Origin of the sequence: Stenotrophomonas maltophilia group sp. RY12688 (assembly GCF_052149045.1) — a bacterium.
GTDB classification, from domain to species: Bacteria; Pseudomonadota; Gammaproteobacteria; order Xanthomonadales; family Xanthomonadaceae; genus Stenotrophomonas; species Stenotrophomonas sepilia.
Window position 1 is genome coordinate 3,838,225 of the sequence record NZ_CP197389.1, and the last position, 112,440, is coordinate 3,950,664.

General features: G+C 67.3%; 106 protein-coding genes, 2 tRNA genes and 2 riboswitches (2 of these 110 cut by a window edge). Of the genes, 44 read left to right on the plus strand and 64 right to left on the minus strand.

The window, feature by feature from the left end; genetic code table 11:
• Positions 1 to 358, minus strand: partial view of a nuclear transport factor 2 family protein gene (locus ACS0OT_RS17780; protein ID WP_442255920.1) — the 5' portion only. 74 nt of this gene lie to the left of the window's left edge; only the first 358 of its 432 coding nucleotides appear in the window; its start codon is at positions 356 to 358; the stop codon falls past the left edge of the window.
• 71 nt (positions 359 to 429) lie between these two features.
• Positions 430 to 696, minus strand: a complete 267-nt coding sequence (locus tag ACS0OT_RS17785; protein ID WP_005419660.1) for a GIY-YIG nuclease family protein — start codon at positions 694 to 696, stop codon at positions 430 to 432.
• Positions 697 to 736: 40 nt separating this feature from the next.
• Positions 737 to 826: riboswitch (glycine riboswitch) on the plus strand.
• 13 nt (positions 827 to 839) lie between these two features.
• Positions 840 to 943, plus strand: a riboswitch (glycine riboswitch).
• 84 nt (positions 944 to 1,027) lie between these two features.
• Here ACS0OT_RS17785 and ACS0OT_RS17790 point away from each other — a divergent pair.
• Positions 1,028 to 1,645 (plus strand): trimeric intracellular cation channel family protein, encoded by a 618-nt coding sequence (locus ACS0OT_RS17790; protein ID WP_005419661.1) that lies wholly within the window; start codon positions 1,028 to 1,030, stop codon positions 1,643 to 1,645.
• Positions 1,646 to 1,893: 248 nt separating this feature from the next.
• Here ACS0OT_RS17790 and ACS0OT_RS17795 read toward each other — a convergent pair whose 3' ends face one another.
• The 6 genes from ACS0OT_RS17795 to ACS0OT_RS17820 form a co-directional block, all read right to left on the minus strand.
• Positions 1,894 to 2,967 (minus strand): 3-deoxy-7-phosphoheptulonate synthase, encoded by a 1,074-nt coding sequence (locus tag ACS0OT_RS17795; RefSeq protein ID WP_010481143.1) that lies wholly within the window; start codon positions 2,965 to 2,967, stop codon positions 1,894 to 1,896.
• A gap of 295 nt (positions 2,968 to 3,262) precedes the next feature.
• Positions 3,263 to 3,520: a hypothetical protein gene (locus tag ACS0OT_RS17800; RefSeq protein WP_005419663.1), complete on the minus strand. Its 258-nt coding sequence runs from the start codon at positions 3,518 to 3,520 to the stop codon at positions 3,263 to 3,265.
• Between the two features lie 185 nt (positions 3,521 to 3,705).
• The gene (locus ACS0OT_RS17805; protein ID WP_065178809.1) at positions 3,706 to 4,446 is read right to left on the minus strand and encodes a DNA alkylation repair protein; all 741 of its coding nucleotides are present in this window, start codon (positions 4,444 to 4,446) and stop codon (positions 3,706 to 3,708) included.
• Positions 4,443 to 4,943 (minus strand): MarR family winged helix-turn-helix transcriptional regulator, encoded by a 501-nt coding sequence (locus ACS0OT_RS17810; RefSeq protein WP_139727794.1) that lies wholly within the window; start codon positions 4,941 to 4,943, stop codon positions 4,443 to 4,445. The genes ACS0OT_RS17805 and ACS0OT_RS17810 overlap by 4 nt, the downstream gene beginning before the upstream one ends.
• A gap of 71 nt (positions 4,944 to 5,014) precedes the next feature.
• On the minus strand, positions 5,015 to 6,313 hold the full coding sequence (locus ACS0OT_RS17815) for a sensor histidine kinase (protein WP_065178811.1): 1,299 nt from the start codon (positions 6,311 to 6,313) through the stop codon (positions 5,015 to 5,017).
• A gap of 32 nt (positions 6,314 to 6,345) precedes the next feature.
• Positions 6,346 to 7,053, minus strand: a complete 708-nt coding sequence (locus ACS0OT_RS17820; protein WP_065178812.1) for a response regulator — start codon at positions 7,051 to 7,053, stop codon at positions 6,346 to 6,348.
• Positions 7,054 to 7,159: 106 nt separating this feature from the next.
• Here ACS0OT_RS17820 and ACS0OT_RS17825 point away from each other — a divergent pair, with 106 nt between their 5' ends.
• Positions 7,160 to 8,083 carry an aspartyl protease family protein gene (locus ACS0OT_RS17825; protein ID WP_005419669.1) on the plus strand — a complete coding sequence of 308 codons (924 nt, stop codon included), beginning with the start codon at positions 7,160 to 7,162 and terminating at the stop codon, positions 8,081 to 8,083.
• Between the two features lie 68 nt (positions 8,084 to 8,151).
• A complete protein-coding gene (locus ACS0OT_RS17830; protein ID WP_139727800.1) occupies positions 8,152 to 9,312 on the plus strand; it encodes a serine hydrolase domain-containing protein in 1,161 nt (386 codons plus the stop codon).
• Between the two features lie 69 nt (positions 9,313 to 9,381).
• Here the strand turns inward: ACS0OT_RS17830 and ACS0OT_RS17835 are convergent, their stop codons facing one another.
• From ACS0OT_RS17835 to ACS0OT_RS17845, 3 genes are all read right to left on the minus strand, one after another.
• Entirely contained in the window at positions 9,382 to 9,993 is a 612-nt protein-coding gene (locus ACS0OT_RS17835; RefSeq protein ID WP_053497029.1) for a DUF6445 family protein, read from the minus strand.
• Positions 9,994 to 10,131: 138 nt separating this feature from the next.
• Complete coding sequence (groL, locus tag ACS0OT_RS17840) at positions 10,132 to 11,781, minus strand: chaperonin GroEL (RefSeq protein WP_005411226.1); 1,650 nt, start codon at positions 11,779 to 11,781, stop codon at positions 10,132 to 10,134.
• An 81-nt stretch (positions 11,782 to 11,862) separates the two neighbouring features.
• Complete coding sequence (locus tag ACS0OT_RS17845; protein ID WP_005411227.1) at positions 11,863 to 12,150, minus strand: co-chaperone GroES; 288 nt, start codon at positions 12,148 to 12,150, stop codon at positions 11,863 to 11,865.
• A 311-nt stretch (positions 12,151 to 12,461) separates the two neighbouring features.
• On the opposite strand from ACS0OT_RS17845, the gene ACS0OT_RS17850 reads away from it, so the two are divergent.
• The 5 genes from ACS0OT_RS17850 to ACS0OT_RS17870 all read left to right on the plus strand — a co-directional run bounded on the left by ACS0OT_RS17850 (position 12,462) and on the right by ACS0OT_RS17870 (position 20,829).
• Entirely contained in the window at positions 12,462 to 14,237 is a 1,776-nt protein-coding gene (locus ACS0OT_RS17850) for an endonuclease (RefSeq protein WP_235646051.1), read from the plus strand.
• Between the two features lie 68 nt (positions 14,238 to 14,305).
• On the plus strand, positions 14,306 to 14,644 hold the full coding sequence (gene cutA, locus ACS0OT_RS17855; RefSeq protein WP_442255921.1) for a divalent-cation tolerance protein CutA: 339 nt from the start codon (positions 14,306 to 14,308) through the stop codon (positions 14,642 to 14,644).
• Complete coding sequence (locus ACS0OT_RS17860; protein WP_139727806.1) at positions 14,641 to 17,022, plus strand: protein-disulfide reductase DsbD family protein; 2,382 nt, start codon at positions 14,641 to 14,643, stop codon at positions 17,020 to 17,022. Before cutA ends, ACS0OT_RS17860 begins: the two co-directional genes overlap by 4 nt.
• A complete protein-coding gene (locus ACS0OT_RS17865; protein WP_139727808.1) occupies positions 17,019 to 17,582 on the plus strand; it encodes a TlpA family protein disulfide reductase in 564 nt (187 codons plus the stop codon). Before ACS0OT_RS17860 ends, ACS0OT_RS17865 begins: the two co-directional genes overlap by 4 nt.
• A gap of 724 nt (positions 17,583 to 18,306) precedes the next feature.
• Positions 18,307 to 20,829 carry a PepSY domain-containing protein gene (locus ACS0OT_RS17870; protein ID WP_065196840.1) on the plus strand — a complete coding sequence of 841 codons (2,523 nt, stop codon included), beginning with the start codon at positions 18,307 to 18,309 and terminating at the stop codon, positions 20,827 to 20,829.
• A 92-nt stretch (positions 20,830 to 20,921) separates the two neighbouring features.
• Here the strand turns inward: ACS0OT_RS17870 and ACS0OT_RS17875 are convergent, their stop codons facing one another.
• Entirely contained in the window at positions 20,922 to 23,462 is a 2,541-nt protein-coding gene (locus tag ACS0OT_RS17875; protein ID WP_442255922.1) for a methyl-accepting chemotaxis protein, read from the minus strand.
• Between the two features lie 202 nt (positions 23,463 to 23,664).
• Here ACS0OT_RS17875 and ACS0OT_RS17880 point away from each other — a divergent pair, with 202 nt between their 5' ends.
• Entirely contained in the window at positions 23,665 to 24,504 is an 840-nt protein-coding gene (locus ACS0OT_RS17880) for an arylamine N-acetyltransferase family protein (protein ID WP_005419680.1), read from the plus strand.
• Positions 24,505 to 24,774: 270 nt separating this feature from the next.
• Positions 24,775 to 25,491 carry an ABC transporter substrate-binding protein gene (locus tag ACS0OT_RS17885; protein WP_061478210.1) on the plus strand — a complete coding sequence of 239 codons (717 nt, stop codon included), beginning with the start codon at positions 24,775 to 24,777 and terminating at the stop codon, positions 25,489 to 25,491.
• Here the strand turns inward: ACS0OT_RS17885 and ACS0OT_RS17890 are convergent.
• Positions 25,475 to 26,386, minus strand: coding sequence for a LysR substrate-binding domain-containing protein (locus ACS0OT_RS17890; RefSeq protein WP_032954576.1), 912 nt, complete (start codon positions 26,384 to 26,386; stop codon positions 25,475 to 25,477). The two genes, ACS0OT_RS17885 and ACS0OT_RS17890, sit on opposite strands and share 17 nt — an antisense overlap.
• Positions 26,387 to 26,484: 98 nt before the next feature.
• Between ACS0OT_RS17890 and ACS0OT_RS17895 the strand changes: the two genes are divergently transcribed.
• Entirely contained in the window at positions 26,485 to 26,628 is a 144-nt protein-coding gene (locus tag ACS0OT_RS17895; protein ID WP_162911598.1) for a hypothetical protein, read from the plus strand.
• 7 nt (positions 26,629 to 26,635) lie between these two features.
• On the opposite strand, the gene ACS0OT_RS17900 is transcribed toward ACS0OT_RS17895, so the two are convergent.
• Positions 26,636 to 27,202, minus strand: a complete 567-nt coding sequence (locus ACS0OT_RS17900; RefSeq protein ID WP_005419685.1) for a GIY-YIG nuclease family protein — start codon at positions 27,200 to 27,202, stop codon at positions 26,636 to 26,638.
• A 133-nt stretch (positions 27,203 to 27,335) separates the two neighbouring features.
• Between ACS0OT_RS17900 and ACS0OT_RS17905 the strand changes: the two genes are divergently transcribed.
• Complete coding sequence (locus tag ACS0OT_RS17905; protein ID WP_065178822.1) at positions 27,336 to 28,118, plus strand: D-alanyl-D-alanine carboxypeptidase family protein; 783 nt, start codon at positions 27,336 to 27,338, stop codon at positions 28,116 to 28,118.
• A 13-nt stretch (positions 28,119 to 28,131) separates the two neighbouring features.
• Here ACS0OT_RS17905 and ACS0OT_RS17910 read toward each other — a convergent pair whose 3' ends face one another.
• Together ACS0OT_RS17910 and ACS0OT_RS17915 are read right to left on the minus strand one after the other, a co-directional pair.
• Positions 28,132 to 28,725, minus strand: coding sequence for a TetR/AcrR family transcriptional regulator (locus ACS0OT_RS17910; RefSeq protein WP_065178823.1), 594 nt, complete (start codon positions 28,723 to 28,725; stop codon positions 28,132 to 28,134).
• Positions 28,726 to 28,741: 16 nt separating this feature from the next.
• Positions 28,742 to 29,338 carry an NAD(P)H-dependent oxidoreductase gene (locus ACS0OT_RS17915; RefSeq protein WP_065178824.1) on the minus strand — a complete coding sequence of 199 codons (597 nt, stop codon included), beginning with the start codon at positions 29,336 to 29,338 and terminating at the stop codon, positions 28,742 to 28,744.
• A gap of 125 nt (positions 29,339 to 29,463) precedes the next feature.
• Here ACS0OT_RS17915 and ACS0OT_RS17920 point away from each other — a divergent pair, with 125 nt between their 5' ends.
• A complete protein-coding gene (locus ACS0OT_RS17920; protein WP_005419691.1) occupies positions 29,464 to 29,997 on the plus strand; it encodes a hypothetical protein in 534 nt (177 codons plus the stop codon).
• A gap of 33 nt (positions 29,998 to 30,030) precedes the next feature.
• Here ACS0OT_RS17920 and ACS0OT_RS17925 read toward each other — a convergent pair whose 3' ends face one another.
• Positions 30,031 to 30,858, minus strand: a complete 828-nt coding sequence (locus tag ACS0OT_RS17925) for an isocitrate lyase/PEP mutase family protein (RefSeq protein ID WP_065178825.1) — start codon at positions 30,856 to 30,858, stop codon at positions 30,031 to 30,033.
• Between the two features lie 165 nt (positions 30,859 to 31,023).
• Here ACS0OT_RS17925 and ACS0OT_RS17930 point away from each other — a divergent pair, with 165 nt between their 5' ends.
• The 4 genes from ACS0OT_RS17930 to accC all read left to right on the plus strand — a co-directional run bounded on the left by ACS0OT_RS17930 (position 31,024) and on the right by accC (position 34,463).
• Positions 31,024 to 31,752 carry a DOPA 4,5-dioxygenase family protein gene (locus ACS0OT_RS17930; protein ID WP_065186306.1) on the plus strand — a complete coding sequence of 243 codons (729 nt, stop codon included), beginning with the start codon at positions 31,024 to 31,026 and terminating at the stop codon, positions 31,750 to 31,752.
• Between the two features lie 350 nt (positions 31,753 to 32,102).
• Positions 32,103 to 32,546 (plus strand): type II 3-dehydroquinate dehydratase, encoded by a 444-nt coding sequence (gene aroQ / locus ACS0OT_RS17935; RefSeq protein WP_065186305.1) that lies wholly within the window; start codon positions 32,103 to 32,105, stop codon positions 32,544 to 32,546.
• A gap of 59 nt (positions 32,547 to 32,605) precedes the next feature.
• Positions 32,606 to 33,085 (plus strand): acetyl-CoA carboxylase biotin carboxyl carrier protein, encoded by a 480-nt coding sequence (gene accB, locus ACS0OT_RS17940; protein WP_019660824.1) that lies wholly within the window; start codon positions 32,606 to 32,608, stop codon positions 33,083 to 33,085.
• 10 nt (positions 33,086 to 33,095) lie between these two features.
• Complete coding sequence (accC, locus tag ACS0OT_RS17945) at positions 33,096 to 34,463, plus strand: acetyl-CoA carboxylase biotin carboxylase subunit (RefSeq protein WP_065178826.1); 1,368 nt, start codon at positions 33,096 to 33,098, stop codon at positions 34,461 to 34,463.
• A gap of 133 nt (positions 34,464 to 34,596) precedes the next feature.
• Here the strand turns inward: accC and ACS0OT_RS17950 are convergent, their stop codons facing one another.
• Both ACS0OT_RS17950 and ACS0OT_RS17955 read right to left on the minus strand, forming a co-directional pair.
• Entirely contained in the window at positions 34,597 to 34,971 is a 375-nt protein-coding gene (locus ACS0OT_RS17950; protein ID WP_005419699.1) for a hypothetical protein, read from the minus strand.
• Positions 34,968 to 35,933: a hypothetical protein gene (locus ACS0OT_RS17955; protein ID WP_065178827.1), complete on the minus strand. Its 966-nt coding sequence runs from the start codon at positions 35,931 to 35,933 to the stop codon at positions 34,968 to 34,970. The genes ACS0OT_RS17950 and ACS0OT_RS17955 overlap by 4 nt, the downstream gene beginning before the upstream one ends.
• A 164-nt stretch (positions 35,934 to 36,097) precedes the next feature.
• Between ACS0OT_RS17955 and prmA the strand changes: the two genes are divergently transcribed.
• From prmA to fis, 3 genes are all read left to right on the plus strand, one after another.
• The gene (prmA, locus tag ACS0OT_RS17960) at positions 36,098 to 37,018 is read left to right on the plus strand and encodes a 50S ribosomal protein L11 methyltransferase (RefSeq protein ID WP_065186334.1); all 921 of its coding nucleotides are present in this window, start codon (positions 36,098 to 36,100) and stop codon (positions 37,016 to 37,018) included.
• A 42-nt stretch (positions 37,019 to 37,060) separates the two neighbouring features.
• Complete coding sequence (locus ACS0OT_RS17965; RefSeq protein WP_442255923.1) at positions 37,061 to 37,828, plus strand: DUF3426 domain-containing protein; 768 nt, start codon at positions 37,061 to 37,063, stop codon at positions 37,826 to 37,828.
• Positions 37,829 to 37,943: 115 nt separating this feature from the next.
• Complete coding sequence (fis, locus tag ACS0OT_RS17970) at positions 37,944 to 38,219, plus strand: DNA-binding transcriptional regulator Fis (protein WP_005419706.1); 276 nt, start codon at positions 37,944 to 37,946, stop codon at positions 38,217 to 38,219.
• A gap of 184 nt (positions 38,220 to 38,403) precedes the next feature.
• Here the strand turns inward: fis and ACS0OT_RS17975 are convergent, their stop codons facing one another.
• From ACS0OT_RS17975 to ACS0OT_RS18000, 6 genes are read right to left on the minus strand one after another with little or no spacing between them, the layout of a single operon-like run.
• Positions 38,404 to 39,399, minus strand: a complete 996-nt coding sequence (locus ACS0OT_RS17975; protein ID WP_065186303.1) for a phosphatidate cytidylyltransferase — start codon at positions 39,397 to 39,399, stop codon at positions 38,404 to 38,406.
• Positions 39,396 to 40,025 (minus strand): lysophospholipid acyltransferase family protein, encoded by a 630-nt coding sequence (locus ACS0OT_RS17980; protein ID WP_005419712.1) that lies wholly within the window; start codon positions 40,023 to 40,025, stop codon positions 39,396 to 39,398. Before ACS0OT_RS17980 ends, ACS0OT_RS17975 begins: the two co-directional genes overlap by 4 nt.
• 13 nt (positions 40,026 to 40,038) lie before the next feature.
• Positions 40,039 to 40,473 carry a hypothetical protein gene (locus ACS0OT_RS17985; RefSeq protein WP_262220338.1) on the minus strand — a complete coding sequence of 145 codons (435 nt, stop codon included), beginning with the start codon at positions 40,471 to 40,473 and terminating at the stop codon, positions 40,039 to 40,041.
• Positions 40,470 to 41,798 carry a phosphatase PAP2/dual specificity phosphatase family protein gene (locus tag ACS0OT_RS17990; protein WP_262089933.1) on the minus strand — a complete coding sequence of 443 codons (1,329 nt, stop codon included), beginning with the start codon at positions 41,796 to 41,798 and terminating at the stop codon, positions 40,470 to 40,472. Before ACS0OT_RS17990 ends, ACS0OT_RS17985 begins: the two co-directional genes overlap by 4 nt.
• The gene (locus ACS0OT_RS17995) at positions 41,798 to 43,549 is read right to left on the minus strand and encodes a bifunctional alpha/beta hydrolase/class I SAM-dependent methyltransferase (protein ID WP_235646050.1); all 1,752 of its coding nucleotides are present in this window, start codon (positions 43,547 to 43,549) and stop codon (positions 41,798 to 41,800) included. The genes ACS0OT_RS17990 and ACS0OT_RS17995 overlap by 1 nt, the downstream gene beginning before the upstream one ends.
• 34 nt (positions 43,550 to 43,583) lie before the next feature.
• Positions 43,584 to 44,201, minus strand: coding sequence for a CDP-alcohol phosphatidyltransferase family protein (locus ACS0OT_RS18000; RefSeq protein WP_099485488.1), 618 nt, complete (start codon positions 44,199 to 44,201; stop codon positions 43,584 to 43,586).
• A 208-nt stretch (positions 44,202 to 44,409) separates the two neighbouring features.
• On the opposite strand from ACS0OT_RS18000, the gene purH reads away from it, so the two are divergent.
• Both purH and purD read left to right on the plus strand, forming a co-directional pair.
• A complete protein-coding gene (purH, locus tag ACS0OT_RS18005) occupies positions 44,410 to 45,993 on the plus strand; it encodes a bifunctional phosphoribosylaminoimidazolecarboxamide formyltransferase/IMP cyclohydrolase (protein ID WP_095378198.1) in 1,584 nt (527 codons plus the stop codon).
• Positions 45,994 to 46,054: 61 nt separating this feature from the next.
• Positions 46,055 to 47,338, plus strand: a complete 1,284-nt coding sequence (gene purD / locus ACS0OT_RS18010) for a phosphoribosylamine--glycine ligase (RefSeq protein WP_235646049.1) — start codon at positions 46,055 to 46,057, stop codon at positions 47,336 to 47,338.
• Between the two features lie 134 nt (positions 47,339 to 47,472).
• On the opposite strand, the gene rpoH is transcribed toward purD, so the two are convergent.
• From rpoH to rhlB, 6 genes are all read right to left on the minus strand, one after another.
• Positions 47,473 to 48,348, minus strand: coding sequence for an RNA polymerase sigma factor RpoH (rpoH, locus tag ACS0OT_RS18015; RefSeq protein WP_005411269.1), 876 nt, complete (start codon positions 48,346 to 48,348; stop codon positions 47,473 to 47,475).
• A 278-nt stretch (positions 48,349 to 48,626) separates the two neighbouring features.
• Positions 48,627 to 49,340 (minus strand): uracil-DNA glycosylase, encoded by a 714-nt coding sequence (gene ung, locus ACS0OT_RS18020; protein ID WP_005419723.1) that lies wholly within the window; start codon positions 49,338 to 49,340, stop codon positions 48,627 to 48,629.
• Positions 49,337 to 50,179, minus strand: coding sequence for a response regulator (locus ACS0OT_RS18025; protein ID WP_005411271.1), 843 nt, complete (start codon positions 50,177 to 50,179; stop codon positions 49,337 to 49,339). Before ACS0OT_RS18025 ends, ung begins: the two co-directional genes overlap by 4 nt.
• Positions 50,180 to 50,186: 7 nt before the next feature.
• A complete protein-coding gene (gene ftsX / locus ACS0OT_RS18030) occupies positions 50,187 to 51,134 on the minus strand; it encodes a permease-like cell division protein FtsX (protein WP_235646047.1) in 948 nt (315 codons plus the stop codon).
• A 3-nt stretch (positions 51,135 to 51,137) separates the two neighbouring features.
• Positions 51,138 to 51,824, minus strand: coding sequence for a cell division ATP-binding protein FtsE (gene ftsE / locus ACS0OT_RS18035; RefSeq protein WP_005419728.1), 687 nt, complete (start codon positions 51,822 to 51,824; stop codon positions 51,138 to 51,140).
• Positions 51,825 to 51,939: 115 nt separating this feature from the next.
• Positions 51,940 to 53,664, minus strand: a complete 1,725-nt coding sequence (gene rhlB, locus ACS0OT_RS18040) for an ATP-dependent RNA helicase RhlB (protein ID WP_065178837.1) — start codon at positions 53,662 to 53,664, stop codon at positions 51,940 to 51,942.
• A 509-nt stretch (positions 53,665 to 54,173) separates the two neighbouring features.
• Here rhlB and trxA point away from each other — a divergent pair.
• From trxA to ACS0OT_RS18055, 3 genes are all read left to right on the plus strand, one after another.
• Positions 54,174 to 54,503, plus strand: a complete 330-nt coding sequence (trxA, locus tag ACS0OT_RS18045; RefSeq protein ID WP_005411275.1) for a thioredoxin — start codon at positions 54,174 to 54,176, stop codon at positions 54,501 to 54,503.
• Positions 54,504 to 54,731: 228 nt separating this feature from the next.
• The gene (gene rho, locus ACS0OT_RS18050) at positions 54,732 to 56,480 is read left to right on the plus strand and encodes a transcription termination factor Rho (RefSeq protein ID WP_053498291.1); all 1,749 of its coding nucleotides are present in this window, start codon (positions 54,732 to 54,734) and stop codon (positions 56,478 to 56,480) included.
• Between the two features lie 210 nt (positions 56,481 to 56,690).
• Complete coding sequence (locus tag ACS0OT_RS18055; RefSeq protein ID WP_005419756.1) at positions 56,691 to 58,265, plus strand: sensor domain-containing diguanylate cyclase; 1,575 nt, start codon at positions 56,691 to 56,693, stop codon at positions 58,263 to 58,265.
• A gap of 39 nt (positions 58,266 to 58,304) precedes the next feature.
• On the opposite strand, the gene ACS0OT_RS18060 is transcribed toward ACS0OT_RS18055, so the two are convergent.
• The 11 genes from ACS0OT_RS18060 to ACS0OT_RS18110 all read right to left on the minus strand — a co-directional run bounded on the left by ACS0OT_RS18060 (position 58,305) and on the right by ACS0OT_RS18110 (position 70,021).
• Positions 58,305 to 59,207, minus strand: coding sequence for an energy transducer TonB (locus ACS0OT_RS18060; protein ID WP_442255924.1), 903 nt, complete (start codon positions 59,205 to 59,207; stop codon positions 58,305 to 58,307).
• An 80-nt stretch (positions 59,208 to 59,287) separates the two neighbouring features.
• Entirely contained in the window at positions 59,288 to 61,018 is a 1,731-nt protein-coding gene (gene aceK / locus ACS0OT_RS18065) for a bifunctional isocitrate dehydrogenase kinase/phosphatase (RefSeq protein ID WP_065178841.1), read from the minus strand.
• A 146-nt stretch (positions 61,019 to 61,164) separates the two neighbouring features.
• Positions 61,165 to 61,524: a hypothetical protein gene (locus ACS0OT_RS18070; protein WP_005419760.1), complete on the minus strand. Its 360-nt coding sequence runs from the start codon at positions 61,522 to 61,524 to the stop codon at positions 61,165 to 61,167.
• 53 nt (positions 61,525 to 61,577) lie between these two features.
• Positions 61,578 to 61,994 (minus strand): roadblock/LC7 domain-containing protein, encoded by a 417-nt coding sequence (locus ACS0OT_RS18075; protein ID WP_065178842.1) that lies wholly within the window; start codon positions 61,992 to 61,994, stop codon positions 61,578 to 61,580.
• Positions 61,987 to 62,535 (minus strand): GTP-binding protein, encoded by a 549-nt coding sequence (locus ACS0OT_RS18080; protein ID WP_065178843.1) that lies wholly within the window; start codon positions 62,533 to 62,535, stop codon positions 61,987 to 61,989. The genes ACS0OT_RS18075 and ACS0OT_RS18080 overlap by 8 nt, the downstream gene beginning before the upstream one ends.
• Positions 62,528 to 63,493 carry a hypothetical protein gene (locus tag ACS0OT_RS18085; protein WP_065196830.1) on the minus strand — a complete coding sequence of 322 codons (966 nt, stop codon included), beginning with the start codon at positions 63,491 to 63,493 and terminating at the stop codon, positions 62,528 to 62,530. Before ACS0OT_RS18085 ends, ACS0OT_RS18080 begins: the two co-directional genes overlap by 8 nt.
• 307 nt (positions 63,494 to 63,800) lie before the next feature.
• Positions 63,801 to 66,023, minus strand: a complete 2,223-nt coding sequence (locus ACS0OT_RS18090; protein WP_139727826.1) for an NADP-dependent isocitrate dehydrogenase — start codon at positions 66,021 to 66,023, stop codon at positions 63,801 to 63,803.
• Positions 66,024 to 66,338: 315 nt separating this feature from the next.
• Entirely contained in the window at positions 66,339 to 66,851 is a 513-nt protein-coding gene (locus ACS0OT_RS18095) for a hypothetical protein (protein ID WP_072169182.1), read from the minus strand.
• A 43-nt stretch (positions 66,852 to 66,894) separates the two neighbouring features.
• Positions 66,895 to 67,188, minus strand: coding sequence for a LysM peptidoglycan-binding domain-containing protein (locus tag ACS0OT_RS18100; protein ID WP_005419771.1), 294 nt, complete (start codon positions 67,186 to 67,188; stop codon positions 66,895 to 66,897).
• 203 nt (positions 67,189 to 67,391) lie between these two features.
• A complete protein-coding gene (queF, locus tag ACS0OT_RS18105; RefSeq protein ID WP_139727828.1) occupies positions 67,392 to 68,210 on the minus strand; it encodes an NADPH-dependent 7-cyano-7-deazaguanine reductase QueF in 819 nt (272 codons plus the stop codon).
• A gap of 491 nt (positions 68,211 to 68,701) precedes the next feature.
• Positions 68,702 to 70,021: a M20 family metallopeptidase gene (locus tag ACS0OT_RS18110; protein ID WP_053500212.1), complete on the minus strand. Its 1,320-nt coding sequence runs from the start codon at positions 70,019 to 70,021 to the stop codon at positions 68,702 to 68,704.
• 186 nt (positions 70,022 to 70,207) lie between these two features.
• Here ACS0OT_RS18110 and ACS0OT_RS18115 point away from each other — a divergent pair, with 186 nt between their 5' ends.
• The 10 genes from ACS0OT_RS18115 (at position 70,208) to ACS0OT_RS18160 (ending at position 86,768) form a co-directional block, all read left to right on the plus strand.
• Positions 70,208 to 71,452, plus strand: coding sequence for an efflux RND transporter periplasmic adaptor subunit (locus ACS0OT_RS18115; protein ID WP_065186765.1), 1,245 nt, complete (start codon positions 70,208 to 70,210; stop codon positions 71,450 to 71,452).
• 74 nt (positions 71,453 to 71,526) lie between these two features.
• Entirely contained in the window at positions 71,527 to 74,760 is a 3,234-nt protein-coding gene (locus ACS0OT_RS18120; protein ID WP_065186764.1) for an efflux RND transporter permease subunit, read from the plus strand.
• A gap of 31 nt (positions 74,761 to 74,791) precedes the next feature.
• On the plus strand, positions 74,792 to 77,914 hold the full coding sequence (locus tag ACS0OT_RS18125; protein WP_065186763.1) for an efflux RND transporter permease subunit: 3,123 nt from the start codon (positions 74,792 to 74,794) through the stop codon (positions 77,912 to 77,914).
• Between the two features lie 286 nt (positions 77,915 to 78,200).
• Positions 78,201 to 80,267: a TonB-dependent siderophore receptor gene (locus ACS0OT_RS18130; protein WP_235646045.1), complete on the plus strand. Its 2,067-nt coding sequence runs from the start codon at positions 78,201 to 78,203 to the stop codon at positions 80,265 to 80,267.
• A gap of 95 nt (positions 80,268 to 80,362) precedes the next feature.
• Positions 80,363 to 82,540 carry a YccS family putative transporter gene (gene yccS / locus ACS0OT_RS18135; RefSeq protein ID WP_139727832.1) on the plus strand — a complete coding sequence of 726 codons (2,178 nt, stop codon included), beginning with the start codon at positions 80,363 to 80,365 and terminating at the stop codon, positions 82,538 to 82,540.
• A 141-nt stretch (positions 82,541 to 82,681) separates the two neighbouring features.
• The gene (locus ACS0OT_RS18140; protein ID WP_065178885.1) at positions 82,682 to 83,476 is read left to right on the plus strand and encodes an SDR family NAD(P)-dependent oxidoreductase; all 795 of its coding nucleotides are present in this window, start codon (positions 82,682 to 82,684) and stop codon (positions 83,474 to 83,476) included.
• Between the two features lie 98 nt (positions 83,477 to 83,574).
• Positions 83,575 to 85,464, plus strand: a complete 1,890-nt coding sequence (locus tag ACS0OT_RS18145; RefSeq protein WP_235646044.1) for an MFS transporter — start codon at positions 83,575 to 83,577, stop codon at positions 85,462 to 85,464.
• A gap of 231 nt (positions 85,465 to 85,695) precedes the next feature.
• Positions 85,696 to 85,983, plus strand: coding sequence for a CD225/dispanin family protein (locus ACS0OT_RS18150; RefSeq protein ID WP_065198178.1), 288 nt, complete (start codon positions 85,696 to 85,698; stop codon positions 85,981 to 85,983).
• A gap of 34 nt (positions 85,984 to 86,017) precedes the next feature.
• Positions 86,018 to 86,299: a CD225/dispanin family protein gene (locus ACS0OT_RS18155; protein ID WP_065198179.1), complete on the plus strand. Its 282-nt coding sequence runs from the start codon at positions 86,018 to 86,020 to the stop codon at positions 86,297 to 86,299.
• A gap of 43 nt (positions 86,300 to 86,342) precedes the next feature.
• The gene (locus ACS0OT_RS18160) at positions 86,343 to 86,768 is read left to right on the plus strand and encodes a DUF2752 domain-containing protein (protein ID WP_065198180.1); all 426 of its coding nucleotides are present in this window, start codon (positions 86,343 to 86,345) and stop codon (positions 86,766 to 86,768) included.
• 483 nt (positions 86,769 to 87,251) lie between these two features.
• On the opposite strand, the gene ampE is transcribed toward ACS0OT_RS18160, so the two are convergent.
• From ampE to ACS0OT_RS18185, 5 genes are all read right to left on the minus strand, one after another.
• Positions 87,252 to 88,139 (minus strand): regulatory signaling modulator protein AmpE, encoded by an 888-nt coding sequence (ampE, locus tag ACS0OT_RS18165; protein ID WP_139727835.1) that lies wholly within the window; start codon positions 88,137 to 88,139, stop codon positions 87,252 to 87,254.
• A gap of 146 nt (positions 88,140 to 88,285) precedes the next feature.
• A complete protein-coding gene (gene nudC, locus ACS0OT_RS18170; protein WP_065178883.1) occupies positions 88,286 to 89,191 on the minus strand; it encodes an NAD(+) diphosphatase in 906 nt (301 codons plus the stop codon).
• A 119-nt stretch (positions 89,192 to 89,310) separates the two neighbouring features.
• Entirely contained in the window at positions 89,311 to 89,703 is a 393-nt protein-coding gene (erpA, locus tag ACS0OT_RS18175) for an iron-sulfur cluster insertion protein ErpA (protein ID WP_005419789.1), read from the minus strand.
• A 31-nt stretch (positions 89,704 to 89,734) separates the two neighbouring features.
• Positions 89,735 to 90,199: a bactofilin family protein gene (locus tag ACS0OT_RS18180; RefSeq protein WP_053497672.1), complete on the minus strand. Its 465-nt coding sequence runs from the start codon at positions 90,197 to 90,199 to the stop codon at positions 89,735 to 89,737.
• A gap of 4 nt (positions 90,200 to 90,203) precedes the next feature.
• Entirely contained in the window at positions 90,204 to 90,947 is a 744-nt protein-coding gene (locus tag ACS0OT_RS18185; RefSeq protein WP_005419791.1) for a DUF6776 family protein, read from the minus strand.
• A gap of 179 nt (positions 90,948 to 91,126) precedes the next feature.
• Here ACS0OT_RS18185 and ACS0OT_RS18190 point away from each other — a divergent pair, with 179 nt between their 5' ends.
• Genes ACS0OT_RS18190 through ACS0OT_RS18200 form a run of 3 tightly spaced genes read left to right on the plus strand, consistent with a single transcriptional unit; the run spans position 91,127 to position 95,914 of the window.
• Positions 91,127 to 91,744 carry a DUF4126 domain-containing protein gene (locus ACS0OT_RS18190; RefSeq protein WP_005419792.1) on the plus strand — a complete coding sequence of 206 codons (618 nt, stop codon included), beginning with the start codon at positions 91,127 to 91,129 and terminating at the stop codon, positions 91,742 to 91,744.
• 44 nt (positions 91,745 to 91,788) lie between these two features.
• On the plus strand, positions 91,789 to 93,678 hold the full coding sequence (locus ACS0OT_RS18195; RefSeq protein WP_032954585.1) for an EAL domain-containing protein: 1,890 nt from the start codon (positions 91,789 to 91,791) through the stop codon (positions 93,676 to 93,678).
• Between the two features lies 1 nt (position 93,679).
• Positions 93,680 to 95,914 (plus strand): ATP-binding protein, encoded by a 2,235-nt coding sequence (locus ACS0OT_RS18200; RefSeq protein ID WP_065186760.1) that lies wholly within the window; start codon positions 93,680 to 93,682, stop codon positions 95,912 to 95,914.
• Position 95,915: 1 nt separating this feature from the next.
• Here ACS0OT_RS18200 and bfr read toward each other — a convergent pair whose 3' ends face one another.
• The 3 genes from bfr to ACS0OT_RS18215 all read right to left on the minus strand — a co-directional run bounded on the left by bfr (position 95,916) and on the right by ACS0OT_RS18215 (position 97,565).
• On the minus strand, positions 95,916 to 96,386 hold the full coding sequence (gene bfr / locus ACS0OT_RS18205) for a bacterioferritin (RefSeq protein WP_005419804.1): 471 nt from the start codon (positions 96,384 to 96,386) through the stop codon (positions 95,916 to 95,918).
• A 142-nt stretch (positions 96,387 to 96,528) separates the two neighbouring features.
• Positions 96,529 to 96,738: a (2Fe-2S)-binding protein gene (locus ACS0OT_RS18210; protein ID WP_065178881.1), complete on the minus strand. Its 210-nt coding sequence runs from the start codon at positions 96,736 to 96,738 to the stop codon at positions 96,529 to 96,531.
• A 203-nt stretch (positions 96,739 to 96,941) separates the two neighbouring features.
• A complete protein-coding gene (locus tag ACS0OT_RS18215) occupies positions 96,942 to 97,565 on the minus strand; it encodes an RNA pyrophosphohydrolase (protein ID WP_005419809.1) in 624 nt (207 codons plus the stop codon).
• Between the two features lie 121 nt (positions 97,566 to 97,686).
• On the opposite strand from ACS0OT_RS18215, the gene ACS0OT_RS18220 reads away from it, so the two are divergent.
• Both ACS0OT_RS18220 and ACS0OT_RS18225 read left to right on the plus strand, forming a co-directional pair.
• Positions 97,687 to 97,763 (plus strand) — tRNA-Met (locus tag ACS0OT_RS18220).
• A gap of 55 nt (positions 97,764 to 97,818) precedes the next feature.
• Positions 97,819 to 97,893: transfer RNA gene (locus tag ACS0OT_RS18225), tRNA-Gln, on the plus strand.
• A gap of 325 nt (positions 97,894 to 98,218) precedes the next feature.
• Here ACS0OT_RS18225 and rpsI read toward each other — a convergent pair.
• Together rpsI and rplM are read right to left on the minus strand one after the other, a co-directional pair.
• Positions 98,219 to 98,611 carry a 30S ribosomal protein S9 gene (gene rpsI / locus ACS0OT_RS18230; RefSeq protein WP_005411311.1) on the minus strand — a complete coding sequence of 131 codons (393 nt, stop codon included), beginning with the start codon at positions 98,609 to 98,611 and terminating at the stop codon, positions 98,219 to 98,221.
• A gap of 2 nt (positions 98,612 to 98,613) precedes the next feature.
• Complete coding sequence (gene rplM, locus ACS0OT_RS18235) at positions 98,614 to 99,042, minus strand: 50S ribosomal protein L13 (protein WP_005414692.1); 429 nt, start codon at positions 99,040 to 99,042, stop codon at positions 98,614 to 98,616.
• Positions 99,043 to 99,238: 196 nt separating this feature from the next.
• On the opposite strand from rplM, the gene coq7 reads away from it, so the two are divergent.
• The gene (gene coq7 / locus ACS0OT_RS18240) at positions 99,239 to 99,883 is read left to right on the plus strand and encodes a 2-polyprenyl-3-methyl-6-methoxy-1,4-benzoquinone monooxygenase (protein WP_065178880.1); all 645 of its coding nucleotides are present in this window, start codon (positions 99,239 to 99,241) and stop codon (positions 99,881 to 99,883) included.
• A gap of 84 nt (positions 99,884 to 99,967) precedes the next feature.
• On the opposite strand, the gene ACS0OT_RS18245 is transcribed toward coq7, so the two are convergent.
• Together ACS0OT_RS18245 and speD are read right to left on the minus strand one after the other, a co-directional pair.
• Positions 99,968 to 100,288 (minus strand): DMT family transporter, encoded by a 321-nt coding sequence (locus ACS0OT_RS18245; RefSeq protein ID WP_005419816.1) that lies wholly within the window; start codon positions 100,286 to 100,288, stop codon positions 99,968 to 99,970.
• 168 nt (positions 100,289 to 100,456) lie between these two features.
• Positions 100,457 to 101,251: an adenosylmethionine decarboxylase gene (gene speD, locus ACS0OT_RS18250; protein ID WP_005411315.1), complete on the minus strand. Its 795-nt coding sequence runs from the start codon at positions 101,249 to 101,251 to the stop codon at positions 100,457 to 100,459.
• Positions 101,252 to 101,400: 149 nt separating this feature from the next.
• On the opposite strand from speD, the gene crp reads away from it, so the two are divergent.
• Positions 101,401 to 102,090: a cAMP-activated global transcriptional regulator CRP gene (gene crp, locus ACS0OT_RS18255; protein WP_010482649.1), complete on the plus strand. Its 690-nt coding sequence runs from the start codon at positions 101,401 to 101,403 to the stop codon at positions 102,088 to 102,090.
• Between the two features lie 134 nt (positions 102,091 to 102,224).
• Positions 102,225 to 102,986, plus strand: coding sequence for a sulfite exporter TauE/SafE family protein (locus ACS0OT_RS18260; protein ID WP_065178879.1), 762 nt, complete (start codon positions 102,225 to 102,227; stop codon positions 102,984 to 102,986).
• Between the two features lie 141 nt (positions 102,987 to 103,127).
• Here ACS0OT_RS18260 and ACS0OT_RS18265 read toward each other — a convergent pair whose 3' ends face one another.
• The 10 genes from ACS0OT_RS18265 to ACS0OT_RS18310 all read right to left on the minus strand — a co-directional run bounded on the left by ACS0OT_RS18265 (position 103,128) and on the right by ACS0OT_RS18310 (position 111,590).
• Positions 103,128 to 103,844, minus strand: coding sequence for a haloacid dehalogenase-like hydrolase (locus ACS0OT_RS18265; RefSeq protein ID WP_005419826.1), 717 nt, complete (start codon positions 103,842 to 103,844; stop codon positions 103,128 to 103,130).
• Positions 103,841 to 104,635: an indole-3-glycerol phosphate synthase TrpC gene (gene trpC, locus ACS0OT_RS18270; RefSeq protein WP_005419828.1), complete on the minus strand. Its 795-nt coding sequence runs from the start codon at positions 104,633 to 104,635 to the stop codon at positions 103,841 to 103,843. Before trpC ends, ACS0OT_RS18265 begins: the two co-directional genes overlap by 4 nt.
• A gap of 74 nt (positions 104,636 to 104,709) precedes the next feature.
• The gene (gene trpD, locus ACS0OT_RS18275) at positions 104,710 to 105,741 is read right to left on the minus strand and encodes an anthranilate phosphoribosyltransferase (RefSeq protein WP_049443905.1); all 1,032 of its coding nucleotides are present in this window, start codon (positions 105,739 to 105,741) and stop codon (positions 104,710 to 104,712) included.
• A 16-nt stretch (positions 105,742 to 105,757) separates the two neighbouring features.
• The gene (locus ACS0OT_RS18280) at positions 105,758 to 106,345 is read right to left on the minus strand and encodes an anthranilate synthase component II (RefSeq protein ID WP_065178878.1); all 588 of its coding nucleotides are present in this window, start codon (positions 106,343 to 106,345) and stop codon (positions 105,758 to 105,760) included.
• 2 nt (positions 106,346 to 106,347) lie between these two features.
• Entirely contained in the window at positions 106,348 to 107,127 is a 780-nt protein-coding gene (locus ACS0OT_RS18285; RefSeq protein ID WP_442255925.1) for an SIMPL domain-containing protein, read from the minus strand.
• Between the two features lie 66 nt (positions 107,128 to 107,193).
• Positions 107,194 to 108,669, minus strand: coding sequence for an anthranilate synthase component I (gene trpE, locus ACS0OT_RS18290; RefSeq protein ID WP_065178876.1), 1,476 nt, complete (start codon positions 108,667 to 108,669; stop codon positions 107,194 to 107,196).
• A 200-nt stretch (positions 108,670 to 108,869) separates the two neighbouring features.
• On the minus strand, positions 108,870 to 109,805 hold the full coding sequence (gene yegS, locus ACS0OT_RS18295) for a lipid kinase YegS (RefSeq protein WP_164093394.1): 936 nt from the start codon (positions 109,803 to 109,805) through the stop codon (positions 108,870 to 108,872).
• 252 nt (positions 109,806 to 110,057) lie between these two features.
• Positions 110,058 to 110,540, minus strand: a complete 483-nt coding sequence (locus ACS0OT_RS18300; protein ID WP_065178874.1) for a GNAT family N-acetyltransferase — start codon at positions 110,538 to 110,540, stop codon at positions 110,058 to 110,060.
• Between the two features lie 12 nt (positions 110,541 to 110,552).
• Complete coding sequence (gene rpe, locus ACS0OT_RS18305) at positions 110,553 to 111,230, minus strand: ribulose-phosphate 3-epimerase (protein WP_005419843.1); 678 nt, start codon at positions 111,228 to 111,230, stop codon at positions 110,553 to 110,555.
• Positions 111,231 to 111,260: 30 nt separating this feature from the next.
• Positions 111,261 to 111,590, minus strand: a complete 330-nt coding sequence (locus tag ACS0OT_RS18310; RefSeq protein WP_005419845.1) for a J domain-containing protein — start codon at positions 111,588 to 111,590, stop codon at positions 111,261 to 111,263.
• Positions 111,591 to 111,731: 141 nt separating this feature from the next.
• Here ACS0OT_RS18310 and ACS0OT_RS18315 point away from each other — a divergent pair, with 141 nt between their 5' ends.
• Positions 111,732 to 112,440: the 5' portion of a phosphoribosylaminoimidazolesuccinocarboxamide synthase gene (locus ACS0OT_RS18315; RefSeq protein WP_032954595.1), read on the plus strand. It continues 218 nt past the right edge of the window; only the first 709 of its 927 coding nucleotides appear in the window; the start codon lies at positions 111,732 to 111,734; its stop codon lies beyond the right edge, outside the window.

Below are 112,440 nucleotides of genomic sequence, written 5' to 3' on the forward strand. Positions count from 1 at the left end.
AGTAATCGACGAACCACGGGGTCTCCAGCCGCACCGAGGCCGCGTTGCCGGTCACGTCCAGCACCGTGCAGCGACGATCCCATTGATCCTTCGGGGTCTTCAACGCGCCCTGCTTCGTCAGCGAGACCAGTTCTTCCTTCGACATCCGGCGCAGGCCCAGGCGTTCGTCGGGTGTATCGCCGAGCACAGGGCGCTTGGCCAGGTCCGGATGCAGGGAGCGGGCGACGCGCTGTGGGTCCGCCTCCAGCTGGCCATCGACGTAGTCATGGCAGGTGGCTTCGATGGCCGCGATCGTGGCCGGGTCGGGGGCAGGGCTCGTTGCTGCGGAAAGAGCAAACAGCAGGGCGATCGTGGACATCCGGGTCTCCAGCTCTGGGCGCGGGGCGATCATCGCATGGGCCGGGTAGCCCATCCACGCGTGGCGTGGATCTACAGGACCGGCGCCTGCAGCCAGGCCAGCTTGCGTTCGCGGGGCTGCTGCTTGAGTTGCCACTCGGCGCGTGAGGCGGCGGCCCGGTCCGGGTATTCGCGCACGGCCAGCACGCGCAGCGGTGGCCGGGCCCGGGTGTAGCGCGCGCCCTTGCCGGCCTGGTGGGCGGCGAAACGCGCATCCACGTCGGTGCTGATGCCGGCGTAATAGCTGCCATCGCGGCATTCGAGCAGGTACAGGAACCACGGGCGGAGGGACGGGGCCATGCCCGGATTATGCCGTGCTGCACTGCAGCGGATATACTGGCGCCCGAATGCAGGAGAGTGGCGCCGCGCTGGCGCCCGCCGAAGGCGCAGGCTCCCATGATCGCTCAGGCCGGTGGGCTGGAATCCCACCAACCATGCATTCGACTCGCCGAGCTGGAGAGAGGTCACCGGGCACGCCCGGGACGATCCGCCGAAGGGGCACGCGGCCAACGCCGCTGAACTCTCAGGCAAAAGGACAGCGGGAGCGGCACCGGTCATCGTCATCCCGTCATTGCGCAGGCAGTGGTGGCAGTTGCGCATGGCCGGCCCCACCGCGCCCGGAGCCTGTTCCATGCTGCTGTCCATCATCTACCTGGTTGCCATTTCCGCCGAAGCCATGACCGGTGCACTGTCTGCCGGCCGCCGCCGCATGGACCTGTTCGGTGTGGTCATGATCGCCTGCGTCACCGCCCTCGGGGGCGGCTCGCTGCGCGACATCCTGCTCGGCCACTACCCGCTGGGCTGGGTGAAGCATCCCGAGTACCTGGGTTTCACCGTGTGCGCGGCGCTGATCGCCACCTGGGTGGCGCGCTGGATGCACCACTTCCGGCGCACCTTCCTGGTGCTCGATGGCCTGGGCCTGATCGCCTTCACCCTGATCGGCTGCTCGATCGCGCGCGAGGCCGGCCATGCGATGCCGATCGTGCTGATCGCCGGCATGCTGACCGGCGCGTTCGGCGGCGTGCTGCGCGACATCCTCTGCAACGAGGTGCCGCTGATCTTCCAGAAGGAGCTGTACGCGATCATCGCGCTGCTGACCGGCGCGGCGTATCTGTTGCTGCTGCACTGGGGCGTGGCCGACGCCACCGCGATCCTGTGCTGCCTGGGCGGCGGCTTCGCGCTGCGCCTGCTGGCGATCCACTATCGCTGGGAAATGCCGAAGTTCGTGTACCACGACGAAGTGCATTGAGCCTCTTCGTAGCGTCGAGCCATGCTCGACTGCGCTTTGCAGGAAGCCAACGCGCGTCGCGCGCACGTCGAGCATGGCTCGACGCTACAAATATCGGCATCACCACCCCGGCGATGTACCTGGCGCTGTCGCTCATGCGCAGCGCCAGGCGCATCGCCGGTGCAGATGGGCCGGTCTCCAACTCCGGCCGGCCCTGATCGCGGCCGCACCCCCGCAGGCGCTGGCCGCCATCCACACACGTGCCGCACTCAGGCGGCTTCGGACACCTTCACGTCGCGACGGGCGCGCACGGCCGCAGCCAGTCGCTCCAGCACCGTCACGGTGGTGTCCCAGTCGATGCAGCCATCGGTGATGCTCTGCCCGTAGACCAGCGGCTGGCCTTCCACCAGTTCCTGGCGGCCACCAACCAGATGGCTCTCGATCATCACGCCCACGATGCGCTGTTCGCCGTCTTCCAACTGAACGGCGATGTCGTCGATCACCTTCGGCTGGTTCTCGGGGTTCTTCAGGCTGTTGGCATGGCTGGCATCGATCATCAGGCGCGCCGGCAGCTTGGCCTTGGCCAGCACCTGGCAGGCCTCAGCCACGCTGCCAGCGTCGTAGTTCGGTTGCTTGCCACCGCGCAGGATCACATGGCAATCCGGGTTGCCGGTGGTCGACACGATGGCAGTGCCACCCTGCTTGGTGACCGACAGGAAATGATGCGGGTTGGATGCCGCACCCACCGCGTCGGCGGCGATCTTCACGTTGCCATCGGTGCCGTTCTTGAAGCCGACGGGGCACGACAGCCCCGAAGCCAGCTCGCGATGCACCTGGCTTTCGGTGGTGCGTGCGCCGATCGCGCCCCATGCCACCAGGTCGGCGATGTACTGCGGCGAGATCACATCGAGGAATTCAACACCGGCCGGCAGGCCGAGCTTGTTGATGTCGCGCAGGAGGCCACGGGCGATGCGCAGGCCCTTGTCGATCCTGAAGCTGCCGTCCAGGTCCGGGTCGTTGATCAGGCCCTTCCAGCCCACCGTGGTGCGCGGCTTCTCGAAGTACACGCGCATGACGATTTCCAGCTCGCCAGCCAGCGCGTCGCGCAGCGGCTTCAGGCGCTGGGCGTACTCGATGGCGGCCTTCGGGTCGTGGATCGAGCACGGGCCCACCACCACCGCCAGGCGGTCGTCACGGCCGTGCAGGATCTGGTGCAGGGCCGCGCGCGAGGCGCTGACGGTGTCGGAAGCCTCATCGTCACAGGGCAGCATCGCCAGCAGCTGGGCGGGCGGTGTCAGCGGTTCGATGGTGCGGATACGCAGGTCGTCGGTGTGCGGGGGCATTGCAGGAGATCTCCGGAACGTTGGGGGTCCCCAGCGTGGCGGCATGAAAAAAGCCGCCAGGTTCGCTGGCGGCTTTCGGGAATGCGTCTGAAGCTTTCTTCAGGGTGAGCGCAGTCCTTCCTCCGCCAGTGGCTTCGGAAAGTAATACCAGTAAAAGCGGGTAGCGGCTGCGTTCATGGGATCTATTGATAGCACAGCTTCTGCGCAGTGCAAAATGTTTCATCCGCAACTGGGGGCGCGGTTCAGTGATGCGCCTGACTGCGCAGCGCACGTGGTGGCCGCTGTGCAACGTCGCTCATCTGCCATGCACTTCCACGTCCAGCAGCAGGCCTTCGTGGATGTCGGCCCAGCGCTCCAGCACGCGGTCCAGCTCCTGCCGGGCCTCGTCCAGCTGCTCGGGATTGAGCAGGGAACGGGTGGTGTAGAGATCGGACACCAGCCGGCGCAGTACCGCTTCCGGGATGGCCACCGAGGGCCCTTCCATCTGCGGCAGCTGCAGTGCCGGCGTATCGCCCTGCGGGCCGTACAGCGTTACCTGGAGCGTGCTCTGCATGATCAACTTCCCTGCGGATGGACATGGGCAATGTCCTGTTTACCGCGTCCGGGTGACAGACGCATGTGCCATGCGCCTCCGGAGGCGCTGTTACAAGGTGGCCAGAGCGGTGTAGAGCTCGATGAGGGTGTAGGACATGGAAGGCCTTCCTTGAGGTTGATGAGGTTGCCGGCCAGCGGCCGGCACTACCGCAACGAGCGCATGGCGCGTTTGCGGATGTAGGCATTGGCATCGCCAGGGTGCTGCTGTTGCCATCGTGCGCACAGCTCACGCAGCCACTGCGGGCGAGTCTTGCCGGCATCGTTGAGCCAGTTCCCGACCGAGTCCTGCACGTAGCGCTCCGGGTCGTTGGCCATTGCTTCCAGCATCGGCAACGCGAGTTCTGGATGCTGCTTGAACAGCGCGATATGCGTGGACCACACGCCTCGTGGGCGCAGCGCTTCGCACGCGAAGCGGCGCAGGTAAGGCGATGCTTCCTGCGTCCACACCTGCAGGTACTCAAGCGCCTGCAACGGTGCGGCAACGATGTCGCTGCGCAGCGCCAGCCATGCCCATTCGCGCACGCCGAAGTGCGGGTCGTCAGCCAGCGGACGCATCGCCCGCAGCTTGGCCGGCAGCGCCGCGCCGGCATCGCTGCCAATCAGGTAGCAGGCCCAGCCACGCACGGTGTCTGATGCGTGTGCCTGCCAGTGCGCGGGATCACCCTGCCCGGATTCGTGCAGCAACCGCGCCGCCAGCGCCATGCGCTGGGTGATGCCCTTGCCGGAGGCGTCGCGCATACATTGCAGCGCTTCCGGCTCGAGCACAGGTGCCACCCCCTGCAACAGCGCGGCGAAATCCACTGCCAGGCATTCGGCCAGATGCGTGGCAGCGGCACCACCGCTGTTGAGTGCACGCAGCCGTTCCGCGGGAATGGGCGTGCTCATGCGGAGGCTTCCCGCCCGGTGTCCGTGTGCTGCCAGACCTTGTGCAGCAGTTGTGACAGCTGCTGCCGTTCATCAGCATCCAGGCCGTTGAACAGGCCGCTGATCCATTGTGTGTGCCGCTCGAACAGCGACTCGGCCAAACGCTTGCCCGGTGCGGTCAACACGATCTGCAGACGACGGCCATCCTCGTCATCGCTGCGACGCTGCAGCAGGCCTTCGCGCTGCAGGCCATCGAGCAGGCCGCTGATGGTGGCCCGGGTCACGCCAGCGCGCTCGGCCAGCGCGTGCGGCGCCAGTGCGCCGCCGGCCCCGTGCAGCAGGAACAGCAAGATGAAGCGACCCTCGCTGAGCCCGTGCGGTGCCAACCGTGCAGCGCAGTCGCGATCGATCGACGAGGACAACGAGAGCAGCTGGAAGCACAGGCGCAGCTGCGCGATGTTGGCGTGGCCGCGCCGCTGCGCTTCCTCCAGCAACGCCTGATGCTTGGCTTCGATCATCCTTTCCTCACTGAATGATTAGGCACCTAATCATATGGAGGAGTGGCCAGTGGAAGCAAATCGGAGTTGACTCAGGAAGTGCGTCCCAGCAGCAGCCGCGCGATCAGCCCCCCGCCCTCGCGGTGCAACAGCTGAAGTTCGCCCGCGTGGCGCTTCGCCACGTTGGCAGCCACGGCCAGTCCAAGTCCGGCGCCCCCGGTGGCGCGGCTACGCGAGCCCTCGCTGCGCTGGAACGGTTGCAGCAGGCGTGCGCGATCGATCTCGGCGATGCCAGGGCCGCGGTCCATCACGTCCAGCTGCACTCCATCCCCCGCCATGGCGACCCACAGCTCCACGGCGCCCGCGTAGCGCTCGGCGTTGTCGATGAGATTGTCGACCGCGCGCCGGAGCAGCAGCGCATCGCCATGCCACGGCAACGTATCCGGGCCCTGAAGGGAAATGTCGACCCCGCGCAGCAGCGCCGCCTGCACGCAGTCCTCCAGCAGCGCTGAAAGATCCACCATCCGCATCTGCAACGGCTGCAGCTCACCGCGTGCGTAGTCGAGCACCTGCTCGATCATCGTATCCATGCGCTCGATGTCTGCCACCATCCTGGCGGCCTGTGGCGCGGGAGCGAACTCCGCCCGCAGGCGCAGGCCGGTCAGGGGCGTGCGCAGGTCATGCGCCACGGCCGCCAGCATATGGGTCATGTCCCGTGCCTGGGCGCGCAGACGTTCGCGACCGGTGCTGATCGCTGTGGCCAGTACCTGCACTTCGCGTGGACCGTCATCAGGCAATGGCGTTTCGGCCTGCAGGTCGACCCGTGCGCTGGCTTCAGCCAGGCGTCGCAGCGGGCGCCCCAACCGGATCGACGCCCACGCCGCCAGAGGGGCCAGCAGGATCGCACCGCCCAGCAGGGCGAGCATCACCTGGCGGCGCCAGGCCGCCAGTTCACTGTGGTCGCTGCCGACCACCCGCCATCGGCCATCGGCTTGCCGCATCCCCAGTTCGAACGGCGGCCACTGCATGGCGGTCAGCAACGCGGCCTGCGATTTCAGCACGCCAGCACGAGCGGAGGCGTCCAGTACCGCGCCACCCTCGATGACCTGCACATCGGGCGCCCTGCCCTGCCCCGTCCACACCAGGCGTACATTCCTGGCCGGCAGGTCCATCTGCAGCGCCGCCAACTGGGTGAGCCAGTCACTGGCGCTGCCCCGGGGTGGCGCGTCCTGCGTCGACATATGCAATCCCAGTGGCGCCGGCGCCTGTTCCCCACGCAGCACCTGCATCGCATGGTCCAGCCGCATCGGTGGCGGCGCGGGCCGGGGCATCCACCCCACTACCGCCACGCTGACCAGGGTTGCCAGCAGCAGGCTGGCCAAGGCCAGCATCGCGATCCAGCGGGTGGTTGACCACCGGCTGCTCACAACACCCCTACCTCCGCGTTGAAGCGGTACCCTTCGCCACGCAGTGTCTGCACAAGGGCTTCAGCGCCGGACGCGGCCTGCCCGAGCTTGCGGCGCAGGCGGCTGATCGCAAGGTCGACGGCACGGTCCACGCTGTCACTGGCTTCTCCGCGACTCAACTGCAGCAGCTGTTCGCGCGCCAGCACCCGCCCGGGACGTTCAGCCAGTGCCAGCAGCAGGGAGAATTCACCGCGGCTCAGCACCAGTTCGGCGCCATCCGGCGCGAACAGGCGACGCTGGTCAGGCAGCAATCGCCAGCCATCAAACCGCAGCTCGCTGGCCACCTGTGCGCGCAGCTTGTCCTGCCTGCGCATCAGCGCGCGAACCCGCGCCAACAGCTCGCGCGGGTCAAACGGCTTGGCCAGGTAGTCGTCCGCGCCCATCTCCAGGCCGATCACGCGATCCGGCGCGGCCCCCATCGCCGACAGCATCAGGATCGGGATCGCCCGCGCCTGCAGCCGGCGGCATACCGACAGGCCGTCCTCACCGGGCATCATCCAGTCGAGGATGATCAGGTCAGGACGTTCAACCTGCAGCAACACGTCCAGCGCTGTTGCATCCGCCGCCACACGCACCTGGTAGCCGTGCAGCAGCAGGTGGTCGGCGATGGCGTCACGAATGCTGGCATCGTCATCGACGACGATGACGCGGATGGGAGTGTTCATTCGCCCAGTATCCCGCACCTGTGTATCAGGACGGTATCAACGCCGATATCGCGGTGATACGCCGCTGCGCGCCAATGGTCGCCCACGATCACTGCGGAGTCTCCCCTTGCGCCTGTTCCTGCTGCCCCTGTTCGCCATCCCCTTGCCGGCGCTCGCCTCCGATGCCGCCGAGCACGTCCTGCCGATGTGGATGCAGGGCGGTCATCCGGCAGTGGCCGTCTCGCTGGACGGGCGTTCAGAGCCGCTGCGCTTCGTGGTCGACAGTGCCGCCGGGGCAACCCTGGTCGATGCACGCGTAGTGCGGCGCTACGGTTTGCAGGATGCGGAAGCGGCAGTGTCGCAGGCCCAGGGCGCGAGCGCGAAGGCGGCGCGGTTGCAGCGCATGCGCAGCACAGCGTGGCAGCTGGGCAGCTGGCAATTGAAGGCCAGCGGCATGCAGGTCGACCTGTCATCGCTGGCGAAGGGCGATGATCCGGCCATTGACGGCTTGATCGGCAACGACCTGACCGGGCGCTGGGACACCCGTTGGGACTTCGGCCGCAATCAACTGGCGCTGTGGACACCCGGCGGCTTGGACCTGGAAGGACCGGGTTGCCAACCCAATGCGCTGCCCGGCCGCGATGACGGCCTGCGCCAGTTCGGCTTCATCACGCTTGCCTTGGGTACGCCCGGCGTGGACGCCATCGCCGTGGTCGACACCGGTGCCGCGCAGACCGTCCTCAACGCCGAAGCAGCCCGCGCACTGGGCCTGCGCACCGACGGCAGCGATGCTCGGGTGCGTGCACGTGAAGAGGGCACCGAGGGGCTGGGTGGCGGTGCACAGGCAACCTGGCTGTACACCCTGCCCGGCATGACCGGCGGCAACTGGCAGCACCCGCCGATGGAGGTCCGGATCAGCGAACTGCCGGTGTTCAGGGCGATCGGCCTGGAGGCGCGACCGGCCTTGATCCTCGGTGCCGACGCGATGCGCGGTGGCCAGGTGGACATCGGTGCGGGTGCCGCGCGGATCTGCCTGCGCCGACCCGGCTGACGTCTGGCGCATGACGGCGGGAGCTGGCAGGCGTAGCATCGCGCCACGTCCCGCCAGGAGTTCCACGCATGCGCCGTGCTGTCCTGCTGTTGCTGACGCTGCTCCCGCCGGCCGTGCTGGCCGCGCCGCCGCTACCCTCGCCCGCGCGCATCGATGCCGAAGCACAGCGGCTGATGCAGGCGGCCCATGCGCGCGGGATGGCGCTGGCGGTGATCGATGGCGGCAAGGTGGTACACGTGGCCGCCTACGGCGAACGCAACGCCGCAGGCGAGCCGCTGCGCACCGATACCGTGATGTACGCCGCCTCGCTGACCAAGATGGCGTTCGGCCACCTGGTCGCACAGCTTGCCCAGGACGCACGGATCGAGCTGGACGCCAGCATCGCCACGGCGCTGGACAAGCCGCTGCCGGACTACCCGCCAGAGCCGAAGAAGTACGCCGACTACAGCGTACTGACCGATGATGCGCGCTGGCGCCAGCTCACTCCGCGCCTGCTGCTCAACCATTCCAGTGGCTTTGCCAACTTCGGGTTCCTGGAACCCGATGGCCGCCTGAAGTTCCACTTCGATCCGGGCAGTCGTTATGGGTATTCCGGCGAAGGGCTGATCCTGTTGCAGTTCGTGATCGAGCGTGGACGGCTTGGCCAGGACGTGGGTGCATTGATGCAGCGGCAGGTATTCGACCGCTTCGGCATGGTCCGCACCAGCATGATGTGGCGTGAGGATTTCGCCGCCAACCTGGCCGATGGCTGGACGGCGGAAGGCACGGCCGAGCCGCACGATGAACGCAGCCGCGTGCGTGCGGCCGGTTCGATGGATACCACCATCGCCGACATGGCGCGCTTCGCTGCCGGCTATGTCCGCGGCGATGGGCTGTCGCCTGCAATGCGCAGGGAACTGGTGCGGCCGCAGCTGCCGATCACCACCGCCAGCCAGTTCCCCACGTTGCAGCCGGAGCTGCCCGTGGCGCAGCAACGCAAGGATCTGGCCTCAGGCCTGGGCGTGGTGACGTTCCGCGGCCCGCAGGGCGCAGGCTTCTACAAGGGTGGCCACGACGATGCGGTCGGCAACACGCTGGTGTGCATCGAACGGTACAGACGCTGCGTGGTGATCCTGGGCAACGATGTACGGGCGGAAGCTGCGTTCCCGGCACTGGTGGCATTCGTACTGGGCGATACCGGCGTGCCGTGGCAGTGGGAGTATGGCGCGGCGAAGGTATTCGTCGAATGAGGGTGCGATGACGCCTGCATGGCGAACGCGGCCAGGGGGAGCATCCACGCCATGCGTGGATGGCACTCCTCAGCGCGCCTGCTCGAAGAACATCAGGTACACCAGCCGGCCATTCTCCGGTCGATCACCGAACGCTGGCCCGGCGGTGTGCCAGAACCAGGGCCGCAGCAGCACCAGCCGGTTGAAGCGCATCGGAATGCGCATGGTCATTTCCCACTGGCTGTCGTCGTTGCTGTCGCGCTCGATGATGTCGCGATGCATGTCGCCGCCGTTGGCGTAGCCCAATGCGGCCAGCTCCGCCGCGTCCAGGGCCATGCGCTCGGTGCCGGTACGGCGATGGCGGAAGAACTCGGTGCCGCCCTCGCAGTGCTCCGGTGCACTCAGGTAGAGAATGCCCGACCAGTGCGAGTGGTCGGCGTGTACCTTGGCGCGGCCGATGTCGCCGGCAAGGGTAAGGCGGAACTTGCCGTGCGACTGCAGCGGGTTGACCGGCCGCAGCGGTTCGTTGACCAGTCGCGAGACCGCGCCGGACAGGCCATCCAGCTCCAGCCGCTGCTGTGAATTGCGGCCGGGGAATGCGCCCTCCTGGACGGGATAGTCCAGGCCCAGTGCCGCCTGGCGCAACCCCTGCGCATCGGCGGGAGAAAGGAAGTCGTCAACGACGATGAACGAGGTAGGCATGGTCACCGAGCGTAGCGATGCACTGCGGCGACGGCAACCGGGCAACAAAAAACCCCGCCTTGCGGCGGGGTTCTTCTTTAACATCACATCGGGAAGGCGTGCCGACCGAGGCCGGCAACGACCGCCGGAGGCGTGGACTTAGAAGTCCATGCCGCCCATGCCGCCCATGCCACCCATGCCACCAGCGCCGCCCATGGCCGGCTCGTCCTTCTTCGGAGCTTCGGCAACCATGGCTTCGGTGGTGATCATCAGGCCGGCGATCGAGGCCGCGTTCTGCAGGGCCGAACGGGTCACCTTGGTCGGGTCCAGGATGCCGAACTGCAGCATGTCGCCGAACTCGCCGGTGGCCGCGTTGTAGCCGAAGCTGCCGGTGCCTTCCTTGACCTTGTTGATGATGACCGACGGCTCGTCGCCGGCGTTGGCCACGATCTCGCGCAGCGGGGCTTCCATCGCACGCAGGGCAATCTGGATGCCGTGGTTCTGGTCTTCGTTGGCACCCTTCAGGCCGGCCAGCGCGGTGATCGCGCGGACCAGGGCAACGCCGCCGCCCGGGACCACGCCTTCTTCAACGGCTGCACGGGTGGCGTGCAGGGCGTCGTCGACGCGATCCTTCTTTTCCTTCATTTCGATTTCGGTCGAGGCGCCGACCTTGATCACCGCAACGCCGCCGGCCAGCTTGGCCACGCGTTCCTGCAGCTTCTCGCGATCGTAATCCGAGGAGGTGTCCTGGATCTGGGTCTTGATCTGCGCCACGCGTGCATCAACGTTGGCCTTGTCGCCGACGCCGTCGATGATGGTGGTGTTCTCCTTGGAGACCTGCACCTTCTTGGCGCGGCCCAGGTCCTTGATGGTGGCCTTTTCCAGCGACAGGCCGACTTCTTCGGAGATCACGGTGCCGCCGGTCAGCACGGCCATGTCTTCCAGCATCGCCTTGCGGCGGTCGCCGAAGCCCGGGGCCTTGACGGCCACGACCTTGACGATGCCACGGATGGTGTTGACCACCAGGGTCGCCAGCGCTTCGCCTTCGACTTCTTCAGCGACGATCAGCAGCGGCTTGCCGGCCTTGGCGACGCCTTCCAGTACCGGCAGCAGGTCACGGACGTTGGAGATCTTCTTGTCGTGCAGCAGGATGAACGGATCATCCAGGTCAGCGGTCTGCGACTGCTGGTTGTTGATGAAGTACGGCGACAGGTAGCCGCGGTCGAACTGCATGCCCTTGACCACGTCCAGCTCGTTGTCCAGGCCCGAGCCTTCTTCAACGGTGATGACGCCTTCCTTGCCGACTTCCTTCATCGCGTCAGCGATGATCTGGCCGATCGACTCGTCCGAGTTGGCCGAGATGGTACCGACCTGGGCAATCGCCTTGTCGTCGGCGGTCGGCTTGGAGATGTTCTTCAGCTCGGCGACGGCAGCCGAAACGGCCTTGTCGATACCGCGCTTGAGGTCCATCGGATTCATGCCGGCGGCAACGGCCTTGGCGCCTTCGCGGATCAGGGCCTGGGCCAGCACGGTGGCGGTGGTGGTGCCGTCGCCGGCATCGTCGTTGGTGCGCGACGCAACTTCCTTCACCATCTGCGCGCCCATGTTCTCGAACTTGTCAGCCAGTTCGATTTCCTTGGCGACGGAGACGCCGTCCTTGGTGATGGTCGGGGCGCCGAAGCTCTTTTCCAGCACGACGTTGCGGCCCTTCGGGCCCAGGGTGGCCTTGACGGCATTGGCGAGAACATTGACGCCGCGCACCATGCGCGAACGGGCGTCTTCACCGAAACGAATATCCTTGGCAGCCATTGCATTTACCTCATTGGTAGCGCCGGACGAGGCCCGGCGGCTGGGAGTTTGGGATCAGGTTGAAACAGGTCGCGCCGAAGCTCAGCCGATGACGGCGAGCACGTCGTCTTCGCGCAGGACCTTGTATTCGACGCCTTCGCTCTTGTACGAGCTGCCGGCGTACTGGCCGTAGATGACCTTGTCGCCGACCTTCAGCGACGGCGCGCGCACGTTGCCGTTGTCCAGCGGCTTGCCGGGGCCGACGGCCACGACCTCACCCTTGGTGGACTTTTCCTTGGCCGAGTCGGGGATGACGATGCCACCGGCGGAGATTTCGTCGGCTTCGATCGGCTTGACCACAACGCGGTCGTGCAGCGGCTTGATGCTCATAGGAGACCTCTTAAGTGATTGATTGGTCTAAAAAAGTCCGGCGATGTTAGCACTCACCCCAGGCGAGTGCCAGAACCGCACGTGAAGAAACCCGACAACGTCGGGAGCAGGGCAGAGATGGAGCCCTGCCGCCCCCTTTCAAGGGCGGAATGAAAAAATTTTTTCGCCCGCGCGCCTCGGCCAGGGCGTCGGTCCAGATCAATTTCGGTGACAAGCGTCGCACTGTCAGATATCTGACGTTCATTTACGACAAAGTGTCACTGGATCGGCCTTAGGCTCGGTCAGGCATTCCCAATCACAAGGAGTAGTCGATGCGATTGCTGTCCCCGCTTGCCGCCGCCTGCCTGCTGGCGCTGGCCGCTGCGCCGGTCCAGGCCGAGGTCTTCATCAATGAACTGCACTACGACGACAGCACCGCCGCCGGTGACGTCGGCGAAGCGATCGAGGTCGTAGCCACTGCCGGTGAGGACCTGTCCGGCTACCGCCTGTACCTCTACAACGGCAGCAACCCGTCGGCCGCCACCGTCTACGCCAACAATCCGGTCCCGGCCGGCACCGCCGCCGGCTGCGGCAGCGCCACCATCGCCGTGGTCAACTACCCGACCAACGGCCTCCAGAATGGTCCGAACGACGGCATCGCCCTGGTCGATGCCAGCGGCAAGGTGGTCCAGTTCCTCAGCTACGAGGGCGCCATCACCGCCTCCGGTGGCCCCGCCGCGGGCATGACCAGCCAGAACATCCCGGTGGCCGAAAGCAACAGCACCGCGCCGGGCACCTCGCTGCAGCTGACCGGCAGCGGCAGCCAGTACGCCCACTTCACCTGGGCCGAATCTGCCGGCCAGACGTTCGGCAGCTGCAACAACGGCCAGACCTTCAGCGGCGGTGGCACGCCAGGCCCCAACACGCCGCCGTCAGTCTCCACCACCACCCCGGCGCAGGGCAGCAGCACCTTCCCCGCTGCCGCCGACCTGGAAGTGGTGTTCAGCGAGACGGTGAACCTGGCCAGTGGCGCCTTCGCCCTGAGCTGCGGCACCTCCGGCAGCGTGCCGCTGACCTTCCCGGCCAGCGGCCGCAGCGTGAAGCTGTCCACCAATACCGCGCTGGTGGCCGGTGAAGCCTGCCGCTTCGACATCCGCGCCGCGCGCATCACCGACCTGCAGGGCGCGCATCCGGCCGCCGACAGCCGCATCGCCTTCACCGTGGCCAGCACCGGCGGCAACCCGGGCGTGCCGGCCGGCTACTACTCCAGGGTCAACACCAACAGCCCCAGCCAGCTGCGCTGCTCGCTGCACGCCACCATCAAGGGCCATACCGCCTACCCGTACAGCGGCTCGGGCACCAGCACCTGGACCATCCTGGAAATCGCCGACGAGGATCCGAACAACCCGAACCGCATCCTCGATGCGTACCGCAACCGCAGCTACGCCAAGGTCAGTGATCGTGCGGGCACCGGCAGCGGCCTGACCTACAACCGCGAGCACACTTGGCCGAACTCGCTGGGCTTTGCCACCACCACCGGTGACAAGGGCCTGCCCTACGCGCCGTACACCGACACCCACATGCTGTACCTGACCGACGCGCAGTGGAACGCCGACCGTGGCAACAAGCCGTTCGCCAAGTGCGATGCCAGCTGCGGCGAGCGTGCCACCGAAGCCAACAATGGGCAGGGCGGCGGCAGCGGCGGCTACCCGGGCAACTCCAACTGGGTGCGCACGCCGGACGGCAACACCGGCACCTTCGAGGTGTGGGGCAAGCGCAAGGGCGACATGGCGCGTGCGGTGATGTACATGGCGATCCGCTATGAGGGTGGCAAGGATGCGGCCACCGGTCAGTCCGAGCCGGACCTGGAGCTGACCGACGACCGCAGCAAGATCGTCAAGACCAGCAGTTCGCCGGCCTACATGGGCCTGCTGTCGACGCTGATCGACTGGCACCTGTCCGATCCGCCGGATGATGCCGAGCGTGCCCGCAATGACGTGGTCTACAGCTTCCAGGGCAATCGCAACCCGTTCATCGACCACCCCGAGTGGGCGACCCCGGCCCTGTTCACCTCGGCCAAGCCAGCCACCTGCCAGCTGGCCAACTGACCGCGCAACGCAGCGGTCCACTGCCGCCGCCGGGCCCTGACCCGGCGGCGGCCCTATACTCGGCGGTCATGCCGATCGTCGATCCCGTCCTGCTGCTGTTGACCACCTGCCCGGACCGGGCCAGTGCCGAGCGCATTGCGCACGCGCTGGTCGGCGAGCGCCTGGCCGCGTGCGTGACCCGCCTTGATGGCGCGCAGTCCACCTACCGCTGGCAGGGCCAGGTGACCACCGATGCCGAGCTGCAGCTGCTGGTAAAGACCACCGCGAGCCGCGTCGATGACGCAATCGCCCGGATCGTCGAACTGCATCCGTATGAACTCCCGGAGTGCATCGCGGTCGAAACCCGGGCCGGCCTGCCGGCATATCTGGACTGGATCCGGGCACAGACCCGGGAGGACACTGATTGAAGACTCTGTTTGCGCGTGGCGCCGCCTTGTGCGCCCTGTTGTGGCTCTCGCTGCCCGCCTTGGCCCTGGATGAGAAGGACCTGCTGCCGGTGGACCAGGCGTTCGCGCTGACCGCCACTGCCCCCGAACGGGGCCAGGTGCAGCTGCAGTTCAAGATCGCACCGGGCTACTACCTGTATCGCCACCGCACCAGCGTCAAGGCGGATCCGGCCTTCAATGCCGGCACGCTGCAGATGCCCAAGGGTGACAGGCACCACGATGATTTCTTCGGCGAGGTCGAAACCTATCGCGAGCGCCTGCAGGCCACCCTGCCCGGCACGCCGACGGACGCTGCCGGCACCATCAGCCTGGAAGTCCGCTACCAGGGCTGCGCCGATGCCGGCGTCTGCTACCCACCGCAGAAGCGCGTGGTGCAGGTCACCCTGCCGGGTGCCGGTGCGGCGGCCGTGGTGCCTGCCGCGCGTACCGGTGCCGCCAGTCCGTTCAACAACCCGCTGGCCGGTGCCGGCAACAGCGGTGGCCTGCGCCTGCCGGGCGCGGCCAACAACAGCCAGGCGCTGCCGCTGCCGTCGGAACAGGCGTTCGGCTTCGATGCCATCGCCAGCGACGGCAACACCCTGCTGCTGCGCTTCAGCCCGGCACCCGGCTACTACCTGTACCGCGACCGCACTTCGCTGAAGCTGGAAGGCAGCGCCGGCGTGCTCGCCGACAAGCCGCGCTGGCCGGCCGCGCAGTCGCATCGCGACGAGCACTTCGGCGATGTCTCGGTGTACTTCAACCAGGTGGAAGTGCCGCTGCCGCTGCGCCGCACCGTTACTGATGCGGTCGACAGCACCCTGGTGGTGACCTTCCAGGGCTGCCAGACCGATGGTATCTGCTACCCGCCGATGACCCGTCGGGTGAAGCTGTCGATTCCGGCCGGCAAGCTCAACGCCGGCACCGGCCAGGCGCCAGTGCGCGAGGAAGCAGTCAATGCGCTGGGCGCTGCCGGTGCGCCGCGTGAATCCGCCAATGGCGTACCGCTGCGCCTGCTGCCGACCGTACCCAACGACGGCAACGCCGCTCCCGCCGCCAGCGGCAGTGAGGGCGCGCGCAATGAGTTCGCCGCCGATGCGCGCGATGGCAACGCCCTGCGCACGCGTCCGCCGGCGACCACCCCGAACCCGGACCGATCGTTCGTCTGGGTGCTGCTGCTGGCGCTGGCCGGTGGCCTGGTACTGAACCTGATGCCCTGCGTGCTGCCGATCCTGTCGCTGAAGGTGCTGAGCCTGGCGCAGAGCGGCGAGAGCCCCGAGCGCGCGCGCAGCCATGCCCTCTGGTACACGTTGGGCGTGCTGGTCGCGTTCGCGGGGATCGGCGCGCTGATGGTAGGCCTGCGTGCGATCGGCAACGCCGTCGGCATCGGCTTCCAGCTGCAGCACCCGGGCGTGGTGGCGGCGCTGGCCTACATCATGTTCGCGGTGGGCCTGAGCCTGTCCGGCGTATTCACCCTCGGCGGCGGCATCGGCAATCTTGGCCAGTCGCTGGCCAGCCGCAGCGGCCCGGCCGGTGACTTCTTCACCGGTGCGCTGGCCTGCGTGGTCGGCAGTGCCTGCGTCGGCCCGTTCATGGGCGGTGCGATCGCCTACGCCTTCATTGCCCCACCGCTGAAGGCGATGACCGTGTTCCTGTTCCTTGGCCTGGGCCTGGCGCTGCCGTTCCTGCTGATCGGCTTCGTGCCAGCGCTGGCACGCCGCCTGCCCAAGCCCGGCCCGTGGATGGAAACGCTCAAGCACGTGCTGGCCTTCCCGATGTACGCCACTGCGCTGTGGCTGCTGTGGGTGCTGGGCAAGCAGCGCGGCGTGGACGGCATGGCGCTGGTGCTGGGTGGCCTGCTGCTGTTCGCGTTCGGCCTGTGGCTGTTTGAACGCAACCGCTGGACCGGCTCGCGTGCGGTGACCCTGCTCGGTGTGCTGCTGGCGATCGGTGCGCTGGTTCCGGCCTGGGGCGTGACCCAGCTTGCACCGCCGGCGAGGGCAGCACAGGCCGCCAGCGACAACGTGGTCGAGTATTCGCCGCAGCTGCTGGACCGCCTGCGCGCCGACAACCGCGTGGTGTTCGTCAACATGACCGCCGACTGGTGCGTGAGCTGCAAGGCCAACGAACGTGCGGTGCTGTCACGGCCGGAGTTCAAGGAACTGCTCAAGCGCACCAATGCGGTGTACATGCGCGGTGACTACACCAACGTCGACCCGCAGATCACCACGTTCCTGGAAGAGCACAAGGCGGTTGGCGTACCGCTGTACGTGGTGTACGGCCCCGGCGCGCCGCCGACCGTGCTGCCGACCCTGCTGACCCAGGCGGTGGTCGAGGAAGCGCTGCTGCGCACCGCACGATGAAGTGGCAACGGCCAGCGCTGCTGTGGACAGCGGTGCTGGCCGCCGGCCTCGGCCTGTGGGCCGGGCATCGGCTGTCACCCGGCACATCAGCACCTGCCGCGCCAGCAACGGCTTCCAGGGCGACGGCCGTGAAGCCCACGCTGCAGGTGGGCGATCAGTTGCCCGCGCTGACACTGCCGGACCTGGCGGGTCAGCCATTGGTCCTGCGCGATCACTTCGCCGGCCGGCCGCTGCTGATCAACGTCTGGGCCAGCTGGTGTGCGCCCTGCGTGAAAGAGATGCCCGAACTGGCGCGCTTCGCCGATGCCCAGGGCGACAACGGTGTGCAGGTGCTGGGTCTGGCGCTGGACACGACGGACGACGTGCGCGGTTTCCTGCAGCAGGTGCCAGTGGACTACCCGATCGTGATCGAGACACCGGGCCCGCGCGATGCCAGCGTGCAGCTCGGCAACGCGCAAGGCCTGCTGCCCTACAGCGTGTTGTTCGATGCGCAGGGGCGAATGGTAAAAGCGAAGCTGGGACCGTTCGCCCACGGCGAGATCGACGGCTGGGTGAAGTGAGGGTGTTTTTTGCAGGGCTTGCAGCCCTGCACCCTGCTCAATGCAACGGCAACAGCCAAAGCCAAAGCGGGCATTCCGTGGGTTGGCGGGGCGGTGTCGGAGTGCGGGGACGCTGCAAGTACGTCCCTGTAAGCTTGGCAGCCGCTTGCTCGTGTGCGCTGTCCTGCGCACACGTCAAGACCGGGGTTGGGCGTCCTGCCCAACCCGCCCGAGGCATGCCTCGGGCCCATGCGGCTGACACCCCGCACTCCGACACCGCCCCACCTCTGACAGATCTTCGCGGCTGTTGGTAGGTGTCGACCTTGGTCGACACATCTGTCAGATATCGATATTCAGAACGGAATCAGACCCCGTGCCGACCAACGGTCGGCACCCACCAAAGCAGAACGCCGTTCCGACAGATCGCAGGAAACTGTCGAAGGCGGGGTGGGTCCGGTTGAGGGGGTGTCCGCGGCATGGATGCCGTGACCAAGGCTACAGGGACGTACTTGCGCCGTCCCCCGCAACCGGACCCACCCCGCCTCCTCACAGGAAACCCGCTGTTGCTTCGGCTGTTGCTTCTGAGGTTGCCGGCCAGCGGCCGGCACTACCGCGGGTGCCGGGTGCCGCCCGGCCGGTACCTCCAGCTTGACCGCAGCCAACGCGCCACGGAGAATTCCGCGACTAATTCTCATTTGCTGTTGCGCAGGATGCGGGCGGCAGCCTCCCGGGCCCCTCTCCTTCGATGTTCAAGAACGTCCTGTTCCAACTGCATTGGCTGCTGGGCATTACCGCCGGTGCCGTCCTGGCCGTGATGGGCCTCAGCGGCGCCGTGCTGTCCTTCGAGGACGAGCTGCTGCGCGCCGCCAATCCCGGCTTTGCCGAGATCGCCGAGCACCATGCCGACGGACAGCATCCCCTTGCACTCAGTGAACTGGTGCCGCTGCTCCAGGCCGGCAGCGAACGCCCCCTGCAACGCCTGCGTATCGATGCCACCGGACAGCGGCCGTCGGTCGCGCGCTTTGCCGGCGGCAAGGACCACTGGGTGTACTTCGACCCGTACAGCGGTGAGCGCTTCAGCGCCCTGCGCGGCCAGGCGTTCTTTGACTTCGTCGAGGACCTGCATCGCCACCTTGCCGCGGGCGAACGCGGCAAGTGGATCACCGGCAGCTGTGCCATCGCCCTGCTGTTCTTCACCCTGTCCGGCCTCTACCTGCGCTGGCCACGACGCTGGTGGCACTGGCGCAGCTGGCTGGCAGTGGAGTGGAAACGCAGCGGGCGCGGCTTCCTGTGGAGCCTGCACTCGGTAGTCGGCACCTGGGTGCTGCTGATCTACCTGATGAGTGCGCTGACCGGCCTGTGGTGGTCGTTCGACGGGTATCGCAGTGCGGCCAGCACGCTGCTGGGCGTCCCACCGGCGGCCAAGCACCAGGTTGCCACCGATGCGTCGCTGGACCTGCACCGCATTGAAGCCACGCTGTACGCGCTGCCGGGCGTGCGCGCCGGCTTCATTGACCTGCGCCTGCCGGAGAAACCCGGACAGGCACTGAATGTTCGGGTGATGGCCGGTGATCCGTCGCAGCGCGGCGGCCACCACGATCGTGCGCATGACCTGCTGCAGCTCGATCCGGCCAGCGGTGCGGTTCTCGATGCCCGCCCGTACGCACGCCAGGGCGCGGGCGGACAGCTGGCCACCAGCGTGTTCGCGCTGCATTCGGGCAGCTACTTCGGTGTACCCGGACGCGTGGTGGTGATGCTCAGCAGCCTGGGCATGAGCCTGTTCTTCATCACCGGCTGGATGCTGTACCTGGACCGCCGCCGCAGCCAGCGTGCCGCGCGCGGGCTGCGCCAGGCGCTACCGATGCCGGCCAGCGACGCCGGCAACGCAGCGTGGCTGGTGGTGCATGCCAGCCAGAGCGGACTGGGCGAACAGCTGGCGTGGCGCGCGGCGGCCCAGCTGCAGGCGGCCGGCCATGCGGTGCAGGTGCTGCCGCTGGCGCGCATCGATGCCGCGCTCCTGCTGCGTGCATCGAGCGCGCTGTTCGTGCTGAGCACCTTCGGCGACGGCGAGCCGCCCGACGCCGCACGGCGCGCAGCGCGGCAGTTGCTTGCACAAGCGCTGGACCTTTCGGGCCTGCAGTTCGGCCTGCTCGCGCTGGGTGACCGCCAGTACCCGCACTACTGCGGCTTCGGCCGCCGGGTCGATGGCTGGTTGATCGGAAACGGCGCGCGTGCACTGTTCGAGCGCGTCGACGTCGATGCCGCCTCGGTCCCCGCGCTGCGCCGGTGGCAGCAGGAGCTGGGTGCGCTCACCGGCATCGTCACCGATGACAGCGTGCTGCCTGCGGCTACGCAGATGCATGAGTGGCGCCTGCTCGGCCGTGACCGCCTCAACCCTGGCAGCGTCGGCGGAGCGATCTGGCGTATCCGTCTTGCCGCACCGGCCGACGTGCAGTGGCAGGCCGGTGACATCCTGCACATCGCGCCCCGCCACAATGCGCAGCATGCCGGTGCCGTGTTGAAGGCGCATGGGCTGGATCCGCTGCAGCCCTTGCTGGTCGATGGCCATCCGCGCACGCTGCTGGCGCTGGCCAGCGAACGCGAGCTGCCGGAGGCCGATGCCGCGCTGGCAGTGCAGGATGCCTGCCTGTGGCTGGCCGGGCTGCCGCTGCTGCCCAGCCGCGAGTATTCGATCGCCTCCTGCACGGATGATGGCGTGGTGGAGCTGGTGGTGCGGCTGGTGCATGACGCCTCCGGTCGAGCCGGGCTGGGCTCGGGCTGGCTGTCGTTGCATGCGCCGATCGGTGCCGGCATCGTCGCCCGCGTGCATCGCAACCCCGGTTTCCATCGTGTCATTGGCGCGCCGATGGTGCTGATCGGCAACGGCACCGGCATCGCCGGCCTGCGCAGCCTGTTGCGCGAAGCCGCCCGTGCAGGCGAACACGGGCACTGGCTGTTGTTCGGCGAGCGCCAGCGTGCACTCGATTTCCTGTTCGCCGACGAGATCGAAGCGTGGCAGGCCGATGGCCATCTCGCGCGGGTGGACCTGGCGTTCTCGCGCGATGGCGACGGCGGTTATGTGCAGGATCGCCTGCAGGCGGCCACCGGAACGCTGCGCGACTGGATGCGGCGCGGTGCGGTGATCCATGTCTGTGGGTCGTTGCAGGGCATGGCCGAAGGCGTGGATCAGGTGCTGCGAACGGCGCTGGGCGATGAAGCGGTGGAAATGCTGCTGGAAAACGGGCGCTACCGCCGCGACGTGTATTGATTCCTGCCGCCGAACGCTGGTGTGAGCCGAGCATGGGCTCGGCTCTACAGTGTTCCTGCAGCCGATGTAGCGCCGAGCCTACGCTCGGCTGACTAGGCCGCGGCGGCGCGCGCCTGCGGCATCGACTGCAACCGGAACGCGCCCACCGCGTCGGCCAGGGCACGCACCTGGACCTGCATCTGCGCCGTGGAGGCACCGGCCTCTTCCACCAGGCTGGCGTTGCGTTGGGTATTGGCTTCCATCTGCACGATGGTCTGGTTCACCTGTGCGATGCCGGCATGCTGGTCCTGCGACGCACTGCGGATACCCGCCAGCAGCTCGGCCAGCTGCTGCACGCTGCCGACGATCTCGCCCATCGTGGTGCCGGCCTGTTCGGCCTGCTGGTTGCCCTCTCCCACACGCGCCACCGAATCCTCGATCAGGCCCTTGATCTGCTTGGCCGCCTCTGCGCTGCGTTGTGCAAGCAGGCGCACTTCCGCGGCTACCACGGCGAAACTGCGGCCCTGCTCACCGGCACGCGCCGCTTCCACCGCCGCATTCAGCGCCAGGATGTTGGTCTGGAAGGCAATGCCGTCGATCAGCTGGGTAATGTCGCCGATCCGCCGCGATGCCTCGCTGATGCCCTGCATGGTCGCCACCACCTGGCCGACAGCCTCGCCGCCGCGCTGCGCCACCGCAGCCGCACCCTTGACCAGCGCGTCGGCACGGCCTGCGGCATCAGCATTGCGACCGACCGTATCGGTCAGTTCGTGCATGGAAGCGGCGGTCTCTTCCAGGTTGGCGGCCTGCTGCTCGGTGCGCTGAGACAGATCATGATGGCCGGCAACGATCTCGCCAACGCCGGTATCGAGACTGGAGGTGGCGTGCTGGATGCGGGTGACGATGCGGCCCAGCTGCGCGACCGTCGCGTTGGCATCATCGCGCATGCGCGCGAACACGCCCTGCAGCTCACCCTCCATGCGCACGCTGAGGTCACCACGGGCCAGCGCAGCCAGCAATGCCTGCAGGTCACCGAGGTTGGTTTCAAACGTCGCCAGCAGGCGGTTGATGCTGGTCGACAACGTGCGCACGAAGCCCTGCTTGCCCTCCAGCGCGATGCGACCGTGCAGGTCGCCGTGTGCTGCAGCATCGACCAGGGCAGCGACCTCGGTTTCCAGCAGGGTCTCCAGCGCACGACTGCGCCATTCCACCGCTACGCCGAGGAATTGCCCTTCATCGATGACGGGGTTGGCAATCAGCTGGTAACGCGTGCCGGCATGGCCGATCTCGCGCTCTTCGCGCTGGCGCACGCCGGCCAGGCTGGCCAACGCCGGATGCAGGCGTACCGCGTCGCTGCCCACCAGCGCTTCGTTCCGCAGGTCAAGCAGCTGCAGCAATGCCGGGTTGGCGTAGGCGACCTGCCCTTCCGCATCGATCACCATCAAACCGGTCTGTGCACTGTCCAATGCCTGGCGCACCCGGGTGTTGCCGCGCGCCACGGCACGCTCGGTCTCGATACGCGCGCGCAGGCGCTGCTGCATGTCGACCAGGCGCTGCGCCAGCTGGCCGATCTCGTCGTTGGCGTTGTAGACGCGCAGGGTGGTGTCCAAGCGGTCTTCAGCGATGTCGCTGGCGAAGCGCAGGGTGTCCTGGATCGGCTGGCGCACCGCACGCAGCACCAGGACCAGGCTGGTGATCAGCACGCCGGCCACCAGCAGCAGGGTCAGTGCGAACAGCACGCTCATGGTGCGCGCGCCGGCCTGCTGGCGTGCCTGCGCCCCGGCCAGCGCCGCCACCTGTGCCTGCTGGAATGCGGCCAGCGCAGGCGCTACGCCCGCGGCGGTATCCAGCAGCGACTGCGCTTCCACATCCAGGCCGACGCGGGCCGCGGTACACCCCAGCAATGCGGCCTGATACGCATCCATCCCGGTGCGCAGGGTGACCTGCGCATCCGCGGGCAGGCCCGCCAGCGCGAGATCGAACGGCAGCTTTTCTTCGCTGGCGCGGTCGGCGTGGGTGGAATCACCGTCGAGCAGCAGCAGGGCCTCCTGCCGCCGCATCTTCTGCAGGGACAACGCCAGCGCATCCCGCTGCTGCGCATCCACCTGCCCCTGCAGCGTGTCTGCAGCCAGTTGCAGCTGCGCGGCGAGGCCGGCCTCACCACGGCCCATCTCGTCGACCCGTTCGAACAGGGCGGCAACACCCTGCGAGAACGCGTCTGCAGCTTCGGTCAGCGCCTGCAGGGCCTTGCGCCGGCCGGCATCCATCGGCATCGTGCGCAGGGCCTGCAGATCGTCCTGCAGCGCCTTTTGCGTGGCCAGCAGCTGCGCGCGGTCGGCATCATCGAAACTGCGTGCATACTGGATCTGCAGGCGGCGCGCTTCGGCCACCCGCGTGGCCAGGCGCGCGGCCAGATCACTGCCGCGCTGGTAGCTGGCCTGGCTGCGCGCAGCCTGCGTGCTGGCATGCCCGGTCCAGGCAAAGGCGGCGGCAATTGCGACCAGTCCCAGGCCACAGACCCACAAGGTCGCCTTGAGCTTGTTGGCTACGCTCAGCCGATGCGGTTGCAGCCACAGCAGCAGGCCGGAAGACGCCGGGCGCAGCGCCGCAAGCCGCGTGCGCAGGGACCGGAGGTGGGGGACAACGGCCGACATGACAGACTCCAGGCAAAAGGACGCACCTGTATCGGCCGGATTCAAGGCAACTTTAGAACTTTCGTCGTCCTGGCCCAGCGGTGACGGGCGGACGCGGCCTTTGTACCGGGTGCAGGCGACGCTGGCGTGACACGACCAGCGCCCTTGACCTCAACCCCGGTTGGGGGAGCACAGTGGACCTCCCCTCCCGCCCGGTGCCGCCATGACGACGCTCGATGTCCCCCGCTACCTGCAGCGCCTGCAGCTGGATGCCCCGCCACCGCTGACGCTGGCCGGCCTGACCCTGCTGCAGCAGCGTCACAACGCAGTGCTGCCGTTCGAGACCCTCAGCTGCCTGCTGCGCGATGCGGTACCGATCGACCTGGACAGCGTGCAGCGCAAGCTGCTCGACGACCGTCGTGGCGGCTACTGCTTCGAACTCAACGGCGGCCTGCTGGCGCTGCTGCAGGCGCTGGGCTTCGATGCACAGCCATTGAGCGCGCGCGTGCTGCTGGCTGCCCAGGACGGCGAACTGACCGCACGGACCCACCTGCTGCTGCGCGTGCAGGTGGACGGCGATGACTGGCTGGTGGATGCCGGTTTCGGCAGCCTGACCCCGACCGTGCCGCTGCGGCTGCATGATCCGCAGCCGCAGGCCACTCCGCACGAACGCTATCTGCTGCAGCGGCTGCCCGGCGAGGGGGATTTCGTGCTGTCCGCCGAATCCGCTGACGGCTGGCGGGCGATGTACCGTTTTGACCTGCACGTGCCGGCACCGATCGACAACGTGGTGGGCAACTGGTACGTGTGCACCCATCCCGACTCCAGCTTCCCTGGCCAGCTGCGCGCGTCGCTGACCGGGCCGGACTGGCGACGCACCATCGGCAGCGGCAACTACACCGAGTACCGCCCCGGCCAGGCACCGGACAAGCGTCCGCTGCAGGATGTTGCCGACGTGCGCGACGTGCTGCAGCAAGGCTTCGGCATGCAGCTGCCGGACGACCCGCGGCTCGATCCGGCGATCAACGACTGGCTGCAGCGCTCACGCGCCGCGACCTTGTAGAGCCGAGCCCATGCTCGGCTGAGCTTGGGCGGCTGGGCCAACAGCAGCCGAGCGTGGGCTCGGCCACGCGCCAGTCGCCCGCGTCGACCGGTCCGAAGCGCAGCTCAGCCCCCGCTCGCAGTGCACGCTCCAGGCTCACCTCCAAGTCCATGCCCACACCTGCGGCCTCGTCGGCAAACGGAAGGTAGGCCATCCTGCAGTCGTGCAGCATGACACTCCTTGCAGGGCAGCGCTGGCATGCTGGGTGCCCCTTTTCTCGCGGAGTCCTGCATGTCCCTGGCCGATCACCAAAGTGCGCTGGCACCGCAGGGCTTCCTGCGCGTGGCGATCAACCTGGGCAACCCGGTGCTGGCGCAGGGCGATGCGCACTCGCCGCGCGGACCGTCGGTGGAGCTGGCCGCGATATTGGCGCAGCGCCTGGGTGTGCAGGCACGCTTCACCTGTCACGATGCCGCAGCCTCGGTGGTCGCTGCGGCAGGCGAAGACGGCTGGGATCTGGCCTTCCTGGCCATCGATCCGGCACGTGCCGACCGCATCGCCTTCAGTGCTCCGTACGTGGAGATCGAAGGCACCTATCTGGTGCGCGAGGACAGTCCCGCGCAGCAGGTGACCGACCTCGACCGCGAGGGGCTGCGCATCGCGGTGGGCCGCGGTGCAGCCTACGATCTGTTTCTCAGCCGCGAACTGCGCCACGCCACGATCGAACGGGCCGAGACGTCGGCGGCTGCGATCACCCTGTTCGATCTGCAGCGCCTGGATGCCGCCGCCGGCGTGCGCCAGCCGCTGCAAGCATGGGCGCGGGCGCATCCCGGCCACCGCGTGCTGGCCGACCGTTTCACCGCGATCCAGCAGGCGGTGGCGGCGCCGGCATCGCGCCCCGCCGACGCGCTGCAGGCGCTGTTCGAGGAAGTGGAGGCGATCAAGGCCGGCTCGCTGCTGGAGGAGGCATTCGCGCGCGCCGGGCAGGCGGTCACGCTGGTGCGATGAGTGTAGCGTCCGCCATGTGCCGCACGTGTTCGGCAGCCTGCGCGTGCAGCCAGTCGCGGAAGGCAAGAAAGCCGCGGTGGCGGGCCGAACGCTGCGGGTAGACCAGCCAATGCGGCCAGGCGGTTTTCAGGCGCAGGTTGGACAGCGCAACCAGTTGGCCGGAATCCAGCAACAAGCGCGCCCGCGTCACCCGCCCCAGCGCCACGCCCACCCCGTCCAGCGCCGCACGGTGGTGTGCCTCCGAATCATCCAGCACCGCTACGAAGCGCGACGGCGGGGTCTGCCCGCTCAACGCGAACCAGGCCCCCCACGCGCCATCGGGGTCCCCCAGCAGTGGCCACTGGTTCAGTGGCACCCGGTCGATCCCTCCCATGCGTTCGATCAGCGCCGGGCTCGCCATCGGCAGCAGCCACTCGTCGAACAGCGGCTCAACCACCAGGCCCGGCCACTGCCCGCTGCCCAGCCGCAGCGCGGCGTCGAACTGGCGCTGCCGCTCGAAATCAATCAGGCGCTCACTCGACTGCAGGTTGATCTCGATCTGTGGGTGCTCAGCCACGAAGTGACCCAAGCGCGGCACCAGCCACGCCGACGCCATCGACGGCACCGCACTGATCGTCAGCACGTGCTCGGCGCGGGCCGCATAGGGCTGGAAAGCTTCGTTGATCGCATCCAGATGCGGGCCGACCTGGTCGAGCAGGCGCTGCCCCTCCAGGGTGAGGGCGACGCCACGCGGTTGGCGGACCAGCAGTGGCTGCCCGAGCCGCTCTTCCAGCTGGCGCATCTGATGGCTGAGCGCACTGACGGTCAGATTCATCGACGCCGCTGCCCGTGACAGGTTGCCCAGCCGCGCGGCGGCCACGAATCCCTGCAGGGCATGAAGGGGCGGACGGGACATCAGGCTTGAATTCCTCTCAAGGCATGCTTGCGGAAATGTCTCTTTTTGCGCTTCCATGCTGCCCGTATCGTGCAATCCACTCAAGTGGAGGCACGCTCATGAACATCTTCGGCAGCCTGTTGTTCCTGCACGGCCATGTGGCCAACGCCGAGCTGGCACGCCAGCTGGCCAGCCCGTCCACCGCCTCCCCTGCGTGCGCGGCGCAACCGGCCGCGCCGGTTCAGCAGCCGAGGACCCGTTGAACGCGGCTCAACCTGTGTACCAGCGTTGGACGTATTCAGGCAGCCAGGGCATTGGATCGATATCCAGTGCCCGGCAACCGTCGAGCGTGTCACGCAGCACGCCCTCACCGGGGCCACCGGGAATCCGCAGGCCTTCTTCTTCCGGAAGCTGCACCACAGCCCAGTCGTGCAGCCGGTCCATGCGCAGGCGCAGCGCCGCCTGCAGCCATGCCTTCAGCGGGTAACAGCGATAGCCTTGTTCACCCAACGCAGCAATTGCCAGCGACAAGGCCTGGTTGGCACCACGTACCCATTCAGTACGACCCCCAGCCTTGTGCTGGATCGTCATCGGTGCCGGTGCGCGGTGCGCCTTGAACGGCGAACGCAGCTGCAGCTCCAGATCACGTGCATCGCGCTCGCCCTCCGCTTCCACCAGCGCACCGGCATCGAGGTCGAAGAACTCGAACCATCGCCGATGCAATGCGCTGATGCGTCCGAGCGGATCACGTGAAAAGCCGATCTTCGCGTAGTCCTCCCACGCACACGGGAAGACGTAGGTGAAGACACGACCGTCGATGCGGATATCCGATTGCATGTGCGCAGGCTGCCTCGACCCCAGCCCGGGCGCAACCGGGCGTTGCCGTGGACGCTGCAGCGCTCCGGCAGTGCGGCTTCGTGCAGCCGGCACGAACTATTCTTGCTGACCGTCGCTGCCATCTCCGCCCGCCATGCCGTCTGCTGCGCCCGCCCCCCTACCGATTTCGTCCATCACCCTGGAAGCGGCGACCTCCGCGGTGATCCACCAGCACAACGCTGAAACCGCGCGGCAACCGGCATCGCTGACCAAGCTGATGACCGCCTACGCCGCCTATGCGTGCGTCGAAGAGAACGGACGCTCGTGGGACGACCCGGTCACCATCGCCGCCGACGATGTGCATGCCGTGGCCGATGATGAAACGCGCATGGGCCTGGTGCCCGGCGAGACAATCACTCTGGCACGCCTGCTGGAAGGGTTGATGGTGGTTTCCGGCAATGACGCTGCATTGGCGATCGCGCGTCACCTGGACGGATCGCAGGCCGCATTCCTGGAACGCATGAACCGGCACGCACGCCAGCTCGGGCTGCGCAGCACCTGGTTTGCCAGCGTGTCCGGCATCACCACACCGCACCATGTCTCCAGCGCGCGCGACATGGCGGTGCTGGCCGCCCGCCTGTTGAACGACCATCCGCAGATCCTGGCGATCACCGCGCAGCGCGCGTTCGCCCATGGCAGCTTCAACCGCAGCAACCAGAACGCCCTGCTCGGCGAAGACGGCGTGGACGGCTTGAAGACCGGCTACACCCAGGCCGCAGGCTTCTGCCTGGCCGCCACCGCGTGCCGGCCAGTATCCGGGCGGGACCAGCCGGTACGGCTGATCACCGTGGTGTTGGGCTCTGCAAGCCGCGACGCGCGCGACGCACTGGTGCGCGACCAGCTGGCCGCGGGATTCGCCGCCCTGGCCGGCGGCTGACCGCTTGTGCGGCTCAGCGCCGCTTGACCGTCGCCACGATCAGCCGCTGCAGCTCGGCCACGGCACCGGCCTTGTCCAGCGCGCCGGCAGCCACACCCTCTGAAAGGGCTTCAGCCGCACCGAGGATGGCCCAGCGCCCCGCCAGCGACACCGTGCCGTCGGCGGCGAACGGGCCCAGCCAGACCTGGCAGTTGTCGATGAAATCCTGCTGGTAGCGCCGCCGCACCTCATGCAGTTCCGGCGCCCCCACCAGCGCGGCGAGGATGCCTTGCACTTCACTGCCCTGGCTGAGGACGCAGTCGATGTAGCCGGAGGCGATGGCCGCCGCCCGATCGACCAGCTGCGCCCGGGCGCGACCGATGCGCTCGTGGAAGACCACGGTCTGGCGTCCGTCATAGTCATCGTAGAGCGCCGCCAGCAAGCCATTGCGGGTCACGAAGTGATCGTAGGCCACAGGCTTGGTCACGCCCGCCGCTTCGGCCAGCCGCCCCAGCGTCAACGCTCCGGTACCTTCTTCGCGGACCAGTGCCCAGGCCACATCCAGCAACTGGCGGGTGCGTTGCTCCCGGGTCATTCGGCGGCGCGTGGGGGTGGCGTTGGCGGGCATCGGCGGAGCACGGCGATCAGCGCATTGGAACACCAATTTTACGGCCGATCGCCAGCGCGGTCTGTAGATGCGCTTCAGCGGCACCGGTATCGGCGTCCAGCAGCAGGTGGGACGACAGCACGCGTGCGCCGCAATAGTCGAAGATGCCCATGTCGATCTGCGTCCTCATTGCCGCGTCGTAGCCACGACGTTCGACCATGGCTGCGTCGGCGCCGCCCAAGCCGACCAGATGCACATTCAGGCGCTGCAGCTTCTTCACCAGCCTGCCCTGCGCATCCTGTGCGTAGGCCCAATCGTTGGTGAACACACGGTCGATCCAGCCTTTCAGCAGCGCCGGGAACGACCACCAGTACAACGGGAACACCAGCACCAGCGTATCGGTGGCATCCAGCCGCGCGTGCTCGGCAGCGACATCGGCCGGTACCGCGCCGGTGCTGCGGAACAACGCCTGGTCCTGCGGGTTGAAGCGCGGATCGAAGCCTTCGGCCATCAGGTCGGCATAGGCCACGGTGTTGCCGGTGTCGGCCGCGGCAATGGCATCACCGATGCGACGCGCCATCGCGTGGGTCAGCGAAACGGGCTCAGGGTGGGCGATGACAATGAGGCTGTGCATGGGGATCTCCAGGAATTTATACCTACCAATGGTAAGTAGCGATTCCTGGGAAACCAGCGCCACCGGTGGGACGCTGTTTTCGCGTCCAACGTATAGTGCAACGATGCCCTGTGGGACATCCGGACATGGATCGACGCCTGCCCCTGACGATACTGACGCTGCTGCTGTCGCTGTTGCTGCCATCCGCCTTCGCGGGTGAACTCAGTCCCAGTGACGCGAAGGCCCTGCGCGAAGATGTGCGCGCCCTGATGACTGCCTACGCCCGCGGCGACGCGGACTTCCTCATCGAGCGCACGCATCCCAGCCTCAAGCGGCTGGCCGGCGGCGATGAGGCCTTCCAGGCGATCACCCGCGATGCGTTGAAGAAGCAGCACAGCGGCGGCGTGGTGGTCATCAGCGAAGACGTCGGTGTGCCGACCCGGACCTATGCGGCCGGGGAGGAAGAAGTCTGCTTCGTGCCACGCCAATCCCTGGTACGGGTGCGTGAAACCCCGATGCGCAGCACCACGTTCATGGTGGCCGTGCGCCGCATTGGCGGTTCCGGGTGGACGTATCTGGACGGCACGGGGCTGCAGGACAATCCGCGCCTGCTTCGCCAACTGCTGCCAGCGCTGGAACCCGGCGTGATCCTGCCCAAGCGGGAGATCGAGGCGTTGTAGTCACCGGCCCTTCCCGTCATGCAGGGCGCGGGGCTACTGGAACAACGCGTTCAAGGCAGCCCCGGACGCCGCCTGCTGCAGGCCATTGAAGCGTCCGTCCTGCACGATCGGCTGGGTCGCCTGCATCAGTCCAGCCCACGCGGCACGCGCCAGCGCACCGCCCAGGCTGACCCGGCGAACGCCAAGTGCGGCGATGTCCTGCAGGCTCAGTGCTGTGGGTCCAGCGACCAGCAGGTTCACCGGCTTCGAGCCCGCGGCGGCGACCACCGCACTGATCTGCTCGCGCGTACTGATGCCCGGTGCATACAGCACATCGGCACCGGCCTCGGCGTAGGCACGCAGGCGCCGCAGGGTGTCCTGCAGATCCGGTACGCCCACGAAGAAGTTCTCCGCTCGCCCGACCAGCAGCACGTCGCCGCCCGCGCGGTCGATGGCCGCACGCGCCGCGCGCAATCGCTCGACCGCCTGCTCGATGGGCCTCAGTGGTGCATCGGCCAGGCCGCTGGCGTCCTCGATCGACAACGCCGCGATGCCGGTAGCGAGCGCCGCGGCTACCGCCTCCTCCACCGCCTGTGGCGTAGCGCCGAAACCATCACCGAAGTCGGCATTCAACGGCAACGGGGTCGCCGCCGCCATCAGTCGCAGGTGCTCCAGCGTGGCCTGCAGCGATACCGCGCCGTCCGGCCGCCCCTCACTCCAGGCGCAGCCGGCACTGGTCGTGGCCAGGGCCTGGAAGCCCTGCCGTTGCAGATAGCGCGCACTGCCCACGTCCCACGGATTGGGCAGCACGAAGCATCCTGCTGCATGCAACTGGCGGAAGCTGGCGCGCTTGCGCAGGGTGTCGGCATCAGGCGAGGCCATGGCGGGCTCCGGGGCAGTAGACCTGCACCCTAGCCCGCCGTTCGGTCGCGCTCAAGGCGACGAAGGCAGCCGTGCATGAAGTGATGCCGGCTGCTTATTGGACGCCACCGGCAGCCCTGCCCGAGCGTGGACGCCTGCCCCCACAATGCCGCCACGGAGCCCCTCATGCACCCGGACCCGCATCCCCTCACCGACGCAGGCGACGATGACGCCCACTGGGCCGACCTGCTCTCGCCCGCCCGCCGGCGCCTGATCGCGTCGGCCGGCCTGGCCGCCGGCGGCCTGGCCAGCGCGTCCACCGCCACCGCCGCCGCGCGCGTCGGCAGCGCCGTGAACACCACCGAACCCGGGCGACCTGGCTTCCGCGCCATCGTTCCGCCAGCGCCCAAGGGCCGCAGCCCCTGGGGCCAGGCCACGGCCAGCGAACCGACCCCGCGCCCGGCCAGCGTGCGCCCCGGCGAGGCCACGTTGCCCACCGCCCCGCGCGCCTACACCGACATCAAGAGCTACCACGCCCATATCTATTTCGATGAGGACAGCTTCGAGAAGGCAGCCCTGCTGCGGCGCTGGGCCGCCGAGCGCTTCCCGGTGGAGCTGGGCAACTGGAACCTGGAGCCGCGCGGCCCGCACGTCACGCCCTCTTTCTACTTCGGCTTCACCAACGACCTGCTGCCGGTGCTGGTGCCGTGGCTGCAGCTCAACAGCCTGGGGCTGACCATCCTGATCCACCCCAATACCGGCGACGGTCGCGCCGATCACCTGTATTACGCCTTGTGGGTGAACCGCGCGCAGCCGGTGAACGCCTACAACTGGCCGGCGCCACAACCGGGGGAACAGGAGCCGTTGGAGGAGGTATTCCCGAACGTGGTGCCGACGGTGCCGCTGGAAACCTGAGCGGATGTCCGATTGGGGCGCTGGGGGGGGCAGCGCACCTTGGGCAGCCCCCTCGGTGGCTGCGTAGCTTGCTGCGCGCCGCACTTCCTTCATCCACGCATGGCGTGGATCTACCGCATCATGGGCCGTTGCGGCATCGCCCCTCGCCCGGCCCTGCCGTGATCGTCGGCCTATGTGCTCGCATCCACCGCCTGCACGACGTTCAGCGCGCCTTGATCCGGCGTCCGCCATACAGCCACAGGCCCTCCGGCACGTTTCAAACATACGATTGAAACGCTGCAAACTTCGCCGAACTGGACAGCATCCACCGGTTCCGCCAGACTGCCGCCCTTTCCCGTCTTCCGGATCCCATGGCGAAGCTGCTGGTCCTGCACGGCCCCAACCTCAACCTGCTCGGCACCCGCGAGCCGGAGGTGTACGGCCACACCACGCTGGCCGACATCGACCAGGCCCTGGCCGCGCAGGCATCGGCTGCCGGGCACGCCGTGGAGAGCCTGCAGTCCAACGCCGAGCATGTGCTGGTCGACCGCGTGCAGGCTGCGCGCAACGACGGAACCGCTTTCATCCTGATCAACCCCGCCGCCTTCACCCACACCTCGGTGGCCCTGCGCGATGCGCTGGCAGCGGTGGCGGTGCCGTTCATCGAGATCCACCTGTCCAACCCGCATACCCGCGAACCCTTCCGCCAGCACAGCTACTTCAGTGACAAGGCGGTGGGCGTGGTGTGCGGCTTCGGTGCCGACAGCTACCGCTACGCGATGGACGCGGCGCTGCTGCGCGTATCCGCCACCTGATTGTCGACCCGGGCGCCCACGGCGCTCTCCTCACCTAGATAGAAACCAAAGAGGCCCTCATGGATCTGCGCAAAATCAAGAAGCTGATCGACCTGCTGGAAGAGTCGAACCTGGCTGAAATCGAAATCAAGGAAGGCGAAGAGTCGGTGCGCCTGTCGCGCGCTCCGGTCGCTGGTTATGCCGCACCGGTCGCTGCTCCGGTGTACGCCGCCCCGGCGGCGCCGGCGGCGCAGGCCATGCCGATGCAGTCGCCGACCGAAGCGTCCACCGGCGGCACCGCCAAGCCGGGCCCGGCGCTGCCGGAAGGCCACGTGCTGCGCTCGCCGATGGTCGGCACCTTCTATGCCTCGTCCGCCCCGGACAAGCCGGCCTTCGTCACCGTGGGCCAGCAGGTCAAGGAAGGCGAAACCCTGGCCATCATCGAAGCGATGAAGATGTTCAACCCGATCGAAGCCGACACGTCCGGCACCATCGTCGCCATCCTCGGCGAGAACGGCCAGCCGGTGGAGTTCGACCAGCCGCTGTTCGTGATCGGCTGAGGGGCGCGCCATGCTCGACAAAGTCGTCATCGCCAACCGAGGGGAGATCGCGCTGCGCATCCTGCGCGCGTGCCACACCCTCGGCATCCGCACGGTGGCCGTGCACTCCACGGTCGACCGCAACCTCAAGCACGTGGCCATGGCCGACGAGTCGGTCTGCATCGGTCCGGCGCCGTCGCCGCAGAGCTACCTCAACATCCCGGCACTGATCGCCGCTGCTGAAGTCACCGACGCCCAGGCCATCCACCCGGGCTACGGCTTCCTGTCGGAGAACGCCGACTTCGCCGAGCGCGTGGAAGAGTCTGGCTTCATCTTCATCGGCCCCAAGGCTGACACCATCCGCATGATGGGTGACAAGGTCGAAGCCATCCGCGCGATGAAGGCCGCTGGCGTGCCGTGCGTGCCCGGCTCGGGCGGCCCGCTGGGCGACGACATCGTCGCCAACACCAAGATCGCCCGTGAGATCGGTTATCCGGTCATCATCAAGGCGGCCGGCGGCGGTGGTGGCCGTGGCATGCGCGTCGTGCACGCCGAAGCCTCGCTGAAGACCTCGATCGAAACCACCAAGAGCGAGGCCAAGGCCGCGTTCGGCAATGGCGAGGTCTACATGGAGAAGTTCCTGGAGAACCCGCGCCACGTGGAGATCCAGGTGCTGGCCGACGGCCAGGGCAACGCCATCCACCTCGGCGAACGCGACTGCTCGATGCAGCGCCGCCACCAGAAGGTGGTGGAAGAAGCACCGGCACCGGGCATCACCGCCGAACAGCGCGAGCAGATCGGCAAGGTGTGCGTGGAAGCCTGCATCCGCATCGGTTATCGCGGCGCCGGCACCTTCGAATTCCTGTACGAGGACGGCCGCTTCTACTTCATCGAAATGAACACCCGCATCCAGGTGGAGCATCCGGTCACCGAAATGGTCACCGGCATCGACCTGGTGGCCGAGCAGCTGAAGATCGCCGCTGGCCAGAAGCTGTCGATCAAGCAGAGCGACGTGGTACTGACCGGCCATGCCATCGAGTGCCGCATCAACGCCGAAGATGCTGAGACCTTCGTGCCGAGCCCGGGCACCATCACCGGCTTCCATCCGCCGGGCGGCCCCGGCGTGCGCGTGGATACCCACATCTACAGTGGCTATCGCGTGCCGTCCAACTACGACTCGATGATCGGCAAGCTGATCGTGCACGGCCCGGACCGCGAAACCGCCATCGCCCGCATGCGGGTGGCGCTGAGCGAGATGGTGGTCGATGGCATCAAGACCAACATCGCCCTGCAGCAGCGGATCATGCGCGACAAGGGCTTCCAGGCCGGTGGACAGAACATCCACTACCTGGAAAAGCGCCTTGCCGAACGCAAGAACAAGCCGATCGCGCTGACCTGATCGTCACCCGATGCTGGACATGGAAAGGGCGGGGATATTCCCGCCCTTTCCTGTTTTCCTTCCGGCAGCGCCGAGCCGTTCCCGGCTTGCGGGCGAGTGCAGCCGAGCATGGCTCGGCTCTACTGATGCGGCCTCAGCGCGCGTCCGCCGCGGTCGCCGGAATCTGCGAATTGGCCAGCGGCCGCACGCCATTGGGCGAGGTCGGATCGACGATCACCATGGTCTCGGTCGAGCCATCCGGCCAAACTACCTGGAAGGTGCTGCCAGCCGGCAGTGAAGCGAACGGCATGCCCGTCTGCGCGCGATAGACCGCAGCGACCTGGCTGGCGCCGGCGCGGCGCACGTCTTCCTGCGCCTTCACCGTGGTCAGTTCCACCTTCGACAGATGCCGGTACCGATCCTCGTAGGTATCGATCATCAGCAGGCCGACCGCACCGGCAGAGTAGGCCACGAACAGCGCCACCCAGAACCAGAACTTGGCCCCATGCAGGAATCGACGGTAATTCATCGCCCGTCCCTCTTTCCAATCAATCGCTTGATCCATTCCTTCATTTTCCCAGCACCTTGCCGCGATACCGCAGCGTCATACACGAAATCCCGGAAATCCTGCGCTCCATCCTGCGAACAGATCCCTCCGTTCGCACAAAAACTGTTGACCAGCACGCTGTCCGCTCCACACGGTAGACCGAGTTCGCAGGCCGCAAGCCGCCATGCAAGCTCACTGAGCTGTTCGCCCGCCACCAGGCCGTCGAGTGCGCTGTCACCGGCGGCACGCACGCCCATGCCCGGCGCGATCGCCATATAGGCCTCCGGGTCACGCGAAGTGCGCACGCGCTCGACCAGGTCGCGGCGGTACTCGGCACTGTCATGCAACGGCTCACCCTCGGCGAACAACGATGCTTCTGCGGCCAGGTTGCCCTGCGCGGCCGCCTTGCGGCGTTCGGCCAGCACCAGCGCAGCGCCCAGCTTGTCGCCCGGAACGAAGCCGCCACACCGCTGCGCCACGCGCTCGCGGGCCTCGATCATCGCCGGCGCCGCGGTCAGGCCCAACCCGCTCAACACGTTGTTGTCCAGGCGGTAGCCACCCGGATCGAGTGCGTACTGCGCGCAATAGTCGTACACGCGGCTGAGCATCCAGCGCGCTTCATGGTTACCTGTATCGGCCTGCACGCGCAGTCGCTGGGCGTAGGCGTACAGATCGCTGGCGTCTTCGATGTCGGCGCGGAGGTCCAGCGGCAGGCCCGACGGCAGCGTGTTGCCGCGCTCGACGGTGGCCAGCCGGCGCGCCAGGGCTTCCGGCACCACCGGCAACGCCGCTCCGCTGTCGCGGCTGGCCACGACGGTCGGCAGGTCCGGCGACGGTGATGCCACGCCCGCCGCATGGCCGCTGGCCCGGTACCCGGCCACGCCCAGCACGGCCACCGCCGGCAGCACGAGCAACCAGGTTTTCAGGGTCGGGGCGAAGGCCATCGGCGGCGGTGAGCGTTCACGGCGCACAGGAAAGTGACGAGTTTAGCAAGGCCCGGCAGGCCTGTCTGAACTGCCCCCGTTCATCTCAAGGTGGCATCTCACGCGATACGGAGACGCTCCGATGGTCTAGCATGGCCCCCTTTCCCGTGATTGCCCCCACCGCCATGCCGTTCCTGGAACTGACCCTGCGCTGCACCGAAGCCACCCAGCCCCGCTATGAAAATGCGCTGGAGGACGTCGGCGCACTGGCTGTGACCCTGCTCGATGCCGAAGCCGACACCAGCAACGAACAGGCCATCCTCGAACCCGGCGTGGGTGAAACGCCGCTGTGGGACACCCTGGTGCTGAGCGCACTGTTCCCCGCCGACAGCAATGCACTTTTGCTGCTGGCCGCGCTGGAATCGTTCGATCCGGAACTGGACTGGAGCAACGGCAGCTTCCGCGCCGTCGAGGATGAAGACTGGGAACGCGCCTGGCTGGACCAGTTCCAGCCGATGGATTTCGGCAGCCGTACCTGGATCGTGCCGTGGAACCATGAACTGCCGGACGCCGCGCAGGCCGCCGATGCCGCCGTGGTGCGGCTGGACCCGGGCCTGGCCTTCGGCTCGGGCACCCACCCGACCACCGCCCTGTGCCTGCGCTGGCTGGACCAGCTGGCCGTGGACGGCCAGTTGCAGGGCCAGCGCGTGCTCGACTTCGGCTGCGGCTCGGGCATCCTCGCCCTGGCCGCGCTGAAGCTGGGTGCCGCCGAAGCGGTCGGCGTGGACAACGATCCACAGGCGCTGGTCGCCACCGCCGACAATGCCGAGCGCAACGGCGAGCAGGCACGCATGCACGTGTACCTGCCGCAGGACGAACCGGTCGCCACCTACCCGATCGTGGTCGCCAACATCCTTGCCTCGGCACTGGACGCGTTGGCCGAGCTGCTGGCCGCGCGCGTCGCTGCCGGCGGCCGCATCGCCCTGTCCGGCATCCTGCATGGCCAGGAAGGCGAACTGCTGCAGCGCTACGCCGCGTGGTTCAACGACCTGCAGGCGACCCAGGATGGCGACTGGATGCGCATCACCGGCGTACGCCGCGCCTGATCGTGATTGAATGACCGCTGGATCCGAGCCCGCACCCTGAGCATGTCCGAGCCGAACCCGCCGCGCCGCCCCTTGGCCACCTTCCTGCGCCCCGCGTCGGAAGGCGAGGCTGCACCTGCGACCGATTCACGCACGCCCGACCCGGCGATGGATGACATCCCGCCAGCCCAAGCCCGCACCCCCCTCGAAGCGGCGCCGCCACCGATGGCGGAAACGCGACAGTGCGATGACATCGTCAACCCCGACGAAGCGGCCGTGATCGAACCCGTCCTTGTCGCTCCGGCTCCGCAGGCCGTGGCCGGAGATGCACCCAGTTTCCTGGGCACCTCGCGGCCACGCGCACTGCCGACGCCACGCTGGCACTGGGGGCTGGTCGCCGGACTGGCACTGCTGCTGGTCCTGCAGAGCGTGCTGGCCGATCGTGCGCGACTGGCCGCCGACGCCGGCAACCGCGCCTGGCTGGGCGCACTGTGCGGCGTATTGCGCTGCAGCCTGCCGGCCTGGCATGACCCCACCGCGTTCACCATGACCAGCCGCGAGATCCGCCCCGTGCCGGGCCAGGCGGGCGTACTGCAGGTGCAGGCCAGCATCCGCAACGATGCGCGCTGGGCACAGGCCTGGCCGGATCTGCGCCTGTCGCTGTCTGACGCCGATGGCCGGGTGATCGGCAGCGGCGTGTTCGCACCGGCGCAGTACCTCGGCGAGAACCCCGGCGCGGCCGTGCTGGAACCTGGCCAGAGTGCACGCATTGCGTTCCGCGTGCAGGAACCCGCCGCATCCACCGTCGCATTCACCTTCGACTTCCTCTGAGCAGGATAGAGGCGACCAGCCGTGGCAGGTCGGGCACGCTCGCGCTAGACTGGCCGCCACCACCTCGTCCGGCCGCGCGCTCCGCGCGCACGGGCCAACCGAATCGGGAACCCCCTTGAACGCTGTCCTCTCTCGTCCTGACAACAGTCGTGGCGCTCCCCGGCCACCGCTGCGTGAACACGTCGCCCAGTCCGTGCGCCGCTACCTGCGTGACCTTGATGGCTGCGACGCGGACGATGTCTACGAGATCGTGCTGCGCGAGATGGAAATCCCGCTGTTCGTGGAAGTGCTCAACCACTGCGAAGGCAACCAGAGCCGCGCCGCGGCGATGCTGGGCATCCACCGCGCCACCCTGCGCAAGAAGCTGAAGGAATACGGCATCAGCGCGTAAGCGCGCGTGGGTCGTGCCGGCCGCTGGCCGGCAACCCCATGAACGATGGCAGGGAGTTGCAGTTGCCGGCCAGCGGCCGGCACTACCGGTGGATCCACGCCATGCGTGGATGGAAGCCCGGCAAAGTCAACCGCCCCCGCCCGTCAGTAGATCCACGCCATGCGTGGATGAAGGCCCGGTAGGATCACCCGCCCCCGCCCGCCTTCCAGTAATACCGCACCACATGGAAGAACACCGGCGCGGCGAAGCACACCGAATCCAGCCGGTCGAGCATGCCGCCATGGCCCTCGATCATGTGGCCCCAGTCCTTGATGCCACGGTCGCGCTTGATCGCCGACATCACCAGCCCCCCCCAGAACCCCATCAGGTTGATCAGCAGCGACAGGCCGAACGCCTGCAGCGGCGTGAACGGGGTGATCCACCACAGTGCCGCACCCAGCGCACTGGCACTCAGCACGCCGCCCACGAAGCCCTCCACCGTCTTCGACGGCGATAGCTTCGGGGCGATCAGGTGCCGGCCCAGCAGCTTGCCCCAGATGTACTGCAGCACATCCGAGGACTGCACCACGATCACCAGGAAGGCAAACAGCAGCACGTTGCGCGCCGGATCATGCCCGGGCACATGCAGGTTGAGCAGCAGCGGCACATGCGAGATGCAGAACACGCAGATCATCAGCCCCCACTGCACCTTCGCCGTCCGCTCCAGGTAGTGCGTGGTATCGCCACCGATGGTCGACAGGATCGGCAGGAACAGGAATGCGTAGACCGGAATCAGCAGCGTGTACATGCCGTACCAGTCGATCCACACCAGGTAGTACTGCCACGGCAGCACGATGTAGAACGCGGCCAGCAGCGCGTAGTAGTCGCCCGAGCGGGTCGGTGCCAGAGTGATGAACTCGCGCAGCGCGAACAGCGAGATGATCGCAAACAGTACGATCACCCCGGCGCGACCGAAGAACAGCGCCAGCCCGACCACGATCGCCATCACCCACCAGGCGCGGATGCGCGACACCAGGTTGGCGATCACTGCACTGGGCTGCCCACGCTGCCGCCAGCGCAGGGTCTCGGCCACCAGCGTGGCCAGCACCAGCACCACGCCGACGCCGGCAAACAGCAGACCGGTCTGCTGGCCCACGCTGCGCGCGGCCAGGTCACCGGACACGTCCATCAGATAGCTCATGCGCGCCCTCCATTCGGCGCCAGGTCCAGCAGCGCCTGCCGGCTGCGGGCCAGGAATGCAGCCTTGTCCTCGTCGGCCTGCAGCCGCAGCGGCGTGCCGAACGTAGCCGTGCACAGCAGCGGCAGCGGCAGGAACCGGCCCTTCGGCATCACCCGCTTCAGGTTGTCGATCCACACCGGCACGAACTCCAGCTCCGGCCGTTGCCGCGCCAGGTGGTAGATGCCGCTCTTGAACGGCAGCAGCGGCTCATCGCCCACATTGCGCGTGCCTTCCGGGAACAGGATCAGCGAGCACTCTTCGTCGACCGCATCGCGCAGCACCTGCAACGGGTCCTGCTGGCGGTGCCCGGCCTCACGCTCTACCAGTACACCGTTGAACACCGCATCGATCAGGTAGCGGCGCAGGCCGTCGCGCTGCCAGTATTCGGCGGCGGCCACCGGGCGTACCTGTCGCCGCAGCGCGGGCGGCATCGACGACCAGATCAGCACGAAGTCGCCATGGCTGGCGTGGTTGCCGTAGTACACGCGGCGCTCGCTGGACGGCGCACAGCCGATCCACAGCGCACGGGCGCCCGTCACCACGTGGATCGCGCCACTGCAGGCGCGTGCAATCAGTTCGGCGAACATCGGTCCCTCCCGTTCACGTCTGCGGCCACACTACGGCCAGTACCAGTAGTGCGGCCTGCACTGCCGTCAGCAGGTACTGGCGCAGCAGCAGCCGGCGCATGCCGGCCCAACGCACGTCCCAGCCGCGCAGCGGCGCATCGGCCGGTGTGCGGCGCAGGCCACTGTCCTGCAGCAACTGGTCGGTACGGCGTGCAGCGGCTTCGCCTTCCAGGCCTTCATCGCGCAACAGCTGCAGCAGGCTCGCGTCCAGCCCGACCCGCCATGCATGGTAGGCCTGCACGAGCCCAGCGCCCACACTGAGCAGCAACAGCCCGGCGGCGATCATCGCCAACCCCGCTTCGATGCCCAGCAGCAGCGCCACCAGCAGCAGCCCCAGCGACAGCAGCGCGGGCCAGCGTCCCTGGCGCAGCAGCAGTTGCATGGTCGCCAGATCGGGAACGGCACTCATGCGCGCACTCCAGCCGCTGCGGTGATGGCTTGCAGATGCTCCGGGCCCAGCACGATGCCGGGGCGTGCCGCACGCACGATGGCGACCGCCGCTCCGACTTCCGCGGCACGGCCCGTGCGCAGCAGCCACGTCGCCACGCTGGCGGCACTGCGCGAATAGCCCAGTGCACAGCACACCAGTAACGGCCCCTGCGGCCGCAGACGCTCGATGGCCTCGGCGGCCTCGCGCAACTGCTCCGGCGTGGGCACCACCAGGTCCAGCATCGGCACGCTGCCATACGCCGCACCCGGCGCGCAGCAGGACAGCTCGGCGCAGGCATCGACCACGGCCACCAAAGGTGCCGGCAATACCGTGCAGGGAATCCGGCCCAGCCACACGCCGTCCAGCACCGGCACCGGCTGCGGCGCACGCCGTGTCCACAGCCGCGAGTTGACCCAGGCGGCGCCCAGGTACGGTGCCAGCAGCCAGCGTGCCGCCATGCTCAGGCGACCATCGGCGCGCTTCTGGAACACCGCCGTGCCCAGCCCGGCATACGCCAGCGCCACCAGCATCAGCGACACCACCGGCCACAGCAGCCACAACGCCGTACCCCGCAGCAGGACCACCGGCACCAGCAGCACGGCGGCCGCCAGCAGGTACAGCGCAGCCAATCGCCACCGCTTGGCATGCCGCGCGATGCGCCAGGCCCGCAGCGGTGGCGTGCCCTGCTCCGGCCACAGCCACACGCACAGCCAGCCGGCCAGCAGCCCGGTCGGGATGTCGATGAAATGATGCTGGAACGTGGTCAACACCGAGACGCCGATCAGCAGCGCCCACACATGCAGGACCCAGCGCCAGGCACCGTGCAGGTACTGCGCGAACTTCACCCACAGCACGATCAGCAGCACGATGTGCAGCGATGGCGCCTGGTTGAACGGCTTGTCGAAACCCAGCAGCACATCGAACAGCCAACCGAACACGCCGCCGATCTCCGGCCGCTCGAAGCTGAAGCGCAGCGGCCACAGCAGGAAGCAGCTCACGGCGATCAGCTGTGCACTGAATAGCCGCAATGCGTGCCGGTCCAGTTCGAGGCGCTGCCGGCACAGGAAGAACGAGACCGCGTAGAACAGGTCGATCGACCAGTACGGCACGATCGTCCATGGCATGAACGGAATCTGCGTTTCCCAGCCGAACGCCATCACCGGCAGTTCGGCGTGGCGGCCGGCCATCCAGTTGGCGAAGCCGTAGCTGGCAAAGAAGAACGGGCCCAGCAGGGCCAGCCACAGCAGCGCGCGCCGCCAGGGGCGCCCCGCCGTGGCAAGCGGAGTTGCAGCCAGCGTCGCCATCACGCGGTCCGGCGTGCCAGCGACACAGTGAAGATGCCGAAGTCATCGATGCGCTGCGCCACTTTCTCGAACCCGGCCAGGCGCACCAGTTCATCCATTTCCTGCTGGGTGCGGCGGCGCATCACCCAAGCAGCGCCACCACGATGACTGGTCAGCGCGCGGGCGATGAACTCCAGCTGCGGGTGCCAGGGCTGGCCGGTGTAGGCCAGGTAGCCACCCATCGGCACCGTTGCGGCGATGCCCTGCAGCGAGCACAGCACGGCGTCGTTGTCGGGGAACAGTTCGTACAGGCCCGATACCACCGCCAGCGTCGGCGCCGGATCGACCTGCGCCAGCTGCACCGGATCGAACGCATCGCCCTGTTCGAAACGGGCGATGTCGGACGCACCGAGGCGCTCGATCAACGCTTGGCCCTGGGTCACGTTCAGACCGCTGAAGTCGCGCAGCACGATGCGCTCGGCGCGTTGCTCGCCCTGGCCCAGCGCTTCCAGTACATAACGGCCATGGCCAGCGGCCACGTCCAGCACGCGCACCGGCATGCCCTGCCCGCGCAGGCGTTGGGCGGCATCGCGCAGCAGTTCCTGCAGGTGCCGACCGCGAATGCGGATGCCGCGCCAGCCGATCGCATCCAGGTAGTTGCGGTCGACCAGGCGCCCCAACGGGCCCTTGCCACGTGCTTCGTCGCGATAGATGTAGTCCAGCGTGCTGCCCGAATCGAAACCGGTCTGCAGGCCCAGTGCAATGCCTTCGGACAGTCTGCCGCCAAAGCGCAGGCCACCGCGCACCACGCGCCAGCGCAGGTCGGCCAGGCTGTTGCGCTCGGGCGGCCAGGCCAGGATTTCAGACTCCTCAAATGTCGGCCCATGGCGGTGCGCATCGCGCCGCGACAACTCGCGCAACGGTTCGGCGAATCGCGCCTGGATGAAGCTGCGGATACGTGCCAGTGCCGGTGCCCGATCACGCTCGCCCAGCGTGTCGTGGAAGAAGCCCGGCAGATGCACGCGCTCCTTGATCGGGCTGGACAGGCGCTCGTAGAAGCGGTCCTGCGGGCCACGGTGCACGACGAAGTCCGAGCCGGACACCAGCAACTGCACCGGCACGCTGATGGCCTGCGCATCGGCGACGATGCGATCGGCCGCCTCATACAGGCCCAGCAACACGCGCACCGAGATCGGCCGGGTGATCAGTGGATCGGTGCGGTAGCTTTCCACCCGCGCCGGATCGTGGGTCAGCCATTGCGGCTTGACGTAACTGTTGACGAAGAAGTTGCCGCGCAGCTTCTGCATCAAGGCCAGGCCCGGGCGTGCGAACGGCACGTACAGCTTCACCTTGAACGCCGGGGAGGCCATCACCAGCGCGCGCAGGCGCGGCGCGTAGTCGTGCACCCAGGTGGCGGCGACCACGGCACCCACGCTCTGCGCGATCACCACGATGTCTTCCACCGCGATGCCATGCTCGGCGCCGATGTGGGCGATGAAGCTGTCCAGGTCGCGCACCAGCGCCGGAAAGCCCGGTGCATCGCCACGCGCGCCCGGCGAACGGCCATTGCCGCGCGCATCCCAGGCGAAGAAGGCGGTGTCAGGCAGGTCCAGCTCATCGACCAGATGGGTAACACGCCCGGAGTGCTCGTGCCCGCGGTGCAGCAGCACGATGGCCTTGGTGGCCGGCGCTGCGGTGGTGCCCGCCCAGTACCGGTAGAACAGCGGTACCTGGTCGAAGCTGTGGAATTCCCGTTCCTGCGCCTGACGCATGCAATCTCCTGATTGTCTTTTTCTATCTGCTTGATTAATTTGGCGAAACTGCGGTTTCCCGCAGTCCGCGACGGACCCGGTTGATCATCGTCAGCACGCACAGCACCGCCATGGCCGCGGCCACGCCCGTGACCGTCATCGCGCCAACCCACTCAAACGCCAGCAGCAGGCCCAGCGCACCGATCACGAAGGCGCGGTCGCTCTTGCCCATCGGGCCGTCATAGCGGCGGCTGGCGCCGACCATCAGCCCCAGCACGCCGGCGTATTCGCTCAGCGCCGCGGTCCAGGCCAGCAGCCACAGCGCCTCCGGGCGCACGCCCGGCACGCTGAGCAGGCTCAGGTACAGCGCCGCATCGGCGATCACATCGCACAATTCGTTCAGATAGGCACCCAGCCGCGACTGCTGGCCGAATTCGCGGGCCAGCATGCCGTCCACCGCGTTGAGCGCCATGCGCAGCAGCATCCACAGCGGCAGCAGCAGGTACAGCCATGGCTGCGCCGGCGCGCAGCACCAGACGGCGCCGGCCACCAGCAGCGAGACCACGGCAGCGGCCACGGTCACCGCATTGGCGGTGATCCCCATGCGGTACAGGCCGCGTACGGCTGGACGCAGGAGGTCCTGAAAACGTCCTTTCAATGCATAGATCGACACGATCCGAACCCGCTGATCCTTGGCAGTTCCCGCACAGCCTACCCGATTGGGGCAGCGTGCCCCATCGAATTGATTGCGGACCGCCCCCGTCCAGACGGTGCTGAAGGCGGCCACAGGCCATCGGTGCGGGTTGATTGCCACCACCAGCGCCCGCCATCGGCCGCCACCGCCTACAATATCGGCCCCGCTCCGCTGCCGATTCTGTCCCATGACTGCTGATCTGTTGCCCGTCCGCCGGGCCCTCCTCTCCGTTTCCGACAAGACCGGTCTGGTCGAGCTGGCCACTGCGCTGGCGGCACGCGGCGTGGAGCTGCTTTCCACCGGCGGCACCGCCAAGGCGATCCGCGAGGCGGGCCTGGCAGTGAAGGACGTGGCCGAGGTCACCGGTTTCCCGGAAATGATGGACGGCCGGGTCAAGACCCTGCACCCGATGGTGCACGGCGGCCTGCTGGGCCGCTCCGGCCTGGATGACGCGGTGATGGCCGAGCACGGCATCGGCGCCATCGACCTGCTGGTGCTGAACCTGTACCCGTTCGAATCGGTCACCGCCAAGGCCGACTGCACCCTGGCCGACGCGGTCGAGAACATCGACATCGGCGGCCCGGCCATGCTGCGTTCGGCGGCCAAGAACTTCGCCCGCGTGGCAGTGGCCACCGACCCGTCGCAGTACCCCGAGCTGCTGGCCTCGCTGGAGGCCAACAACGGCCAGCTGACGGCTGCCACCCGCTTCGCGTTCTCGGTGGCCGCGTTCAACCGCGTCGCCCAGTACGATGCGGCGATCAGCAACTACCTGTCGGCGGTCACCGCCACCGACGCCGCCGTGCCGGCCCGTGCCGAATACCCGGCGCAGATGAACTCCACCTTCGTGAAGGTGATGGACCTGCGCTACGGCGAGAACCCGCACCAGAGCGGCGCGTTCTACCGCGACCTGTACCCGGTCCCGGGCACGCTGGCCACCTTCCAGCAGCTGCAGGGCAAGGAGCTGAGCTACAACAACCTGGCCGATGCCGATGCGGCGTGGGAATGCGTGCGCCAGTTCGATGCGCCGGCCTGCGTCATCGTCAAGCACGCCAACCCGTGCGGCGTGGCCGTCGGCGCCGGCAACGGCGATGCCTACGAGCTGGCCTACGCCACCGACCCGACCAGCGCCTTCGGCGGCATCATCGCCTTCAACACGCCGCTGGACGCCGCCACCGCCAAGGTGATCCTGGACCGCCAGTTCGTGGAAGTGCTGATTGCCCCGGACTACGAACCGGCCGCGCTGGAGTACGCGCAGAAGAAGGCCAACGTACGCGTGCTGCGCATCCCGCATGGCGACGGCCTGAACAACTTCGACAGCAAGCGCGTCGGCTCGGGCCTGCTGCTGCAGTCGTCAGACAACCGCGGCATGACCCGCGACGAGCTGAAGGTGGTCAGCAAGCTGGCGCCGACCGACAAGCAGTTCACCGACCTGCTGTTTGCCTGGAAGGTGGCCAAGTTCGTGAAGTCCAACGCGATCGTCTATGCCAAGGACAACCGCACCATCGGTGTCGGCGCCGGCCAGATGAGCCGCGTGTACTCGGCCCGCATCGCCGGCATCAAGGCCGCCGACGCGAACCTGGTGGTCGAGGGTTCGGTGATGGCCTCCGATGCGTTCTTCCCGTTCCGCGACGGCATCGATGCCGCCGCTGCCGCCGGCATCAAGGCGGTTATCCAGCCGGGCGGTTCGATGCGCGATGCCGAAGTGATCGCCGCCGCCGACGAACATGGCCTGGCCATGGTGTTCACCGGCGTGCGCCACTTCCGCCACTGATCCGCATCACCAAGCCGGGCCCTGCCCGGCTTTTCTTTTCCGTATCCGAGAACCCTGTCCCATGAAGATCCTCGTCATCGGCTCCGGCGGCCGCGAACACGCCCTGGCATGGAAGCTGGCCCAGTCCTCCCGTGTCACCGACGTGATCGTGGCGCCCGGCAACGCCGGTACCGCCAGCGAAGACAAGTGCCGCAACGTGGCGGTGAAGGTGACCGATATCGACGGCCTGCTGGCGCTGGCCCAGGCTGAAGGCGTGGCGTTGACCGTGGTCGGCCCGGAAGTACCGCTGGTGGCCGGCGTGGTCGACCGCTTCCGCGCCGCCGGCCTGCGCATCTTCGGGCCGACCGCCGCCGCCGCGCAGCTGGAAGGCAGCAAGGCCTACGCCAAGGACTTCCTGGCCCGCCACAACATCCCCACCGCGTTCTATGCCGTGCACACCGACGTGGACGCTGCCCTGGCCTACATCCGCGAGAAGGGTGCACCGATCGTGGTCAAGGCCGATGGCCTGGCCGCCGGCAAGGGCGTGATCGTCGCAATGACGTTGGCCGAGGCCGAAGACGCGGTGCGTGACATGCTCTCCGGCAACGCGTTCGGCGATGCCGGCGCCCGCGTGGTGATCGAGGAATTCCTCGATGGCGAGGAAGCCAGCTTCATTTCGATGGTGGACGGCGTGCATGCGCTGCCGATGGCCACCTCGCAGGACCACAAGCGCGTCGGCGACGGCGACACCGGCCCCAACACCGGTGGCATGGGCGCGTACTCGCCGGCGCCGGTAGTGACGCCGGAGGTGCATGCACGCGTGATGCGCGAAGTGGTGAACCCAACCGTGCAGGGCATGATCGCCGACGGCATCCCGTTCACCGGTTTCCTCTACGCCGGCCTGATGATCGATGCCAGCGGCGCGCCGAAGGTAATTGAATTCAACGTGCGCTTCGGCGATCCGGAAACCCAGCCGGTGATGCTGCGCCTGCAGTCGGACCTGGTCGAGCTGGTGGAAGCGGCGATTGATGGCCGCCTGGACCAGGTAGAAGCGCAGTGGGATGCGCGCCCGTCACTGGGCGTGGTGCTGGCCGCGAGGCCCTACCCGGAAGCGCCGATCACCGGTGATGTGATTTCCGGCCTCGGCGACGTGCCGGCCAGCGCCAAGGTGTTCCATGCCGGTACGGCATTGGATGCGCAGGGCCAGGTGGTCAGTGCCGGTGGCCGCGTGCTGTGCGTGGCCGCACTGGGCGACAGCGTGCGCGACGCACAGGCCAATGCCTATGCCGGCGTGGCCAAGGTGAGCTGGGCCAACGCGTTCCACCGCACCGACATCGGCTGGCGCGCGATCGCACGCGAGGGCTGAGGCCGCGCCGCAGCCACGCATGGCGTGGCTCTACTGACACTGGGTAGATCCACGCCATGCGTGGATGAGGACGCCACCGAAAAGAAAAGGCCCGGCAATGCCGGGCCTTTTCCTGGCTTCAACGCCATCCCGCCTTACGCGGTGAACAGCGCCTTCATCTTCTTCAGCGCGTTCGCCTCGACCTGGCGGATGCGCTCGGCGGACACGCCGTACTCGTCGGCCAGCTCCTGCAGCGTCACCTTGCTGTCGGCATCCAGCCAGCGACGACGGATGATGTCGCGCGAACGCGCATCCAGTTCGGCCAGGCCTTCGCGCAGCAGCTGCATCTGGTTGTCTTCGCTGTCCTCGCGCTCGTAGGCCATCGACGGGTCTTCGTCATCGGCAACCAGGAACGCAGCCGGCGACGGCGGGGCGTGCTCGTTGTCCTCGTCGGTCGGCGCATCGAAACCGATATCGCGACCGGACAGGCGCGACTCCATTTCCATGACCTCGCGCTCGGACACGTTCAGGTCCTTGGCCACCGCGCTGACTTCAGCCGCGTTCATCCAGCCCAGGCGCGTCTTCGACTTGCGCAGGTTGAAGAACAGCTTGCGCTGCGCCTTGGTGGTGGCGACCTTCACGATGCGCCAGTTCTTCAGGATGAACTCGTGCATTTCGGCACGGATCCAGTGCACGGCGAAGGAGACCAGGCGCACGCCCATGTCCGGGTCGAAGCGCTTGACCGCCTTCATCAGGCCGATGTTGCCTTCCTGGATCAGGTCACCCAGCGCGAGGCCGTAGCCGTTGTAGCCGCGGGCCACGTGCACCACGAAGCGCAGGTGCGAATGCACCAGCTCGCGGGCGGCGTCCAGATCGTTGCCGTCGCGGAAGCGACGGGCCAGGTCCTGTTCGTCATCGACCGACAGCACCGGGATCTGGTGCACGGCACCGATGTAGGCGTCCAGCGAACCGAGCGCACTGGGAATCGGGAGATTGTTTGCCACAAGGGCAGTAGAGGTGTTCTGGCTCATAGGCACCCATCTTAGCAGTCCGGGATTTGGACTGCTAAAGGAGGAAAAAGTTCCAGCATCCTATTGATGCAACACTGGTCCCAAACAGAGCCCTACCGTAGCGCGATTTGATGACAGTGGCGAGCATGCTTTTCGGGATTCACAATCCCTTGGAATTCAAGCAATTACCTGGCAGAAACCGGCCGATTTCAGTCAAGCGGAGCTGAACGGGCCGTTCTGCAGACCCATTCAGGCCCGGAGACGTTGCCCGGTGTTCAGGCCCAGCAGCCCGACGGTGCTCAGAGCGCCGAACGCGGCGGCAGCGACCAGTCGATCGGGGCCTGGCCGCGGCGCTGCAGGTACTCGTTGGCCATCGAGAAATGCCGGCAGCCGAGGAAGCCACGATGGGCCGACAGCGGCGACGGGTGCGGCGACTTCAGCACGCGATGGCGACGGGTGTCGATGACCTTGCCCTTCTGCTGCGCATAGGCGCCCCACAGCATGAACACCAGGCCTTCGCGTTCGCGGTTGAGCACATCCACCACGTGATCGGTGAAGCCCTCCCAGCCACGTCCCTGGTGGGCACCAGCCTTGCCCTCTTCCACCGTCAGCACGGCATTGAGCAGCAGCACCCCACGTTGCGCCCACGGAATCAGGCAGCCGTGGTCCGGGCGCGGGATGCCGAGATCGCTCTCGATCTCCTTGTAGATGTTCAGCAGCGACGGCGGCACCGGCACGCCCGGCGGCACCGAGAAACTCAGGCCATGCGCCTGGCCGCGGCCGTGATACGGGTCCTGCCCGAGGATCACCACCTTCACCTGCTCGAACGGCGTGGCGTCGAACGCGGCGAAGATCTGCGGGCCGGGCGGGAACACCGCCGCGCCACTGGCCTTGCGCTGGCGCAGGAAGCTGGACAGCTCGCGCATCTGCGGCTGCAGCAGGTAATCGCCGACATGCTGCTTCCAGCTCGGTTCCAGCTGGATCGTCGGGGTGTCGGCTACTTCATCCATCATCGAATCAGGGGTCCATCGTTCAATCGGGCCAGGCGCAGCTGGAACAGCACCTTGGTGACCAGCAGCCGCTCTTCGATCGGCTTGAGCACCAGGTCATTGGCACCGGACTGCAGCAGCCCGGTCTGGTTGTGCGGGTTGCCGTCACCGGTCATCACCAGCACCGGCAGGCGGCGCTTGCCGTAACCGAAGTCCACGCGCACGCGCTGCACCACGTCGCGCCCGCTCAGTTCGCCCTTCAGGGTGACATCGGTCAGCACCAGATCGATGCGGTGGCGGCTGCGGCCCAGCGACTCGGCAGTGAGCAGGGTGAATGCCTCTTCGGCGCTGACCACGTGCAGTACGTTCAGCTGCTGCCGCTCAAGCATGCGCTTGGTGGCCTCGGCCACCACGCGGCTGTCCTCGATGTAGAGGATGGTGGCGCCGGGGATGGTCTGCGGCTGCACATAGCCACGGATGAAGGTCGCCAGTGCCTCATGGCCCAGCGCCTTGTCGAAATAGTCGGTGACGTACTCGGTGAAGCGACGCTGCTCCAGGTGCTGCTGGGCATCGCCGGACACAACGATCACCGGCACATAGGCCTGGCCGGCGGCTTCGCGCACCATCCGCGCCAGCGCCAGGCCGTCGCCATCGCGCAGGGTCAGCGAGGTCGTCACCAGGTCCACCGGGCCTTGCGCCAGCGCCTGCTGCGCATCCTCGATGCTGTCGCAGCCGATCACCTCCACGCCCGGCAGGTCACGCTGCAGGACATCGGCGATCAGCTTGCGGACCAGCTTCGAACCATCGACCACCATCACCCGCGTCGCGGGCCCTTCAAGGTGCTTCAGCGCTTGCGGTTGCATGCCGGTCTCAGGTGTCGGTCGGGCGGGTCTGGCGGAGGAAGTGGCCGGTCACCAGCCAGGCGCCCAGCCAGCCCAGCAGCAGCGTGCCGACCAGGACCAGGCCGCCGTGCAGCAGGTCCAGGCCATGCAGCACGAACGGGCTGCCGTAGCTGCGCGAGAGTTCGGCCAGCGGCACGCGCAGGGCGGCACCGGCGGCGCCGATCAGGGCCAGCGCTACTGCGCCGGCGCCCAGCCCGTACCACGCGCCCAGGTACAGGAACGGGCGGCGGATGAAGCCATCGCTCGCGCCGAGCAGCTGCAGCACGCCGATCTCTGCGCGACGGGCCTGGATGTCAAGGCGCACCGTGTTGCCGACCACCAGCGCGGCGCCCACGCCGAGCAGCACCGACAGCACCTGCACCAGCCGTGCACCGAACGCCAGCCAGGCGTCCAGGCGCTGGCGCCACAGCGCATCGTGCTGCACCAGGTCGGCCTCGGGCAGGCTTTCCAGCGCGCGTGCCAGGCGTGCGTCGTCCTTGCCCTGGCCCGGGGTGATCACCAGCAGCGAGGGCAACGGATTGTCGTTGAGCGCATCGATCGCCTCACCGAGGCCGGCATCGCGCAGTTCCTGCAGGCCCTGCTCGGGTGTGCGCACATTCACTTCGGCCACGTCATCGCGGTCGCGCAGCTGGCCGGCCAGGCGAAGCGCACCGGGACCATCGATGTTGCCCTTCAGGAACACGTTGATGTCGCGCGACTGCTGCACGCTGCCGGCGAACTGCTTGAGGTTGTCCAGCGCGATCGACAGCCCCAGCGGCAACGCCAGGGCCAGCGCCATGACCATCACGGTCAGCAGGGTCGCCCACGGCTTGCGGCAGGCGCGGCCCAGGCTGAACACCACGCTGTGCACGTGGTGCTGGAACCAGACGCCCACGCGCGACGGGGCGGCGGCTTCGCTGTTTTCGTTCTTCGCCATCGGTTACTCCGCCAGGTCCTGCGGCGAGATGTCATCCACCAGCCGGCCGTGGTCGAGGATCAATACGCGCTTGCGCATGCGGCGCAGCAGCGGCAGGTCGTGGCTGACCACCAGCACGCTGGTGCCGCGCGAGGGCAGCTCGGCGAACAGGGCCATGATCTCCGCTGCCAAGGTCGGGTCGAGATTGCCGGTCGGCTCATCGGCCACCAGCAGCTTGGGCTCGCCGACGATGGCACGGGCGATGCCGACGCGCTGCTGCTCGCCGGCCGACAACTGCGAGGGCAGTGCCTTCTCACGATGGCCCAGGCCCATGCGCTCGAGCACTGAACGCACGCGCTTGTTGATGTCGCCACGGCGGGTACCACGCAGGATCAGTGGCAGCGCCACGTTCTCGGCAATCGAGCGGTCCATCAGCAGGCGGTGGTCCTGGTAGACCGCCCCCACCGCGCGTCGGTGGCGCGGCACGTCGCCGCCGCGCACCTTCAGCAGGTTGCGCTCGTCGAACACCACCGCGCCACGGCTGGGCCGCTCGTCGAGGTGGATCAACTTGAGCAGCGTACTTTTGCCCGCACCGGAATGGCCGGTGACGAACAGCATCTCGCCCGGCGCGACCTCGAAGCTGACATCGGTCAGTGCCTCGTGGCCACCGGCGTACTGTTTGCTGACATTGTCGAAGCGCAGGACACTCATGCCCCGATTATGCAGGACCGGCGCGACGGCGTGGAGATGGTCACGGGATCGGTAGTGCCGGCCGCTGGCCGGCACGCCCATGAAGCCACCCGACCAACGGTCGGGTGCTACAGGATCAGTTGCCCGACAGCATCCGGCGGATCTTGCGGCCGATGCGGGTCAGGAACGAATCGCCGGTATCGGCGGCGGTACGCACCGGCTTGGCCACCACCTGCACCGGGGTCACCGGGCTCGCGCCGTTGCCGGCGTTGGCCTGCACGCCCTCGGCACCCTCGACCGGACGGCCATGGCGACGACGACGGCGCTTGCGCGGCTTGTGCTCACCATCCACGGCACCTTCCGGTGCGCCTTCGGCGCGCGGCGGGCGCGGCGGACGCGGGGCCGTGGCGGCGGCGCCTTCAGCACCGGCGACCGGGGCGGCAGCGCCCTGCTCGCCTTCCACGCGCGGCTTGCGCGGGCCGCGCGAACGGCGTTCGCCGCTGCGCTCGCCGTCACGGCCACCACGACCACCACCACTGCCGGAACGACCGCCACTGCGGCCACCACCCCGACGCTCTTCCTCGGCGGCGCGGGCTTCGCGCGCTTCACGGAAGATCTGGCCGACGCTTTCGTTGTCCTCGCCTTCCTCGCCTGCAGCCGGGGCCGGGCGTTCCGGGCGCGGCAGCGGCGTCAGCAGTTCCTTGGTGACCGGCTCGGAGGGAATCTTCTGCTCGATGTAGGCCTCGATGTCCGGCAGGCCCATCGCGTAGCGTTCGCAGGCGAAGCTGATCGCATCACCTTCTTCACCCAGGCGCGCGGTACGGCCGATGCGGTGCACGTAGTCTTCGGCATCGAACGGCAGGTCGTAGTTGTAGACGTACTTGATGCCATCGATGTGCAGGCCACGGGCGGCGACGTCGGTGGCCACCAGGATTTCCAGCTGGCCCTTCTGGAAGCGGTTGAGCAGGCTCTCGCGCTTCTTCTGCGGCACATCGCCGGACAGCACGCCGACACGGTAGCCGGCCTTCTCCAGCGAGCGGGCGACGCGCTCGACGAACACCTTGGTGTTGACGAACACCATGGTCCGCGCGCCTTCGCTGCGCGACAGCAGGCCCAGCAGCAGCGGGATCTTCTCGTCGTCGGCCGGGAAGTAGATGCGCTGGCGCACGCGGGCAGCGGTGATGGTCTCGGCTTCGACCACCAGCTTCTGCGGCTCGTTCATGTGCTCGTAGGCCAGCTCCAGCACGCGATGGCTGAGGGTGGCGCTGAACAGCAGGGTCTGGCGGATGGTGCGTTCCGGCATGCGGCGCAGCAGGAAGCGGATGTCCTTGATGAAGCCCAGATCGAACATGCGGTCGGCTTCGTCGAGCACGCAGATCTCGCAGGCATGCAGCGAAACCACCTTGTGCTGCTTGACGTAGTCGATCAGGCGGCCCGGGGTGGCGATGATCACGTCCACACCCTGCTGCAGCAGCTCGCGCTGCTTGTCGTAATCCACGCCACCGTAGACCAGGGCGAAACGCAGGCCCAGGTCGGAACCGAACTTCACCGCATCCTTGTGGATCTGGATGGCCAGCTCACGGGTCGGGGCGAGGATCAGGGCGCGGGGGTCTTCCGGCTTGCGGTCGGCCAGCGCCGGACGGGTCAGCAGGCGGTTCACGACAGCGACCAGGAAGGCCAGGGTCTTGCCGGTACCGGTCTGGGCCTGGCCGGCAACATCACCACCGGGCAGCGCGACCGGCAGGGTCAGCGCCTGGATCGGGGTGCAGCGGGTGAATCCGGCTCCTTCAAGGCCGGCCTGCAGGGCCGGATGCAGCTCGAAGGAGGAAAAGGTCAAATCGGTCAGCGGTTTGTCGCTCATGAGTCCGTCTTGGTATGGCCGCCGGCCCTTGGGGCGGCTGGCACTTCAGCGTCTAGGGGAACCGTCGCAAACTGCGGCCCCTGCGGCGGGTTGGCAGGCCGGGACCCCTCGGTCCGTGCGCCGCACAATGTCCCAGTTTAACGCACTCGGGCAGGCAAACCGGAATGCGGTGTCTCACGGCACCCGGAGACGCCACCTTCACCCAGCCACACTGGACTTGAACGGCCCGGTCTGGGGCGCTGGTGTCGCGCACTGCCAGCCCCATGTACAGGAGGACAGTGAAATCCGACACATACCGGGCATCGAAGCGATCACGATACGCTGGGTTCCAGACGGCGCCTGTCCCTGCCCCGCGATAGGGGTACACTGCCGGCCGTGAGCGTCCAGGCATCCCGCCGAACGCACCGCGGCAGTGCGCCGCGAGGCAACGACGAGGGTCGCGCCACCGGGCAAGGCCCAGTTCACCCACCTCCGGCATGGCCGGGTGCAATCCAAGACGAGAAACCAAGATGAGCGACAAGGTTGTACATGTCGGCGACGCCGACTTTGATAGCGCAGTACTGAATTCCAAGGAACCGGTGCTGGTCGATTTCTGGGCCGAGTGGTGTGGCCCCTGCAAGATGATCGCCCCGGCGCTGGACGAGCTGGCCGATGCCTACCAGGGCCGCGCCAAGATCGCCAAGGTCAACGTTGACCACAACCGTGCGCTGGCCGCGAAGTACCACGTGCGTTCGATTCCGTACCTGGTCGTGTTCAAGGATGGCGAGAAGGTCGGCGAGCAGATCGGTGCGGTGGGCAAGGCCCAGCTGGCCGGCCTGCTGGACAAGGCCCTGGCCTGATCCTGCCGGTCTCCGGCAGCCGCCGAGCGCGGCTGCCGGCGGGCGCACCACGCCCATGATGAATGCTGTTCCCGGCGACCCTTGCATGGCGCCGCAGGCCGATGATAGTGTCGGCATATCCGGCCGCGTTCGCGTGCCGCACCCTCTGGACGCAGTTTCTTCCAGACCCATTCCCAACGTTCGCCGCCCCAGCCGGGCGCTCGCACCGTCAAGCGAGGAATAACGCTCTTGTCCGATAACACTTCCGAAACCGGCAGCGCTGATGCGCCCGCCGAAAAGCGCGTGCGCAAGCCCCGCGTGAGCAAGGCCGCCGCCCCGGCAGCCGCAGAAACCAGCGCCGCTCCGGCGCAGCCGACCCTGCCGCTGGCCGCCGCGCCCGAAGCACCGGCGCCGGCCGCAGCACCTGCGCCGAGCGCGCCCGCCGCCGAGGCCCCTGCCAGCAGTGGCGGTGGCGAGGGTGGCGAGGGCCGCGAATCCGGCCAGCCGCGGCAGCAGAATCACCAGGGGGGTGGCCAGAACCAGGGCCAGAACCCGTACAACCAGAACGGCCAGCAGGGCCAGGGGCAAGGTCAGGGCAACCGACGCGACCGCTTCCGCAACCGCCGCGACCGTGACCGCAACAACCGCTTCCGCGACGATGGCATGTCCAATGACGGCGGCGAACAGCAGCCGTTCGTGCCGCGCCCGCACGCCAACGTGCCCGAGGGCTTCCCGGTGTACTCGCTGAGCGACCTCAAGCGCATGCCGGCACAGAAGCTGCTGGAAATCGCCGAGCAGCTGCAGATCTCCGAAGGCGTGGCCCGTGCCCGCAAGCAGGACGTGATCTTCGCCCTGCTGAAGGTGCTGACCCGCCACGGTGACGGCGTCGCCGCCGATGGTGTGCTGGAAATCCTGCCGGATGGCTTCGGTTTCCTGCGCGCTGCCGAAGCCAGCTACCTGGCCGGCCCTGACGACACCTACATCTCGCCCAGCCAGATCCGCCGCTTCAACCTGCGCACCGGCGACCACATCTCCGGCCGCATCCGCTTCCCGAAGGACGGCGAGCGCTACTTCGCGCTGAACATCGTCGACACCATCAACGGCGAGCCGATCGAAGCGTCGAAGAACAAGGTGCTGTTCGAGAACCTGACCGCACTGTTCCCGCGCCGCCGCTTCACCCTTGAGCGTGGCAACGGTTCGTCGGAAGACATCACCGGCCGCATCCTCGACCTGATGGCGCCGCAGGGCAAGGGCCAGCGCTCGCTCATCGTGTCGCAGCCGAAGGCCGGCAAGACGATGATGATGCAGCAGGTCGCCACCGCCATCACCACCAACCATCCGGACGTGCACCTGATCGTGCTGCTGATCGACGAGCGCCCGGAAGAAGTGACCGAAATGCAGCGCACCGTGCGCGGCGAGGTCATCAGCTCGACCTTCGACGAGCCGGCCGCGCGCCACGTGCAGGTGGCCGAAATGGTCATCGAGCGCGCCAAGCGCCTGGTCGAGCACAAGAAGGATGTGGTGATCCTGCTCGACTCGATCACCCGCCTGGCCCGCGCCTACAACAACGTGGTGCCGAGCTCGGGCAAGGTGCTGACCGGTGGTGTGGACGCCAACGCCCTGCACCGCCCGAAGCGCTTCTTCGGTGCCGCGCGCAACGTGGAAGAAGGCGGCAGCCTGACCATCATCGCCACCGCGCTGGTCGACACCGGCTCGAAGATGGACGAGGTGATCTACGAAGAGTTCAAGGGCACCGGCAACAGCGAAGTGCACCTGAGCCGTCGTATCGCTGAAAAGCGCGTGTTCCCGGCCATCGACATCAACCGTTCCGGTACCCGCCGCGAAGACCTGCTGATCGAACCGGAACTGCTGCAGAAGATCTGGATCCTGCGCAAGCTGCTGCATCCGATGGACGAAATGGCCGCGATGGAATTCCTGCTCGACAAGATGAAGAACACCAAGTCCAACGACGAGTTCTTCGGTTCGATGAAGCGCTGATCCGCGCCATTGCATCGAAAAGAACCTGCCGCCCGCTGCGGCAGGTTTTTTTTTGCCTGCAGGGCGACCTGTTTCACTTTGCCGCCGCCGACTTTTGGCGATAATTCGCCCGATACCCTGCCCGGCCCCAAGGGCGTGGCCACCGATTCCCGCTGTCGCCCCTTCCGGAGAATCCGGTCGGGTCCAGCCTCCTGCCGGATCCGTCGACGCATGCGAACGCTGTCCCCCCGCCTCAACCTGGGCAAGCTGATCCTCGCCCTGGCCCTGCTCAGCGCCATCATCGCCCTGGCCAATACCCTGCTGGCCAGTTACCGCGTGCAGCGCGACCAACTGGTCGGCAACACCCTGGAAGCCAACCGCGTCTATGCCACCAAGCTGGCCGAGACCACCCAGAATTTCCTGCTGGCCGCGCAGCAGGAGCTGGCCTACGCCGCCACCCGGCTCGGCCAGAATGATCTCGATCCGGCACAGGCCCAGGATGAAGCCAGCCGACTGCAGCTGCAGACCAACAGCTTCAACTCCTCGCTGGTGGTCGACGCCGACGGCCTGGTGATCGCCACATCGCCGCAGACCCTGCAGCTGCAGGGCGAGATCCTTCACAGTGCCGGCAACAACGCCGCACTGGCCGCGCGCCAGCCGATGATCAGCGATCCCTACCAGTCGACCACCGGCAAGCTGCTGGTCTCGCTGTCGCACCCGATCTTCGATCGCCAGGGCCGCTATCGCGGCTACGTCAGCGGCACCCTCTACCTGCGCCAGCGCAGTGCGCTGCACACGCTGCTGGGCAAGCACTACTACCGCGACGGCTCGTACCTGTACGTGGTGGACCGCAATGGCCGCCTGCTGTACCACGCCGATGGCAAGCGGGTCGGCGACTACGTGGTCGGCAACCCGGCGGTGAAGGCAGTCGTGCGCGGTGAACGCGGTGCGCAGCAGGTCCGCAACAACCTGGGCGTATCGATGCTGGCCGGCTATGCACCGGTGCCGGCCACCGGCTGGGGCATCATCGCCCAGCGGCCGACCGAGGCCACGCTGCAGCCATTGTCACGGTTGATGACCGCGGTGATCTGGAATGCGATCCCGCTCGGCCTGCTGTCACTGCTGGTCACCTGGTGGTTCGCCCGTCGCATCTCGATGCCGCTGTGGCAGCTGGCGCGAAACGTGCAGGGTGGCGAGGACACCGGCAACGCGATCAGCCACGTCAGCGGCATCCGCGCCTGGTACTTCGAGGTGGCCCAGCTCAAGCAGGCCGTGCTGCACAGCTTCAACGCGCTGCAAGACCGCATCGGCACGCTCAGCCGCGCCAACCGTACCGATCCGCTGACCGGCCTGCTCAATCGCCGCGGCCTGCAGCAGGCGCTGGATGCGCTGCAGGTGCAGGGCATTCCGTTCGCGATCCTGGCGCTGGACATCGATCGCTTCAAATCGATCAACGACAGCCATGGCCATGACGTCGGCGACGCGGCCATCGTCCATATCGCCGACCAGATGCGCCGCTACTCGCGCGACAGCGACATCCTCTGCCGTGCCGGCGGCGAGGAATTCCTGCTGCTGTTGCCGGGCATCAGCACCGACTCTGCGCGCCAGGCCGGCGAGCGCCTGCGCCAGCACATCGCCGATCATCCGTTCGAGCCGGTCGGCACCATCACCGTGTCACTGGGCGTGGCCCACTTCCCCAGCTTCCATGTCGATGCCGAGCAGGCGCTGCGGCTGGCCGACAAGGCCCTGTACATGGCCAAGGAACAGGGCCGCAACCGGGTGGTGGTCTACCCGTACGCGGACTGAAAAGCGGCCGGCCTGGCCGACCGCTTCACCGCGCCGGGCTCAGCGCTGCGCCAACGGTGTCAGCAGGCGCAGGCCGCGCTGGGTGCCATCGACCATGTACACGCCCCCGGCAGGCAGCAGATCACTGCCCACCTGTTCGACGGCATCCGGCTTGCGCCACGGTGCGGCCTGGCGCGGGCCGGGGATGTAGGCACGCCAGCGGCCATAGCGCTCCGGCTGGGCATTGCCGTTGCTGCCGGTGTCGCTGTTCAGGGCGAAGTTCACCGGCACGCGTACGGTCCAGAAGTCGCGCGTGCTGTTCTCGCCGGTCGTGGGCGGGACGAAGGTCCACTTTCGGGCGCCGCTGATGCTGGCCTTGGCGAGCAGGTCGCGCATCTTGGCCAGGGTCCGCTCCGGCGCGACCACGGTCATGTTCACCTGTTCGGCAATGACGTCGGCCACGGTCCCGTCGCGGGCCACCTTGACCAGCAGCAGCACATCACCCTGCCCGCCACTGCGGAAGACATCCTCGGGGTAGCGCGGTGGCGGCATGTTCTTCCGGGTCACCGAATCGGTAGCCTTCGGGTCATACTCACTGAAGTCGACACTGGTCATGCTGACCTGGTAGCTGCCGTCGTCCTGCTGCTTGCCACGCAGGCGCACCCGCAGTGGTGCGTGGACCGCCACCGGCTTGCCATCGCGCAGCGTCGGCTCGAACTGCCATCCACGGATGGTGCCCTCCACGAACGATGCAATACCCGGTGCGAGCATCGCCTGCTGGTCCAGGACCAGCGCGCTGACCGAGCCGTCGGCCGCCACATCGATACTGCCCGCCACCGCCATGCTCATCTCGGCGGTGGCGCGCACGGCGCGCGCGTTCTGGGCGACGGCCTCGGATGGCAGCAGCGGGGCACCTGCGGAGAACGCCAGGGCCAGCGCAAGGAACAGGGGGGAACGCATCATTGCCGGATCCGTGGTGATGAAGTGAGCACCGAGCGTACCGCAGTCCTGACCGGACCGGCACGTGCTTCACGCCACGCCGTTCAGGCCAGGCGATGGGCCGCCGCGTAGGGCGGCGTATCCGGATAGTTCCCCTCGGCGAAGCGCGCCTGCAGGTCCTGCCACCACGCCGGATCGAACAGGTGCCGGTAGTGCTCCCCCACCGCCGCCAGTTCGCTGGCGGGCAGCCCCATGAACGGGCCGAAGCGCTCGGGAAACACGTCGCGTGGACCGACATGGAACCAGGGTTCATCGGCCATGGCTTCCTCCGGCGTACGCGGCTGCGGCCATGCGCGGAACACGCAGTCGCTGACCAGGCACAGCTCGTCGTAGTCGTAGAACACGGCCCGGCCATGTCGCGATACGCCGAAGTTCTTCGGCAGCATGTCGCCGGGGAAGATGTTGTTGCGCGCCATGTCGGTGATCGCCTGCGCATAGTCGAGTACCGCTGCGCGCACCGCCTCGCCCCCCTGCTCGCGCAGGTACAGATTCAATGGCCGGAAACGGCGCTGCACGTAGCACAGTGCGACTTCCACATGGTCGCCATCGACCCGCACGGTCTGCGAGCATTGCTGCAGCAACTCCTCCAGCAAGGCCGGTGCGAAGCGGTCGCGCGGGAAGCGCAGGTGGCGATACGGCTGCGCATCGAGCAGGCGGCCGACGCGGTCGAGGTTGAACACCAGCGCGTACTTCTCTTCCACCTGCTGCCGCGACATCGCCTTGGGCCACGCGAAGCGGTCGCGGATCAGCTTGAACACCAGCGGATAGCTGGGCAGGGTGAACACCGCCATGACCATGCCAGGTGTGCCTTCGGCGGGCACCAGCCGCTCCTGCGGATGCTCGTTGAAGTGGCGGAAGAAGGTGCGGTAGCGCTCGGTCTTGCCCTGCTTGGCACGGCCCAGCACGGTGTAGATCTCATCGATGGGCTTGCCCGGCAGCAGGCTGCGCAGGAACACCACCGCATCGCCCACCGTGGCAAGGTCGGCCTGGAAATAACTGCGCGACACGCCGAACAGATGGGCGACGTCGCGGCGCCGGGTCAGCACCGCGTCGGCGCGCAGTCCACGCTCATCGTTGACCAGCGCGATCACGCAGGGTGAGAACCGGTGCTCGCCGAACACGCGGCCCACCAGGTAGGCACGGCGCTCGCGATAGAACACGGTGTCGAGCAGCTCGATGCTGCGCACCGGCGTATCGCCCCAGTGGGCCAGATCGTCCTGCAGGCGCACGGCGATGGCCGCCGCGCAGCGCAGCTGGTGCGCATACGGAATGTCGAAGCGGTAATCGGCCAACACGCGCTGCAGGGCCTCCACCGGCCGCGTGGGTGAAACCGCGTAGGTATGCCGCGCAACCGGATGGGTGATCGCATCGGACGGCTCGACGTCAAAGGCGATGAACTCCAGCGCCGGGTCCACGCCACGGGTGGAGAACAAGCGCCGCGACAGTGTGTTGTAGAAGGTCTTGTACAGTTCGGCATCGATCAGCCCCCGCAGCAATGCGCTGTAGCGTGCATGCACCTGCAGCCACAATGCGCGCTCCCCGATTGCTTCGCCGGCAAGGCGCCGCAGTGCATCCATCTGTTCGGCAATGCACAGGTCGTACAGCGCGATGCGCTCGACTGCATCCTGGCGCGCAGCCGCCCAGTCGCGCTGCTCGAAACGCTGCCGCGCACGAGCGGTGATCGTCGCAAAGCGGGCGTGGTACTGCTCGAAGCCAGCGTGGATGGCGCCAGCGATGCGCGACGCCAGCTCGGCATCGATATCAGGCTCGGACATGCAGGACTCAGCCGGGAGGACCGGCTTCACCATACGCTGGCGTGTGCAATGGCGTCGAGTGCGAAGGTAGTGCCGGCCGCTGGCCGGCAGCACCTGGACCGTCGATGGATCGATGCAGACGCCGGCCAGCGGCCGGCACTACCGGCTCAGATCGCCAGTTCGGCCTCCACGTCCTGCACCTTGCGTCGGGCCAGTGCAAGGTTGGACTTGGTCCGGTCCAGCACGATGTAGAAGAACAGTCCCTTCTTCTTCGCGACCGGTCGCATGATGTGGTACGCCTTGCCCAGCGAGATCAGGATATCCTCGATGCTGTCATTGAGGTTCAACGAGGCGGCGGTCTTCATCTTGGCCCGGATCACTTCGGTGTTGCCGGCAGCGGCCACCTCCATGTCCATGCCGGCACCGGCTTCGCCCAGCAGCATGCCGCTTTCGTAGTCGACCAGCGCCACTGCCTGCGCGCCGTCGATGCCCATCAGTGCGTTCAACGATTCATTCAATCCAGCCACGTCGCACCCCTTGTCGATGTTGGTTCGAGCCCCTCGTTCCCCTGCGGCCGGGCTCACGATCCGCCGAGTTCGGCCAGGATCGCCTGGCCACATTCCCTGCTCTGCCACAGCACCTGCCCGATCACGCTGCGCTGGTCGCAGGCCGCCATCAGCAGCAGCGGTGCACGTCCCTCGGCCTGGATCGCCAGCATCAGCACCTTCCCGCCCATCGCTTCCAGCATCAGCGTCTGCAGATCGCCCAGCAGCAGTTCGCGCCCCACCGCTGCGGCCAACGCCAGCATCGCGCTGGTCATCGCCGCCAGCCGTTCGCCGCGTCCTTCGGCACCGGCGCTGACCAGGGCAAAGCCATCGACGCTGGCCAGCACCACCGTGCGCACGCCCTCCACCCGCTGCTGCAGGTCCTGCAGCAGCGGCTGCAGGCGCTCACGCTGGCCCGCATCGGGCAGTACCGCCATCTGCCCGTCACCCATGCGCGGCCACCAGTGCGTGTGCTTCCATTTCGCTCATCAGTACATCCATCAGCAGCAGTCCCTGTTCGCGGTCACGGGCATCCACGGCCAGTAGCGGCAGCGGCTGGTCATCGAGGCAGGCACGGGCGGCCCAGTCATCCAGCGCCGCCTGTGGCGCCTGGTCCAGGTGGGTGACCGCCACGACCAGTGCCAGGGATGATGCGAACGGCTGCAGCACCTGCAGGTAGTCCTGCAGCTCGCTGGCAATGCCGACGCGACGTGCGTCCAGCAACAGCACCGCGCCCCGTGCACCCTGTAGCAGGATCGGCCACAGGAAATCGAAACGCTGCTGGCCGGGCGTTCCGTACAGACGCAGGCGTTCTCCGTTGGGCAGGTCGATGTCTGCATAGTCCAGCGCGACGGTGGTGGAGGCCTTGTCGGCACCGAGGCGATCACTGTTGGCCACATCGGTGTCGACTACCGCGCCGGCCGCGATGCTGCGCACCAGCGTCGACTTGCCGCTGCCCATGCCGCCCAGCACCACCACCTTGTGCTCACGCATTGCGCTCACTCCCGCGCAGGTGCCGCCACAGGCGGGCAAGCAGTCCGTTGTCGGTGCGGGTGCCACCGGTCGCCATCATCGGCGCCGCCGGGGCGGCCTGCAGCTGCGCGTAGCCACACAGGTAGGCCGCGTGGATGAAATCGCGAACGGCCGCCGCCGGCAGCTCAAGCAGCATCGCGCATTCTTCAACCGTGCACGCGCGCTTGAGCAGCAACGAGCACAGGCGGAATCCATCGTGGTCGTGCCCCAGGACGCGGAAATCCGGCCAGCGCAGCAGCTTCACCGAAGCGCCGCGCAGGCGTTCGTCCAGTGCCTGCCAGTGGCGGCTGCGTTGCGCCCATTGCCACAACAGCGGCCGCAGCGGCTGGCGTGTTCGCTCACCAGCCAGCGCCTGCAGGCGCATTGGCGTCAGTGCATCCAGCTGCAGGCGTTCGAAAGCATCGGCCAGGCGCTCCACCAGCGCGCTCGCGGGTTCCTGCAACAGCACGGCCTGGTCGTGCTCCAGATCCATCAGCAGCAAAGGCTCGCCCGCATCACTCAACAGTGCCTGGCCATGGCGCAGCGGCAACCGCTCGCGCAGCAGGCGGGTGATGGCGTGTGCGCCATCGGCCAGACGTATCAGCGCGGGTGCGGGCATGGCCAGGGGCTCCGGTGCCAACTGCATGCGACGCAGCGCGCGGCCGATGGCACCGTCGTCGAGCACATCCTGGTGTCCGTCGCCGTCGCGCAGTTGGCCGCCGTTGTCCTCGATCCAGCATTGCAGGCGCGGTCGCTGCTGGCGCATGCGCTGGGCCGCGTTGCGCAGTGCCGGGGTATCGCGGATGACCAGCAGGTCGCAATCGTCCAGGTCCCGGCTGCGGCGGACCTGGCCGTCCGGCAGTGCCGACGCCAGGCGCAGCCGTTGCAGCAGGGCCTGCTCGCCCTGGATATCGGTTCCCACTACCAGCACGCGTGCCATCCGTGTCCCCGGGCGACCACCTCCCCGGTGGTCTCGCGTCGCCAAGGCTAGGGCATCGCCAGCGGCAGCCGTCGTGATCGACTGCTCAGATCGGGAGCGGTTGCAGGCGGTGTCCGATCGGTTCTGCGACTGCTATCGCGGGCAAGTTTCATGCCCCGTTGACGGCATTCCGACAGCCGACGGAAGTCACGGTTTCATCGCCTGGGGTCAGATCCCTTTTGCGTGGCAAAAGGGATCTGACCCCAGAGCCAGAAAAGAAACCCGCGCCGAAGCGCGGGTTCCGGGGTCACGGCCGAACGGCGACGGATCAGCCGCGCAGCAGCTCCAGCGCGGCGTTGAAGGTCGCGCTCGGGCGCATCGCCTTGCTGGCCTTGGCCACGTCCGGACGGTAGTAGCCGCCGATGTCCACGGCCTTGCCCTGCACTGCGATCAGCTCGTCGACGATCTTCTGCTCGTTGTCGGTCAGCGCCTTGGCCAGCGGGGCGAAGCGTGCCTTCAGTGCGGCATCCTCGTCCTGGGCGGCCAGGGCCTGCGCCCAGTACAGAGCGATGTAGAAGTGGCTGCCACGGTTGTCGATGCCGCCGAGCTTGCGCGACGGCGACTTGTCGTTGTCCAGGAACTGGCCGTTGGCTTCGTCCAGCGCCTTGGCCAGCACGCGGGCGGCGGCGTTGTCATAGCGGTTGCCCAGGTGTTCCAGCGACGCAGCCAGGGCCAGGAACTCACCCAGCGAATCCCAGCGCAGGTAGTCCTCTTCGACGAACTGCTGCACGTGCTTCGGGGCCGAACCACCGGCGCCGGTCTCGAACAGGCCACCACCGGCCATCAGCGGCACGATCGACAGCATCTTGGCGCTGGTGCCCAGCTCCATGATCGGGAACAGATCGGTCAGGTAGTCGCGCAGCACGTTGCCGGTCACCGAGATGGTGTCCTCGCCCTTGCGGATGCGGTCCAGCGAGAACGCGGTGGCTTCCACCGGCGGCAGGATGCGGATGTCCAGGCCGTTGGTGTCGTGGTCCTTCAGATACTGCTCGACCTTGGCGATGACCTGCGCGTCGTGGGCGCGGGCGGCATCCAGCCAGAACACGGCCGGGGTGCTGCTCAGGCGGGCACGCTCGACGGCCAGCTTGACCCAGTCCTGGATCGGCGCGTCCTTGGTCTGGCACATGCGCCAGATGTCACCGGCTTCCACAGTGTGCTCGAACACCAGGTTGCCGGCGTCGTCGGTGACCTTGACCACGCCATCGGCAGCGATCTGGAAGGTCTTGTCGTGCGAGCCGTACTCTTCGGCCTTCTGTGCCATCAGGCCGACGTTGGGCACCGAGCCCATGGTGGCCGGGTCGAAGGCGCCGTGCGCCTTGCAGTCGTCGATGACGGCCTGGTACACGCCGGCATAGCAGCGGTCCGGAATGACCGCCTTGGTGTCCTGCAGCTTGCCTTCGGCGTTCCACATCTTGCCGGAGTCGCGGATCATCGCCGGCATCGAGGCGTCGACGATGACGTCGCTCGGCACGTGCAGGTTGGTGATGCCCTTGTCCGAGTTGACCATGGCCACGCCCGGGCGCTGTGCGTACTCGGCAGCCAGGTCGGCTTCGATCGCGGCACGGGTGGCTTCCGGCAGCGACGGCAGGCGCGCAGCCAGGTCACCGATGCCGTTGTTGGCGTCGAAACCGGCCTGCTTGAGCACGTCGGCATGCTTGGCCAGCACGTCCTTGTAGAACTCATTGACCGCCACGCCGAACATGATCGGGTCGGAGACCTTCATCATGGTCGCCTTCAGGTGCAGCGAGAACAGCACGCCCTGGGCCTTGGCATCGGCGATCTGCTCACCGATGAACGCGGCCAGCGCCTTGCGGCTCATCACGGCGGCGTCGACGATCTCGCCGGCCTTGACCGCGGTCTTTTCCTTCAGCACAGCGGTGCTGCCGTCGTTGCCGTGGAAGGTGATCTTCAGCGAACCGGCGTTGGCCAGGGTGGCCGACTTTTCGCTGCCGTAGAAATCGCCGGCGGCCATGTGCGCGACGTGCGACTTCGAATCCGGCGCCCAAGCGCCCATGCGGTGCGGGTGCTTGCGCGCGTAGTTCTTCACCGACAGCGGTGCACGGCGGTCGGAGTTGCCTTCGCGCAGCACCGGGTTCACCGCGCTGCCCTTGACCTTGTCGTAGCGCGCCTTGTAGTCGCGCTGCTGGTCGTCGGCCGGGGTTTCCGGGTAATCCGGCAGCGGGTAGCCCTGGTCCTGCAGTTCCTTGATGGCCGCCTTCAGCTGCGGCACCGAGGCGGAAATGTTCGGCAGCTTGATGATGTTGGCGTCCGGGGTGGTCGCCAGCTGGCCCAGCTCGGCCAGGTCGTCGCTGACCTTCTGCGCGTCGGACAGCAGTTCCGGGAACTGCGACAGGATGCGGCCGGACAGCGAGATGTCACGGGTTTCCACCACGATGCCGGCCGTGGCGGTGTAGGCGTCAACGATCGGCAGCAGCGACTGGGTGGCCAGGAACGGTGCTTCGTCGGTCAGCGTGTAGAGGATCTTGGACATGGGGGACTTGGACTCTGTAGCAATGCTCAGGGGAAGGCCGGCGCCAGCGCCGGCCCACGTGCAACCGTGTCGCGCGCGAGGCGGGGCCCCACGCTTTCCCCCGTCGCCGTCAGGGTGGGCGCGCGGCGGGGAAACCCCTGCATTGTCGCGTTTTCAGTCGCGCGGGGCAAAGCCACGCCATACGCGGCGGTACTGCATGCCGGCAACGCTGTGATCCATCGACGCCTGGATGAAGCCGACCATCATCCAACAAAAAAGGACGCAGCCTCGCGGCTGCGTCCATCGTGAGCCCTGCCGGGAGAGAGTCGGCTGGACTTACTTGACCTCGAACTCCTGCGGCGTTCCGGCCGCCTTGCCATCGACGGTGACTTCGGCGCGGTACTTGCCGGCCGGCCAGCCCTTTGCATTCTTGAAGGTGACGTTGGTGGTTTCCGCACCGCTGGTGTTCAGCGTGGCATTCTGTTCGCCGGCCACCTGGCCGTCCTGGTAGGTCAGCTTCGCGCCAACGGCGACGTTGTTGGCAGCACCGTCGGTCTTGACCGAGACGATGATGTCGTCCTTCGGCGCGAACAAAGCCGTCGTCGCAACCGACTTGTCGGCGGCTGCGGTCTTGCCGACCGTGACCGACGAGACGCTGACAGCAGCGGCTTCGGCCATCGGCGGCGGCGCGCCGGTCATCGGGGCCGGTGCTGCCGGTTCGGCCGGAGCAGTCGCTGCCGGAGCGGCATTGTTGTCGGTCGACTCTTCTTTCTTCTTGCAACCGACCAGGGCGACGCTGCCCAGCAGGGCGGCGATCAGGGCGGTCTGGAGCGGGGTGGTCTTGATCATTCGGGGTTCCTCCCAGGGATTGTCGGACGGCGTTCTGGCCGGCTTACTTCGGCGGCAGTTTCAGGGTCTGGCCCGGGAAAATCTTGTCCGGGTCATCAAGCACATCGCGGTTGGCTTCGAAGATCTTCTTCCAGGCATTGGCGTCGCCCAGATGCTGCTTGGCGATCTTCGACAGCGAGTCACCCTTCTGCACGGTATAGGTGCCGCCGCTGACAACGTCCGCGGTGCTGTCCACCGAAGCGCTGACGCCGGAGAAGTCCGCCTTCGGCACCTGCTCGGCGGTACTGTCGACACTGCCACTGACGCCGGAGAAATCGGCTTTCTTCTCGGTACTCATCCACAACTCCCGTCTGCATGACTACGTGATTGGCACGGTGCCATGGCGGTTGTTAAATGGGGATGGTGCAGATGTGAAGCCGCCCCCGGGGGCGGCTGAACAATCGGGAGAGACGGTGTCCGGTCGTGCCGGCCGCTGGCCGGCTTTCCCTTGCCCTGGACGCGGGTTCCTTGCGGTTGCCGGCCAGCGACCGGCACTACCGGTTACTGCCGCAGTTCGCGGTAGGTCGCAGCCGGGGCGGTGATGCCGGGGCTGGCGCGCCAGGGGTTGATGTCCAGGCCACCACGGCGGGTATAGCGGGCCTCCACTTCCAGCCATTGTGGCTGGCAGCGCGCAGATACCTCGCTGAAGATCCGCTCAACGCACTGCTCGTGGAACTCGGCGTGTTCACGGTAGCTGACCAAGTAGCGCAGCAGGCCCACGCGATCGATCTTCGGCCCGCGGTAACGCAGGCTGACCGTGGCCCAGTCCGGCTGGCCGGTGACCGGGCAGTTGGACTTCAGCAGCGACGAGACCAGGGTCTCTTCCACCACCTCACCCGCATCGGCGGCGAGGAAGTCCGCCTGCGGCGGGCCGTAGCAGTCGATCTCCAGTTCCAGCCCGTCGATGGACTCGCCGAGCGGCGTCTCGCGCAGGCCTGGCAGGCCGAACTCGACCTGGACCGGCACACCGGCGCAGGCCGACAGATCCGCCACCAGGCGCGCGCGCAGTGCCTCGGCGCTGTCGATGCGGGTGCTGTTGAGGGAGTTGAGGTACAGCTTGAACGACTTCGATTCGATCAGCCGCGGCGAGGTGCATGGCACCTGCACCGTGGCGACGGCGACCTGCGGCTTGCCACGCGGGTCGAGCCAGCTCAGCTCGAAGGCGTGCCAGCGGTCGTGGCCGACGAACGGCAGCGCGGCCTCATCGAGGCCGATCTCGGCGCGGGCGCCGCTGCGGGGGATGGGGAACAGCAGGCCGGGATCGTACTGCGACGGGTAACTGACCTCGCGACCGAGGCTGGAATCCTGTGGGGTGTTCATGGAGGTCATTGTATCGCGCGGAGGGCGGGCCTTCGGCCGGGCCGGCCAACGGCGGAGCCCCTCCGTGGTGGGGTGTTGGGTCGTCGAAAGCCTGGATTCCCGGGAGTGGGCCGGGCGGATGGGGCTGGCGGGGACGCCGTGAATCCGTCCGTGGAGGCTTAGCCGCGCCATCCATGGCGCGGATACCCCGCCAGCCCCACCCGCCCGGCCCCCCGACACATTTCTGCCGCCGATCCACCACGGGAAAGATCAGAAAATCAAAATCCGATCCTTCGGACATTTTCGATGTCTGCCATCCACGCATGGCGTGGATCTACCGGCAAGCCACGGGATCGGGTCTGGAGGAAGGCCCCCTGAGTCAGGGGGCGGCCGCGAAGCGGCAGGGGTCTGGAAGCTGGTAAGGGGGGCCCACCGTTCGCGCAGCGAACTGTGGGAGCGACAGCGCGCATGCGATGTCGCGTACCCAGGGCTGCAAGCCCTGCCGGAAACCCTCACCCCGCCGGGGTGCCGGCACCGTGCAGGTAATCCAGGCTCACCTGCAGCAACGCCCGCAGTCCCACATCCAGTGCCTTCTCATCCAGCAGGAACTTCGGCGAATGGTTGGCCGGCGCCGTCGCCGGGTCGATGCCCACGCTGGTGGAGCCGACGAAGAAGAACATGCCCGGCACTTCCTTCGCGTACAGCGAGAAATCCTCCGCGCCCATCTGCAGCGGCGGCTCGTACACGTTGTCCTTGCCCACCACCGCCTGCAGGCTCGGCAGCATCTTCGCGGTCAGCGCCGGGTCGTTCACCGTGGCCGGGTTGCCCTCCGACTCGTAGATGTCGGTCACCGCCTTCGCACCGTGCGCGGCGGCCGTGTGCTCGGCCACGTTGCGCAGGTCGGCAAAGATCTGCTGGCGCATGCCTTCGTCGAAGGTGCGGATGGTGCCGACCATCTCCACTTCATCGGGAATGATGTTGTAGCGGATGCCGCCGTTGATCGCGCCGAAGGTCAGCACCGCCGGTTGCTTGGACAGGTTGGCGCGGCGGCTGACGATGGTCTGCGCGGTGCCGACCAGATCGGCGGTGGCGACGATCGGGTCAACACCGTTCCACGGTGCCGAGCCATGCGTCTGGCGACCGATCACCTTGATCCCGAAGCGATCCGAGGCGGCCATCAATGGGCCGCCGCGCACCGCGATCTGGCCGGCCTGCACGCTGGAGAACACATGCAGGCCGAACACGGCCTCCGGCTTGAAATCGGCAAACAGCCCTTCCTTCAGCATCAGTGCCGCACCGCCCTCTTCCGGCGGCGGCGCGCCTTCCTCGGCCGGCTGGAAGATCAGCATCACCTGGCCCGGCAGGTCCTTCTTCATTGATACCAGCGCTTCGGCCACGCCGAGCAGGGTGGCGGTATGCGCGTCGTGGCCACAGGCATGCATCACGCCCACGGTCTGCCCGCGGTACTGGTCGGTGGCCTTGGAGGCGAACGGCAGGCCGGTCTGCTCGGTCACCGGCAGCGCGTCCATGTCTGCACGCAACGCGATCTTCGGACCCGGCTTGCCGCCTTCGATGATCGCCACCACGCCGTGGTGGGCGATGCCGGTTTTCGGCTTCAGGCCCATCGCACGCAGGCGCTTGGCGACCTCGGCCGAGGTGCGCGCCTCGCGGTTGGACAGCTCCGGGTGCTGGTGGAAGTCACGACGCCATTCGACCACCTGGGCCTGCAGCCGCTGCGCGGCGGCGGTCACTTCGGGGCGTTGCCCGTCCTGGGCATGGGCAAGCGCCGGCAGGGCCAGCAGCAGGGCGGACAGCAGCAGCGAACGGCGCATCGCAATCTCCACAGCAAGAGGGTTCCAGCTGAATGTAGGGCAACACCGGCGCCACGGGAACCTCCGGTGCCGCATCCGGTCTTAGCGCCCGTCCCATCCGTCATGCAGGAAACGTGATGTGGCACAGGTATGCTTTGCGCATTGTCCCGGCGTCCCGTCCGGTCCAGCCCTCTCGGAGTCCTCGTAATGTCACGTGTTTGGAAGATCGTGCTGCTGGTCGTGGCGATCCTGGTGCTGGCCGTGGTCGGCCTGCGCGTCATTGGCGGGGGCAAGGACAAGGCTGGAAAACCTGCTGCGGGCGCGCGCCAGGGCGGGGAAGACCCGGATGCCGGCCCGGTGCCGGTAACCGTGGTCGAAGCCACGCGCCAGGACGTACCGGTGTATGCCAGCGCGCTGGGTACGGTGACCGCGATGAACACCGTCACCGTCAGCCCGCAGGTCGGCGGTCAGCTGATGAGCCTGAATTTCCGTGAAGGCCAGGAAGTGAAGCAGGGTGATGTGCTGGCGGTGATCGACCCGCGCACCGCCCAGGCCAGCTACGACCAGGCCGCTGCAGCCAAGCGCCAGAACGAGGCCCTGCTGGCCACCGCGCGCTCCAACTACCAGCGCTCGAACGCGCCGGAGTATCGCCAGTACGTCGCCAAGACCGATCTGGATACACAGCGAAACCAAGTGGCACAGTACGAAAGCGCCGTGGCCGCCAACGAGGCCAGCATGCGCTCGGCGCAGGTGCAGCTGCAGTACACCCGGGTCACCGCGCCGATCTCAGGCATCGCCGGCATCCGTGCGGTCGACGCCGGCAACGTGGTCAGCGCCGGTACCGCTCTGGTCACGCTGACCCAGATCCATCCGATCCACGTGCTGTTCAACCTGCCCGAGCGCCAGCTCGGCGATGTGCGCCAGGCGCAGGCCGCCGGCACGGTACCGGTGGCGGCGCTGGACCGCGCCGATTCGCACGTGCTGTCCGGCGACGGCAAGCTCGATGTGGTCGACAACCTGATCAGTGCCGACAGCGGCACGTTCAAGGCGCGCGCCCTGTTCGACAACACCGACAACGGCCTGTGGCCGGGCCAGTTCGTCAACGTGCGCATGCAGCTGCGCACGATTGCCGGCGGCGTGGTGATCCCCACCCAGGCGGTACTGCGTGGCCCGGATGGCGAGTACGTCTACATAGTGCAGGGCGACAACACGGTAAAGATGCAGACCGTGCGCAGCGGCGTGGAAGTGGGCGACAGCCAGGTGCAGATCGCCGAAGGCCTGAAGGGCGGCGAGCGGGTGGTCAGTGAAGGCCAGTTCCGCCTGAAGCCGGGCAGCAAGGTCACCGCACTGAAGCCGGGCGAGACCCCGGCCGCACCGACCGAGGCCGAACTGAAGGCAGCCGAGCAGAAGAACGCAGGCGGCGGTGGCCGTCGCGGTGGTGGCCCGCGCTGAGCGCAGGCCACTGATCTCCCTCGCGCCGGCGGACCTGCCGGCGCCGACATTGAAGTGCCAGCAAGGATCAGTCCGTGGGCTTTTCGACGATCTTCATCCGCCGCCCGATCGCCACCTCGCTGTTGATGGCGGGCCTGTTGCTGCTGGGCATCCTCGGTTACCGCAAGCTGCCGGTGTCGGCGCTGCCGGAAATCGATGCGCCCAGCCTGGTGGTCACCACCCAGTACCCCGGTGCGAACGCCACCACCATGGCCTCGCTGGTCACCACCCCGCTGGAGCGCCAGTTCGGGCAGATTTCCGGGCTGGAGCTGATGACCTCCGACTCGTCGGCCGGGTTGTCGACGATCATCCTGCAGTTCTCGATGGACCGCGACATCGACATCGCCGCGCAGGACGTGCAGGCGGCGATCCGCCAGGCCACCCTGCCCTCGTCGCTGCCCTACCAGCCGGTCTACAACCGGGTGAACCCGGCCGACGCGGCCATCGTCACCCTGAAACTGACCTCTGACACGCGCCCGCTGCGCGACGTCAACAATTACGCCGATTCCATCCTGGCCCAGCGCCTGTCGCAGGTGCAGGGCGTGGGCCTGGTCTCGATCGCCGGCAATGTGCGCCCGGCCGTGCGCATCCAGGTCAATCCGGCGCAGCTGTCGAACATGGGCCTGACCCTGGAGCAGCTGCGCAGCGCGCTGACCCAGGCCAACGTCAATGCGCCCAAGGGCTCGTTGAACGGCAAGACGCAGTCCTACAGCATCGGCACCAACGACCAGCTGGCCAGCGCCGCCGAGTACCGCGACACCATCATCAGCTACAAGAATGGCCGCCCGGTGCGGCTGTCGGACGTGGCCGAGGTAATCGATGGCGTGGAGAACGACCAGCTTGCCGCCTGGGCCGACGGCAAGCCGGCGGTACTGCTGGAAGTGCGCCGCCAGCCCGGTGCCAACATCGTGCAGACCGTCGAGCGCATCCGCGCCATCCTGCCGCAGCTGCAGGGCGTGCTGCCAGCCGACGTGCACCTGGAGATCTTCAACGACCGCACCGAGACCATCCGCGCCTCGGTGCATGAAGTGCAGTTCACCCTGATCCTGACCATCGGGCTGGTGGTGGCGGTGATCTTCGTGTTCCTGCGCCGGTTGTGGGCCACGATCATTCCCTCGGTGGCGGTGCCGTTGTCGCTGGCCGGCACCTTCGCGGTGATGGCCTTCGCCGGCATGTCGCTGGACAACCTCTCGCTGATGGCGCTGGTGGTGGCCACCGGCTTCGTGGTCGACGATGCGATCGTGATGATCGAGAACATCGTGCGCTACATCGAGCAGGGCAAGAGTGGCAAGGAAGCGGCCGAGATCGGCGCACGCCAGATCGGCTTCACCGTGCTGTCGCTGACGGTCTCGCTGGTGGCGGTGTTCCTGCCGCTGCTGCTGATGCCCGGCGTCACCGGCCGCCTGTTCCACGAGTTCGCGTGGGTGCTGAGCATCGCCGTGGTGCTGTCGATGCTGATCTCGCTGACGCTGACCCCGATGATGTGCGCCTACCTGCTCAAGCCCGATGCCCTGCCCGAGGGCGAGGACGCGCATGAGCGCGCGGCGGCGGCCGGCAAGCAGAACCTGTGGACGCGCACCGTCGGCCTCTACGAGCACAGCCTGGACTGGGTGCTTGGCCACCAGCGGCTGACCCTGGCCGTGGCCGGTGGCGCGCTGGTGCTGACCGTGCTGCTGTACGTGCTGATTCCCAAGGGCCTGCTGCCCGAACAGGACACCGGCCTGATCACCGGCGTGGTGCAGGCCGACCAGAACATCGCCTTCCCGCAGATGGAGCAGCGCACCAGGCAGGTGGCCGAAGCGCTGCGCCAGGATCCAGACGTGACCGGCGTGTCGGCCTTCATCGGTGCCGGCAGCATGAACCCCACGCTCAACCAGGGCCAGCTGTCGATCGTGCTGAAGGAGCGCAGCCAGCGCGACGGCCTGGACGAGATCCTGCCGCGCCTGCAGAAGGCAGTGGCCGGCATTCCGGGCGTGGCGCTGTACCTGAAGCCGGTGCAGGACGTAACCCTGGATACCCGCGTGGCCGCCACCGAGTACCAGTACTCGCTGTCGGACGTGGATTCGGCGACGGTGGCGACCCAGGCCACGCGCCTGACCGAAGCGCTGCGCAAGCGCCCGGAACTGGCCGACGTCGACAACAACCTGTCCAACCAGGGCCGCGCCCTGGAGCTGAACATCGACCGCGACAAGGCCAGCGTGCTGGGCGTGCCGATGCAGACCATCGACGACACGCTCTACGATGCGTTCGGCCAGCGCCAGATTTCGACCATCTTCACCGAGCTCAACCAGTATCGCGTGGTGCTGGAAGTGGCACCGGAGTTCCGCACCAGCACTGCGCTGATGGAACAGCTGGCCGTCGCCTCCAACGGCGCCGGCGCATTGACCGGCACCAATGCCACCAGCTTCGGCCAGGTCACCTCCTCCAACTCGTCCACCGCCACCGGCATCGGCGCGCAGAACACCGGCATCACCGTCGGCGCCGGCAACATCATCCCGCTGTCGGCGCTGGCCGAAGGCAAGGTCAGCAGCGCCCCGCTGGTGGTCAGCCACCAGCAGCAGCTGCCGGCGGTGACCGTGTCGTTCAACGTGGCGCCAGGCTATTCTCTGTCCGAAGCGGTGCGAGCGATCCAGGAGACCAAGGACAGCCTGGACATGCCCACCCACCTGCATGCCGAGTTCATCGGCAAGGCCGCCGAGTTCACCGGCAGCCAGACCGATGTGGTGTGGCTGCTGCTGGCCTCGCTGGTGGTGATCTACATCGTGCTGGGCGTGCTCTACGAGAGCTACATCCACCCGATCACGATCATCTCCACGCTGCCGCCGGCCGGTGTCGGCGCGCTGCTGGCGCTGATGCTGTGCGGGCTGAGCCTGTCGGTGGATGGCATCGTCGGCATCGTGCTGCTGATCGGCATCGTCAAGAAGAACGGCATCATGATGGTCGACTTCGCCATCGAAGCCCGCCGCGCCGGCGCCAACGCGCACGAAGCGATCCGCCGCGCCTGCCTGCTGCGCTTCCGCCCGATCATGATGACCACCGCCGCGGCCATGCTCGGCGCGCTGCCGCTGGCGCTGGGCACCGGCATCGGTTCGGAGCTGCGCCGCCCGCTGGGTATCGCCATCGTTGGAGGCCTGCTGCTGTCGCAGTTGGTGACCCTGTACACCACGCCGGTGATCTACCTGTACATGGAGCGCTTCTCCGAGTGGCTGGCGCGCCGCCGCGAACAGCGTGCGCTGCGCGACGGTTCGCTGCAGGAGCCGCAGGCATGATCCACGCCCCGCTGCCGTGGGGGGCCGCACGATGAACCTGTCCGGCCCCTTCATCCGCCGCCCGATCGGCACCGCACTGCTGGCCATCGGCTTGTTCATGGTCGGCCTGATCTGCTACCTGCGCCTGGGCGTATCGGCGCTGCCGAACATCGAGATCCCGGTGATCTTCGTGCATGCCAGCCAGTCCGGCGCCGACGCGGCGACCATGGCCTCGACGGTCACCGCGCCGCTGGAACGCCATCTCGGCCAGCTGCCGGGCATCGATCGCATGCGCTCGTCGAGCTCGGAAGGCAGCTCGCTGGTGTTCATGATCTTCCAGAGCGGCCACAACATCGATTCGGCGGCACTGGATGTACAAACGGCGATCAACTCGGCTCAGGCCGACCTGCCCTCGGGCATGGGCTCGCCGATGTACCAGAAGGCGAACCCGAACGACGACCCGGTGATCGCCATCGCGCTGACCTCGCAGACGCAGTCGGCCGACGAGCTCTACAACGTGGCCGACTCGCTGCTGGCGCAGCGCATCCGCCAGATCAGCGGCGTCGCCTCGGTCGACATCGCTGGCGCGTCGACGCCAGCGGTGCGCGTGGACGTCAACCTGCGCCTGATGAACGCGCTGGGCCTGACCGCCGATGACCTGCGCAACGCAGTGCGCGCGGCCAACGTGACCTCGCCCACCGGCTTCCTCAGCGATGGCAACACCACCACGGCGATCATCGCCAACGACTCGGTGGCGCGCGCCGCCGACTTCGCCGACCTGGTAGTCAAGACCCAGGGCGACGGCCGGGTGATCCGGCTGAAGGACATCGCCAACGTCTACGACGGCCAGCAGGATGCCTACCAGGCGGCGTGGTTCGACCACAAGCCGGCGGTGGTGATGTACGTGTTCACCCGTGCCGGCGCCAACATCGTGGAGACCGTGGACCGGGTCAAGGCGCAGATCCCGACCCTGCGCGACTACCTGCAGCCGGGCACCACGATGACGCCGTACTTCGACCGTACGCCGACCATCCGTTCGTCGCTGCATGAAGTGCAGGTCACCCTGCTGATCAGCCTGGCAATGGTGGTGCTGACCATGGCGCTGTTCCTGCGCCGGCTGGCACCCACCCTGATCGCGGCGGTGACCGTGCCGCTGTCGCTGGCCGGCGCCGCGCTGGTCATGTACGTGATGGGCTTCACCCTGAACAACCTGAGCCTGCTGGCGCTGGTGATCGCGATCGGCTTCGTGGTCGACGATGCGATCGTGGTGATCGAGAACATCATGCGCCACCTCGACGAAGGCATGCCGCGCATGCAGGCGGCGTTGACCGGTGCGCGCGAGATCGGCTTCACCATCGTCTCGATCACCGCCTCGCTGGTGGCGGTGTTCATCCCGCTGCTGTTCGCCAGCGGCATGATGGGCGCGTTCTTCCGCGAGTTCACCGTGACCCTGGTGGCGGCCATCGTGGTCTCGATGATCGTCTCGCTGACGTTGACCCCGGCGCTGTGCAGCCGCTTCCTCAGCGCGCACGACCACAGCGCGCCGCCGTCGCGTTTCGGCCGCTGGCTGGATGCCGGCCACGAGCGGATGCTGCGCATCTACACCGTGTTCCTCGATTTCTCGCTGCGCCACGCGCTGCTGCTGTCGCTGACGCCACTGATCCTGATCGGCGTCACCATCTTCCTGTTCGGCGCGGTGAAGAAGGGCGCGTTCCCGCCGCAGGACACCGGCCTGATCTGGGGCCGCGCCAACTCCAGTGCCACCGTGTCGTTCGAGGACATGGTCGCGCGCCAGCGCCGCATCACCGACATGCTGATGGCCGACCCGGCGGTGAAGACGGTGGGTGTACGCCTGGGCAGCGGCCGCCAGGGCTCCAGTGCACAGTTCAACATCGAGCTGAAATCACGCAGCGACGGCCGCCGCGAAACCACCGCGCATGCGTTGGCGCGCCTCAGCGCCAAGGCCGATCGCTATCCCGACCTGCAGCTGCGCCTGCGCGCGATCCAGGACCTGCCCAGCAACGATGGCGGCGGTTCCAGCCAGGGCGCGCAGTACCGCATCTCGCTGCAGGGCAACGACCTGGCCGCACTGCAGGAATGGCTGCCCAAGCTGCAGGCGGAACTGAAGAAGAACCCGAAGCTGCGCGACGTCGGCACCGACGTGGACAATGCCGGCCTGCGCCAGAACATCCAGATCGACCGCGCAAAGGCCGCGCGCCTGGGCATCACAGTGGGCGCCATCGACGGCGCGCTGTATGGTGCGTTCGGCCAGCGCCAGATCTCTACCATCTATTCGGACATCAACCAGTACAGCGTCGTGGTCAATGCCCTGCCCTCGCAGACCGCCACCCCGGCGGCGCTGGATGAGGTGTACGTGCGTGCGCGCAACGGCGACATGGTGCCGATCACCGCGGTGGCCACGCAGATGCCTGGCCTGGCCCCATCGCAGATCACCCACGAGAACCAGTACACGACGATGGACCTCAGCTACAACCTGGCTCCCAACGTGAGCATGGGCGAGGCCAAGGCGATCATCGACGCGACCGTGGCCGGCATGCGCATGCCCGGCGACATCCGCCTGGCCGACGATGCGGGCTTCGGCTTCAACTCCGATCCCAGCGACATGCTGATCCTGGTGTTCGCCGCAATCCTGACCGTGTACCTGGTACTGGGCATGCTCTACGAGAGCCTGATCCACCCGGTCACCATCCTGTCCACGCTGCCGGCGGCGGGTGTCGGTGCGCTGCTGGCCCTGTTCGGCACCAACACCGAGCTGTCGGTGATCTCGATGATCGCGCTGGTGCTGCTGATCGGCATCGTCAAGAAGAACGCGATCATGATGATCGACTTCGCACTGGTGGCGCAGCGCGAGCATGGGCTGGCGCCGCGCGATGCCGCACGCGAGGCCAGCATCGTGCGCTTCCGCCCGATCATGATGACCACGATGGTCGCGATCCTGGCCGCAGTGCCGCTGGCGATCGGCCTGGGTGAAGGGTCCGAGCTGCGCCGCCCGCTGGGCATCGCGATGATCGGCGGCCTGCTGTTCTCGCAGAGCCTGACCCTGCTCAGTACGCCGGCACTGTACGTGATCTTCTCCTGCCTGGCCGAGCGCTGGCGCGCCCGTCGCGCGCGCAGGCGCGAAGCGAAGCTGCTCAAGCGCGCGCAGCGGGCGTAGTAGAGCCCATCCACGCATGGCGTGGATCTAGTTCTCGGTACTGCGAATCTGCCGGCCAGCGGCCGGCACTACCACCGGCGCGGAGGGTGGGTGCGGACCGTTGGTCCGCACGCCTCCGGGTTTGACGTGCTGTAACGAAAAGAGAACAATTCCCCTCCAGCCATGGTCCTGCGCCCCTTCGCGGCGCCCCGCTGCCCTCTCCGGCAAGCCTGCGTGATCCCAGCCATCAACCTTTCCCCCCATGCGGGCGGATGGCGCGTGGCCGTTCGCCGAGGATGACTGAACCATGCTCCTGCACCCACTCTGCCGCCCGGCGCTGCTTGCCGTTTCCCTGTCACTGGCCTGTGCCGCGCATGCCCAGTCCGTACCCGAGCGCACCCATCGGAACCGCAGTGCCACCGATCTGGATGCGGTGAAGGTCACCGCCGAACGCACCCACGCCGATACCGGCGCCCTTGGTGATCGCGTGCTGCGTGATACCCCGTTCGCGATCACCGCCGTGGGCCGCGAGCAGATCGAGCAGCGCCAAGTGGTCTCGCTGGGCGAAGCGTTCCTGCTCGACCCTTCGGTCACCACCCAGGTCAGCGCCTATGCCAGTGGCTGGAGTTCGCCGATCCGCAACCGTGGCATCGACCTGAACTTCGACAGCTATCGCGTCAATGGCCTGCAGGTTTCCTCGTGGGGTACCGAGTGGCCGCTGGAAGTGATGGAACAGGTCGATCTGCTGAAAGGCCCGGGTGGATTCCTTTATGGTTTCGGTGCCCCCGGTGGCATCGTCAACTACATCACCAAGAAGCCGACCGACACGCCCACCTTCTCCGCCCAGCTGGGCTGGCGCGAGCAGGGCATCGTCAGTGGCGGGATGGACGTCGGCGGCCGCTTCGGCAACGAGCAGATGTTCGGTTATCGCTTCAATGCTTTCGAGGAAAAGGGTGAGACCTTCAATGGTGGCCACGTCGATCGCAAGGTGGGCGCACTGTCGCTGGACGCGCGCCTGAGCGACGCACTGATCTGGACCTTCGACGGCGTGTTCCAGTCACGCGACCTGCGCGAGGAATCGCCGCAGTACTACTTCCGCGGACTGACCTCGTTACCACGGCCGATCGCCGGGAATTCCGGCAACAGTGTCCCCGGCACCTACTACGACACTCGTTCCAGCCTGTTGTCGACCCGCTTGGACTGGCAGATCAACAGCGACTGGAAAACCAGCCTGAGTTACGGCGTCACCACCTCGTGGAATGACGTCAACAAGATCTTCGCCTACATCGATTCGCCCAATGGCGACTATGACGTCAACGTCTATGAACTGGGTGGCAAGAGCGAGTGGAAGCTGGCGCAGGCGATGCTGCAGGGCAGCTTCCACACCGGTCCGCTGCAGCATCAGGTGGTGGCAGGCATCAGTCACCAGACCGGGCTGGGCTGGGACCGTCCCTACGAATGGAGCCTGATCGGCCGCGCCAACCTGTACCAGCGCCATGCCATCCGCCATGACGCCGTCGGTTCACGGGTGATGACCCGCGGCGACGAGACCGTGCAGCAGGCCGTGTTCGCAAGCGATACCGTCGATCTCGGCAACGGCTGGTCGGTGCTGGCGGGCTGGCGCTACAACGATTACGAGACCAAGGGCCGCTACCACACCTATCCGGTCACACCGACCTATGCCGTGATGTTCAAGCCCAGCGAGGCGGTCACCCTCTACGCCAGCTACATCGAATCGCTGGAAGCGGGCAGCCGCGTAGGCAACAACTACATCAACGCCGGTGATGTGCTCGACCCGACCCTCAGCAAGCAGTACGAGATCGGCGCGAAGGCCGAGGCCGCGCGCTGGAACGCGAACGTGGCGGCGTTCCGGCTGGAACGTGGCGCCAACATCGATGAACTCACACCGGCCGGCAAGCGCCTGGTGCAGGACGGCATCACGCTGTACGAAGGCATCGAGGCCAGTGCCGACCTGCACCTCAGCGATGTCCTCACGGTTGGCGGAGGCGTCACCTGGCTGGACCCGACCTACGACAGGCTGTCCCCGGCCAGCGCTGCACAGGAGGGCAACCGTACCGCCGGTGCGGCGCGCTGGAGCGGGGCCGTGCACGCCACCTACCAGCTGCGGGTGGATGGCCTGGAAACATACGCCGCGGTGCGCTACTACGGCGATGTCTGGTACGACGCCGACAACACCCTGAAGCTGCCCGATTACACGCTGGTCAATGCAGGCATCGGCTACCGCCTGCTCGCCTCCGGTCATCCGCTGACCGTGCGCGCCAGCGTCGAGAACCTGGCCAACCGGAAGTACTGGTCCAACGCCGGCACAGGCCTGCCACGTACGTTCGCTGTGAGCGTGCGGTTCGACATGTAGGGTCCGGCAGCACCGTGGGTGCGGACCGTTGGTCCGCACTCCATATTTCACGCGCAGCCCGCAATAATGGTGGAAGACCCTTCCACCGAGCCTGCATGTCCGCCCGCCAATCCCGCCTCAGCCGACTGTGGGCCCACGAAAAGGCCAGCTACGGCCTGCGCGTGTTCATCGCGCTGACCGCGGCCGTGGCCGTGTGCTGGCAGTTCGAGGCGCTGACCGCCCTGCCCGGCGTGTTCCTCGGCATCATCGCAAGCGCCATCGCAGAAACCGACGACAACTGGTGGGGCCGGACCAAGGCCGTGGTGTTGTCCCTGTTGTGCTTCTGCATTGCGGCGGCTTCGGTGATCTGGCTGTTCCCGTGGCCGTGGATCTTCATCGGCGCGCTGGCACTGTCCACCTTCGGCCTGACCCTGCTTGGCGCGCTCGGCGAGCGCTACGCATCCATTGCCCAGGCCACGGTGACGCTGGCGATCTACACGATGATCGGCCTGGAACAACATGGTGCCAGCGACCTGCACAGCGCACTGGAAGCGGTCAGCCATCTGCTGGCCGGTGCGGTCTGGTACGGGCTGTTGTCGATCCTGTGGGCCGCGTTGTTCGCCAACCGGCCGGTGCGCGAACGCGTGGCGCGGCTGTACCTTGAGCTGGGCCGCTACCTGCAGCTGAAGGCTGCGCTGTTCGAGCCGGTGCGCGAAGCCGACCTGCAACGTCGCCAGCTCGACCTGGCCGAACAGAACCGCCGTGTGGTGGGTGCGTTGAACGAGGCCAAGACCGCGATCCTGGCCCGCTTCGGCCGCTCCGGCCGGCCCGGGGTGAACTCCGGCCTGTACCTGCGCCTGTACTACATGGCGCAGGATTTCCACGAGCGCGCCAGTTCCTCGCACTACCCGTATGGCGCGCTGGTGGACGCCTTCTTCCACAGCGATGTGCTTTACCGCTGCCAGCGCCTGCTCGACCTGCAGGGCCAGGCCTGTGCCCGCCTGGGCGAGGCGATCCGGCTGCGTCGTCCGTTCGTATACGGCGAAAGCAACCAGCAGGCCGGGCGCGACCTGGCCGACGCGCTCGCCTACCTGCGTGACCAGCAGCGCCCGCAGTGGCAGCGCCTGCTCGGCTCGCTGGACCTGCTGGTTCACAACCTGCGCAGCATCGAGCGCCGCCTGCTGGATGCCGAACGTTCCGAAGCCAGCCTGGACAACGTCGACACCCGCCTGCGCGACAGCAACCCGCATACCCTGCGCGAGATGGGCGTGCGCATCCGCCAGCAGCTCACGCCCGGCTCGGTGCTGTTCCGCCATGGCCTGCGCATGGCACTGGCGCTGATCGCCGGCTTTGCAGCGATCCGGCTGTTCAATGCGCAGAACGGTTCATGGGTACTGCTGACCATCGTGTTCGTGTGCCGGCCCAACTTCGGCGCCACCCGCCAGCGCCTGGCACAGCGCATCGTCGGCACCGTCGCCGGACTGGTGCTGACCTGGGCACTGCTGCAGCTGTTCCCGCAGCTGCACGTACAGCTGCTGATCGCACTGCTGTCGGCACTGTTGTTCTTCTTCACCCGCACCGACCGCTACCTGGTGGCATCAGCCGCGATCACCGTGATGGCGCTGACCTGCTTCAACCTGATCGGCGATGGCTTCGTGCTGATCGTACCGCGCATGGTCGATACGCTGTTGGGCTGCGCGATCGCAGCGGCGGCAGCGTTCCTGATCCTGCCCGACTGGCAGGGCCGCCAGCTGCATCTCGTCCTGGCACGCGTGCTGGACACTGCCGCTCGCTACCTGGATTCGGTGCTGGGCCAGTACCGCAGCGGCATGCGCGACGACCTGGCCTACCGCATCGCCCGCCGCGACATGCACAACGCCGACGCCGCGCTGTCCACCGCACTGTCGAACATGCTGCGCGAACCCGGCCACGTGCGCCGCAACCTGGATGCCGGCTTCCGCTTCTTGGCGCTGTCCAACACGCTGCTGGGGCATCTGTCGGCGCTGGGTGCGCACCGCGACCAGGTGGACAGCTACGCAGGCGATCCACTGGCGCTGGCCGCGGGCGATCGCGTGCGCAAGGCACTTCAGGAGCTGGCGACGGCGCTGACCGCGCGGCAACCCGTCGCGGACGATGACAACGACGCCGACCGCGCGGTGGCCGCCGAGCTGGAGCAGATCGACGAGGCGATGCCACCGAAACTGCAGTTGATCCGTACCCAGATGGCGCTGGTACTGCGCATGCTGCCGAAGGTGCGTGCCGCGGCCAATGAGGCGGCGACCAACCTGACCTGATCCCTCATCGCTGATCGGGCATCCCATCCACGCAGGGCGTGGATCTGCTGCGCCGCGTGCAACGGCGCGTTGCACCGGGCGATGCAGTTCGATCACGCCGCCACGCGGATACTGGGCAATCGCCCGCTCTGGATCATCACCATGAAAATCGAACTCAGCGGCCGCACCGCGCTGGTGACCGCCTCCACCGCCGGCATCGGCCTGGCCATCGCCCAGGGCCTGGCCAGCGCTGGTGCGCGGGTCGTTCTCAATGGCCGCAGCACCGACAGCGTCGAGCGCGCCCGCCGACACCTGCTCGCGGCCGTGCCGGTAGCCGACGTATTGGGTGTCGCCGCCGACCTCTCCGATGCGGCCGGTGTCGATACGCTGCTGGCTGGGCTGCCGAGGGTCGACATCCTGGTCAACAACGCTGGCATCTTCGGCCCAGAGGATTTCTTCCAGACCGATGACGCCACCTGGGAGCGCTACTGGCAGACCAACGTGATGTCCGGCGTACGCCTGTCGCGTGCGCTGCTGCCAGCGATGGTCGATGCCGGCTGGGGCCGCGTGCTGTTCATCTCGTCCGAATCGGCGCGCAACATTCCGTCCGACATGATCCATTACGGGGTCAGCAAGACCGCGCAGCTGTCACTGTCACGCGGCCTGGCCAAGCGCGTGGCCGGCAGTGGCGTCACCGTCAACGCAGTGCTGCCTGGCCCGACCCTGTCCGATGGCTTCGCCGCGATGTTCGAGGATGAACGCCAGCGCAGCGGCAAGCCGCTGGAACAGATCGGCCGCGAGTTCGTGATGGCGCACCGGCCGTCTTCGGTGATCCAGCGCACCGCTACGGTCGAGGAAGTGGCCAACATGGTGGTGTACCTGGCCTCGCCGCAGGCTTCCGCCACCTCCGGCGCGGCGCTGCGCGTGGACGGCGGCGTGGTCGACGATATCGTCTGAGGGTGCTGGCAGGTGTGCGGACCAGCGGTCCGCACCCACAGGTCCGCACCCACAGCGGATGGGCAGGAATGCTAGGCTGCGCCGGTCAAGGAGGCTCCATGTCCGGTCACAACCAATTCGCCCTGCTGCGCCAGCGCCGTTTCCTGCCGTTCTTCGTCGTACAGGCGCTCGGTGCGTTCAACGACAACGTGTACCGGCAGGCGATCATCAGCATGTTGCTGTTCATGGCCGTGCCGGAGGAAGAACTGGGGTTGTACGCCACCCTGGCACCGGCCATCTTCATCCTGCCGTATTTCCTGTTCTCGGCGCTGGCCGGGCAGATCGCCGACAAACTGGAAAAATCGCGGCTGATCGTGATCACCACCACCATGGAGATCGTGATCATGTCGCTGGCGGCCACCGGCTTCCTCACCCAGAGCCTGCCGGTGCTGCTGGTCGCGCTGTTCTGTACCGGCATGCAGTCCACCCTGTTCGGCCCGGTGAAGTATTCGGTGCTGCCGTCGGTGCTCAGGCCCGAGGAACTGACCGGCGGCAACGGCCTGGTCGAGATGGGGACCTCGATGTCGATCCTCTCCGGCATGATCGTCGGCGGCCTGGTGTTCACCGTGGCCGGCAGCCACGGTACGGTGGTGGCTTCGTGCGCGATCATCGCCCTGGCGATCTGCGGCAACATCGCCGCGCGCCTGATTCCCAGGGTCGATGCAGGCGACCCGACCCTGAAGATCAACTGGAACCCGTTGCCGGAATCGCTGGCGGTACTGCGCATGGCGCGCCAGCAGAAGGCCGTGCGCAACTCGATCCTGGGCGTGTCCTGGTTCTGGTTCGTTGGCACCGTGCTGACCTCGCAGCTACCGGCCTACGCGGTGACCAACCTGGGCGGCGAGCCGACCCTGTACATCTTTGCGCTGGCCCTGTTCTCGGTCGGCACCGGCGTCGGCTCGCTGCTGTGCGAGAAGCTGTCGGCACGCACGGTGGAAATCGGCCTGGTGCCGCTGGGTGCGTTCGGCATGACCGCCTTCCTGCTCGACCTGTACTTCGCCCGCAGCGGCGAAGCGACCGTGCACGGGCTGATCATTGGTCCGTTCCTGCAGCAGCCCGGCAGCATCCGCATCGTCATCGACCTGGTCGGCATCGGCCTGTTCACCGGCATCTTCGTGGTGCCGCTGTTCGCACTGATCCAGAGCCGCACGCCGAAGGCGCAGATGTCGCGCGTGTTCGCCGCACTGAACATCCAGAACTCGGGCTTCATCGTCGCTGCGGCGTTGCTGTCGCTGGCCGCGCACAAGCTGCTGCACTGGACCATTCCGCAGCAGTTCCTGGCGCTGGCCATCGCCAACGCGCTGGTGGCGATCTACATCTTCACCATCGTCCCTGAATTCCTGATGCGCTTCCTCAGCTGGCTGATGGTGCGCACCCTGTACCGGCTGCGCCCGCACGGCATCGAGGCCAACGTGCCGGACGAAGGCGCCGCGCTGCTGGTCTGCAACCACGTCAGCTACATGGACGCGCTGATCCTGTCGGCGACGATTCCGCGCCCGGTGCGCTTCGTCATGTACTACAGGATCTTCAACATCCCGGTAATGCGCTGGATCTTCCGGACCGCCAAGGCAATCCCGATCGCCGGTGCTCGCGAAGACCCGGCACTGATGCAGCGCGCGTTCGACGAGATCGACGCTGCGCTGGCCGAAGGCGAACTGGTCTGCATCTTCCCCGAGGGTGCGCTGACCCGCGACGGGGAAATGGCGCCGTTCAAGTCCGGCGTCGAGAAGATCCTCGAGCGGCGGCCGGTGCCGGTGGTGCCGATGGCGCTGCGCGGCATGTGGTCGAGCATGTGGAGCCGGCGCGACAGCCGCCTCGGCCGCATGCGCGTACCGCGCCGCTTCCGCGCCACCGTGGAGGTGGTGGCCGCACCGGCGGTGGATGGCCGCACCACCCGCGCCCCGGTGCTGGAGGCCCAGGTGCGGGCCCTGCGTGGCGATCACGCCTGATCGGCCGCGCGGCCGCCGGTAACCCTTCCAGGCAACAGCCCCCATTCCCCCTGCAGACACGGCTTCTGTTTCCCTACAGGGGCCCGTCAAAAGCTTCCGGTCAATGGCCATACACTCCAGTATCTGACTGTAACCGCATACATGCAGCGCGGGTTGAGGTAGATTACGCACCCACAGGGGGGAGGTCCGGCCAATGCACCATGGCCGGCCACCGAGGAATGGAGTCTCGCTTTGAATCAACCACCACCGCTCAGCCGTCCGGTCTACATCCCCAACCATCTGGTCTGGGCGATCCTGACGACGCTGTTCTGCTGCCTGCCGCTGGGCGTGGTGTCGATCGTGTATGCCTCCCAGGTCGATGGCCGCCGCGCGGCGGGCGACCTGCCGGGGGCCTACAGCGCGTCGCGCAAGGCGGGCTGGTGGGCAGTGGCTTCGGCCGTGGCCCTCCCGGTCCTGTTGCTGTTGTGGTTCGGGCTGTTCGGCGGCTTGGCCGTACTGGGCGCTCTTTCCGAAACGTAATTCACCACTACCACCCATCAAGGAGCTTGAACCCATGAACACCGCTACTCCGCAGGTCCCGAACAATCTCGTCTGGGCGATCCTGAGCACCCTGTTCTGCTGCCTGCCGGCCGGCATCGTGTCGATCGTCTACGCCGCCCAGGTCAACGGCAAGCTGGCCGCTGGCGACATCGCCGGCGCGCAGGAATCCTCGGCGAAGGCCAAGAAGTGGGCCATCTGGTCGGCGATCGCGGCCGTCGTGGTCGGCGTGCTGTACGGCATCCTGATTGTCGCCGTGGGCGGCATGGGCGCCATGAGCGGCGGCAGCAGCTACTGATGCCCCTGGACGGATCCGGCGCCCGCGCCGGATCCGTTGCTGCATGTCCGCGCTTCCCGCCCGCTCCCGATTCGCCCGCTGGGCGCCGCTGCTGGCCTCTGCCGGCCTCGCCGCCGGTGCTGCGGCGGTGTTGCGCAACGTCAATCCGTATGCCGCCGGCAATCCCTTGCCGGGCTGTCCGCTGTACGCGCTGACCGGCCTGTACTGCCCGGGCTGCGGCAGCACGCGCTGCCTGTACTCCCTGGTCCATTTCGACCTGCCCGGCGCGATGGGGATGAACCCGTTGCTGGTCATCAGCCTGCCATTCCTGCTGCTGATGCTGCTGAACGTCGCCGGCATCCGTCCACGTGTGCTCGATCCGCTGATGCGGATACTGGCCAATCCCACGTTCTGGCTCTGGGTGCTTCCCGGCTATGCGCTGCTGCGCAACCTGCCGTGGGCGCCATTCACCGCGCTGGCACCGATCTAGGTTGCCAGCCGACGGCGCAGCCCCTCGTGGTGGGCGGCGTTTGAAGGCAGAAGCCTTGGGGTTGGCCGGGCGGGATGGGTTTGCGGGGGACGCCGTGAATCCGTCCGTGGAGGCTTGGCCGCGGCATCCATGCCGCGGACACCCCCGCAAACCCATCCCGCCCGGCCACGGACAGTTTCCGTGTGCGTCCACCACGGAAAAGAAAGAGAAGATCAAAAGCGGAAGCGGATCGCTTCGCTGCGCTCGCTCGGAGCCGAGCATGGCTCGGCTCTACAGAACGTCAGTGCGCGGAAAACTGTCGAAGGCGGGGTGGGTCGGATGGCGGGGGTGTGAGCCGCATGGATGCGGCGACCAAGCCTCCATGGACGGATTCACGGCGTCCCCCGTTATCCGACCCACCCCGCCAATTCGCAGCAATCCAGCCATTGCTGTTGCTGTTGCTGTTGCCTCTGCAGGTGCAGGGCTGCAAGCCCTGCAAAACAACTACGTCACCCAGCCTGCAATCACCAGCAGGGCGAGCACCGCCAGCCACAACAGCAGCATCCGCCACACCAGGCTCATCGCATCACGCAGGTCCGGCAGCCGCTGCCACACCGGCAACAGCCCCGCCTCGGTGTAATCGTGCGCGTCCTCGCGCAGCTCGGCGTTGACGCTGGCCCGCGCCACCGCGCCCAGGAACCCGATGGAGCCGGCCAGGCGTTCGCCATGGGCCTGGCGCCAGGCCTTCCACGCCGTATCGAAGTTGCCGACCAGCGCCATCGAGAACGCCATCAGCTGCGCTACCGGCCACTCGATCCAGCCCAGCAGGCGCTGCGCCAGCGCCAGCGGCTCCACCGGCACGCGTGCACGCATCGGGCTTTCCGCCATCAACGCCAGCAAGCGGTAGCCCAGCGCACCGGCCGGGCCCAGCAGCAGGAACCAGAACAGCACCGCGAACCAGCGACGCAGCGCATTGAGCACGGTCGCCTCGACCAGCGACGGCACGTCTTCGCGCAGGCTGCCACCGGCGGCCTGCAGGTTGCGCACGGCTGCCTGCCGCGTCGCGGCGTCGTCCGCATCAATGATCGCTTCGATATCCCGATCCAGGTCACGCGGCCCCCAGCACCAGGCCAGCACGGCCACACCCAGCAGCAGCGACGGCAGGCCGAACAGCACTCCGCGCAGCAGCCACGCCAGCAGCCCCATCAGCAGCAACGGCGGCAGCAGCGCCAGCGCCACTCCAGCCGGTCCCTGCCAGGCCTTGCCACCACGCGCGTCCAGCCAGCCCAGCCAGCGCCGGAAGCCGTCGAAACGGCGCATCGAGGCGGCAGCGGCCGGGGCAACGTGGCCCAGGGCCAGCGCCACCAGCACGGCGGCCAGAGTGGTGAACATGGCAGGTCTCCCTACGAAACAGAACGCTCGGCGCCGCTACCTTACCTGTCGCAGCGGTGCCCTCGCGGGTGAACCGGACTGTAACCCGGGCCGTGTTCAGGTGGCGGCAATACAGCTGCCACGACCGGCCCGGCCGAAACGCCGACTCAGCCTCGCTGCTGGCGGTACCAGTGTTCGATCAGGCCCCGCGAAATCGAGATCGGTGGCGACAGGCGGATGCCCTGGCCGTCGTCCTCCACATCGCGCGCCAACGCGGCGCCGACCTCGTCGGCACTGAACCAGCGCGCGTCTTCCAGCTCGCCATCCACGGTCGGCAGGTCGTCATGCGCCTGTGCACGGAAGCCGACCATCAGCGCGCCGGGGAACGGCCACGGCTGCGAACCGAGGTACTGGCAGGCGGTCACCCGCACCTTGCTCTCCTCATGGACTTCGCGCACCACGGTCTGCTCGAAGGTCTCGCCGGGTTCGACGAAGCCGGCCAGCACCGAGTAACGGCGCGGGGCCCAGTTCGACTGCCGGCCAAGCAGCAGCCGGCCCTGGTTTTCCACGGCGACGATCACCGCCGGATCGACGCGCGGATAGTGTTCGGTGGAACACTGCGCACAACGGCCGACGAAGCCGCCACGGGCAAACGCCACCGCGCCGCCGCATACGCCGCAGAAGCGGGTGCGCGAGTGCCAGTAGGACATGCCACGGGCATAGCTGAAAGCGGTGGCATCGGCCATCGGCCACAACAACGCAGCCTGGCGCAGATCGAGTCGGCGTGGCGCGCTCACGGTGACATTGCTGGCTTCAACCGAGAACCATGCCTGATCACCGCGCAGCCCCAGGAAAACTGCGGCGCCCGGGCCACCGCCGACGTCGGCGCCGGTCAGCGCCAGCGGCTGGTCGTCATCGCCGGTGAAGGCGCTGCCATCGTGATCGAGGACGAGGATGCGCGCGCCCGGCCACAGGCGCGCCAGTGCATCAGCATCTTCGCGCAGGGCATCGGCGCGCTCCAACGGTTCGCCAACGAAGGCGAAACCGGAAAGCGGCGAAGGAGTATTGGGCATCCGCCAAGCGTGCCGCCAATCGATGCAGGTGGCAAGCCGCAGGCTTTGCGGAAACCGCCTGTGGGTCCGGAGCTTGCTCCACACACCTTGTCGCGCGGGACACAGGTCCCGCGCCCTGGTTACATGCTGAAACTGCTGCCGCAGCCGCAGGTGGTCTTTGCGTTGGGGTTGCGGATCACGAACTGGGCACCGGTCAGGCTCTCGGTGTAATCCACCTCCGCGCCCATCAGGTACTGCAGGCTCAGCGGATCGACCAGCAGGGTCACCCCGCTGGTCTGTACCGCCAGGTCATCCTCGGCACGGTTCTCGTCGAACTCGAACCCGTACTGGAAGCCCGAACAGCCGCCTCCCTCGATGTACACACGCAGGGCCAGGTCGGGGTTGCCCTCTTCCTGGATCAGGGATTTGACCTTGGCGGCCGCCGACTCGGTGAAGTTCAGCGGGCGCTCCAGCGATTGGTAATCGGGCGCGGCAACCGGGGTGGCGCCGGGCAGGGAGACTAGCGTGCTCATGCTGCCAGCATGGGGGTGCCGACGACGGCTTTCAAGCCATCGCCTCGGCCAGCTTGCGACGCGCGGCGGTATCGCCCTTGCCATCATGGGCGTCTTCGCCTTCCGGCGCCGGCAAGGCTGCCATCGGGGCGCTGGCATGGATCAGGCGGCCGTTCAGCTGCGCGCCCGCGTTCATCTCCACCACCTGGTAATGGACGTTGCCATTGACCCGTGCGCTCGGGGTCAACTCGACCTTCTCGGTGGCGTGTACATCGCCGTCCAGGCGGCCGCTGATGACCACCACCTGGGCCCGGATCTCACCTTCGATCACGCCGTGCTCGGCAACCGTCAGGGTCGCACCACTGGCGCCTTCGGCGGCGATCACCTTGCCGTGGATGCGGCCTTCCACATACAGGCCACCACTGAATTCCACATCCCCGCGGATCACCACCTGGTTGCCGATCAGGGCATCCACCACCAGCTGGCCTTCACGGTTGGATTTGCTGCTTCCGAACATCTGCCTACTCCCCTTTGCTGGCCGGCGCACCGGCCTGTTTCCAGTCGAATACCTGGGTGGTACCCCCCGTACCACTCCCCAATGTCACCCGCACGCGTTGCGGGGTGAAGTCAGCCGGCAGCATCACGCTGCCGGTGAGCTGCTGGAAGTACCGGAACGAGTAGTCCTGTCCCGGCACCTTGCTGCGCTGGTGCAGATCATCCCAGCTGATCGTGGCCAGCTTGCCGTTCTTCACGCCTTCCACGGTGAAGCGCATCTGCCCCTGGCTGATGGCCCCGCGGTTGAGGTTCTGGGTCAGCACGGCGGTGTACTGCCAGGTGCCGGCCGCTTCCGGGCTGAACTCGATCGAATGGGTGTTCAGGCCCTTGCGCTGGCTGGTCGAGCCGACCAGCCGCTCATAGAAGGCAACATCGGCGCGCAGCCCGGCGATTTCCTCATCGCGCTCTGCCAGCGAGGACTGCACCTCGGTATTGGCGGCACGGCTGATGCGGTCAGAGGCTTCCAGCGTGGCCTGCTTCTGGCGCAGCTCGGTCAGCTGTGCCTGCAGCGCCTCGGCACGCTTTTCGGCGGCCTGCAGGCGCTGGCCCTGGGCATCGCGCGGGGTGGCCATCCAGCAGCCGCCAAGCACCGCCAGCACCAGGCTGAGCAGCCAGATGCCGCCGATCACCAGCAGGCGGCGACGGTCGGCAGGCGGTTGCGGCGCGCCGGGCAGGCGGACCTGCACGCGCATGGGAGGACGGTTGGTCATGGGTGGTTTCCGGGGTATCGCAAGGGCGACACCGGTACGGCCCCTGTGGCAAACGACGGGCTAGTGTATGACAGGACGGGTGGGTTTCCTGCGCAGTGGCCGGCCACGGTCGGTGGCGTTCAGGCACGCCATCGTCGATAGTGTGGCCCCCTGCACAGTTCCGTCGCCGGAGCACCGCCATGACCGAAGCCCACCTGTTCGTGATCGGCATCCTGCTGGCCTGGCTGGCCGGTATCCGCGTCTACCTCACCGTGTTCGGTGTCGGCCTGGCCGGGCTGCTTGGCTGGGTCGACCTCCCCCCCGCCCTGCAGGCCACCGAATCCTGGTGGGTGCTGGGCACCTCGGCGGCGCTGGCAGTGGCCGAATTCTTCGCCGACAAGATCCCTGGCGTGGATTCGGTGTGGGACCTGGTGCAGACGCTCGCGCGCGTACCGGCCGGCGCATTCCTTGCGGCGGCCACGCTGTCGCCGGATGGCCAGCTGGGCACCGGTGCGCTCGCCGCCGGCGCCGGCGTCGCCCTGGCCAGCCATGGCCTGAAGGCCGGTACCCGCGCCCTGCTCAACACCTCGCCGGAACCGGCCAGCAACTGGGTCGCCTCTGCGGCCGAAGACACCGTCGTGATCGGTGGCCTGGCCCTCGCCCTGGCACACCCGTGGATCGCGCTGATCGTGGTACTGGCCTGCAGCCTGGCCGGTGCGCTGCTGGTGTGGCTGGTCTGGCGCGCCCTGTGGAAGGGCGTGCGCTGGCTGGCGCGCGGTGCATCGGCAGCACCGCCAGGGCACACCGGTACCGGCTGAGCGCCGGGCTTGTCGCATAATGGACGCGAACACCAGGAGCACCGATGGCCGCAAACGAATCCCCCGCGGGCGCCCGCCCGGGACGCGCTGAAACCCCTCCGGCCGACCATTGGCAGCGCTGGGCCCCCGAGACGGCACCTCCGGCCGTGGACCCACCGATGGCGGCGACCCCATCCCCTGTCGCGGCCGATGCGTCCACGCCGGCCAACAGCGCACCGCCGCCGCTGCCCGGCCCGATCGCACTGGCCGACGCCGGCAACAACGATCTGGCCCCGTCGCCATCGGACTCGCCCTACCGCGTGCTGATCGTTGAAGACGATCGGGCGCAGGCCCTGTTCGCGCAGAGCGTGCTGCACGGCGCCGGCATGCAGGCGATCGTCCACAACGATGCCGATGCCGCGCTGCAGGCCATCAAGGAGCACCGCCCCGACCTGATCCTGATGGATCTTCACCTGCCCGGCCTGGACGGCATGCGCCTGACCGCGCTGATCCGCCAGCAGCCCGGCCTGCAGCTGCTTCCGATCGTGTTCCTCAGCGGTGATCCGGATCCGGAGCGCCAGTTCGAAGTCCTCGACAGCGGCGCGGACGACTACCTGAGCAAACCGATCCGGCCCCGCCACCTGATCGCAGCGGTGGCCAACCGCATCCGCCGCGCACGAGCCCAGGCCGCGACCCTGCCCGGCGCCACCGGCGCACCGGCCACCAGCAATCCGGAAACCGGCCTGCCGACGCGCCACCACGTGCTGCAGCAGCTCAACACCGCACTCGCCCACCGCGATCAGGGCGGCGTGTTCTTCATCGAAGTGGCCAGCGCGCTGGGCCTGCGCGAACGCTATGGCTATGCCGCGTTTGAACGGCTGATGGTGCAGGCCGGGCAGCGCCTGGCCGAAGCCGGCCATCCGCACCTGCTGGCACGCCTGAACGACAACAGCTTCCTGCTGCTGGCCCGCAGCGCCGACGAGGACGCCCTTGAAAGCATCGCTGCCAGCCTGCGCGAGCAGCTGTCGGCACGTGCCTTCGTGATCCGCGACGACGAATCCGTGCACCTGCGCGGCGTAGTTGGCTATGCACCGCTGTCACCGGGCTTCGAGGATGCCAACAGTGCGTTGGAAGCCGTCGAGCGCACCACCCTGCAGGCGCGCCTGCTCAGCGCCGGGGTGGCCGGCCATGTGCACCGCCAGGCAGTCACCGAACAGGAACACCTGGCGCTGCTGGAAGGACAGCTGGAACTGGCCTATCAGCCGATCGTCGCTGTTGCCGGCGGCAACACCGCGCAGTACCAGTTGCTGCTGCGCCTTCGCCAGGCCGACGGCACCGTGCTGGCGGCCGGGCAGGTGATCCCGGCAGCGGAAGCCGCAGGCCGCATTGCCGATCTCGACCAGCAGGTGATGGATCACGCGCTGGGGCTGCTGGACCTGTACCGCCACGCGACGCAGCCACTGAACCTGTTCGTCTCGCAGTCGCTGCGCACCCTGCAGCGCGACGCCTTCGCCGACTGGCTGCTGGAATCACTGCAGCAGCGCGACCTGCCGGGCAGTGCACTGGTGATCGACGTGCGCCTGCCGGACGCACTGATCCACACCGTGCCGCTGCAGCAGTTCTGCCAGCGCATGGCCAGTGCCGGGGTGCGCTTCTGCCTGAGCCAGTTCGAACCCAGCGGCGAGGCCGATGCCCTGCTGAACCAGCTGCCGCTGTCGTTCGTGCGCATGGCTGCGCGCTTTTCCAGCAGCCATGCCAATCCGGCCACGCGCGAGGAGCTGCGCAAGGCGATCGATCAGGCCCATGCCGCCGGGCTGCAGATCATCGGCCAGCAGATCGAGGATCCGCAGGCTGCGGCGGCGATGTGGGTCGGCGGCGTCGACTACATCCAGGGCAACATGGTGCAGTCGGCCGGCAGCGACCTGAACTTCGACTTCCACAACGCGGTGCTCTGACGTGCCGCTGTGGGGCGTGCTGCTGGTTGCCCTCGCCGCGGCCACCATCGCGCTGATGGTGCTGGGCCTGCGGCTTCGCGCGCGCGACCGTGCGCTGGCGCAGCTGCAGCGCACGCACGGAGCGCTGGCCGCTGAACGGGACCAGCTACGCCATACCACTGAACGCCAGGGCCAGCTGGAACAACAGCTGCTGCAGGCCAAGCAGGCCGCCGAGGCGGCCGTGCTGGCCAAGGGCGAGTTCCTGGCCACGATGAGCCATGAGATCCGCACCCCGCTCAATGGCATCCTGCCGATGCTGGAGCTGATCGCACGCGGGCCACTGAGCGAGGACCAGCGGCAGATGCTGGCCACCGCCTCGGCCAGCTCGCAGCAGCTGCTGCGCATCGTCGACGACATCCTCGACTACTCCCGGCTGGAAGCACAGGCGCTGGAGCTGGAAATCACCAGCTTCAACCTGCGCGATCTGCTCGATGGCGTGGTGCAGCTGATGCAGCGCGCCGCCGACGCCAAGGGCCTGGCACTGGGCCTGCAGCTGGATCCATCGGTGCGCCTGCCGGTGCGCGGCGACCCGGTGCGCCTGCGCCAGGTGCTGAGCAACCTGCTGGCCAATGCGATCAAGTTCACCGCCCGCGGCCAGGTGCAGCTGCGCGTGCTGCGCCTGGGCGAAGGTGCCGCGCAGCACCAGCTGCGCTTCGAGATCATCGATACCGGCATCGGCATCGACGACGCGCTGCAGGCACGCCTGTTCCAGTCTTTCAGCCAGGCCGACGCATCCACCACGCGCATCTACGGCGGCACCGGCCTGGGCCTGGCCATCTGCAAACGCATCATCGACCTGATGCATGGGCGTATTGGTGTGCAGTCCACGCCCGGCCAGGGTGCTACGTTCTGGTTCGAGATCCCGCTGCTGAAGGTTCCTGGCGACCTGCCGGCGATGACGCGCGCGCCGGCACCGCTGCTGCTGTTCAGTGCCGATGCAACGCTGCAGGCACGCATCGAGCGCATCGCTGCCCACCATGGACTGCAGGTGGAGGTGCTGGCGCAACTGGACAGCGTGGTCGAGCGCCTGCGCGCTCCCGCGCGGCCCGGAAAACCGGCACCCGCCTGGCTGCTGGTCGATGCGCGCGCACGCCGCAACGGCGAGGCCACGCTGCAGCTCGCACTGGGGGAACGCGGCGACGACGATGCACTGCAGGTACTGTGGCTGCAGGAGGATGCGATTGCGCAACGCCCCCGCCAGCGCCAGCTGCCCTCCCACTTCGACGACGCCGCCCTGCATGCACTGCTGGCAGCACCGGTCGCCTCTGCCCGCCCCGCTGCGCTGCTGGCCAGCGCGGAACACGAGCAACCGGCTGCCACGCTGCCGCCGCTGCATCTGCGCGTGCTGGTGGTGGAGGACAATACGGTGAACAGGATGGTGGCCGAGCAGCTGCTGCGGGTGTTCCAGTGCGAGGTGCGCAACGTCGCCGATGGCGAACAGGCCCTGGCCGCCCTCCGCGAAGGCGGGCTGGACATCGTGCTGATGGATTGCCAGATGCCAGTGCTGGACGGCTACGCCGCCACGCGCCGCTGGCGCGCCGAAGAAGCGGAAACCGGGCATGCGCGATTGCCGATCATCGCGATGACCGCCAATGCGATGGCCGGCGACCGCGAGCGCTGCCTGCAGGCTGGCATGGACGATTACCTGTCCAAGCCGATCGCACGCGCCACGCTGCATGCGCTGCTGCAGCGCTGGGGTGGCGGTAAAGCCGCAGCACCTGCACGGCCTTCTGTAGAGCCGGGTGATGCTCGGCTGACGGCCAATTGCAGTCGCACGCCATCAGCCGAGCATGGCTCGGCTCTACCGAATCCGGAAAAGCAGGTGGCGCCAGCAGCACAACCGGTGCTCGACCGCGATGTACTGGATGAACTGCACGCGGTGATCGGCGATGCTGCCACCCAGATCGTCACGGTATTTCTTGAAGATGCGCCGGCGATGGTGCAGCAGTTGCAGCTGGCCGCGCGGAACAGCGATGAACCGCGCATGCAGGCCGTCGCGCACAGCCTGAAATCATCAAGCGCGAACGTGGGGGCATTGTCGCTGTCGGCGATCGCGCAGCGGATCGAGCACGAGGCCCGTAGTGGCAGCCTGCAGCGCCCCGCAGTCGCGGTGGCGCTGCTGGTTGCGGAATTCGCCCGGGCGCGCGTTGCACTGACGGGCTACCTGGCACAGCATCGCGCCGGCCAGGACCGCTGATTCACTCTTCCAGCTTGCTCAGCAGGTACTTCGGCTCGCCGATGCGCTCGATCAGGTCGAGCTGGGTTTCCAGCCAGTCGATGTGCTCTTCCTCCGAGTCGAGGATCTTCACGAACAGCTGGCGGCTGACATAGTCGCCAACCGAATCGGAATAGGCCACCGCCTCGCGCAGGGTGACCACGCCATCGCGTTCCAGCGACAGGTCGCACTGCAGGATTTCAGTCGGGTTCTCGCCGATGCGCAGCTTCCCGAGCGCCTGGAAGTTCGGCAGGCCTTCGAGGAACAGGATGCGGTCGGCGAGCATGTCGGCATGCTTCATCTCGTCGATCGATTCCTTGTACTCGTGTTCGGCCAGCTCCTTGATGCCCCAGTTCTTCAGCATCTTGGCGTGCAGGAAGTACTGGTTGATCGCGGTCAGCTCGTTGTAGAGGACCTTGTTGAGGAATTCGATGACCTTGGTGTCGCCCTTCATGGGGATGCTCCTGCACGCTGAAAACGCAGGCACTGTAACGCCTTGCGTGCGGTGGTGAAGGAACGCGAATCGTGCGCATTGGCCTGCGCGGTTGCAGGTGAAGGACGCGAAAGCGCGGCGTCAACAGGCCGCGAGGAAACGATCAGGCAACCTGGGCCAGGCCCAATACCGGCAGCGGCAGATCGTGCGTCGCGCGTGCCTTGGCCAGCAGGTCGCCGGCCATGTCCAGGCAGGAACCGCAGGTGGCACCGCAACCGGTACGCATGGTCAGTTCGGCCACCGTGCTGACACCATGGTGGGCGGCTTCGCGGATCTGGTGGTCGGTGACTCCGTTGCAGATGCAGACGTACACAGGCGGGAACCGGGCTGGCAGGCCAGAAGCGGCCTGTTGCCTATTCCAATGGAAACGAGAATGGTTGTCAATCAGAGACCTGAACCATTCTCGATACCGTTCACAGTCGGATTGGCCGGCCCGCCGGACAGCCCGGTCCTGCTGGAAACAGCCGGCGGGGACGCGTTGTGACGGATCGGCCCGCAGCCTGCGTGGCCTCCCATTCAAACCGCCCCGGACTCCCCCTTGGCCTTGCGCGGCCAGTAGCCGCCGCGCTTGGGCGTGCGCTTCCGGGGCCTGTCATGGCCGGCCGCGTGGCCCGGCATCCAGGCCTCGGCGGCACTCTTGGGCATGGCGCTGACGCCCTGCCCGGCCACCCCACGCGCCAACGGCGCCAGGTGTCGCAGCGCGCGCGCATAGACGCCACGCTTGAACATCACCACGTGCTCCACCGGGTACCAGAAGTCCACCCACCGCCAGTGGTCGAACTCGGGCGAGTCGGTATGGTCCAGCTGCACATGCGATTCGTCGCCGGTCAGGCGCAGCAGGAACCAGACCTGCTTCTGCCCGATGCAGACCTGCCGTTCATTGCGGCGGATGGCCCGCGCCGGCAGCTTGTAGCGCAGCCAGCCGGGCGTCGCCCCGAGCACTTCCACGTGCTCAGGCAGCAGGCCGGTCTCTTCCTGCAGTTCACGATACATGGCCTCGACAGGCGTCTCGTCGGTGTTCATGCCACCCTGCGGGAACTGCCAGCCGTCCCGGCGCACGCGTCGTGCCCAGAACACCTGGCCGTCCTGCCGCATCAGCACGATGCCGACGTTCGGTCGATAGCCGTCCGGATCGATCACGATGCGGACTCCTAAGAAAATCTACTGGTCGGGACTATCCCATGCCCTCTGTCGGCCCACAAGCACGGCACAAAAGTGTTGACAGGGCCGATACACATCCGCAGAATAGCGGGCTCACCAAGGCTATGTAGCTCAGCCGGTTAGAGCACAGCACTCATAATGCTGGGGTCGGTGGTTCGAGTCCACCCATAGCCACCACACTGAAAATCAAGTTGTTTTTCAGTGTGAAAAGTGAGAAAATAGTTGCACGTTTTGCCCCGTCGCCAAGCGGTAAGGCACCTGACTCTGACTCAGGCATTCGGTGGTTCGAATCCATCCGGGGCAGCCAAATTAAAAGCAAAAGGCCAGATCGAAAGATCTGGCCTTTTGCTTTTAATTTGGTCGCGCATTCCACCTGATCCCTGCGCCTGTCGGCGCGCCCCCTTGAACAACAAGGGGGCTCTTCTCCAGAGAGGCACCCGCGGGATCGGACCCTGCTCCGCAGGAAACGGCACCACCCCACCCCTTCCGAGATGCGACGCCCCGGGTAGTGCCGGCCGCTGGCCGGCAACCAGGACATCGATGACCCCCAGAACGACAAAAGCCCGACCGAAGCCGGGCTTTTGCTTTCCCATCCAGCGGGCTCCCGAAGGAGCCCAACCAGGCGCGGTAGATCAGCGCTTGGAGAACTGGGTGGCGCGGCGGGCCTTGTGCAGACCAACCTTCTTACGCTCGACTTCACGGGCGTCACGGGTCATGAAGCCAGCCTTGCGCAGCTCGGACTTCAGGGTTTCGTCGTACTCGACCAGAGCACGGGCGATGCCCAGACGGATCGCACCGGCCTGGCCGGTGGTGCCGCCGCCAGCGGCGGTGACCAGGATGTCAAAGCTTTCGGTGTTCTTGGTCAGCTCGAGCGGCTGGCGCACGATCATGCGCGCGGTCTCACGACCAAAGAACTCGTCCAGCGGACGACCGTTGACGGTGATGTTGCCCGAACCCTTGCGCAGGAACACGCGAGCGGTGGAGGACTTGCGGCGGCCAGTGCCGTAGTTTTGAGTGATAGCCATGATTAGATATCCAGAACCTGCGGCTGCTGTGCGGCGTGCGGATGCTCAGTGCCGGCGTAGACCTTGAGCTTGCGGTACATCTGGCGACCCAGCGGGCCCTTCGGCAGCATGCCCTTGACGGCGATCTCGATCACGCGCTCCGGGTGGCGCTCCAGCGCCTGGGCCAGGGACTCGGTCTTCAGGTTGCCGATGTAACCGGTGAAACGGTGATACATCTTGTCCTGCAGCTTCTTGCCGGTGACGGCAATCTTTTCTGCATTGATGACGACCAGGTAGTCGCCGGTATCAACGTGCGGGGTGTAGACCGGCTTGTGCTTGCCACGCAGACGGCGGGCCAGCTCGGTGGCGAGACGGCCCAGGGTCTTGCCCTCGGCGTCGACGAGGTACCAGTCGCGCTGGACGGTCTCGTTCTTGGCAGTGAAAGTGCTCATGAAGAACTCTATGTTAGGTCGGGCTCATTGCGGCGAACGGCTCGCCGGAACTCTGCCACGCGTTGTGAAAGGTGAAGCGTAAGAGGCGGGATTGTACGCAGGTCAAGCCCCCGGTGCAAGCCGGCCATGTCCCGGGTTGGCAGGGGGCCGGAGCCGGGGGAGAATCGAGGGGTCTTCCGTCCCACCGCGTACCGCCATGACCGTGCTCCGCCAGACCACACCGCTGGACCATCTGCTGACCGAAGCGCAGCGCGCCTTGGACACGGTGTTCGGCAACCCGCCGGCAGCCCGCCCCTACCCGGCCGCGGACACCAGCGAGCCGGGCATGGACAACGCTGAACGCCGCCACGCGGCCGGGCTGATGCGGATCAACCACGTCGGCGAAGTCTGCGCACAGGGCCTGTATTTCGGGCAGGCCGCCGTGGCCCGCGACCCTGCCACGCGTGAACACCTGCTGGAAGCGGCCCAGGAGGAGACCGACCACCTGGCGTGGTGTGCCACCCGGCTGGGCGAGCTGGACAGCCGCCCGAGCCTGTTCAACCCGCTGTGGTACGCCGGCAGCTACACCATCGGCACCCTGGCCGGGCTGCGCGGCGACGGCTGGAACCTCGGCTTCGTGGTCGAAACCGAGCGCCAGGTGGAAGCCCATCTGGACGAGCACCTGGTCGATCTGCCGGCCGGCGACCTGCGCAGCCGTGCGGTCATCGAGGTGATGAAGGAAGACGAAGCCCGCCATGCGGAGCACGCCGAGCAGGCCGGCGCACGCCGCCTGCCGTTCCCGATCCCTGGCGTGATGGCGCTGGCCTCCAGGGTGATGAAGACCATCGCCTACCGGCTGTAGGCCCGGGGTAGTGCCGGCTGGCCGGCGACCACGCAGGCACCGCAGAAGATCAAGAGGTTGCCGGCCAGCGGCCGGCACTACCGATTAATTGGGCGAGACCAGCTTCAAGCCGATCACGCCGGCCACGATCAGGCCCACGCAGGCCAGGCGGGCCGGCGACGCACTGTCATTGAACAGGTAGATGCCGAGCACAGCCACGCCCATGGCACCGATGCCGGTCCAGATCGCGTAGGCCGTACCGACCGGGATGCTCTTCATCGCCTGGCTCATCAGGTACAGGCTGATCAGGGCCGATACCACCGTGGCAACGGTGGGCAGGGGTTTGCTGAAGCCTTCGGAGTACTTCATTCCGAGGGCGAAACCGATCTCGAACAGGCCGGCCAGCAGCAGGTAGATCCAGGGCATGGGTGGGGGCTCCTTACCTTTTTTGAGAAAAACGAAACGGCCCGGTGTTTTCACACCGGGCCGTGGGTCGGTACATCACCGTGGAACTGTAACGCGTGCGGGGCACTGGTTCCACGGGGCGGGTCGTCCCGCCTGGGTGGCGATGCCTGCGGGCATCGCACATGGGGCTTACTCGGACAGGTTCCGGCCGTGGAACAGCTCTTCGATCTCGCGCTTGAGCAGCGCTTCGATCTTCATGCGTTCCTTGAACGACAGGTTCTTGGCCTTTTCCTCGAACAGGTACTGGTCCAGGTCGAAGTCCTTCAGGTGCATCTTCGTGTGGAAGATGTTCTCCTGGTAGACGTTGACGTCGAACATCTCGTAACGCGACTTGATGTTCTTGGCCAGGAAGTTCTGGATCGAGTTGATCTTGTGGTCGATGAAGTGCTTCTTGCCCTTCACGTCGCGGGTGAAGCCACGGACGCGGTAGTCCATGATCACGATGTCCGACTCGAGGCTCTCGATCAGGTAGTTCAGGGCCTTCAGCGGGGAAATGACGCCACAGGTGGCCACGTCGATGTCCGCGCGGAACGTGGCGATACCTTCCTGCGGATGGGTTTCCGGGTAGGTATGGACCGTGATGTGGCTCTTGTCCATGTGCGCGACCACGGCGTCGGAGATCAGCTCCTTGCCGGCCAGCTTCTTGTCGATCACCGGTTCTTCGGAGATCAGGATGGTCACCGAGGCACCCTGCGGATCGTAGTCCTGGCGGGCCACGTTCAGGATGTTGGCGCCGATGATCTCGGCGACATCGGTCAAGATCTGAGTCAGCCTGTCGGCGTTGTACTCTTCATCGATGTATTCAATGTAACGCTGACGCTCCTCTTCGGTGCGCGCGTAACACACGTCATAGATGTTGAAGCTCAGCGCCTTGGTGAGGTTGTTGAAACCCTGCAGCCTCAGGCGAGGCAACGGCTTGACCACGGCGGTCGATTCCTGTGTAAGAAGGGAAAGGGGGAATTATGGGGCAAACTGCCCCCGGGGGGAACGTGAAGACGCAAGAGTTCTGGCACACTGTTTGCCCTTAACAATTGCGCTGGTTAAGCTCCGCTATCGACCCCGTGAATCCGTTCATGCGCAGAGGGAGCGCTCCTATCGTGTCAACCGTGCGCCTAGCTAGCAGTCCACTGGCCCTGGATATCGCCACAATCGATCGTTTCCTGGCGCACAGCCACAGGCGGCGATATCCCACCCGTACCGACGTCTTCCGGCCCGGAGACCCGGCGGGAACCCTGTATTACGTCATCAGCGGCTCGGTTTCGATCATGGCCGAGGAAGATGACGATCGCGAGCTTGTGCTGGGCTACTTCGGTGCCGGCGAGTTCGTCGGCGAGATGGGCCTGTTCGTCGAATCGGACCGCCGGGAGGTGATCCTGCGGACCCGTACCGCCTGCGAGCTGGCTGAAATCAGCTACGAGCGCCTGCATCAGCTGTTCCTCGGCCCGCTGTCGGCCGATGCCCCGCGCCTGCTGTACGCGCTGGGCCAGCAGATTTCCAAGCGCCTGCTCGACACCAGCCGCAAGGCCAGCCGCCTGGCATTCCTGGACGTGACCGACCGGATCGTGCGCACCCTGCACGACCTGGCGCAGGAACCGGAGGCGATGAGCCACCCGCAGGGCAGCCAGCTGCGCGTATCGCGACAGGAACTGGCGCGACTGGTCGGCTGCTCGCGCGAAATGGCCGGCCGCGTGCTGAAGAAACTGCAGACCGACGGCCTGCTGCATGCCCGCGGCAAGACCGTGGTGCTGTACGGCACCCGTTGATTGCAAGGCAACCCAAGGCTGCCGAGCCATCCTGTAGAGCCGAGCCGACGCTCGGCTGCTGTCCGTCGAAGGCAGCCGCGCATGGCTTCAGCTCTACACGGCCCCTGCGCGGCCCGCTGGGCTAGGCTCGGTGCATGGAGCTGAGCAGCGAATTCTGGTGGTTCATCCTCATCGGCCTCGGCGCACAGCTGGTGGACGGTGCATTGGGCATGGCGTTCGGCCTGGTGTCCTCGTCGGTGCTGCTGAGCATGGGCCTGCCCCCGGCGCAGGTCAGCGCCAGCATCCACACCGCTGAAGTGTTCACCACGGGCGCCTCGGGGGTGTCGCACCTCGCAGCCGGAAATGTCGATAAACGCCTGTTCCTGCGCCTGGCCCTGCCCGGCGCAGTGGGCGGTGCACTGGGCGCGTACGTGCTCACGCAGGTCCCGGGCGAGATCATCCGGCCACTGATCTACCTGTACCTGCTGGTGCTGGCGATCATCATCCTGGCCCGCGCCGCTGGGCGCTGGATGCCCCAGGGCGAGATCCGCCGGGTACCGGTGCTGGGCTTCTTCGCCGGCCTGCTCGACGCCAGCGGCGGCGGTGGCTGGGGGCCGATCGCGACGTCCACCCTGCTCGCCCGCGGCGGCCAGGCGCGCACCACCATCGGAACAGTCAACGCAGCCGAGTTCGTGGTCACGTTGACGGTGTCAGCGACCTTCCTGTTGTCGATGGGCGTGCAGCATCTGCAGATCGTTGCCGGCCTGCTGATCGGCGGCATGATGGCCGCGCCGGTGGCGGCGATCCTGGTCAAGCGGGTGAAGGAGCGCTGGGTGCTGGTGGCCGTGGGCGTGCTGGTACTGGGCATCAGCCTGTTCCAGATCGGGCATGCGGTGCACGGGTACCTGGGGCGCTGAGCGCTTGCCGGCCAGCGGCCGGCACTACCGGAACGGAGAAGGGTCGGCACAACCGCGACGGAGAAGGGTAGCGCCGGCCGCTGGCCGGCAGATCCGTCATCGTGCGATGGGGTCAGAGCCCCCATGGGATCTGGCCCCGGGCTACGCCTTGTCGCCGCCGCGATCCACGCATCCCCAGTTGAGGATGCGGGTGCCGGCCGGCAGCACGCGGCGGAAGAACGCCACCCGCCCCGGCTTCGGGTTCACCACCACCGGCGCCTTGGCCGCCAGCAGCAGCGGCAGGTCGGCGGTGCTGTCGGAATAGGCGATATCGATGTCGCCATAGCCGCGCTCGCGCAGCATGCGCATCTTCTCTTCGTTGTGGCAGTGACGGGTGGGACCGACGCCGCCCAGCCGCGGGCCGACCTCGGTGCCGATCACCGGCACATCCTGATGGGCCACGAAGGCCAGGATCGCGCGGGCCAGCTCCGGCGGCGCGCCGGTGGCAACCACCACGCGATCGCCTTTGGCGCGGTGCGCGGCGAACACTTCCAGCGCCTGCGGCAGCAGCTTGGCGCGCATCTGCGCCTGGTTGCGCAGCACGTAGGCGTCGATCACCTTGTTGAAGTCGCGCGCACGGTGCAGGCCGAAGCTGCCGATCCACACATAGACCGAGATGCCCGCGCGACGGGTCGGCAGCATCGCCACCATCGGCCCGGCGATCGGCGTGACCAGCAGCGCCGCCAGCATGCGCAGCGGGTTGCGCTTGATCAGCGAGGCGAACAGGTGGGTACCCGAATCGCCGTCGTAGAGGGTGTGGTCGAAGTCGAAGACCACCAGCGGCGCATCCTCGCGCGGCGTCGGATAGTGCGTTGTCATGTTGCGAAGAATAGCTGACGCAGGCCCTCGCCCGGCTCTTCCACGCGCATGAAGGCCTCGCCGACCAGGAAGGCATGGATGCCGGCGTCGCGCATCAGCGCCACGTCCTGCGGGCCGAGGATGCCGCTTTCGGTGACCAGCAGGCGGTCACGCGGCACGGCCTGCTGCATATCCAGCGTGGTCTGCAGCGACACCTCGAAGGTGCGCAGGTTGCGGTTGTTGATGCCGATCATCGGCGCCGGCACCTGCAGTGCGCGCTCCAGTTCGTCGATGTCGTGCACTTCCACCAGCACGTCCATGCCCAGCGACAGCGCCAGTTCCGACAGCGTGGCCAGCTGGGTGTCGTCCAGCGCGGCGACGATCAGCAGGATGCAGTCGGCGCCCAGCACGCGTGCCTCGTACACCTGGTAGGCGTCGATCACGAAGTCCTTGCGCAGCACCGGCAGCGTGCAGGCTTCACGGGCCTGCTGCAGGTAGGTATCGGCGCCCTGGAAGAAGTCCACGTCGGTCAGCACCGAAAGGCAGCTGGCACCACCGAACTCGTAGCTGACCGCGATGTCAGCCGGTCGGAAGTCGGGGCGGATGACGCCCTTGGACGGGCTAGCCTTCTTCACCTCGGCAATCACCGCCGGGTCGCCGTTGGCCACGGCCGCCTGCAACGCGCGCACGAAGCCACGTACCGGCGGGGCGCTGGCCACGGCGGCCTGCAGCTCCTCGAGCGGGCGCTGGGCGCGGCGCTGGGCTACTTCTTCGGCCTTGCGGGCCAGGATCGTCTGCAGGATGTCGCTCATCGTCTTCGATTCGGTGCGGGGGCGCTGAGGACGGCCATTATCGGCCATCGACGGGGTCAGGCTGAACCGCGCGCTCAGGCAACCAGCGCGCGGGTGGTCTCCACATACTGCTGCAGGCGCTGGCGGGCGCTGCCATTGGCGATGGCGGCACGGGCGCGGGCCAGGCCATCACCGATGTCGCTGGCCACGCCGGCCACGTACAGCGCGGCGCCGGCATTGAGCGCGACGATGTCCAGCGCCGGGCCGGGCTCGTTGTCCAGCACCGCGCGCAGCATCTGGATGGACTGCTCCGGGCTGTCCACGCGCAGGTTGCGGCTGGCCGACATGGCGATGCCGAAGTCCTCCGGGTGGATCTCGTACTCGCGCACCTTGCCGTCGCGCAACTCGCCCACCAGGGTGCCGGCGCCGAGCGAGATCTCATCCATGTTGTCGCGGCCCCAGACCACCATGGCGCGCTCGGTGCCCAGCTCGCGCAGCACGCGCGCCTGGATACCCACCAGATCAGGATGGAACACGCCCATCAGCACCGACGGCGCGCTGGCGGGGTTGGTCAGCGGACCAAGGATGTTGAAGATGGTGCGCACGCCCATCTCGCGGCGGACCGGCGCGACGACCTTCATCGACGGATGATGGATCGGCGCGAACATGAAGCCGATGCCGGTCTGCTCGATGGCAGCGGCCACCTGCGCTGGCTGCAGCTCGATGGCCGCGCCCAGTGCTTCCACCGCATCGGCGCTGCCGGACTTGGACGACACGCTGCGGTTGCCGTGCTTGGCCACGCGCGCACCGGCCGCAGCCGCCACGAACATCGCGCAGGTGGAGATGTTGAAGGTGTGCGAGCCATCGCCACCGGTGCCGACGATGTCGACCAGGTGGGTGCTGTCGGCCACCGGCACCGCCAGCGCGAATTCGCGCATGACCGTGGCGGCGGCGGCGATCTCGTCGATGGTTTCCTTCTTCACCCGCAGGCCGGTGAGGATGGCGGCGGTCATCATCGGCGACACGTCGCCGCGCATGATCTGCCGCATCAGGTCGACCATCTCGTCGAAGAAGATCTCGCGGTGCTCGATGGTGCGTTGCAGGGCTTCCTGGGGGGAGAAGCTCATGGGAATGCTCCTTGGATCAGGCCGCCGGGCGCTGCAGGAAATTGCGCAGCAGGGCGTGGCCGTGTTCGGTGAGGATGGATTCGGGGTGGAACTGCACGCCTTCCACCGGGAACTGGCGGTGGCGCAGGCCCATGATCTCTTCGATCGAGCCGTCCTCGTTCTCGGTCCAGGCGGTCACTTCCAGGCAGTCCGGCAGACTGTTCTTGTCCACCACCAGCGAGTGGTAGCGGGTGGCCTGGTAGCGGTCCGGCAGGCCGGCGAACACGCCCTTGCCTTCGTGGCGGATCGGCGAGGTCTTGCCGTGCATGATGTTGCCGGCGCGGATCACGGTGCCGCCGTAGACCTGGCCGATGCCCTGGTGGCCCAGGCACACGCCGAGGATCGGCGTGGTCGGGCCCAGCCGCTGGATCAGCTCCAGCGACACGCCCGCTTCGTTGGGCGTGCACGGGCCGGGCGAGATGACGATGCGCTCGGGCTTCTGCGCGACGATCTCGTCCACGCTCATTGCATCGTTGCGCACCACCTTCACTTCAGCGCCCAGCGTCTGCAGGTACTGCACGAGGTTGTAGGTGAAGCTGTCGTAGTTGTCGATCATCCACAACATGGTCAGGTTCCGTCGCTTATCAGGAAAATGGCGTACACGTTTTCGGTGTAGGTGATGGGGCCGGCTTCGACCGACTCGGGCAGGCGGGAGCCCGTGGTCTCGATGCTGTTCATCGGTGCCTCGGGCGCGGGCGGCGAAGGCGGCGTCACCAGATCCCCACTGCTCGGCCAACTGCCGGCCTGGATGCCATAAGCAAAGTTCGGCGCTACGTCGGAAATGCTGTACAGGCCGCGCAGCCGGGTGCCGTAGGCCTTGGCCAGGCCCTGCGCGGACTGGCGGGTCTGGGCTGCGGCCTCGCCCTTGAGTTCGCGCCGCAACGCCGCTTCGCCCGAGTAGGTCGGCGCCATGCTGCTCACCTGTACGTTCTCGTCGGCCTTCAACGCACCCAGCACATCCTGCATCGCCTTCACGCTGGCGAAGCTCGCACGCAGCTGGCGCGATACGCGGGTACCGATGAAGACCTGCCGGTTCTGCTCATAGCGCGTCGCCGGGCCGATCCGCAGGTTGTCCGCACGCACGCTGCCGTCCACCGCCTTGTGCTGCTTGAACAGCGCCAGCGCGCGCGCCACGTTGTCCTGCACGCGGCGCCGCGCGGCGTCGGCGTCCATGTCGGTCTCTTCGATGTTCAACTGCAGGCCGAAGCGGTCGGGCATCACTGTGCGGGTGCCCTGCCCCTTCACCAGCAGGTGCGGCTGCGAGGGGATCGTGTTGGCCTGCGCCCACGCAGACGGGGCCATCGTGGCCAGCAGTGACGACCACAGCAATGCGCTCAGCAGCTTCATGCGGTACTCCTTGTCTTGAATGGGAACAGCGGAAGATGCCGTGGCGCAGGCCACGGCACGGGAAACTCACAGGCCCTTGGCGGCCTGGGCGACGGCGCGGAACAGCGCACGGCCCTTGTTCATCGTCTCGTCCCATTCCTTGTCCGGGTCCGAGTCGTAGACGATGCCGGCGCCGGCCTGCACGTACAGGCGGCCATCCTTGATGACCGCAGTGCGGATCGCGATCGCGGTATCGGCATCGCCGTGCCAGCCGATGTAGCCGATGCTGCCGGCGTAGACGTTGCGCTTGATCGGTTCCAGTTCGCGGATCACTTCCAGCGCGCGGATCTTTGGCGCGCCGCTGACCGTGCCGGCCGGGAAGGTGGCGCGCAGCACGTCGGCATAGCTCAGGCCCGGCTGCAGTTGGCCGGTCACTTCGCTGACGATGTGCATGACATGGCTGTAGCGTTCGATCACGAACTGCTCGCCCACTTCCACGGTACCGGCCCTGGAGACGCGCCCGGCATCGTTGCGGCCGAGGTCGATCAGCATCAGGTGCTCGGCACGTTCCTTCGGATCGGCCAGCAGCTCGGCTTCCAGTGCCAGGTCCAGCTCGGGCGTGGCGCCACGCGGGCGGGTGCCGGCGATCGGGCGCACGGTCACTTCGCCATCCTGCAAACGCACCAGGATTTCCGGCGAGGAACCAACCACCTGCAGGTCGCCGACATCGAGGAAATACATGTACGGCGAGGGATTCAACGCGCGCAGCGCGCGGTACACATCCACCGGGCGCGCCTTGAACGGCACGCTCAGGCGCTGGCTGAGCACCACCTGGAAGATGTCACCGGCGCGGATGTATTCCTTGCTGCGCTGGACCGCATCGACGAAGCCTTCGCGGGTGAAGCCGGAGACGAAATCCGATTCGTCCAGCACGTCGCTGTTGAGCGGCGCCGGATAGCCGGCACCCGGCGCACGCAGCTTCGCAGTCAGGGCATCCAGGCGCGCCTGCGCCTGCTCGAAGGCACCGTCGACACGCGGGTCGGCGTGCACGATCAGGTACAGCCGGCCCTTGAGATTGTCGAATACCGCCAGCTCGTTGGAGTCCAGCAGCAGGATGTCCGGCGTGCCCAGCTCATCACGGCCAGCCGGCGGGGCCAGGCGCGGCTCGATGTAGCCGATGCATTCGAAGCCGAACCAGCCGACCAGGCCGCCGGTGAAGCCCGGCAGGCCTTCCAGCTTGGGCACCGAGTGGGCGCTGCGCAGCGCCTCGACTTCGGCGAAGGGATCGGCTACCTCGCGGGTGTCCACCACCTGGCCGTCTTCGCGCACGGTCAGCGTATGGCCGTGGAAGGCATACACGCGGCGCGCCGGCAGGCCGATGATCGAGTAACGACCAAAGCGCTCGCCGCCTTCGACGGATTCAAACAGGTAGGTATTGGGGCCGTCGGCGAGCTTCAGATAGACCGAAAGCGGCGTGTCCAGGTCGGACAGCACTTCGCGGACGACGGGAATGTGGGTGTGGCCTTCAGCGGCCTGCTGCTGAAACTGAGCGTGCGAGTTCAAGACGACTTTCCTTCCGGGACACAGCGTTATGGGGGCGGACGACGGCAACGGGCCACCATCGCCACCAACGGCGTGCGGAAGAAAGAGTATGCGGGGTCGTCAGGCTGGACACCCCTTGACTGTATCGCAGCTTGCGCGGCAGGGGAACCCTGGGAAACTGAACCACCGGACGCCCGCAGTGGCCACGGGGACTGATGACTCTACCCCTGCCCCTCCAGCAACGGGCATCCGGTCGGCAGATGCATCCGCACCCTGCCCGGCACGCACTCGACGCGAAAGTGACGGGCCTGCACCGGTTCGCCGTCCAGATTCAGGGTCAGCGCCTTGGGCGCATCGATCTGCAGCCACGACAGCCGCGCCCGTGTGGCCAGCTGTTCCAGTGCGGCCTGGGTACCGGACTTCAGCATCTGGCCGAGGGTGGCGGCGACCTCCCCTTCCAGTTCCGGAAGCACGGTCACATCCAGCAGTCCATCATCGATCAGTGCCTGCGGGCACAGCTGCTGGCCACCGCCGGCCTGCCGGCCATTGCCGATGCCGAGCGCGATGAAGTCACCTTCCCAGGCGAAGTCCGGGCCGGACAGGCGCGCGGCGATCGGCTCGATGCGGCCCAGCTTGGCGATGCCGGTGATCACGTAGGCCAGCCCACCGAGCATCTTCTTCAAGCCGGCATCGGTCTCCACCGTCACCTGCGTGCCGAAGCCACCACTGGCGAGGTTGGCGCACCACCAGGGCGTGCCATCGGCATCCACGCGCAACAGGTCGATGGGCCGTGCCGGCACCTGGCCGATCAGCGCGAGGGCATCGCCGGGCTCGGTGGGAATGCCTGCCGACGTGGCGAAGTCGTTGGCGGTCCCCATCGGAATCAACGCCAGCGAAGGCAGCGCTTCTGCCGGTTCCTCACGATGGGCCAGCGTCTCGGCCACCGCGCTGAGCGTGCCATCGCCACCGGCCGCCACGATCACGTCCACGCCATGATGGATGGCCTCGGCAACGTAGCGTTCAGCGTCACCGTCTTCCCAGGTCACCCGCACCTCCAGCTGCACGCCCTGCCCGCGCCAATGGCCCACGGCGTCGCGCAGTTCATCGTTGCCAGCCGATTTGCCGTTGAGGATCAGGCGCCAGCGCGGGGTGGTCATGCGGTACTTCCAGGTCAGGGCGGCACAGGCTAGCAATGCACTGTTTGCCCGCAGTGAATGTCACGCAGGTGTCATTCAGCTGCTGGAGAATGGAAGGCCATAGCAGGGACGACGGATGGAGGCAGGATCAGCCTCCCACGCATGCAGCGAGGCCACGCCAGTGATTGGCGTGGCTTTTTTTTGGGGGTGGGTACCCAGGGAGCGAACCAAGGTTCGCACCCACCGGGTTGCGGTTCGCACCCGCCACACGCCTCACCCGTTGGCGAAATCGTGCAGCGCCTGCCCCTGCAGCCGGTACACGGTCCACTCATCCTGCGGTTTCGCGCCAGCAGCGGTGTAGAACTCGATGGCCGGAGTGTTCCAGTCCAGCACCGACCATTCGAAACGACCGCAACCCTCGGCCACGGCCTGGCGTGCGATGTACTTCAGCAACGCTTTGCCGGCACCGGCACCGCGCTTTTCCTGGCTGACGTACAGGTCTTCCAGGTAGATGCCCTTGCGGCCCAGCCAGGTGGAGTAGTTGTAGAAGTACACCGCATAGCCGATGGCCTCGCCGTCGGCCTCGCAGATCAGCGCGCGGGCGGTGGCGTCGGCGCCGAACAGGCTCTCGGCGATGCCGATCTCATCGGTCTGCACCGAATGCTCGGCCTTCTCGTAGATGGCCAGCTCGCGGATGAAATGCAGGATCAGGCCAGCATCGGCCACGGTGGCCGGGCGAATGTTCAACACGGCCACCGTACTCATGGCTCAGCCCCGTGCCGCAGCGACGTTCGCGCGCATCTGCGCGATCACGTCCTGGTAGCTGGTCCTGGCGTTGAAGATGGCCGAGCCGGCGACGAAGGTATCGGCGCCGGCGGCAGCGATCTCACCGATGTTGTCGGCCTTCACGCCACCGTCGATCTCCAGGCGGATGTCCTTGCCGCTGGCATCGATCATCTTGCGCACCACGCGCAGCTTGTCCAGCGCCGAGGGGATGAAGGCCTGGCCGCCGAAGCCCGGGTTGACCGACATCAGCAGCACCAGGTCCAGGTCATCCAGCACCCAATCGAGGATGTCCACCGGGGTGGCCGGATTGAGCACGATGCCCGGCTTGCAGCCCAGCGAGCGGATCAGCTGGATGGTGCGGTGCACGTGCCGGCTCGCCTCCGGGTGGAAGCTGATGTAGGTGGCACCGGCCTCGGCGAAGTCCGGAATGATGCGGTCCACCGGCTCGACCATCAGGTGCACGTCGATCGGCGCGGTGACGCCGTGCTTGCGCAGGGCCTGGCAGACCATCGGGCCGATGGTCAGGTTCGGCACGTAGTGGTTGTCCATCACGTCGAAGTGGACCCAGTCCGCACCGGCAGCGAGGACGTTGTCGACTTCCTCGCCGAGGCGGGCGAAGTTGGCGGACAGGATGGAGGGGGCGATGAGGCAGTGGGACATGGCCGGGCCTTGCAACGAGGGGAAAGTGGGTCAGCGCTTGCGCAGGGACTTGATGCGGTCGTAGGCGGCATTGATCCGCCGCGACTTCTGCTCGGCCTGCTGCTGCAGCTCGGGGGCGGCGCCGCCAAGCTTGTCGGGGTGGTACTGCGAGATCAGCTTGCGGTAGGCGCGTTCGATCTCGGCATCGGTGGCTTCGGAAGTCAGCCCCAGCTCCCGGTACGGGTTCTCCTTGTTCAGGCGGAACCAGTCCGAATCAAAGGCATGGCCGATCAGCAGGCCGACCACCGCGCCGAACAGCGGATTGGGCCGGAACAGCAGGGCGCCGGCGATGAATCCGAGCAGTTTTCCGTACCAGCGCATGGCGCTCCGGGGTCGACCGACGAAATGGACGCTCATTTTACGTCACAGCGGGCCCGGAGGGCTTTACACTAGGCCGCCCGCTGGTCAGCGGGCCCGCCGGGTCCGTTGGGCAGCCGTATCGACAACGCCCCAGGAGTGCCCGTGCCAACCACGCTGTTGCAATCCGATCTCCCCGGCCTGCCCTTGCGCCATCGCGGCAAGGTGCGTGATGTGTTCGATATCCCGCGCGAGCGGCTGCCAGCCGGAACCCCGCCGGGCGACTACCTGCTGATGGTGGCCACCGATCGCCTGTCGGCGTTCGACGTGGTCCTGCCCGACCCGATCCCGGGCAAGGGCGAGATGCTCTGCCAGGTCTCCAACTTCTGGTTCGCCAAGACCGCGCACCTGATGCCCAACCACCTGACCGGCATCGACGTGGCCAGCGTGCTGCCCGAAGGCGTGGACCCGGCCCTGTACGCCAAGCGCGCGGTGGTCACCCGCAAGCTGAAGCCGGTGCCGGTGGAAGCGATCGCCCGCGGCTACCTGATCGGCAGCGGCTGGAAGGATTACCAGCGCACCGGCAAGGTCAGCGGCATCGACCTGCCCGATGGCCTGCGCCAGGCCGAACAGCTGCCCGAGCCGATCTTCACGCCCTCGACCAAGGCCGCGGTCGGCGACCATGACGAGAACATCGATTTCGACGCGATGGTGAAGCAGGTCGGTGCGGAACTGGCCGAGCGGGTGCGCGACGCCACCCTGCGCATCTACAAGTTCGCCGCCGATTACGCCCGCGAGCGCGGCATCATCCTGGCCGACACCAAGTTCGAGTTCGGTACCGACGCCGATGGCCGGCTGTACATCATGGACGAGA

Coding starts and splice junctions, on each gene's coding strand:
- ACS0OT_RS17785 (WP_005419660.1), bottom strand. CDS start 696: ATGGCCCCGTCCCTCCGCCCGTGGTTCCTGTACCTGCTCGAATGCCGC.
- ACS0OT_RS17790 (WP_005419661.1), top strand. CDS start 1,028: ATGCTGCTGTCCATCATCTACCTGGTTGCCATTTCCGCCGAAGCCATG.
- ACS0OT_RS17795 (WP_010481143.1), bottom strand. CDS start 2,967: ATGCCCCCGCACACCGACGACCTGCGTATCCGCACCATCGAACCGCTG.
- ACS0OT_RS17800 (WP_005419663.1), bottom strand. CDS start 3,520: ATGCAGAGCACGCTCCAGGTAACGCTGTACGGCCCGCAGGGCGATACG.
- ACS0OT_RS17805 (WP_065178809.1), bottom strand. CDS start 4,446: ATGAGCACGCCCATTCCCGCGGAACGGCTGCGTGCACTCAACAGCGGT.
- ACS0OT_RS17810 (WP_139727794.1), bottom strand. CDS start 4,943: ATGATCGAAGCCAAGCATCAGGCGTTGCTGGAGGAAGCGCAGCGGCGC.
- ACS0OT_RS17815 (WP_065178811.1), bottom strand. CDS start 6,313: ATGCTGGCCTTGGCCAGCCTGCTGCTGGCAACCCTGGTCAGCGTGGCG.
- ACS0OT_RS17820 (WP_065178812.1), bottom strand. CDS start 7,053: ATGAACACTCCCATCCGCGTCATCGTCGTCGATGACGATGCCAGCATT.
- ACS0OT_RS17830 (WP_139727800.1), top strand. CDS start 8,152: ATGCGCCGTGCTGTCCTGCTGTTGCTGACGCTGCTCCCGCCGGCCGTG.
- ACS0OT_RS17835 (WP_053497029.1), bottom strand. CDS start 9,993: ATGCCTACCTCGTTCATCGTCGTTGACGACTTCCTTTCTCCCGCCGAT.
- groL (WP_005411226.1), bottom strand. CDS start 11,781: ATGGCTGCCAAGGATATTCGTTTCGGTGAAGACGCCCGTTCGCGCATG.
- ACS0OT_RS17845 (WP_005411227.1), bottom strand. CDS start 12,150: ATGAGCATCAAGCCGCTGCACGACCGCGTTGTGGTCAAGCCGATCGAA.
- ACS0OT_RS17850 (WP_235646051.1), top strand. CDS start 12,462: ATGCGATTGCTGTCCCCGCTTGCCGCCGCCTGCCTGCTGGCGCTGGCC.
- cutA (WP_442255921.1), top strand. CDS start 14,306: ATGCCGATCGTCGATCCCGTCCTGCTGCTGTTGACCACCTGCCCGGAC.
- ACS0OT_RS17865 (WP_139727808.1), top strand. CDS start 17,019: ATGAAGTGGCAACGGCCAGCGCTGCTGTGGACAGCGGTGCTGGCCGCC.
- ACS0OT_RS17870 (WP_065196840.1), top strand. CDS start 18,307: ATGTTCAAGAACGTCCTGTTCCAACTGCATTGGCTGCTGGGCATTACC.
- ACS0OT_RS17875 (WP_442255922.1), bottom strand. CDS start 23,462: ATGTCGGCCGTTGTCCCCCACCTCCGGTCCCTGCGCACGCGGCTTGCG.
- ACS0OT_RS17880 (WP_005419680.1), top strand. CDS start 23,665: ATGACGACGCTCGATGTCCCCCGCTACCTGCAGCGCCTGCAGCTGGAT.
- ACS0OT_RS17885 (WP_061478210.1), top strand. CDS start 24,775: ATGTCCCTGGCCGATCACCAAAGTGCGCTGGCACCGCAGGGCTTCCTG.
- ACS0OT_RS17890 (WP_032954576.1), bottom strand. CDS start 26,386: ATGTCCCGTCCGCCCCTTCATGCCCTGCAGGGATTCGTGGCCGCCGCG.
- ACS0OT_RS17895 (WP_162911598.1), top strand. CDS start 26,485: ATGAACATCTTCGGCAGCCTGTTGTTCCTGCACGGCCATGTGGCCAAC.
- ACS0OT_RS17900 (WP_005419685.1), bottom strand. CDS start 27,202: ATGCAATCGGATATCCGCATCGACGGTCGTGTCTTCACCTACGTCTTC.
- ACS0OT_RS17905 (WP_065178822.1), top strand. CDS start 27,336: ATGCCGTCTGCTGCGCCCGCCCCCCTACCGATTTCGTCCATCACCCTG.
- ACS0OT_RS17910 (WP_065178823.1), bottom strand. CDS start 28,725: ATGCCCGCCAACGCCACCCCCACGCGCCGCCGAATGACCCGGGAGCAA.
- ACS0OT_RS17915 (WP_065178824.1), bottom strand. CDS start 29,338: ATGCACAGCCTCATTGTCATCGCCCACCCTGAGCCCGTTTCGCTGACC.
- ACS0OT_RS17920 (WP_005419691.1), top strand. CDS start 29,464: ATGGATCGACGCCTGCCCCTGACGATACTGACGCTGCTGCTGTCGCTG.
- ACS0OT_RS17925 (WP_065178825.1), bottom strand. CDS start 30,858: ATGGCCTCGCCTGATGCCGACACCCTGCGCAAGCGCGCCAGCTTCCGC.
- ACS0OT_RS17930 (WP_065186306.1), top strand. CDS start 31,024: ATGCACCCGGACCCGCATCCCCTCACCGACGCAGGCGACGATGACGCC.
- aroQ (WP_065186305.1), top strand. CDS start 32,103: ATGGCGAAGCTGCTGGTCCTGCACGGCCCCAACCTCAACCTGCTCGGC.
- accB (WP_019660824.1), top strand. CDS start 32,606: ATGGATCTGCGCAAAATCAAGAAGCTGATCGACCTGCTGGAAGAGTCG.
- accC (WP_065178826.1), top strand. CDS start 33,096: ATGCTCGACAAAGTCGTCATCGCCAACCGAGGGGAGATCGCGCTGCGC.
- ACS0OT_RS17950 (WP_005419699.1), bottom strand. CDS start 34,971: ATGAATTACCGTCGATTCCTGCATGGGGCCAAGTTCTGGTTCTGGGTG.
- ACS0OT_RS17955 (WP_065178827.1), bottom strand. CDS start 35,933: ATGGCCTTCGCCCCGACCCTGAAAACCTGGTTGCTCGTGCTGCCGGCG.
- prmA (WP_065186334.1), top strand. CDS start 36,098: ATGCCGTTCCTGGAACTGACCCTGCGCTGCACCGAAGCCACCCAGCCC.
- ACS0OT_RS17965 (WP_442255923.1), top strand. CDS start 37,061: ATGTCCGAGCCGAACCCGCCGCGCCGCCCCTTGGCCACCTTCCTGCGC.
- ACS0OT_RS17975 (WP_065186303.1), bottom strand. CDS start 39,399: ATGAGCTATCTGATGGACGTGTCCGGTGACCTGGCCGCGCGCAGCGTG.
- ACS0OT_RS17980 (WP_005419712.1), bottom strand. CDS start 40,025: ATGTTCGCCGAACTGATTGCACGCGCCTGCAGTGGCGCGATCCACGTG.
- ACS0OT_RS17985 (WP_262220338.1), bottom strand. CDS start 40,473: ATGAGTGCCGTTCCCGATCTGGCGACCATGCAACTGCTGCTGCGCCAG.
- ACS0OT_RS17990 (WP_262089933.1), bottom strand. CDS start 41,798: ATGGCGACGCTGGCTGCAACTCCGCTTGCCACGGCGGGGCGCCCCTGG.
- ACS0OT_RS17995 (WP_235646050.1), bottom strand. CDS start 43,549: ATGCGTCAGGCGCAGGAACGGGAATTCCACAGCTTCGACCAGGTACCG.
- purH (WP_095378198.1), top strand. CDS start 44,410: ATGACTGCTGATCTGTTGCCCGTCCGCCGGGCCCTCCTCTCCGTTTCC.
- purD (WP_235646049.1), top strand. CDS start 46,055: ATGAAGATCCTCGTCATCGGCTCCGGCGGCCGCGAACACGCCCTGGCA.
- rpoH (WP_005411269.1), bottom strand. CDS start 48,348: ATGAGCCAGAACACCTCTACTGCCCTTGTGGCAAACAATCTCCCGATT.
- ung (WP_005419723.1), bottom strand. CDS start 49,340: ATGATGGATGAAGTAGCCGACACCCCGACGATCCAGCTGGAACCGAGC.
- ACS0OT_RS18025 (WP_005411271.1), bottom strand. CDS start 50,179: ATGCAACCGCAAGCGCTGAAGCACCTTGAAGGGCCCGCGACGCGGGTG.
- ftsX (WP_235646047.1), bottom strand. CDS start 51,134: ATGGCGAAGAACGAAAACAGCGAAGCCGCCGCCCCGTCGCGCGTGGGC.
- ftsE (WP_005419728.1), bottom strand. CDS start 51,824: ATGAGTGTCCTGCGCTTCGACAATGTCAGCAAACAGTACGCCGGTGGC.
- rhlB (WP_065178837.1), bottom strand. CDS start 53,664: ATGAGCGACAAACCGCTGACCGATTTGACCTTTTCCTCCTTCGAGCTG.
- trxA (WP_005411275.1), top strand. CDS start 54,174: ATGAGCGACAAGGTTGTACATGTCGGCGACGCCGACTTTGATAGCGCA.
- ACS0OT_RS18055 (WP_005419756.1), top strand. CDS start 56,691: ATGCGAACGCTGTCCCCCCGCCTCAACCTGGGCAAGCTGATCCTCGCC.
- ACS0OT_RS18060 (WP_442255924.1), bottom strand. CDS start 59,207: ATGATGCGTTCCCCCCTGTTCCTTGCGCTGGCCCTGGCGTTCTCCGCA.
- aceK (WP_065178841.1), bottom strand. CDS start 61,018: ATGTCCGAGCCTGATATCGATGCCGAGCTGGCGTCGCGCATCGCTGGC.
- ACS0OT_RS18075 (WP_065178842.1), bottom strand. CDS start 61,994: ATGGGTGACGGGCAGATGGCGGTACTGCCCGATGCGGGCCAGCGTGAG.
- ACS0OT_RS18080 (WP_065178843.1), bottom strand. CDS start 62,535: ATGCGTGAGCACAAGGTGGTGGTGCTGGGCGGCATGGGCAGCGGCAAG.
- ACS0OT_RS18085 (WP_065196830.1), bottom strand. CDS start 63,493: ATGGCACGCGTGCTGGTAGTGGGAACCGATATCCAGGGCGAGCAGGCC.
- ACS0OT_RS18090 (WP_139727826.1), bottom strand. CDS start 66,023: ATGTCCAAGATCCTCTACACGCTGACCGACGAAGCACCGTTCCTGGCC.
- ACS0OT_RS18095 (WP_072169182.1), bottom strand. CDS start 66,851: ATGATCAAGACCACCCCGCTCCAGACCGCCCTGATCGCCGCCCTGCTG.
- ACS0OT_RS18100 (WP_005419771.1), bottom strand. CDS start 67,188: ATGAGTACCGAGAAGAAAGCCGATTTCTCCGGCGTCAGTGGCAGTGTC.
- queF (WP_139727828.1), bottom strand. CDS start 68,210: ATGAACACCCCACAGGATTCCAGCCTCGGTCGCGAGGTCAGTTACCCG.
- ACS0OT_RS18110 (WP_053500212.1), bottom strand. CDS start 70,021: ATGCGCCGTTCGCTGCTGCTGTCCGCCCTGCTGCTGGCCCTGCCGGCG.
- ACS0OT_RS18115 (WP_065186765.1), top strand. CDS start 70,208: ATGTCACGTGTTTGGAAGATCGTGCTGCTGGTCGTGGCGATCCTGGTG.
- ACS0OT_RS18125 (WP_065186763.1), top strand. CDS start 74,792: ATGAACCTGTCCGGCCCCTTCATCCGCCGCCCGATCGGCACCGCACTG.
- ACS0OT_RS18130 (WP_235646045.1), top strand. CDS start 78,201: ATGCTCCTGCACCCACTCTGCCGCCCGGCGCTGCTTGCCGTTTCCCTG.
- yccS (WP_139727832.1), top strand. CDS start 80,363: ATGTCCGCCCGCCAATCCCGCCTCAGCCGACTGTGGGCCCACGAAAAG.
- ACS0OT_RS18140 (WP_065178885.1), top strand. CDS start 82,682: ATGAAAATCGAACTCAGCGGCCGCACCGCGCTGGTGACCGCCTCCACC.
- ACS0OT_RS18145 (WP_235646044.1), top strand. CDS start 83,575: ATGTCCGGTCACAACCAATTCGCCCTGCTGCGCCAGCGCCGTTTCCTG.
- ACS0OT_RS18155 (WP_065198179.1), top strand. CDS start 86,018: ATGAACACCGCTACTCCGCAGGTCCCGAACAATCTCGTCTGGGCGATC.
- ACS0OT_RS18160 (WP_065198180.1), top strand. CDS start 86,343: ATGTCCGCGCTTCCCGCCCGCTCCCGATTCGCCCGCTGGGCGCCGCTG.
- ampE (WP_139727835.1), bottom strand. CDS start 88,139: ATGTTCACCACTCTGGCCGCCGTGCTGGTGGCGCTGGCCCTGGGCCAC.
- nudC (WP_065178883.1), bottom strand. CDS start 89,191: ATGCCCAATACTCCTTCGCCGCTTTCCGGTTTCGCCTTCGTTGGCGAA.
- erpA (WP_005419789.1), bottom strand. CDS start 89,703: ATGAGCACGCTAGTCTCCCTGCCCGGCGCCACCCCGGTTGCCGCGCCC.
- ACS0OT_RS18180 (WP_053497672.1), bottom strand. CDS start 90,199: ATGTTCGGAAGCAGCAAATCCAACCGTGAAGGCCAGCTGGTGGTGGAT.
- ACS0OT_RS18185 (WP_005419791.1), bottom strand. CDS start 90,947: ATGACCAACCGTCCTCCCATGCGCGTGCAGGTCCGCCTGCCCGGCGCG.
- ACS0OT_RS18190 (WP_005419792.1), top strand. CDS start 91,127: ATGACCGAAGCCCACCTGTTCGTGATCGGCATCCTGCTGGCCTGGCTG.
- ACS0OT_RS18195 (WP_032954585.1), top strand. CDS start 91,789: ATGGCCGCAAACGAATCCCCCGCGGGCGCCCGCCCGGGACGCGCTGAA.
- bfr (WP_005419804.1), bottom strand. CDS start 96,386: ATGAAGGGCGACACCAAGGTCATCGAATTCCTCAACAAGGTCCTCTAC.
- rpsI (WP_005411311.1), bottom strand. CDS start 98,611: ATGGCTATCACTCAAAACTACGGCACTGGCCGCCGCAAGTCCTCCACC.
- rplM (WP_005414692.1), bottom strand. CDS start 99,042: ATGAGCACTTTCACTGCCAAGAACGAGACCGTCCAGCGCGACTGGTAC.
- coq7 (WP_065178880.1), top strand. CDS start 99,239: ATGACCGTGCTCCGCCAGACCACACCGCTGGACCATCTGCTGACCGAA.
- ACS0OT_RS18245 (WP_005419816.1), bottom strand. CDS start 100,288: ATGCCCTGGATCTACCTGCTGCTGGCCGGCCTGTTCGAGATCGGTTTC.
- crp (WP_010482649.1), top strand. CDS start 101,401: ATGCGCAGAGGGAGCGCTCCTATCGTGTCAACCGTGCGCCTAGCTAGC.
- ACS0OT_RS18260 (WP_065178879.1), top strand. CDS start 102,225: ATGGAGCTGAGCAGCGAATTCTGGTGGTTCATCCTCATCGGCCTCGGC.
- ACS0OT_RS18265 (WP_005419826.1), bottom strand. CDS start 103,844: ATGACAACGCACTATCCGACGCCGCGCGAGGATGCGCCGCTGGTGGTC.
- trpC (WP_005419828.1), bottom strand. CDS start 104,635: ATGAGCGACATCCTGCAGACGATCCTGGCCCGCAAGGCCGAAGAAGTA.
- trpD (WP_049443905.1), bottom strand. CDS start 105,741: ATGAGCTTCTCCCCCCAGGAAGCCCTGCAACGCACCATCGAGCACCGC.
- ACS0OT_RS18280 (WP_065178878.1), bottom strand. CDS start 106,345: ATGTTGTGGATGATCGACAACTACGACAGCTTCACCTACAACCTCGTG.
- ACS0OT_RS18285 (WP_442255925.1), bottom strand. CDS start 107,127: ATGAAGCTGCTGAGCGCATTGCTGTGGTCGTCACTGCTGGCCACGATG.
- yegS (WP_164093394.1), bottom strand. CDS start 109,805: ATGACCACCCCGCGCTGGCGCCTGATCCTCAACGGCAAATCGGCTGGC.
- rpe (WP_005419843.1), bottom strand. CDS start 111,230: ATGTCCCACTGCCTCATCGCCCCCTCCATCCTGTCCGCCAACTTCGCC.
- ACS0OT_RS18310 (WP_005419845.1), bottom strand. CDS start 111,590: ATGCGCTGGTACGGAAAACTGCTCGGATTCATCGCCGGCGCCCTGCTG.